The 110,635-nt window shown below is 67.7% G+C and carries 104 protein-coding genes and 1 CRISPR repeat array (2 of these 105 only partly in view); of the genes, 57 read left to right on the top strand and 47 right to left on the bottom strand.

Features of this window, described 5'->3' with window-relative positions; genetic code table 11:
- The 5 genes from ACODRX_RS07200 to ACODRX_RS07180 all read left to right on the top strand — a co-directional run.
- Positions 1-868 carry the 3' portion of a hypothetical protein gene (locus ACODRX_RS07200; RefSeq protein WP_488870551.1) on the top strand. Its footprint begins 341 nt before the window's first position, so the window shows 868 of its 1,209 coding nt (coding positions 342-1,209); its start codon lies off the left edge, out of view; its stop codon occupies positions 866-868.
- Positions 869-987: 119 nt separating this feature from the next.
- On the top strand, positions 988-2,199 hold the full coding sequence (locus ACODRX_RS07195) for a M20 aminoacylase family protein (protein ID WP_488870550.1): 1,212 nt from the start codon (positions 988-990) through the stop codon (positions 2,197-2,199).
- Between the two features lie 6 nt (positions 2,200-2,205).
- The gene (locus ACODRX_RS07190; protein ID WP_488870549.1) at positions 2,206-2,823 is read left to right on the top strand and encodes a DUF2817 domain-containing protein; all 618 of its coding nucleotides are present in this window, start codon (positions 2,206-2,208) and stop codon (positions 2,821-2,823) included.
- A gap of 71 nt (positions 2,824-2,894) precedes the next feature.
- The gene (locus ACODRX_RS07185; protein WP_488870548.1) at positions 2,895-4,160 is read left to right on the top strand and encodes a class I SAM-dependent methyltransferase; all 1,266 of its coding nucleotides are present in this window, start codon (positions 2,895-2,897) and stop codon (positions 4,158-4,160) included.
- Between the two features lie 24 nt (positions 4,161-4,184).
- On the top strand, positions 4,185-4,526 hold the full coding sequence (locus ACODRX_RS07180; RefSeq protein ID WP_488870547.1) for a DUF1840 domain-containing protein: 342 nt from the start codon (positions 4,185-4,187) through the stop codon (positions 4,524-4,526).
- Positions 4,527-4,679: 153 nt separating this feature from the next.
- On the opposite strand, the gene ACODRX_RS07175 is transcribed toward ACODRX_RS07180, so the two are convergent.
- The 3 genes from ACODRX_RS07175 to ACODRX_RS07165 form a co-directional block, all read right to left on the bottom strand.
- Entirely contained in the window at positions 4,680-5,669 is a 990-nt protein-coding gene (locus ACODRX_RS07175) for a tripartite tricarboxylate transporter substrate-binding protein (RefSeq protein WP_488870545.1), read from the bottom strand.
- A 132-nt stretch (positions 5,670-5,801) separates the two neighbouring features.
- Positions 5,802-6,692, bottom strand: a complete 891-nt coding sequence (locus ACODRX_RS07170; protein WP_488870544.1) for a response regulator — start codon at positions 6,690-6,692, stop codon at positions 5,802-5,804.
- A 2-nt stretch (positions 6,693-6,694) separates the two neighbouring features.
- Positions 6,695-10,084, bottom strand: a complete 3,390-nt coding sequence (locus ACODRX_RS07165) for a hybrid sensor histidine kinase/response regulator (RefSeq protein WP_488870542.1) — start codon at positions 10,082-10,084, stop codon at positions 6,695-6,697.
- A 200-nt stretch (positions 10,085-10,284) separates the two neighbouring features.
- On the opposite strand from ACODRX_RS07165, the gene urtA reads away from it, so the two are divergent.
- The 7 genes from urtA (at position 10,285) to ACODRX_RS07130 (ending at position 16,867) form a co-directional block, all read left to right on the top strand.
- Entirely contained in the window at positions 10,285-11,532 is a 1,248-nt protein-coding gene (gene urtA, locus ACODRX_RS07160; RefSeq protein ID WP_488870540.1) for an urea ABC transporter substrate-binding protein, read from the top strand.
- A gap of 95 nt (positions 11,533-11,627) precedes the next feature.
- Entirely contained in the window at positions 11,628-12,542 is a 915-nt protein-coding gene (gene urtB, locus ACODRX_RS07155) for an urea ABC transporter permease subunit UrtB (RefSeq protein ID WP_488870539.1), read from the top strand.
- A gap of 42 nt (positions 12,543-12,584) precedes the next feature.
- Positions 12,585-13,751, top strand: a complete 1,167-nt coding sequence (gene urtC, locus ACODRX_RS07150) for an urea ABC transporter permease subunit UrtC (protein WP_488870538.1) — start codon at positions 12,585-12,587, stop codon at positions 13,749-13,751.
- A gap of 16 nt (positions 13,752-13,767) precedes the next feature.
- Entirely contained in the window at positions 13,768-14,511 is a 744-nt protein-coding gene (gene urtD / locus ACODRX_RS07145; RefSeq protein ID WP_488870537.1) for an urea ABC transporter ATP-binding protein UrtD, read from the top strand.
- A gap of 12 nt (positions 14,512-14,523) precedes the next feature.
- A complete protein-coding gene (gene urtE / locus ACODRX_RS07140) occupies positions 14,524-15,213 on the top strand; it encodes an urea ABC transporter ATP-binding subunit UrtE (RefSeq protein WP_488870535.1) in 690 nt (229 codons plus the stop codon).
- 57 nt (positions 15,214-15,270) lie between these two features.
- Positions 15,271-16,494: a formamidase gene (fmdA, locus tag ACODRX_RS07135; protein ID WP_488870533.1), complete on the top strand. Its 1,224-nt coding sequence runs from the start codon at positions 15,271-15,273 to the stop codon at positions 16,492-16,494.
- 10 nt (positions 16,495-16,504) lie between these two features.
- Positions 16,505-16,867 (top strand): FmdB family zinc ribbon protein, encoded by a 363-nt coding sequence (locus ACODRX_RS07130; RefSeq protein ID WP_488870532.1) that lies wholly within the window; start codon positions 16,505-16,507, stop codon positions 16,865-16,867.
- Positions 16,868-16,892: 25 nt separating this feature from the next.
- Here ACODRX_RS07130 and ACODRX_RS07125 read toward each other — a convergent pair whose 3' ends face one another.
- The 8 genes from ACODRX_RS07125 to ACODRX_RS07090 form a co-directional block, all read right to left on the bottom strand.
- Positions 16,893-18,140 carry a phenylacetate--CoA ligase family protein gene (locus ACODRX_RS07125; RefSeq protein ID WP_488870531.1) on the bottom strand — a complete coding sequence of 416 codons (1,248 nt, stop codon included), beginning with the start codon at positions 18,138-18,140 and terminating at the stop codon, positions 16,893-16,895.
- 49 nt (positions 18,141-18,189) lie between these two features.
- Positions 18,190-19,017 (bottom strand): ABC transporter ATP-binding protein, encoded by an 828-nt coding sequence (locus ACODRX_RS07120; protein WP_488870529.1) that lies wholly within the window; start codon positions 19,015-19,017, stop codon positions 18,190-18,192.
- A gap of 116 nt (positions 19,018-19,133) precedes the next feature.
- A complete protein-coding gene (locus ACODRX_RS07115) occupies positions 19,134-20,444 on the bottom strand; it encodes an ABC transporter substrate-binding protein (RefSeq protein WP_488870528.1) in 1,311 nt (436 codons plus the stop codon).
- 180 nt (positions 20,445-20,624) lie between these two features.
- The gene (locus tag ACODRX_RS07110; RefSeq protein ID WP_488870527.1) at positions 20,625-21,689 is read right to left on the bottom strand and encodes a branched-chain amino acid ABC transporter permease; all 1,065 of its coding nucleotides are present in this window, start codon (positions 21,687-21,689) and stop codon (positions 20,625-20,627) included.
- A gap of 18 nt (positions 21,690-21,707) precedes the next feature.
- Positions 21,708-21,839, bottom strand: coding sequence for a hypothetical protein (locus tag ACODRX_RS07105; protein ID WP_488870525.1), 132 nt, complete (start codon positions 21,837-21,839; stop codon positions 21,708-21,710).
- Positions 21,836-22,765 carry a branched-chain amino acid ABC transporter permease gene (locus ACODRX_RS07100; RefSeq protein WP_488870524.1) on the bottom strand — a complete coding sequence of 310 codons (930 nt, stop codon included), beginning with the start codon at positions 22,763-22,765 and terminating at the stop codon, positions 21,836-21,838. Before ACODRX_RS07100 ends, ACODRX_RS07105 begins: the two co-directional genes overlap by 4 nt.
- A 17-nt stretch (positions 22,766-22,782) precedes the next feature.
- Entirely contained in the window at positions 22,783-23,568 is a 786-nt protein-coding gene (locus ACODRX_RS07095; protein WP_488870523.1) for an ABC transporter ATP-binding protein, read from the bottom strand.
- A 12-nt stretch (positions 23,569-23,580) separates the two neighbouring features.
- On the bottom strand, positions 23,581-25,527 hold the full coding sequence (locus tag ACODRX_RS07090) for an AMP-dependent synthetase/ligase (RefSeq protein WP_488870522.1): 1,947 nt from the start codon (positions 25,525-25,527) through the stop codon (positions 23,581-23,583).
- A gap of 295 nt (positions 25,528-25,822) precedes the next feature.
- Here ACODRX_RS07090 and ACODRX_RS07085 point away from each other — a divergent pair, with 295 nt between their 5' ends.
- Positions 25,823-26,128, top strand: coding sequence for an ArsR/SmtB family transcription factor (locus ACODRX_RS07085; RefSeq protein ID WP_488870520.1), 306 nt, complete (start codon positions 25,823-25,825; stop codon positions 26,126-26,128).
- Positions 26,129-26,167: 39 nt separating this feature from the next.
- Here ACODRX_RS07085 and ACODRX_RS07080 read toward each other — a convergent pair whose 3' ends face one another.
- Entirely contained in the window at positions 26,168-26,584 is a 417-nt protein-coding gene (locus ACODRX_RS07080; RefSeq protein WP_488870557.1) for a DsrE family protein, read from the bottom strand.
- Positions 26,585-26,769: 185 nt separating this feature from the next.
- Between ACODRX_RS07080 and ACODRX_RS07075 the strand changes: the two genes are divergently transcribed.
- The 10 genes from ACODRX_RS07075 (at position 26,770) to ACODRX_RS07030 (ending at position 36,185) form a co-directional block, all read left to right on the top strand.
- Entirely contained in the window at positions 26,770-27,744 is a 975-nt protein-coding gene (locus ACODRX_RS07075; RefSeq protein WP_488870556.1) for an MBL fold metallo-hydrolase, read from the top strand.
- Positions 27,741-28,226, top strand: a complete 486-nt coding sequence (locus ACODRX_RS07070; RefSeq protein WP_488870519.1) for a thioredoxin fold domain-containing protein — start codon at positions 27,741-27,743, stop codon at positions 28,224-28,226. Before ACODRX_RS07075 ends, ACODRX_RS07070 begins: the two co-directional genes overlap by 4 nt.
- A gap of 234 nt (positions 28,227-28,460) precedes the next feature.
- Positions 28,461-29,816 (top strand): sulfite dehydrogenase, encoded by a 1,356-nt coding sequence (gene soxC, locus ACODRX_RS07065; protein WP_488870518.1) that lies wholly within the window; start codon positions 28,461-28,463, stop codon positions 29,814-29,816.
- Positions 29,800-30,864: a c-type cytochrome gene (locus tag ACODRX_RS07060; protein ID WP_488870517.1), complete on the top strand. Its 1,065-nt coding sequence runs from the start codon at positions 29,800-29,802 to the stop codon at positions 30,862-30,864. Before soxC ends, ACODRX_RS07060 begins: the two co-directional genes overlap by 17 nt.
- A gap of 61 nt (positions 30,865-30,925) precedes the next feature.
- Positions 30,926-31,381 carry a thiosulfate oxidation carrier protein SoxY gene (gene soxY / locus ACODRX_RS07055; RefSeq protein WP_488870516.1) on the top strand — a complete coding sequence of 152 codons (456 nt, stop codon included), beginning with the start codon at positions 30,926-30,928 and terminating at the stop codon, positions 31,379-31,381.
- A gap of 19 nt (positions 31,382-31,400) precedes the next feature.
- On the top strand, positions 31,401-31,712 hold the full coding sequence (gene soxZ / locus ACODRX_RS07050; RefSeq protein WP_488870515.1) for a thiosulfate oxidation carrier complex protein SoxZ: 312 nt from the start codon (positions 31,401-31,403) through the stop codon (positions 31,710-31,712).
- Between the two features lie 81 nt (positions 31,713-31,793).
- The gene (gene soxA, locus ACODRX_RS07045; RefSeq protein WP_488870514.1) at positions 31,794-32,597 is read left to right on the top strand and encodes a sulfur oxidation c-type cytochrome SoxA; all 804 of its coding nucleotides are present in this window, start codon (positions 31,794-31,796) and stop codon (positions 32,595-32,597) included.
- A 12-nt stretch (positions 32,598-32,609) separates the two neighbouring features.
- The gene (gene soxX / locus ACODRX_RS07040) at positions 32,610-33,281 is read left to right on the top strand and encodes a sulfur oxidation c-type cytochrome SoxX (RefSeq protein ID WP_488870512.1); all 672 of its coding nucleotides are present in this window, start codon (positions 32,610-32,612) and stop codon (positions 33,279-33,281) included.
- A gap of 15 nt (positions 33,282-33,296) precedes the next feature.
- Positions 33,297-35,024, top strand: coding sequence for a thiosulfohydrolase SoxB (gene soxB / locus ACODRX_RS07035; protein ID WP_488870511.1), 1,728 nt, complete (start codon positions 33,297-33,299; stop codon positions 35,022-35,024).
- A gap of 45 nt (positions 35,025-35,069) precedes the next feature.
- Positions 35,070-36,185, top strand: coding sequence for a YeeE/YedE family protein (locus tag ACODRX_RS07030; protein ID WP_488870510.1), 1,116 nt, complete (start codon positions 35,070-35,072; stop codon positions 36,183-36,185).
- A 10-nt stretch (positions 36,186-36,195) separates the two neighbouring features.
- On the opposite strand, the gene ACODRX_RS07025 is transcribed toward ACODRX_RS07030, so the two are convergent.
- Positions 36,196-36,453: an acyl-CoA-binding protein gene (locus ACODRX_RS07025; protein ID WP_488870509.1), complete on the bottom strand. Its 258-nt coding sequence runs from the start codon at positions 36,451-36,453 to the stop codon at positions 36,196-36,198.
- Positions 36,454-36,529: 76 nt separating this feature from the next.
- Between ACODRX_RS07025 and ACODRX_RS07020 the strand changes: the two genes are divergently transcribed.
- Both ACODRX_RS07020 and ACODRX_RS07015 read left to right on the top strand, forming a co-directional pair.
- Positions 36,530-37,267: a Crp/Fnr family transcriptional regulator gene (locus tag ACODRX_RS07020; protein WP_488870508.1), complete on the top strand. Its 738-nt coding sequence runs from the start codon at positions 36,530-36,532 to the stop codon at positions 37,265-37,267.
- 6 nt (positions 37,268-37,273) lie between these two features.
- The gene (locus ACODRX_RS07015) at positions 37,274-38,254 is read left to right on the top strand and encodes a pseudouridine synthase (protein WP_488870506.1); all 981 of its coding nucleotides are present in this window, start codon (positions 37,274-37,276) and stop codon (positions 38,252-38,254) included.
- Between the two features lie 89 nt (positions 38,255-38,343).
- On the opposite strand, the gene ACODRX_RS07010 is transcribed toward ACODRX_RS07015, so the two are convergent.
- The 8 genes from ACODRX_RS07010 to ACODRX_RS06975 form a co-directional block, all read right to left on the bottom strand.
- Positions 38,344-39,888, bottom strand: coding sequence for an acetolactate synthase large subunit (locus ACODRX_RS07010; protein WP_488870504.1), 1,545 nt, complete (start codon positions 39,886-39,888; stop codon positions 38,344-38,346).
- Between the two features lie 38 nt (positions 39,889-39,926).
- The gene (locus tag ACODRX_RS07005) at positions 39,927-41,231 is read right to left on the bottom strand and encodes an amidase (protein ID WP_488870503.1); all 1,305 of its coding nucleotides are present in this window, start codon (positions 41,229-41,231) and stop codon (positions 39,927-39,929) included.
- Between the two features lie 78 nt (positions 41,232-41,309).
- On the bottom strand, positions 41,310-41,966 hold the full coding sequence (locus ACODRX_RS07000) for a hypothetical protein (protein WP_488870502.1): 657 nt from the start codon (positions 41,964-41,966) through the stop codon (positions 41,310-41,312).
- Positions 41,963-42,787: a COG1470 family protein gene (locus ACODRX_RS06995; RefSeq protein WP_488870501.1), complete on the bottom strand. Its 825-nt coding sequence runs from the start codon at positions 42,785-42,787 to the stop codon at positions 41,963-41,965. The genes ACODRX_RS07000 and ACODRX_RS06995 overlap by 4 nt, the downstream gene beginning before the upstream one ends.
- Entirely contained in the window at positions 42,784-43,287 is a 504-nt protein-coding gene (locus ACODRX_RS06990) for a hypothetical protein (protein WP_488870500.1), read from the bottom strand. The genes ACODRX_RS06995 and ACODRX_RS06990 overlap by 4 nt, the downstream gene beginning before the upstream one ends.
- An 8-nt stretch (positions 43,288-43,295) precedes the next feature.
- Positions 43,296-43,961 (bottom strand): hypothetical protein, encoded by a 666-nt coding sequence (locus tag ACODRX_RS06985; protein WP_488870498.1) that lies wholly within the window; start codon positions 43,959-43,961, stop codon positions 43,296-43,298.
- A 5-nt stretch (positions 43,962-43,966) separates the two neighbouring features.
- Positions 43,967-44,581: a hypothetical protein gene (locus ACODRX_RS06980; RefSeq protein WP_488870497.1), complete on the bottom strand. Its 615-nt coding sequence runs from the start codon at positions 44,579-44,581 to the stop codon at positions 43,967-43,969.
- A gap of 130 nt (positions 44,582-44,711) precedes the next feature.
- Positions 44,712-46,919, bottom strand: a complete 2,208-nt coding sequence (locus ACODRX_RS06975) for an SdrD B-like domain-containing protein (protein ID WP_488870495.1) — start codon at positions 46,917-46,919, stop codon at positions 44,712-44,714.
- Positions 46,920-47,283: 364 nt separating this feature from the next.
- Between ACODRX_RS06975 and htpG the strand changes: the two genes are divergently transcribed.
- Together htpG and ACODRX_RS06965 are read left to right on the top strand one after the other, a co-directional pair.
- Positions 47,284-49,242, top strand: a complete 1,959-nt coding sequence (gene htpG / locus ACODRX_RS06970; RefSeq protein ID WP_488870494.1) for a molecular chaperone HtpG — start codon at positions 47,284-47,286, stop codon at positions 49,240-49,242.
- A gap of 196 nt (positions 49,243-49,438) precedes the next feature.
- Positions 49,439-50,767 (top strand): IS1182 family transposase, encoded by a 1,329-nt coding sequence (locus tag ACODRX_RS06965; RefSeq protein ID WP_488870555.1) that lies wholly within the window; start codon positions 49,439-49,441, stop codon positions 50,765-50,767.
- A 174-nt stretch (positions 50,768-50,941) separates the two neighbouring features.
- Here ACODRX_RS06965 and ACODRX_RS06960 read toward each other — a convergent pair whose 3' ends face one another.
- Both ACODRX_RS06960 and ACODRX_RS06955 read right to left on the bottom strand, forming a co-directional pair.
- Positions 50,942-51,925 carry a Bug family tripartite tricarboxylate transporter substrate binding protein gene (locus ACODRX_RS06960; protein WP_488870492.1) on the bottom strand — a complete coding sequence of 328 codons (984 nt, stop codon included), beginning with the start codon at positions 51,923-51,925 and terminating at the stop codon, positions 50,942-50,944.
- A 211-nt stretch (positions 51,926-52,136) separates the two neighbouring features.
- The gene (locus tag ACODRX_RS06955) at positions 52,137-53,009 is read right to left on the bottom strand and encodes a LysR substrate-binding domain-containing protein (RefSeq protein ID WP_488870490.1); all 873 of its coding nucleotides are present in this window, start codon (positions 53,007-53,009) and stop codon (positions 52,137-52,139) included.
- Between the two features lie 128 nt (positions 53,010-53,137).
- Here ACODRX_RS06955 and ACODRX_RS06950 point away from each other — a divergent pair, with 128 nt between their 5' ends.
- From ACODRX_RS06950 to metC, 3 genes are all read left to right on the top strand, one after another.
- The gene (locus tag ACODRX_RS06950; protein WP_488870489.1) at positions 53,138-53,728 is read left to right on the top strand and encodes a cysteine dioxygenase family protein; all 591 of its coding nucleotides are present in this window, start codon (positions 53,138-53,140) and stop codon (positions 53,726-53,728) included.
- 66 nt (positions 53,729-53,794) lie between these two features.
- Positions 53,795-55,384 (top strand): rhodanese-like domain-containing protein, encoded by a 1,590-nt coding sequence (locus ACODRX_RS06945; protein ID WP_488870553.1) that lies wholly within the window; start codon positions 53,795-53,797, stop codon positions 55,382-55,384.
- A gap of 3 nt (positions 55,385-55,387) precedes the next feature.
- Positions 55,388-56,587, top strand: a complete 1,200-nt coding sequence (gene metC / locus ACODRX_RS06940; protein WP_488870487.1) for a cystathionine beta-lyase — start codon at positions 55,388-55,390, stop codon at positions 56,585-56,587.
- 34 nt (positions 56,588-56,621) lie between these two features.
- On the opposite strand, the gene ACODRX_RS06935 is transcribed toward metC, so the two are convergent.
- On the bottom strand, positions 56,622-57,824 hold the full coding sequence (locus ACODRX_RS06935; protein ID WP_488870486.1) for an MFS transporter: 1,203 nt from the start codon (positions 57,822-57,824) through the stop codon (positions 56,622-56,624).
- 156 nt (positions 57,825-57,980) lie between these two features.
- Here ACODRX_RS06935 and xrtH point away from each other — a divergent pair, with 156 nt between their 5' ends.
- Genes xrtH through ACODRX_RS06920 form a run of 3 tightly spaced genes read left to right on the top strand, consistent with a single transcriptional unit; the run spans position 57,981 to position 59,662 of the window.
- Positions 57,981-58,514 (top strand): exosortase H, encoded by a 534-nt coding sequence (xrtH, locus tag ACODRX_RS06930; RefSeq protein WP_488870485.1) that lies wholly within the window; start codon positions 57,981-57,983, stop codon positions 58,512-58,514.
- A 6-nt stretch (positions 58,515-58,520) separates the two neighbouring features.
- Positions 58,521-59,243, top strand: a complete 723-nt coding sequence (locus ACODRX_RS06925; protein ID WP_488870483.1) for an exosortase H-associated membrane protein — start codon at positions 58,521-58,523, stop codon at positions 59,241-59,243.
- Positions 59,243-59,662, top strand: coding sequence for a hypothetical protein (locus ACODRX_RS06920; RefSeq protein WP_488870481.1), 420 nt, complete (start codon positions 59,243-59,245; stop codon positions 59,660-59,662). The genes ACODRX_RS06925 and ACODRX_RS06920 overlap by 1 nt, the downstream gene beginning before the upstream one ends.
- Here the strand turns inward: ACODRX_RS06920 and ACODRX_RS06915 are convergent, their stop codons facing one another.
- Complete coding sequence (locus ACODRX_RS06915; protein ID WP_488870480.1) at positions 59,663-60,550, bottom strand: LysR family transcriptional regulator; 888 nt, start codon at positions 60,548-60,550, stop codon at positions 59,663-59,665.
- 87 nt (positions 60,551-60,637) lie between these two features.
- Between ACODRX_RS06915 and ACODRX_RS06910 the strand changes: the two genes are divergently transcribed.
- Positions 60,638-61,387 (top strand): sulfite exporter TauE/SafE family protein, encoded by a 750-nt coding sequence (locus ACODRX_RS06910; protein ID WP_488870479.1) that lies wholly within the window; start codon positions 60,638-60,640, stop codon positions 61,385-61,387.
- On the opposite strand, the gene ACODRX_RS06905 is transcribed toward ACODRX_RS06910, so the two are convergent.
- From ACODRX_RS06905 to ACODRX_RS06885, 5 genes are all read right to left on the bottom strand, one after another.
- On the bottom strand, positions 61,384-62,397 hold the full coding sequence (locus tag ACODRX_RS06905) for a serine/threonine protein kinase (RefSeq protein ID WP_488870477.1): 1,014 nt from the start codon (positions 62,395-62,397) through the stop codon (positions 61,384-61,386). The two genes, ACODRX_RS06910 and ACODRX_RS06905, sit on opposite strands and share 4 nt — an antisense overlap.
- A gap of 24 nt (positions 62,398-62,421) precedes the next feature.
- Complete coding sequence (locus tag ACODRX_RS06900; protein WP_488870475.1) at positions 62,422-62,838, bottom strand: organic hydroperoxide resistance protein; 417 nt, start codon at positions 62,836-62,838, stop codon at positions 62,422-62,424.
- A gap of 31 nt (positions 62,839-62,869) precedes the next feature.
- On the bottom strand, positions 62,870-63,343 hold the full coding sequence (locus ACODRX_RS06895) for a MarR family winged helix-turn-helix transcriptional regulator (RefSeq protein WP_488870473.1): 474 nt from the start codon (positions 63,341-63,343) through the stop codon (positions 62,870-62,872).
- Positions 63,344-63,415: 72 nt separating this feature from the next.
- Entirely contained in the window at positions 63,416-63,805 is a 390-nt protein-coding gene (locus ACODRX_RS06890; RefSeq protein WP_488870471.1) for a hypothetical protein, read from the bottom strand.
- Positions 63,806-63,807: 2 nt separating this feature from the next.
- Positions 63,808-64,656 (bottom strand): 3-hydroxybutyryl-CoA dehydrogenase, encoded by an 849-nt coding sequence (locus ACODRX_RS06885; protein WP_488870470.1) that lies wholly within the window; start codon positions 64,654-64,656, stop codon positions 63,808-63,810.
- 93 nt (positions 64,657-64,749) lie between these two features.
- On the opposite strand from ACODRX_RS06885, the gene purT reads away from it, so the two are divergent.
- Positions 64,750-65,979: a formate-dependent phosphoribosylglycinamide formyltransferase gene (gene purT / locus ACODRX_RS06880; protein ID WP_488870469.1), complete on the top strand. Its 1,230-nt coding sequence runs from the start codon at positions 64,750-64,752 to the stop codon at positions 65,977-65,979.
- 9 nt (positions 65,980-65,988) lie between these two features.
- On the opposite strand, the gene ACODRX_RS06875 is transcribed toward purT, so the two are convergent.
- The gene (locus tag ACODRX_RS06875; RefSeq protein WP_488870468.1) at positions 65,989-67,704 is read right to left on the bottom strand and encodes a tannase/feruloyl esterase family alpha/beta hydrolase; all 1,716 of its coding nucleotides are present in this window, start codon (positions 67,702-67,704) and stop codon (positions 65,989-65,991) included.
- Positions 67,705-67,924: 220 nt separating this feature from the next.
- Here ACODRX_RS06875 and dbpA point away from each other — a divergent pair, with 220 nt between their 5' ends.
- The 4 genes from dbpA to ACODRX_RS06855 all read left to right on the top strand — a co-directional run bounded on the left by dbpA (position 67,925) and on the right by ACODRX_RS06855 (position 72,548).
- Complete coding sequence (gene dbpA, locus ACODRX_RS06870) at positions 67,925-69,334, top strand: ATP-dependent RNA helicase DbpA (protein ID WP_488870466.1); 1,410 nt, start codon at positions 67,925-67,927, stop codon at positions 69,332-69,334.
- A 117-nt stretch (positions 69,335-69,451) separates the two neighbouring features.
- Positions 69,452-69,841: a hypothetical protein gene (locus tag ACODRX_RS06865; protein ID WP_488870464.1), complete on the top strand. Its 390-nt coding sequence runs from the start codon at positions 69,452-69,454 to the stop codon at positions 69,839-69,841.
- A gap of 48 nt (positions 69,842-69,889) precedes the next feature.
- Positions 69,890-71,350 (top strand): bifunctional enoyl-CoA hydratase/phosphate acetyltransferase, encoded by a 1,461-nt coding sequence (locus ACODRX_RS06860; protein ID WP_488870463.1) that lies wholly within the window; start codon positions 69,890-69,892, stop codon positions 71,348-71,350.
- Between the two features lie 4 nt (positions 71,351-71,354).
- Complete coding sequence (locus tag ACODRX_RS06855; protein ID WP_488870461.1) at positions 71,355-72,548, top strand: acetate/propionate family kinase; 1,194 nt, start codon at positions 71,355-71,357, stop codon at positions 72,546-72,548.
- A gap of 113 nt (positions 72,549-72,661) precedes the next feature.
- Here ACODRX_RS06855 and ACODRX_RS06850 read toward each other — a convergent pair whose 3' ends face one another.
- From ACODRX_RS06850 to ACODRX_RS06830, 5 genes are all read right to left on the bottom strand, one after another.
- On the bottom strand, positions 72,662-74,146 hold the full coding sequence (locus ACODRX_RS06850) for an AMP nucleosidase (protein WP_488870459.1): 1,485 nt from the start codon (positions 74,144-74,146) through the stop codon (positions 72,662-72,664).
- A 114-nt stretch (positions 74,147-74,260) separates the two neighbouring features.
- The gene (locus ACODRX_RS06845; protein ID WP_488870458.1) at positions 74,261-74,650 is read right to left on the bottom strand and encodes an ectoine synthase; all 390 of its coding nucleotides are present in this window, start codon (positions 74,648-74,650) and stop codon (positions 74,261-74,263) included.
- A gap of 43 nt (positions 74,651-74,693) precedes the next feature.
- Positions 74,694-76,007 (bottom strand): amidase family protein, encoded by a 1,314-nt coding sequence (locus ACODRX_RS06840; protein WP_488870457.1) that lies wholly within the window; start codon positions 76,005-76,007, stop codon positions 74,694-74,696.
- Positions 75,991-77,496, bottom strand: a complete 1,506-nt coding sequence (locus tag ACODRX_RS06835; protein WP_488870456.1) for an amino acid ABC transporter permease/ATP-binding protein — start codon at positions 77,494-77,496, stop codon at positions 75,991-75,993. Before ACODRX_RS06835 ends, ACODRX_RS06840 begins: the two co-directional genes overlap by 17 nt.
- A gap of 11 nt (positions 77,497-77,507) precedes the next feature.
- Positions 77,508-78,344, bottom strand: a complete 837-nt coding sequence (locus ACODRX_RS06830; protein ID WP_488870454.1) for an ABC transporter substrate-binding protein — start codon at positions 78,342-78,344, stop codon at positions 77,508-77,510.
- Between the two features lie 282 nt (positions 78,345-78,626).
- Between ACODRX_RS06830 and ACODRX_RS06825 the strand changes: the two genes are divergently transcribed.
- From ACODRX_RS06825 to cas3f, 6 genes are all read left to right on the top strand, one after another.
- Positions 78,627-79,478, top strand: a complete 852-nt coding sequence (locus ACODRX_RS06825; RefSeq protein WP_488870453.1) for an urea carboxylase-associated family protein — start codon at positions 78,627-78,629, stop codon at positions 79,476-79,478.
- 139 nt (positions 79,479-79,617) lie between these two features.
- Positions 79,618-80,313 (top strand): GntR family transcriptional regulator, encoded by a 696-nt coding sequence (locus ACODRX_RS06820; protein ID WP_488870451.1) that lies wholly within the window; start codon positions 79,618-79,620, stop codon positions 80,311-80,313.
- A 43-nt stretch (positions 80,314-80,356) separates the two neighbouring features.
- Positions 80,357-81,322 carry a cation diffusion facilitator family transporter gene (locus ACODRX_RS06815; RefSeq protein WP_488870449.1) on the top strand — a complete coding sequence of 322 codons (966 nt, stop codon included), beginning with the start codon at positions 80,357-80,359 and terminating at the stop codon, positions 81,320-81,322.
- The gene (gene dtd, locus ACODRX_RS06810; protein WP_488870447.1) at positions 81,319-81,771 is read left to right on the top strand and encodes a D-aminoacyl-tRNA deacylase; all 453 of its coding nucleotides are present in this window, start codon (positions 81,319-81,321) and stop codon (positions 81,769-81,771) included. The genes ACODRX_RS06815 and dtd overlap by 4 nt, the downstream gene beginning before the upstream one ends.
- A gap of 82 nt (positions 81,772-81,853) precedes the next feature.
- A complete protein-coding gene (cas1f, locus tag ACODRX_RS06805) occupies positions 81,854-82,885 on the top strand; it encodes a type I-F CRISPR-associated endonuclease Cas1f (protein WP_488870445.1) in 1,032 nt (343 codons plus the stop codon).
- Positions 82,882-86,361, top strand: coding sequence for a type I-F CRISPR-associated helicase Cas3f (gene cas3f, locus ACODRX_RS06800; RefSeq protein WP_488870444.1), 3,480 nt, complete (start codon positions 82,882-82,884; stop codon positions 86,359-86,361). The genes cas1f and cas3f overlap by 4 nt, the downstream gene beginning before the upstream one ends.
- Positions 86,362-86,401: 40 nt before the next feature.
- Here cas3f and ACODRX_RS06795 read toward each other — a convergent pair whose 3' ends face one another.
- Together ACODRX_RS06795 and ACODRX_RS06790 are read right to left on the bottom strand one after the other, a co-directional pair.
- Positions 86,402-86,686, bottom strand: a complete 285-nt coding sequence (locus ACODRX_RS06795; RefSeq protein ID WP_488870442.1) for a hypothetical protein — start codon at positions 86,684-86,686, stop codon at positions 86,402-86,404.
- Positions 86,676-86,978 (bottom strand): BrnT family toxin, encoded by a 303-nt coding sequence (locus ACODRX_RS06790; RefSeq protein WP_488870441.1) that lies wholly within the window; start codon positions 86,976-86,978, stop codon positions 86,676-86,678. Before ACODRX_RS06790 ends, ACODRX_RS06795 begins: the two co-directional genes overlap by 11 nt.
- A 217-nt stretch (positions 86,979-87,195) precedes the next feature.
- Here ACODRX_RS06790 and csy1 point away from each other — a divergent pair, with 217 nt between their 5' ends.
- From csy1 to ACODRX_RS06755, 7 genes are all read left to right on the top strand, one after another.
- A complete protein-coding gene (csy1, locus tag ACODRX_RS06785; protein ID WP_488870439.1) occupies positions 87,196-88,593 on the top strand; it encodes a type I-F CRISPR-associated protein Csy1 in 1,398 nt (465 codons plus the stop codon).
- Entirely contained in the window at positions 88,590-89,669 is a 1,080-nt protein-coding gene (gene csy2 / locus ACODRX_RS06780) for a type I-F CRISPR-associated protein Csy2 (RefSeq protein ID WP_488870438.1), read from the top strand. Before csy1 ends, csy2 begins: the two co-directional genes overlap by 4 nt.
- A gap of 54 nt (positions 89,670-89,723) precedes the next feature.
- Positions 89,724-90,752 (top strand): type I-F CRISPR-associated protein Csy3, encoded by a 1,029-nt coding sequence (gene csy3 / locus ACODRX_RS06775; RefSeq protein WP_488870436.1) that lies wholly within the window; start codon positions 89,724-89,726, stop codon positions 90,750-90,752.
- A 5-nt stretch (positions 90,753-90,757) separates the two neighbouring features.
- Positions 90,758-91,324 carry a type I-F CRISPR-associated endoribonuclease Cas6/Csy4 gene (cas6f, locus tag ACODRX_RS06770; RefSeq protein ID WP_488870435.1) on the top strand — a complete coding sequence of 189 codons (567 nt, stop codon included), beginning with the start codon at positions 90,758-90,760 and terminating at the stop codon, positions 91,322-91,324.
- A gap of 130 nt (positions 91,325-91,454) precedes the next feature.
- A CRISPR array of direct repeats spans positions 91,455-95,989; the repeat unit is 28 nt; unit sequence GTTCGCTGCCGTGTAGGCAGCTCAGAAA.
- A 166-nt stretch (positions 95,990-96,155) separates the two neighbouring features.
- Positions 96,156-97,121, top strand: a complete 966-nt coding sequence (locus ACODRX_RS06765; RefSeq protein WP_488870433.1) for a Bug family tripartite tricarboxylate transporter substrate binding protein — start codon at positions 96,156-96,158, stop codon at positions 97,119-97,121.
- A 28-nt stretch (positions 97,122-97,149) separates the two neighbouring features.
- Positions 97,150-97,530, top strand: coding sequence for a cupin domain-containing protein (locus ACODRX_RS06760; RefSeq protein WP_488870431.1), 381 nt, complete (start codon positions 97,150-97,152; stop codon positions 97,528-97,530).
- A gap of 29 nt (positions 97,531-97,559) precedes the next feature.
- A complete protein-coding gene (locus ACODRX_RS06755; protein WP_488870429.1) occupies positions 97,560-98,723 on the top strand; it encodes an acyl-CoA dehydrogenase family protein in 1,164 nt (387 codons plus the stop codon).
- 27 nt (positions 98,724-98,750) lie between these two features.
- On the opposite strand, the gene ACODRX_RS06750 is transcribed toward ACODRX_RS06755, so the two are convergent.
- Together ACODRX_RS06750 and ACODRX_RS06745 are read right to left on the bottom strand one after the other, a co-directional pair.
- Entirely contained in the window at positions 98,751-99,245 is a 495-nt protein-coding gene (locus ACODRX_RS06750; protein WP_488870428.1) for a GNAT family N-acetyltransferase, read from the bottom strand.
- Positions 99,242-99,520, bottom strand: a complete 279-nt coding sequence (locus ACODRX_RS06745; protein ID WP_488870427.1) for a type II toxin-antitoxin system TacA family antitoxin — start codon at positions 99,518-99,520, stop codon at positions 99,242-99,244. The genes ACODRX_RS06750 and ACODRX_RS06745 overlap by 4 nt, the downstream gene beginning before the upstream one ends.
- Before the next feature lie 133 nt (positions 99,521-99,653).
- On the opposite strand from ACODRX_RS06745, the gene ACODRX_RS06740 reads away from it, so the two are divergent.
- Positions 99,654-100,538 carry a LysR family transcriptional regulator gene (locus ACODRX_RS06740; RefSeq protein WP_488870426.1) on the top strand — a complete coding sequence of 295 codons (885 nt, stop codon included), beginning with the start codon at positions 99,654-99,656 and terminating at the stop codon, positions 100,536-100,538.
- Between the two features lie 149 nt (positions 100,539-100,687).
- Complete coding sequence (locus ACODRX_RS06735) at positions 100,688-101,185, top strand: transcriptional regulator (protein ID WP_488870425.1); 498 nt, start codon at positions 100,688-100,690, stop codon at positions 101,183-101,185.
- Here the strand turns inward: ACODRX_RS06735 and ACODRX_RS06730 are convergent.
- The 7 genes from ACODRX_RS06730 to ACODRX_RS06700 all read right to left on the bottom strand — a co-directional run bounded on the left by ACODRX_RS06730 (position 101,142) and on the right by ACODRX_RS06700 (position 107,639).
- A complete protein-coding gene (locus ACODRX_RS06730; protein ID WP_488870424.1) occupies positions 101,142-101,912 on the bottom strand; it encodes a sulfite exporter TauE/SafE family protein in 771 nt (256 codons plus the stop codon). The genes ACODRX_RS06735 and ACODRX_RS06730 overlap by 44 nt on opposite strands.
- A gap of 95 nt (positions 101,913-102,007) precedes the next feature.
- On the bottom strand, positions 102,008-102,466 hold the full coding sequence (gene ybeY / locus ACODRX_RS06725; protein WP_488870422.1) for an rRNA maturation RNase YbeY: 459 nt from the start codon (positions 102,464-102,466) through the stop codon (positions 102,008-102,010).
- Between the two features lies 1 nt (position 102,467).
- Positions 102,468-103,619: a quinolinate synthase NadA gene (gene nadA, locus ACODRX_RS06720; protein WP_488870420.1), complete on the bottom strand. Its 1,152-nt coding sequence runs from the start codon at positions 103,617-103,619 to the stop codon at positions 102,468-102,470.
- Between the two features lie 103 nt (positions 103,620-103,722).
- Positions 103,723-104,571, bottom strand: a complete 849-nt coding sequence (gene nadC / locus ACODRX_RS06715; protein ID WP_488870418.1) for a carboxylating nicotinate-nucleotide diphosphorylase — start codon at positions 104,569-104,571, stop codon at positions 103,723-103,725.
- An 8-nt stretch (positions 104,572-104,579) separates the two neighbouring features.
- Entirely contained in the window at positions 104,580-104,960 is a 381-nt protein-coding gene (panD, locus tag ACODRX_RS06710) for an aspartate 1-decarboxylase (RefSeq protein WP_488870417.1), read from the bottom strand.
- 65 nt (positions 104,961-105,025) lie between these two features.
- Positions 105,026-106,600: an L-aspartate oxidase gene (gene nadB / locus ACODRX_RS06705; protein WP_488870415.1), complete on the bottom strand. Its 1,575-nt coding sequence runs from the start codon at positions 106,598-106,600 to the stop codon at positions 105,026-105,028.
- Between the two features lie 85 nt (positions 106,601-106,685).
- The gene (locus ACODRX_RS06700) at positions 106,686-107,639 is read right to left on the bottom strand and encodes a PhoH family protein (protein WP_488870414.1); all 954 of its coding nucleotides are present in this window, start codon (positions 107,637-107,639) and stop codon (positions 106,686-106,688) included.
- A gap of 80 nt (positions 107,640-107,719) precedes the next feature.
- Between ACODRX_RS06700 and ruvA the strand changes: the two genes are divergently transcribed.
- The 3 genes from ruvA to ruvB all read left to right on the top strand — a co-directional run.
- On the top strand, positions 107,720-108,304 hold the full coding sequence (gene ruvA, locus ACODRX_RS06695) for a Holliday junction branch migration protein RuvA (protein WP_488870412.1): 585 nt from the start codon (positions 107,720-107,722) through the stop codon (positions 108,302-108,304).
- Positions 108,305-108,345: 41 nt separating this feature from the next.
- Positions 108,346-109,833, top strand: a complete 1,488-nt coding sequence (locus tag ACODRX_RS06690; RefSeq protein WP_488870411.1) for a trypsin-like serine peptidase — start codon at positions 108,346-108,348, stop codon at positions 109,831-109,833.
- A 99-nt stretch (positions 109,834-109,932) separates the two neighbouring features.
- On the top strand, positions 109,933-110,635 hold the 5' portion of the coding sequence (gene ruvB, locus ACODRX_RS06685) for a Holliday junction branch migration DNA helicase RuvB (protein WP_488870410.1). It continues 380 nt past the right edge of the window; the window shows 703 of its 1,083 coding nt (coding positions 1-703); its start codon is at positions 109,933-109,935; the stop codon falls past the right edge of the window.

Raw genomic sequence — 110,635 nt, 5'->3', positions numbered from 1 at the left:
GATCGCCGCCCGCAGCCTGCCCGGCAGCAACGAAAACGGCGTGCTGGTGACCGACCTCGCGGGCAATGTGAAGTGGCAGCGCAGCATGGCCGCCGTCCAGACGGCGGTGGATGCACACAACAACATCTATGTTGCCGCCATCGACAGCAATGTGGTGCAGGTGTTCGACCCGGATGGCAAGCCCTTGCGCACGGTCGGCCCGATCGCGAAGGGTACCGTGGGCGGTGTGGCCGTCGACCAGCGGGGCTATGTCTACATCTCCAACTGGATCTGGAATGGAGCCGAGGCCGACTACCAGCTCGAGAAATACGACCCGGCTGGCGCCAAGGTGGCCACGGTGAGCGGATATGGCACACCGGGCGGCAACTACTACACCACGCCGCTGGCGGTCGATCCCGCCGGCCAGTATCTCTATGTGATGGCGCGCAACTGGACGGAGACCGTGGTCTTCGAGCAGATCACCCCGCTGCTGGCGCCGGTGCTGAGCGCCACGGGCTCCAATCCGCCCGCGGCCATCGACGCGAGTTGGCCCCCATTGGCCGACGACATCACCAGCTATTCGCTGGAGATCAGCCGGGACCAGGTCAACTGGACCAAGATCACCGTGCCGGGCGCGAACACCAGCCGCCGCATCACCGGGGCTGACTTTCCTGGCCTGGCTCCTGGCACCTACTACCTGCGCCTCAACGGCACCAACCCGGACGGCACCAGTCCCTACAGCGACATCGTGCCGGTGGTGATTCCGGCGCCGCCGGTCACGCCGCCTCCGCCCGTGGCGCCGAATCCGGTGCCTGTCGCCGGCCAATGGGCCTTGGCGGCCTTGGCCATGATGCTGGCGGCACTGGGCTGGCGCCGGCTGCGCGGCTGACAGGGCTTGTAAAACAAGGGCTCCGCAAGGAGCCCTTGTTCTTTTGCGGCCGGGCTTTGCGACAATGGCATGATCGAGCGCCTGAGAACGTAAACACGTTCAGAGACAAGGAAAATCCCATGAAGCTGATCGACTCCATCGTGACCCAGGCCGCAGGCATCGCCGCGCTGCGCCGAGACATCCATGCCCACCCCGAGCTGTGCTTCGAGGAAGTGCGCACCGCCGACCTGGTGGCGCAAAAGCTGACCGAGTGGGGCATTCCCATCCACCGCGGCCTGGGCACCACCGGCGTGGTGGGCATCGTGCACGGGCGCGACGGCGGCGCCTGCGGCCGGGCCGTGGGCCTGCGCGCCGACATGGACGCGCTGCCGATGCAGGAGTCCAACACCTTCGGGCACGCCAGCCGGCATAGCGGCAAGATGCATGCCTGCGGCCACGACGGGCACACCGCCATGCTGCTGGCCGCGGCCCAGCATCTCGCGCGCCAGCGCGATTTCGACGGCACGGTGTACCTGATCTTCCAGCCCGCCGAGGAGGGCGGCGGCGGCGCGCGCGAAATGATCAAGGAGGGGCTGTTCGAGCAGTTCCCCATGGACGCGGTCTTTGGCATGCACAACTGGCCCGGCATGGCGGCCGGCAACATGGCGGTGAGCAGCGGGCCGGTGATGGCGTCGAGCAACGATTTCAGGATCACCATCCACGGCAAGGGCGGCCATGGCGCGATGCCGCACATGGGCGTGGACCCGGTGGTGATCGGCTGCCAGATGGTGGCGGCGTTCCAGAACATCATCACCCGCAACAAGAAGCCCATCGACACCGGCGTGATCTCGGTCACGATGATCCACGCGGGCGAAGCCAACAACGTGATACCCGACCACTGCGAGCTGCAGGGCACGGTGCGCACCTTCAGCACCGAGGTGCTGGACCTGATCGAGGACCGCATGCGCCAGATCGCCGAGGGCTGCTGCGCGATGAACAACGCGCGCTGCGAGTTCCACTTCAACCGCAACTATCCGGCCACGGTGAACACGCCGGCCGAGGCTGCCTTCGCGCGGCAGGTGATGGTCGACATCGTGGGCGAGGAGCGGGTGCGGGCGCAGGAGCCGACCATGGGCGCCGAGGACTTCGCCTACATGCTGCAGGCCAAGCCGGGCGCCTATTGCTTCATCGCCAATGGCGATGGCGACCATCGTGACATCGGCCATGGCGGCGGGCCCTGCACGCTGCACAACCCGAGCTACGACTTCAACGACGACCTGATTCCGCTGGGCGCGACCTACTGGGTGCAGCTGGCAACCCGCTGGCTGGCGCAGCCCACCGCGGCGCGCTGAGCCGCCATGCTGCCTCTCGCGCAGTGCTTTGCCGGCAGCTACGGCCAGGCGCGCAAGCTGTTCCTGGAGGGCGCGGTGATCGCCGGCATGGCACTGCAGTCGCATGCCTGCCCGGTGCCGGGCGCGGACGGCACGGCGCTGGCGACCGATGTCGCGCTGGAGCTTGCGCCTGGCGGGGCTGCTGCGCGCCTGCTGGTGCTGGCGAATGCCGGCAGCCCGGCCGGCAGTGGCGTGCTGGCGTTTGCGCTGGGCGACGAGGACTGGCGCGCCCGCGCGCATGCGGCCGGCGTGGCGGTGCTCTATGTGCACGAGCCCTGGCTGGCTGCGGATGGGCCGCCCGGCAGCTGGCGCCAGGCCACGCTGCAGGCGGTGCTGCGCGAGCAGGCGGCGTTCGCTGGCGCGGTGCGCTGCCTGGCGCTGGGCGGGCAGCCGCAGGACGATGCCCTTCGGCAGGCGGTGGCGCAGGCCTGCCCCGGCGCCGCCTGCGCCCAGCTGGCGCTGGAGGCGGCCAACCCGCCAGCGCCGCGCGCCGCGCAGACGCCGCTGCATCCCGATACCTGGAAGGGCATCGCCATCAGCCGCTCGCGCCCGGCGCTGTTCGAGGCGCTGGCGCAGTTTGCATAGGCGACAGCCAACTGTTGCGGTGTCAGACAACGTCCATTGACGCCGCCGTCGGCCTGCCCACAATGGCTGTCATGAATATGTTGCAGTCGAAACTGGAAGCAAGGCTGGCGGCATTGCCGGTCTCTGTTGCATTGGAATTGCCAGGCGGCGAGTGGGTGGGTTCGCGGCAGGACGCCCGGGTGCGCCTGCACTGCCGCAGCGCGGCGGCGCTGGCGGCCCTGGCAGCGGGTGATGTGGGTGTGGTGGGCGGCGCCATCGTCGAGGGGCAGGTGGAGGTGGACGGCTCCATGCGCGACGCCATGGCCGCCGCGGTGGCGCTGATGCCGGCCGACCCGGTGCATGCGCGTTCCACCTGGTGGAGCCGGCTGCTGGCGCGCTCGCGCTCGGCCGCGCTGCACACCTTGACCAGGGACGCCGAGCAGATCCAGTTCCACTACGATGTGTCCGACGACTTCTATGCGCTGTGGCTGGACCCGCGCCGGGTCTATTCCTGCGCCTACTATGCCGAGCCCGGCATGGGCCTCGCCCAGGCGCAGGAGGCCAAGCTCGAGCTGATCTGCCGCAAGCTGCGCCTGGCCCGGGGCGAGCGCTTTCTCGACGTGGGCGCGGGCTGGGGCGGGCTGCTGCTGTGGGCCGCCGAGCACTATGGCGTCGAGGCCACCGGCATCACGCTGTCGAAGAACCAGCATGCGCATGTGCAGCGCCTGATCGAGCAAAAGGGCCTGTCGGGCCAGGTACGCATGCTGCTGCTGGACTACCGCAAGCTGGAGCCCGGGCAGCCTTTCGACAAGATCGCCTCGGTCGGCATGTTCGAGCATGTGGGCAAGGCGCACATGCTGGAGTACTTCCGTACCATCAGGCGGCTGCTCAAGCCTGGCGGGCTGCTGATGAACCATGGCATCACCGCCGGCGGCACCGAGAACGAGCAGCTGGGCGCGGGCATGGGCGACTTCATCGAGAAATACATCTTCCCCGGCGGCGAGCTGATCCATGTGAGCGCGGTGCTGCAGGAGATGGCCCATGCGGGCCTGGAGATGGTGGATACCGATAACCTGCGCCCCCACTATGCGAAGACGCTATGGGCCTGGTCGGACGCGCTGGAGGCCCGGCTGCCCGAGGCGCGGGCGGTGCTGCGGCAAAAGGGCGATGCCGCACAGGCCGAAAAAACCCTGCGCGCCTATCGCCTGTACCTGGCCGGCTGCGCCACCGGCTTCGAGCATGGCTGGGTGGCGCTGCACCAGATGTTGGCTGTCTCGCCGGATGGGTCTATGCTTACAGGCACCATGCCTGGGGCACAATCAGAATACCCGTTCACCAGGGCTTACATGTATCGTTGATTCACCCTGCTTTAGGAGGCTGCCATGCTCTACAAGTTTTCATCCCGCGCCACCGCCAATGTCATCCTGCTCGAGGCGGACGGCCGGCAGATCCTGCACATCATCGGCAAGGACTCCCATGCCAAGCAGGGCATCATCACGGTGGATCAGATCCCCGGCGCGATCGATGCGCTCAAGGCCGCGATGGCGCGCGAGGCCGCCGGCGAAAAGGCGGTGGACGCGGTGCACATCCACGCCGAAAAGCGCGGCCTTGACGATGACGACGTGGTGGACGACCTGGTGGGCCTGAAGCAGCGCGCGGTGCCCTTCATCGACATGCTGCAGCGCAGCGCCGCCGAGGGCTACGACGTGACCTGGGGCGTGTGAGCTTGCGGCGCGACGAGCCCCATTGAAAAATGCCCCCCACGCTTGCTCACTGCGTGTAGCCGCTGCCCCCCGAGGGGGCGTTTTTCATCTTGGGGCGGCCCGGCGATGAAAAACGACTGCCGCGGCAGTCGTTTTTTTGTGAGCGCGGGTGGATCAGTCCGCGTAGGCGCCCGCGGCCTTGATGATCGGGGTCCACTTGTTGATCTCGGCCTGCACGAAGGCCTTGTGGCCGGCCGGCTCCACGCGCTTGTCGTTGGCGACCACCGCGCTCAGCTGCTCTTCGCGCTTGATGAATTCGGGGTCTTTCAGCGCCACCTTGAGCGCGTCGTTGACCTTCTTGAGCACCGCTGCCGGCGTGCCCTTGGGCGCGTACAGGCCATGCCAGATGGTCACTTCGAAGCCCTTCAGGCCCGACTCGTCGAGCGTGGGCAGGTCCTTGAGCGAGGGCGTGCTCAGGCGCTGCTTGGTGGTCACCGCATAGGCCTTGACCTTCTTGGCCTCGATCTGGCCGGTGGTGTTGGTGGTCTGGTCGCACAGCAGGTCGACCTGGCCGCCCATCAGGTCGGCGATCGCGGGCGCGGCGCCCTTGTAGGGCACGGGCGTCATCGGCGCCTTGAGCGTGTTCTGCAGCAGCAGGCCGCACAGGTGCGAGGCCGAGCCGATGCCGGCGTTCGCCAGGTTGACCTTCTCCTTGTTGGCGCCGATCCAGGTGCTCAGCTCCTTGAAGTTGTTGGGCGGCAGGCCGGGCTTGCCGATCAGCGTCATCGGCACGTCGTTGATGATGCCCAGGTACTCGAAGTCCTTGAGCACGTCGAACGACAGCTTGCGGTACAGGATGGGCGCGGTGGCGACGCCGATGTGGTTGAGCAGCAGGGTGTAGCCATCGGGCTTGGCGCGGGCGGCCTTGGCCATGCCGATGGTGCTGCCGGCGCCGTCGGCATTGTCGATCACGATGGTGGCGCCGCCCAGCGGCTTGCGCAGTGCCTCGGCCAGGTCGCGGGCCACGCGGTCGGTGGGGCCGCCAGCGGTGAAGGGGACGATGATGGTGATGGCCTTGGCCGGGTAGGCATCGTCGGCATGTGCGCCAACCGCCGCCAGGGCTGCCAGCGCCACTGCGCTCCACTGCATGATCTTGCTGCGCATAGAGAGTCTCCGATAGAAAACGTTAAAGGCCGCAATATTACCGAGCGTTTATCGCGGTTTTCATGGGGAAACCCCTGTTTTTTCAGGATATTGCTGCAGTTTTTGGTGTGAAAGCCCCCGGCTTGAGCCAGCTCAAAAGGCGCTGGCGATGGCCGCGGCCGCGGCGCGGGTTTCCACGCCGAGCTTTTCGAACACATGCTCCAGGTGCTTGTTGACGGTGCGCGGGCTCAGGCCCAGGATCTGCGCGATGTCGCGGTTGGTCTTGCCCTTGGCGAGCCAGCCCAGCACCTCGGTCTCGCGCGGCGTCAGCGCCGCGTCCTGCAGGCGCTGCGCACTGGAGCCCGCATCCGCGGCGGCGCCGGCGTTTTCCAGGCGCAGCACCAGCATCGATTCGCCGATGCCGACCTCACCCACATGGCGCGCGAGCAGGCTGCCCTTGCCGCAGGCGATGCGGTTTTCGCGGCTGGCATGGGCCGATTGCAGCCAGGCGCCGGCAGCCGGCCCGTCGCTGCCGAAGGCCAGCTCCAGCCAGACCGAGGCCTGCGGCGAATGCCAGGCGATGCGGCCCTGCCGGTCGAGCACCACCGTGCCCATGCCCGCCACGTCCACCGCGGCCTGCGCCAGCCGCCTTGCGTTGGCGTTGTGCATGTGGCGCGCCAGCCGGGCCAGCACCTCGGGCAGCCTGACCGGCTTGACCACATAGTCCACGCCGCCGCTGGCAAAGCCTTCGACGATGTGGTCGGTCTCCGACAGGCCGGTCATGAAGATCACCGGCACATGGGCCCATGCGGGCCGGGCCTTGATCCTGCGGCACAGCGCGAAGCCGTCTTCGCCGGGCATGACGCAGTCGAGCAGCACCGCGTCGGGCGTGGCCATCTCGAAGCGCTCCATGGCTTCGGCGGCATGGCGCGCCACCAGCACGGTGTAGGACTCCTGGCTCAGTGCGTCGCAGAGAAAGCCCAGGGTTTCGAGCGCATCGTCCACGATGAGGACGACGCCGGCATGGGGGATGGTCAAGGGCATGGCTAGGATTCGGCGGCTGCGCCGGATTGCAGGATGCCGAGCACGGCGGGGAAGTCGAAACGCTGCGCCGCGGCATCCAGCGCCCGCAGCGTAGGCCGCAGCTCGGGGTAGCCGGTCTGGGCCGCCTCGATCATTCTGCGCAGCCCGGTGGCATTGCCGAAGCGCGCCAGCCGGATCAGGTCGGCATGCAGCGCGGCGGGCAGCGGTGCGGCCGGCGCTGGCGAGGGGGCCGAGGCCGCGATGCCCAGCTGCGGCTGCACCAGCGTGCCCTCGGTCCATTCGAGCGCCAGCAGCCGGGCCAGGGTGTCGAGCAGCTCGGATTCGAGCACCGGCTTGCCCACGAAGGCCTGGCAGGCCGCGCGCTGCAGGTTTTCGGGCAGGTTCTCGAACAGGTCGGCCGAGACGATGACGATGGGCAGCTGCGCGGGGCCGTACTGCCGGCGCACCAGCTGCGCGGTCTGCCAGCCGGTGAGGTCGTCCATGCTCAGGTCGAGCAGGAGGGCGTCGGGCGGCGCATCGCGGATGATCTCCAGGCACTCGCGACCGCTGGCCGCTTCGCGCACGATGAAGCCCAGCGCAATCAGCACCCCCGCGAGCAGCTGGCGGTGGATGGGCTGGTCGTCGACGATCAGCAGGGTCTTGCGCCCGCCCCGGTAGCCCGCGATGGCGCTGCGGGGCCGCAGGCTGCCGTCGTCCTGCGGCGGCGTGTGGATCTCGCTCAGGTACAGGCGCACCGAGAAGGTGCTGCCCTGCGGGGTGCTGGCCAGCGTCAGCTCTCCGCCCATCAGCAGTGTCAGCATGCGGGTGATGGTCAGGCCCAGGCCGGTGCCGGTGCTCGATGCCCGGCGGCCGGCGCTGCCGCGCTCGAAGGGCATGAAGATGCGCTCCTGATCCTGCGGCGCGATGCCGATACCGGTGTCGATGATGTCGAAGCGCACCACGTCGCTGTGGCAGTTGACCTGCAGGCCGATGCTGCCGCTGTCGGTGAAGCGGATCGCGTTGCTCAGCAGGTTGATCAGGATCTGGCGCAGCCGCTTGGCGTCGGCGCGTACCCATTGCGGCACCCGGCCCTGGGTGCGCAGGTGGAACTGCAGGCCCTTGGCCTGCGCCTGCGGCCGCACCATGCGGTCCACGGTGTCGAGGAACTCGGGAAACCGCAGCGGCGCGGGGTCGAGCCGCAGGCGGCCGGCCTCGATGCGCGCCAGCTCCAGCAGCTCGTCGATCAGCGAATGCATGTGCTGGCCGCTGTGCAGCATGGTGGCGATGTTCTCGCGTGCCGAGGCGGGCAGGTCGTCGCGCTTGAGCAGCAGCTGCGCATAGCCGAGGATGCTGGTGAGCGGCGTGCGCAGCTCGTGCGCCATACCCGCCACATAGCGCGACTTGGCCTGGTTGGCGGCCTCGGCATGCTCCTTGGCCGCCTGCAGCTGAAGGTCGGTGCGCGTGTGCGCCTCGATCTCCTGCAGCAGCATCTGGGTCTGGCGCTCGGACTCTTCGCGCGCCATGCGGCGGCTGTCGTTGGCCAGCACCACCCACCAGGCATACAGCGTGCACAGCAGCATCAGCAGCGAGAAGGCTTTGAGGAACGCCCATTTCATCTCGCTGCCGGCTGCGGCGCCCAGGCTCTCCTGCCAGTACACCACCAGCAGCGCCAGCGCCATCGGGCTGGCCAGCAGCACCAGCGTGCCGGCATAGGAGGCGAGGCGGAAGTTGATGCTGTGCCTGATCGGCGGGGGCAGCAGCCGCTCGCCCAGGCTGCGCCACTGCACGCTGGCGCGCGCGTTGGCGGGCTTGCAGCGGTCCTGGCAGCGCGAGTCGAGCGAGCAGCACAGCGAGCAGATGGGCGCGCCGTAGGCGGGGCAGCGGGCCATGTCGGCGCGCTCGAAGCGGTTCTCGCAGACCGCGCAGATGAGCGTGGGCTGCTCGAAGCTCTCGGGCTGGCGGGCGATGTACCAGCGCCCCCGCGTGGCCCAGGCCAGCAGCGGCGACACCAGCAGCGCCAGCGCCAGCGCGATGTGGGGCGCGAAGGCGCTGGCCATGTCGCCCAGCACGCCCGAATACGCGATGCCGGCCACCGCCGCCGCGATCAGCATGGTGCCCAGGCCGACCGGGTTGAGATCGTACAGGTAGGCGCGCCGGAACTCGGCGCCCGGCGGGCTCAGTCCGAGCGGCTTGTTGATCACCAGGTCGGCCACCAGCGCGCCCACCCAGGCGACCGCGATGCTGCTGTAGATGCCCAGCACCTTCTCCAGCGCGCCGAAGACCCCGAGCGTCATGATCAGCGTGGCGATCATCACGTTGAACACCAGCCAGACCACGCGCCCGGGATGGCTGCGGGTGAGGCGCGAGAACACATTGGACCAGGCCAGCGAGCCGGCATAGGCGTTGGTGACGTTGATCTTGATCTGCGCGATGACCACGAAGGCCAGCGTGACCCACAGTGCCGCGCCATAGTCGCCGAGCATCGCCGAGAAGGCGGCGAGGTACAGGTGCGTCGGATCAGAGGCCTGCGCCACGCTTGAGCCATACTGCAGCGCCACATAGGCCAGGAATGCGCCGCCCAGCATGCGCAGCATGCCCATCAGGATCCAGCCGGGGCCGCCCAGCAGCACGCAGATCCACCAGCGCCAGCGGTTGGCGGGCGTGCGCCGGGGCATGAAGCGCAGGTAGTCCACCTGCTCGCCCACCTGCACGATCAGCGCGAAGATCACCGTGGAGGCCGAGCCGAAATACAGCCAGCTGAAATCCGCGCTGCCCGAGACCAGCCCGGCAAGGCCGGTCATCTCGTGCGCGAAGCGGGGGTGGGCGAATGCCAGCCACAGGTAGGGCGCCAGCAGCATCAGCGCCCACAGCGGCTGGGTCCAGGCCTGCAGGCGCGAGATGAAGGTGATGCCGTACAGCACCAGCGGAATCACCACCAGCGCAGATGCGATGTAGCAGGCCACCAGGGGCCAGCCCAGGGCCATCTGCAGCGCCAGCGCCATGATGGCGGCCTCCAGCGCGAAGAAGATGAAGGTGAAGGTGGCGTAGATCAGCGAGGTGAGGGTCGAGCCCAGGTAGCCGAAGCCGGCGCCGCGGGTGAGCAGGTCCATGTCCAGCCCGTAGCGCGCGGCGCACACCGAGATCGGCAGCGCCGTCAGGAAGATCACCAGCCCCATGGCCGCGATGGCCCAGGCCGCGTTCGTGAAGCCGTAGGCCAGCGCGATGGCGGCGCCGATGGCCTCCAGCGCCAGGAAGGACAGGCCGCCCATCGCGGTGTTCACCAACTGCCATTCGCTCCAGCGCCGCGCGCTTTGCGGCGTGTGGCGCAGCGCATAGTCCTCCATGGTCTCGTCGGCGACCCAGGCGTTGTACTGGCGGCGGATCGGAAAGATCTTCTGGGAAGCTTGGCCCATGGAAAGCGGTTCGGGTGGATGCATCAAGAGATAAAGCAATATTCATACCCGATTTCTGAAATGCTGCGCTGCATCAAAATAATATTCATATAAAACAATGGCTTGAATGGTGGCTACGTCAAATGACGTATGGGTGCTTCGCCGCCGCGCTCCTAGAGTTCGCAACAGGTTCCAACCCGTTACCACTTGAGGAGAAAAGCATGACTTCCGACTCGAATAGCTCCCTGCGCCGCCGCCGCCTGCTCCAGGGCCTGGGCGCCATCGGCATGGCGGGCCTGCCCATGCTGGCCAGCGCCCAGACGCCGCCCACCGCGCAGGTCAACACCACCAAGCTGGCGGTGACGGACACCGAGGTCGTGGTCGGCCAGCTGCATTCGTCGACCGGCACCATGGCGATCTCCGAGACCGGCTCCATCCAGGCCGAGCAGCTGGCCATCGACCAGATCAACGCCATGGGCGGCGTGCTGGGCCGCAAGATCCGCGTGATCAAGGAAGACGGCGCATCCGACTGGCCGACCTTTGCCGAGAAGGCCAAGAAGCTGCTGATCAACGACCATGTGGCCACCGTGTTCGGCTGCTGGACCTCGGCTTCGCGCAAGGCGGTGCTGCCGATCTTCGAGAAAGAAAACGGCCTGCTGTACTACCCCACCTTCTACGAAGGCCTGGAGCAGAGCAAGAATGTGATCTACACCGGCCAGGAGGCGACGCAGCAGATCCTGTGGGGCCTGGAATGGGCCAAGAAGGAGAAGAAGGCCGGCAAGGTGTTCCTGGTGGGCTCGGACTACATCTGGCCGCGCACCTCGATGAAGATCGCGCGCAAGCACATCGAGGCCTTCCAGAAGGGCAAGGTGGTGGGCGAGGAGTACTACCCGCTGGGCAACACCAACTTCAACTCGCTGATCAACAAGATCAAGGTGGCCAAGCCCGACCTGATCTTCGCCGCGGTGGTGGGCGGCTCGAACGTGGCCTTCTACAAGCAGCTCAAGGCGGCGGGCATCACCGGCGACAAGCAGTTCCTGCTCACGCTGTCGGTCACCGAGGACGAGATGCTGGGCATCGGCGGCGAGAACTTCGCGGGCTTCTACTCCAGCATGAAGTACTTCCAGACGCTGGACAACCCGAACAACAAGAAGTTCGTCGAGGCCTTCAAGGCCAAGTACGGCGCCAAGTCGGTCATCGGCGACGTGACCCAGGCCGGCTACCTCGGCCCCTGGCTGTGGAAGGCCGCGGTCGAGAAGGCGGGCAGCTTCGATGTGGACAAGGTGGTCGCCGCATCGCCCGGCATCGAGCTCAAGACCGCGCCCGAGGGCTATGTCAAGGTCGATGCCAACCACCACCTGTGGAGCAAGTCGCGCATCGCCCAGGGGCAGCCGGACGGCAGCTTCAAGGTGGTGGCCGAGTCGCCCGAGCTGATCAAGCCCGATCCGTTCCCCAAGGGCTACCAGTAACCGGCAGCCAATGAAGCCGCGCGCGGCGCGGCACCGTGGCAAGGGGCCGTGCCCCTTGCCGGCCCCTCACCTGAACATCCTGCGAAGAGATAGCCATGAGCTTTTCCGAGATGACGAATATCGCGCTGATGCAAGGCTTTGCCGGGCTGAGCCTGTTTGCCGTGCTGCTGCTGATGGGCCTGGGCCTGGCCATCATCTTTGGCCAGATGGGCGTGATCAACATGGCGCACGGCGAGTTCATGACCATCGGCGCCTACACCGTGTTCATGTTCTCGAGCCTGGTGGAGTCGAGCTTTCCGGCGCTGATGCCGTACTACTTCCCGGTGTCGATCGCGGCCGCCTTCGTGTTCGCCTTCGTGCTGGGCTGGCTGCTCGAATGGGCGCTGATCCGCCACCTGTACAAGCGCCCGCTCGACACCCTGCTGGCCACCTGGGGCCTGAGCCTGGGCCTGCAGCAGGTGTTTCGCTCGGCCATCGGCCCCAAGGAGGTCAGCCCCACGCTGCCCGAATGGCTGATGGGTTCGTGGTCGCCCAGCGAAGGGCTGGACATCCCGATCAACGGCCTGTTCGTGCTCGGCCTGGCCGCGCTGGTGACCGCGGGCGTGCTGCTGGCGCTGTACCGCAGCCGCTGGGGCCTGCGGGTGCGTGCGACGGTGAGCAACCGCGCCATGGCCAACGCCATCGGCATCAACACCAAGAAGACCGACCGCCTCACCTTCGCCATCGGCTGCGGCGTGGCGGGCATCGCCGGCGCGGCCTTCACCACCATCGGCTCGACCGGGCCGACCTCGGGCTCGCTGTACATCGTGGATTCGTTCCTGGTCGTCACCTTCGGCGGCGCGGCCAGCCTGCTGGGCACGGTGGCCTCGGCCTTCGGCATCGCGCAGGCGCAGTCGATCTCGGAGTTCTTCCTGACGGGCTCGATGGCCAAGGTGCTGACGCTGTCGCTCATCGTGGTGATCCTGATGATCCGCCCGCAGGGCCTCTTTGCCAGCAAGGTGCGCCGCTGAGGCGCATGGATACGGTGCATACCGGATAGCGAGGAACAGGAAATGACAGACTTTAGACGCTGGTTGGGCAAGAGCGGATTGGGCAGTGTGGCCTTGCTGGCGGTGGTGTTGCTGGCGGTGTTTCCACTGACGCTCGACATCTTCCGCCTGAACCTGGTGGGCAAGTACCTGTGCTACGCCTTCGTGGCGGTGGGGCTGGTGATGCTGTGGGGCTGGTGCGGCGTGCTCAGCCTGGGGCAGGGCGTTTTCTTCGGGCTGGGGGGCTATGCGATGGCCATGTTCCTCAAGCTGGAGGCCTCGGACGCGGCCAGCACCAGGATCCAGAGCACGCCCGGCATTCCCGACTTCATGGACTGGAACCAGCTGACGCAGCTGCCGCTGTGGTGGAAGCCGTTCGAGCACCTGCCGCTGGCGCTGATCGCGGTGGTGCTGGTGCCGGCGCTGCTGGCCTTCGTGGTCGGCTACGCGATGTTCCGGCGCCGCGTCGGCGGCGTGTATTTCGCGATCATCACGCAGGCGGTGGCGCTGATCCTGACGGTGCTCATCATCGGCCAGCAGGGCTACACCGGCGGCGTCAACGGCATGACCGACCTGAGGACCATGCTCGGCTGGGACATCCGTACCGACAGCGCCAAATACGTGCTGTACTTCGCTTGCTGCGGCCTGCTGCTGCTGTCGGTGCTGCTGTGCCTGTGGATCCAGAAGGGCAAGGTGGGCACCCTGCTGCTGGCGATGCGCGACAAGGAAGACCGGGTGCGCTTCTCGGGCTACGACGTGGCCATGTTCAAGGTCTTCGTGTTCTGCCTGGCGGCGGCGGTCTCGGGCATCGGCGGCGCGCTCTTCGCGCTGCAGGTGGGCTTCATGTCGCCATCGTTCGTGGGCATCGTGCCGTCCATCGAGATGGTCATCTTCGCCGCGGTGGGCGGGCGCATGAGCCTGGTCGGCGCGGTGTATGGCGCCTTGCTGGTGAACTTCGGCAAGACCTATTTCTCCGAGACCTTCCCCGACCTGTGGATGTTCTGCATGGCGGCGCTGTTCATCGGCGTGACCATGTTCTTCCCCGACGGGCTGGCGGGGCTGTACCAGTCCCGGCTCAAGCCCTGGCTGGCGCGCGGCAAGGCGGGTGCGCGGCCCGCGCCGGCGAGTGCGGGCGTGCCCGCGCCCAGGCCGGCAGCGGGCGGCGCGGCGGGCCCGGCCCTGAAGGCTTGACGGATACGGAGGCAGCATGAGCAATACCAACTTCGCGCTGGCGGTGGAAGACCTGTCGGTGTCATTCGACGGCTTCAAGGCCATAGACGATCTGACGCTGTATGTTGACAAGAACGAGCTGCGTGTCATCATCGGGCCCAACGGCGCCGGCAAGACCACCTTGCTCGACCTGATATGCGGCCGCACCAAGGCGAGCAGCGGCAGCATCAAATTCCGGAACGAGGAGCTGACCGGCATCGACGAGTACCTGCGGGTGCGCAAGGGCATAGGCCGCAAGTTCCAGACGCCGTCGATCTACGAGAACCTGAGCGTATTCAAGAACCTGGAGGTGTCGTTTCCGCAGGGCCGCTCGGTCTGGGGCGCGCTGCGCTTCAAGTGCAGCGATGCGGTGCGCCAGCGGGTGCAGGCGGTGGCCGCCGAGATCGGCCTGGCCGGCGTGCTCGGGCTGGAGGCCGGGCTGCTGTCGCACGGGCAGAAGCAGTGGCTGGAGATCGGCATGCTGCTGATGCAGGAGCCCGAGCTGCTGATGCTGGACGAGCCGATCGCGGGCATGAGCGCGCGCGAGCGCGAGCTCACCGCCGAGCTGCTCAAGCGCATCTGCGTGGGGCGCTCGGTCATCGTCATCGAGCACGACATGGAGTTCGTCGCGCAGATCGCGCACAAGGTCACCGTGATGCACCAGGGAAAGATCCTGGCCGAGGGCTCGATGGAGGCGGTGCAGAACAACCCCAAAGTGATCGATGTCTACCTGGGCCATTGAGGGAGGAGCCGTATGCTGAATGTCGACAACATCCACGTGGCCTATGGCCAGAGCGAGGCGCTGCACGGCATTTCGTTCGCCGGCAAGGCGAACGAGACCGTGGCCATCATGGGCCGCAACGGCATGGGCAAGACCACGCTGTTCAAGGCGCTGATGGGCCTATTGCCGATCAAGAGCGGCCAGGTCTCGGTGGCCGGCAACGACGTGTCGCGCGACGAGAGCTACCAGCGCGTGGCCAAGGGCATTGCCTACGTGCCCCAGGGCCGCATGATCTTCCCCACGCTCACGGTGCAGGAGAACATCGAGACCGGCCTGGAGAATGCCGCGGACAAGCGCATCCCCGACGAGATCTTCGCGCTGTTTCCGGTGCTGTGGGACATGCGCCGGCGCAAGGGCGGCAATCTCTCGGGCGGCCAGCAGCAGCAGCTGGCGATCGCGCGGGCGCTGGTCACCAACCCCAAGGTGCTGCTGCTCGACGAGCCGACCGAGGGCATACAGCCGTCCATCATCAAGGACATCGCCAAGGCGCTGAACGAGATCCGCCGCATGCGCGAGATCACCATCGTGGTGTCCGAGCAGGTGCTGCATTTCGCGATGGAGGTCGCCGACCGGCTTTTCGTGATCGAGGGCGGGCGCTTCGTGCACGAGACCGGCCGCGACAGCACCAACGAGGCGCACATCAAGTCCTATCTGTCGGTCTGATCGGCCGGCCGATTGACCATCCGATCCACTTTGTCCACCAACCCAGGAGCACATCACATGGCTGAAACCCTCATCAAGGTCGAGCTGAACCAGGCCGCCACGGACAACCCGCTGGTCCACAACCGCTGGCACCCCGACATCCCGATGGCCTGCTGGGTCCAGCCCGGCGACGAGTTCGTGCTCGAAACCTACGACTGGACCGGCGGCTTCATCAAGAACGACGACAGCGCCGACGACGTGCGCGACGTGGACCTGACCACGGTGCACTACCTCTCGGGCCCGGTGGGCGTCAAGGGCGCCGAGCCCGGCGACCTGCTGGTGGTGGACCTGCTCGACATCGGCGCCAAGGAGGACAGCCTGTGGGGCTTCAACGGCTTCTTCAGCAAGAACAACGGCGGGGGCTTCCTGACCGACCACTTCCCGTCGGCGCAAAAGTCGATCTGGGATTTCCACGGCATGTTCACCACCTCGCGCCACATCCCCGGCGTGCGCTACGCGGGCCTGATCCACCCCGGCCTGATCGGCACCCTGCCCGACCACGCCATGCTCGAAGCCTGGAACGCGCGCGAGCAGGCGCTGATCGCCACCAACCCCGAGGGCAACCTGGCCAACCCGCCCTGGGCCACCACCGCCCACATGGGCCAGATGGCGGGCGAGGCGCGCGATAAGGCCGCCGCCACCGGAGCGCGCACCGTGCCGCCGCGCGAGCATGGCGGCAACTGCGACATCAAGGACCTCTCGCGCGGCTCGAAGATCTTCTTCCCGGTCTACGTGGACGGCGCCGGCCTGTCGGTGGGCGATCTGCACTTCAGCCAGGGCGACGGCGAGATCACCTTCTGCGGCGCCATCGAGATGGCCGGCTGGGTGCACATGAAGGTGCAGCTCATCAAGGGCGGCATGGCCAAGTACGGCATCAAGAACCCGATCTTCAAGCCCAGCCCCATCACGCCGACCTACAACGACTATGTGATCTTCGAGGGCATCAGCGTCGACGAATCGGGCAAGCAGTACTACCTGGACGTGAACGTGGCCTACAAGCAGGCCTGCCTCAACGCCATCGAGTACCTGAAGAAGTTCGGCTACTCGGGCGCGCAGGCCTACTCCATCCTGGGCACCGCGCCGGTGCAGGGCCACATCAGCGGCGTGGTCGACATCCCCAACGCCTGCGCCACGCTGTGGCTGCCCACGCAGATCTTCGACTTCGACATCAACCCCTGCGCCGCCGGGCCCATCAAGCACCTGGACGGCAGCATCGACATGCCGATCTCGTTCGACAAGTAAGGAGCCGCCCATGCCGACCTACGACTATGCCTGTGCGGACTGCGGCGAATTCGACGCGCTGCGTGCCTTGAGCGAGCGCAACCAGCCCTGCGCCTGCCCATGGTGCGGCGCGGCTGCCCAGCGCGTGTTCGCGCACGCGCCGCGCCTGGCCTGCACCACGCCGCAGCAGCGGCGCGCCGCCGAGGTCAACGAACGCGCGCGCCACGCGCCCCGCTCCTCGCGCGAGGTGGAGCCCGGCAGCTATGGCCGCCTGCGCCACCCCAGCGGCTGCGGCTGCTGCACGCCCAAGGGCAAGGCGGCCGCGCAGGCCGGCAACGGCGGCGCGGGCCTGAAGGCGCAGGTCGGCCGCCGCCCCTGGATGATCAGCCACTGAAGCGGGGCTTTGCCCGGATGCGCGCTCAGTCGTAGCTGCGCGCGTCCTCGATCACCTTGCCGTCGTTGGGCAGCTCGCCCGGGTTGACGAGCTCGACCTCGGCGCGCAGCTTGGTCACCTCGCGGGCCACGCCGGCGATCTGCTCGGCCAGCCCGGCGGCGATCTCGCGCGTTTCCACCTTCAGCGTCATCGCATCGCTGGCCATGGCGCCGGTGACCACCAGGCGCGCGCGCAGCACCTGCGGAAAGCGCCGCGCGATCTCGGCCACCTGCGAGGGGTGCACGAACATGCCGCGCACCTTGGTGGTCTGGTCGGCGCGGCCCATCCAGCCCTTGATGCGGGTGTTGGTGCGGCCGGTGGGGCAGGGGCCGGGCAGCACCGCCGACAGGTCGCCGGTGCCGAAGCGGATCAGCGGGTAGTCGGTGTTGAAGCTGGTGACCACCAGCTCGCCCACCTCGCCCTCGGGCACGGGGTCGCCGGTGCCGGGGCGCACGATCTCGACGATGACGTTCTCATCGATCACCAGCCCTTCGCGCGCCGCGGTTTCGTAGGCGATCAGGCCCAGGTCGGCCGTGGCATAGCACTGGTAGGCGGTGACGCCGCGCCCGGCCAGCCAGTCGCGCAGCGAGGGCGGAAAGGCCTCGGCGCTGACCAGCGCCTTGGTGAGCGAGGGCAGCGCCACCTGCATCTCGGCCGCCTTGTCGACCAGGATCTTCAGGAAGCTGGGCGTGCCGATGTAGCCCGCGGGCCGCAGGTCGGCCATGGCCTGCACCTGCTGCTCGGTCTGGCCGGTGCCGGCCGCGAACACGCTGGCGCCCAGCGCATGGGCGCCGTTTTCCATCATCGCGCCGGCGGGCACGAAGTGGTAGCTGAAGCTGTTGTGGATCAGCTCGCCGGGCCGAAAGCCGGCGGCGTAGATGGCCCGTGCCATGCGCCAGTAGTCGGCGCGCGTGCCCTCGGGCTCGTAGATGGGGCCGGGGCTGGCGAACACCCGGCCCATGGCGCGGCCGAAGCCCTGGGTGTTGAAGCCGCCGAACGGGTGCTGGCGGCGCTCGGCCTGCTGGCGCGCCAGCAGCTCGCTCTTGCGGGTGACGGGCAGCCGCGCCAGCGCCGCGCGGCTGGTGATGCCGGCGGCATCCACGCCGCGCAGGATCTGGGCGAACGCGGCCGAATGCCGCTGGGCATGGGCGATCTGCGCCGGCAGGCGGGCGAGCAGGTCGGCCTCGCGCTCGGCGGGGGCGCGGGTTTCGAGGGTGTCGTAGAAGGGGCTCATGCCGGTATCTCCTGCGGGTTGCGGTTGTGGCATTGGGTCGTGACGGGGGTCAGGCCAGCCAGCGCTTGCGCCGCTTGTAGCTCTTCACATCCTTGAAGCTCTTGCGTTCGCCGCCGCCCACACCGAGATAGAACTCCTTCACATCCTCGTTGCTCGCCAGCTCGCAGGCGGCGCCGTCCATCATGATGCGGCCGCTTTCCATGATGTAGCCGTAGTCGGCGTACTTCAGCGCCATGTTGGTGTTCTGCTCCGCCAGCACGAAGGTGACCTTCTCCTTCTGGTTCAGGTCCTGCACGATGTTGAACACCTCCTCGACGATCTGCGGCGCCAGGCCCATCGAGGGCTCGTCCAGCAGCACCATGCGCGGGTTGCTCATCAGCGCGCGGCCGATGGCGCACATCTGCTGCTCGCCGCCCGAGGTGTAGGCCGCCTGGCTGGTGCGCCGCGTCTTCAGGCGCGGAAAATAGTTGTAGACCTTCTCCAGGTTGGCCGCGATCTCGCCCTTGTCGCTGCGGGTGTAGCTGCCGGTGAGCAGGTTCTCCTCGATGGTTAGGTGCGCGAAGCAGTGGCGCCCTTCCATGACCTGCACCACGCCGCGCTTGACCAGGTCGGACGGCGAGAGGTTCTCGATGCGCTCGCCGTCGAGCTCGATGCTGCCCTTGGTGACCTCGCCGCGCTCGCCCTTGAGCAGGTTGGAGATGGCGCGCAGCGTCGTGGTCTTGCCCGCGCCGTTGCCGCCCAGGATGGCGACGATGCCGCCCTGCGGCACGGCGAGCGACACGCCCTTGAGCACCAGGATCACGTGGTTGTAGATGACCTCGATGCCGTTGACCACGAGCAGCGGCGCGGCGGTGGATGCGGGGGGGGATGTGCTCATGGCCTCACCGTTTGCTATTGAATAGGGAGCTGCTGACGCTTTTTATGCAACGATTTCAAATGGTTTTGTATTTGAAACCGTTGCATGTCAAGCGCTTGCAGCTATGGTTTCTGTGCTTAGTTGCAACTCCGAATCGGCAGGTTCTTTTCCTTGGCGTACTTCTCGCCATACTCCTTGACCAGCGGATCGATCAGGCTCTTGTCGGCCTGGTACCAGTCGGAGACCGGCTTGAACTTGCTTCCGTCCCACTGCGCGACGCGGGCCCAGTCGGCGCCCAGGTGGTTCTCGCAGCTGGTCTTGAATGGGCGCAGGATCTTGCCGAAGCCCAGCTCGTTGAGGCGCTCCTGCGTGAGGTTCAGGTTCTCCAGGCCCCAGCGCACCTGCTCGCTGGTCATCACCTTGCCCTTGCCGAACTTCTCCTGCGCGGCGCGGATGGCTTCCACCTGCAGCATCGCGATCATCATGCCGCGGGTATGCGCCAGCTGGCCCAGCTCCTTGGCGTCGGAGGCCGTGCCCTGGCCCTTGTCGTAGAGCATGGCCTTGACCTCGTCGTGCACCTTGTCGTGCTCGGCGGTGTTGTGGATGGTGACGGTGTTGTAGCCCTTGGCGCCGGCGCCGATGTCCTTGACGTCATGGTCCGAGCCGGCCCACCAGATGGCGTACATCTTCTCGCGCGGATAGCCGGTGGCCTGGGCCTCGCGCACGGCCGTGGGCGTCATCACGCCGGCGGACCACAGCAGCACGTAGTCGGGGCGGTTCTGGCGGATCTGCAGCCAGGTGGACTTCTGCTCCACGCCCGGCGCGGTCACCGGCAGCAGCAGCAGCTCGAAGCCGTCCTTGGCGGCGCGCTTTTGCAGCAGCGGGATCGGCTCCTTGCCGTAGGGCGAGTCGTGGTAGACCAGGGCGATCTTCTTGCCCTTGAGGTTGCCCTTTTCCTTCTTCAGGATGTCCTGGATCATCGCGTCGGCCGCGGTCCAGTAGTTGCCCAGCAGCGGGAAGTTCCACTCGAAGGCACGGCCGTCGGCCGACTGCGACAGGCCGTAGCCGGGCGTGACCACCGGCATCTTGTCGCCGGCGGCCTTGGCGCTGACCGCGAAGGTGATGCCGGTGGACTGCGTGTCGAAGCTGGAGACGCCGGGCTTGACCTTGAAGCGCTCATAGCATTCCACGCCCTTGGCGGTGTCGTAGGCGGTCTCGCATTCCTCGTAGGCGATCTTCACGCCGTTGACGCCGCCCTTGGCGTTGACCAGCTTGAGGTAATCCTGCTTGCCGTCGCCCCACGGAATGCCCAGCGGCGCGAACTGGCCGGTGCGGTACACCAAGAGCGGCACGAACTGCTCCTGGGCCTGCGCCGTTGGCGCGGCGACCAGGGCACCCATGCCCAGCGCGGCGGTGGCCGCTGCGATCACAGCTTTCTTGAAAGACATGGTTCTATCTCCTTGGGTTGTGGGATTGGCTACCCTGAAAAAACACTCTGAGGTGCTTGACCGGCTTGCATTCAAAGCGATAGCTGCGTTGCTCTGCCTTGCCGTATATCAATACTGTCTGCGGCTTCGCGCCTTGTTCTCGCTTCGAATGCAAACCGGTTTGAAAAACTTGTATAGCGATCAATGAGGGAAGGGCCACAGGCGCAGCTTCTGGCGGGCCGTGGCCCACAGCTTGGCCAGGCCGTGGGGCTCGACGATCAGAAAGAACACGATCAGCGCGCCGAACACCATGTGCTCCAGGTAGGTCGAGGTGGCGGCCGACAGCGGCAGCCCCAGCCAGTGCGGCACCTGGGTCAGGAAGATGGGCAGCAACACGAAGAAGGCGGCGCCGAAGATGCTGCCGGCGATCGAGCCCAGGCCGCCGATGATGATCATGAACAGCAGCTGGAACGAGCGGTCCAGGCTGAAGGCCGCCGGCTCCCAGGCGCCCAGGTGCACGAAGCCCCACAGCGCGCCGGCCACGCCGACGATGAAGCTGCTGACCGCGAAGGCCGAGAGCTTGGCGTACATGGGGCGGATGCCGATCACGCTGGCGGCCACGTCCATGTCGCGCATGGCCATCCATTCGCGGCCCATCGCGCCGCGCACCAGGTTCTTGGCCAGCAGGCCGAGCACGCACAGGATGCCCAGGCACAGCAGGTATTTCTCCACCGGGGTGTCCACCGTCCAGCCCAGCACCGACAGCTTGCCCGCGCTCACCGAACCGGACGAGGAGTGGTTCGTCACCCAGGCCGCGCGGCTGGTGATCCAGTCCATGAAGAACTGCGCCGCCAGCGTGGCCACCGCCAGGTACAGGCCGCGGATGCGCAGCGAGGGCAGGCCGAAGAGCACGCCCACCGCCATGGCCACCAGGCCGCCGCCGATCAGCGACAGCAGCAGCGGCATGCCCTCGAAGCGCACATGCAGGTTGTAGGCCGCGTAGGCGCCGGCGGCCATGAAGGCACCGGTGCCCAGCGAGATTTGCCCGCAGTAGCCCACCAGGATGTTCAGCCCGATGGCACCCAGCGACATGATGAGGAAGGGGATCAGCACCGCCTGGAAGAAGTAGTCGCTGGCCACCATCGGCACGGCCACGAAGGCCAGCGCCAGGATGGCGAGGATGGCGATGCGGTCCTGCAGCACCGGGAAGATTTGCTGGTCGGCCGTGTAGCTGGTCTTGAACTGGCCGTTTTCACGATAAAACATGTGCTGCTTCCTTGCGGCTCAGGCGCGGTGGAGGATCTTGTACACGTGGGCGCAGCCTTCGGCTGCCCATCGCGGCGCCTCGCCGCGATGACCGTCTTCGCGGCGCGAATACGGCACCGGCTTCGCAAGCTCATTGATCCCGTATTTCATACGCGATCAATGATCTTGTCGCCAAACAACCCCTGCGGCCGGAACAGCAGGAAGCACAGCGCCAGCCCGTAGGCGAACCAGGTCTCGATGCCGCCGCCCACCATGGGGCCGAGGTAGACCTCGGAGAGCTTCTCGCCCACGCCGATGATCAGGCCGCCGACGATGGCGCCGGGCACCGAGGTCAGCCCGCCCAGGATCACCACCGGCAGTGCCTTGAGCGCCACCAGCGACAGCGAGTACTGCACGCCCAGCTTGGAGCCCCAGATGATGCCCACCACCAGCGCCACGCCGCCGGCCACCGACCACACGATCACCCAGATGCGCGACAGCGGTATGCCGATGGACTGCGCGGCCTGGTGGTCGTCGGCCACCGCGCGCAGCGCGCGGCCGGTCTTGGTCTTCTGGAAGAAGAGCGACAGCCCGGTCACCAGCACCGCGGCGATGCAGGCCGAGTACAGGTCTTCCAGGCTGATCAGCACGCCGCCCTGGAACAGGCTGTCGAGCACGAAGCTCGGGTCCTTGGGCATGCCCACGTTGATGCTGTAGACCGAGCTGCCGAAGATCAGCGGGCCCAGGCCGTCGAGGAAGTAGGCGATGCCCAGCGTGGCCATCAAGAGCGTGATCGGCTCCTGGTTGACCAGGTGGCGCAGCGCGAGCTTTTCGATCAGCCAAGCCACCACCACCATCACCGCCATGGCCGCGGCCAGCGCCAGCACGGTGGTGACGAAGCCCGGCTCCAGGCCCAGCCAGCGCGGAATCCATTCCGAGAAGCGGGCCATTGCCAGCGCCGCGAACAGCACCATCGCGCCCATCGCGAAGTTGAACACGCCCGAGGCCTTGAAGATCAGCACGAAGCCCAGCGCGATCAGCGCATACAGGGTGCCCACCATCAGGCCGCCGAACAGCGTTTCGAGAAAAAATGCCATGTTCCCTGCTCCTTGGCTCAGTGGCTGGCGCCCAGGTAAGCGCGGATCACGTCTTCGTTGTTGCGCACTTCATCCGGCGCGCCGTCGCCGATCTTCTTGCCGTAGTCCAGCACCACCACGCGATCGCTGATGTCCATCACCACGCCCATGTCGTGCTCGATCAGCACGATGGTGGTGCCGAACTCGTCGTTCACATCGAGGATGAAGCGGCACATGTCCTGCTTTTCCTCGACGTTCATGCCGGCCATGGGCTCGTCCAGCAGCAGCACCTGCGGCTCCATCGCCAGCGCGCGGCCCAGGTCCACGCGCTTTTGCAGGCCGTAGGGCAGCTGGCCCACGGGTGTCTTGCGATGCGCCTGGATCTCCAGGAAGTCGATGATGTGCTCGACGAACTCGCGCTGGCGCATCTCCTCGCGCTGGGCCGGGCCGATGCGCAGCGCCTGCAGCAGCAGGTTGCTCTTGATCTTGAGGTTGCGGCCCGACATGATGTTGTCGATCACGCTCATGCCCTTGAACAGCGCCAGGTTCTGGAAGGTGCGGGCCACGCCCATCTCGGCCACCTGGCGGCTGTTCATGTGGCCGAAGGTCTGGCCGCGGAAGGTGATCGAGCCGTCCTGCGGCGCGTACACGCCGTTGATGCAGTTGAGCATCGAGCTCTTGCCCGCGCCGTTGGGGCCGATGATGGAGCGGATCTCGTGCTCGCGCACATTGAACGAGATGTCGGTCAGCGCCTTCACGCCGCCGAAGCGCAGGCTGATGTTCTGTATGTCCAGAATGACGTCGCCGATTTTCTTGCTGCTCATGGGCGTTTCCTCTCAGGCGGCGGATTGGACCGGGGCGAAGGTCTTGGCGTCGAGGATCTTCAGCGTCGCGCTCACGCTGCCGGTGCGGCCGTCCTCGAACTTGACCTGGGTCTCGATGAACTGCTCGCTGCGGCCCGCGTACAGCGCCTCGACCAGCACGCCGTACTTGTCGGCGATGAAGCCGCGGCGCACCTTGTTGGTGCGGGTCAGCTCGCCGTCGTCGGCATCGAGCTCCTTGTGCAGCACCAGCAGGCGCGTGACCTGGCAGCCGGCGAGCATGGGGTCGCCGGCCAGGTCGGCATTGACCTTCTCCACGCAGTCCTTGACGAGCGCATACACCTCGGGCTTGGCGGCCAGGTCGGTGTAGCCGGCATAGGGCAGGTTCTGGCGCTCGGCCCAGTTGCCCACCGCCTCGAAGTCGATGTTGATCATCGCGCAGACCTTCTCGCGGCCGTCGCCCAGCGCCACCGCCTCCTTGATGAAGGGGAAGAACTTGAGCTTGTTCTCCACGTACTTGGGCGCGAACATGGCGCCGTCGTGGGCGCCGCCCGACAGGCGTCCCACGTCCTTCACCCGGTCGATGATCTTGAGCTGGCCCGACGGGTCGATGAAGCCCGCGTCGCTGGTGCGGTACCAGCCGTCCTCGGTCAGCACCTCGGCCGTGGCCTTGGGGTTCTTGTAGTACTCCTTGAGCAGGCCTTTCGACTTGACCAGGATCTCGCCGTTGTCGGCCATCTTCAGCTCCACGCCGCGGATGGGGTTGCCGACGGTGTCGGCATAGACCTGGTTGTCGGGTTGAATGCAGACGAACACCGCGGTCTCGGTCGAGCCATAGAGCTGCTTGAGGTTGATGCCGATCGAGCGGTAGAAGGTGAACAGGTCGGGCCCGATCGCCTCGCCGGCCGTATAGGCCACGCGCACCCGCGAAAAGCCCATGTTGTTGCGCAGCGGGCCGTACACCAGCCAGTTGCCCAGCCGGTAGCGCAGCCGGTCCACCAGGCCCACCGGCTTGCCGTCGGTGAGCTGCGGCCCCACGCGGCGCGCCACCTCCATGAAGTGCCGGAACATGCCGCGCTTGAGCGCGCCCGCATCCTCCATGCGGATCATCACGCTGGTGAGCAGCCCTTCGAAGATGCGCGGCGGCGCGAAGTAGTAGGTGGGGCCGACCTCCTTGAGGTCGATGCTCACCGTGCTGCTGGACTCGGGGCAGTTCACCACATAACCGCAGGCCAGCCATTGCGCATAGCTGAAGATGTTCTGCCCGATCCAGGCGGGCGGCAGGTAGGCCAGCACCTCTTCCTTGTCGGTGAGCTGCTCGAACTCGGCGCCAGCGCTGGCGCTCTCCAGCAGCGAGCCGTGCGTGTGCACCACGCCCTTGGGATTGCCGGTGGTGCCCGAGGTGAAGAACATCGCCGCCACGTCGCGGCTGTCCGTGGCCGCCACCTGGGCCTCGAACCAGCCGGGGTTGGCTGCCAGGAAGGCCTTGCCGGCATCGATCAGCGCGTCCAGCGCCGCCAGGCCCGGCGCGTCGTAGTTGCGCAGGCCGCGCGGGTCGTCGTAGTAGATGTGCGCCAGCAGCGGGCAGGGCTCGCGCAGCTCCTGCAGCTTGTCCACCTGCTCCTGGTCCTCGACCACGCAAAAGCGCACCTCGGCGTTGTTCAGCGGGAAGATGCATTCGGCCGCCACCGCGTCTTGGTACAGCGGCACCGGAATCGCGCCGATGGACTGCGCGGCCAGCATCGCGGCATAGATGCGCGGGCGGTTGCCACTCATCAGCACCAGGTGCTCGCCGCGCGCCAGGCCGGCCTGGTGCAGGCCGGCCGCGAGCTGCGCCACCAGGGACTGCAGCTCGCCCCAGGCATAGGTCTGCCAGATGCCGTATTCCTTCTCGCGCAGCGCTGGCGCCAGGGGGCGTGCGGCGGCGTGTTGCAGCAGCAATTTCGGGAACGTCATGGACATGCTGTCGTCTCCTCAGCACAGTGTTCTGGTGTCGGCCGCCCATGGTGCACAGGCGGCCGGCTATGGGCGAATACTAGGAGCGACTTTGACGTTGTTTTGTCTTTACGACGACAATTTGCAGGAAAACCCTCCCGGGGTTTTACCCGCGGTTGCAAATGGGGGCGCGAAGGTTGCCGAAATTTCGGCTAGGAAATCCGCCAAGAATCCGCCATGGCCCGGGGCCCGTTCACAGGGCGCGCGATGGCCGCGCCTGCGCATACGCATACACTGGGCAGGTGGCAACAAGGGGCAAGCGATGGAGTCGCAAGAGCTGGAAGACGATGGCGTGTTTGAAAGTGCAGCAGAGCTGTTCCGGGCCATGGCTGCGCCGATGCGGCTCAAGATCATCAGCGCACTGTGCAATGGCGAGCGCAATGTGTCGGAGCTGCTGGCGGCGATCAACACCACGCAGCCCAATATGTCGCAGCACCTGAACACCTTGTACCAGGCGGGCATCCTGGGCCGCAGGCGCGAGGGCGTGAGCGTCTACTACTTCATCGCCAACGACAAGGTGGTGCAGATGTGCCGCAGCGTATGCCTGCAGATCGCCATGGAAGACTGATGCGGTTTCGCAGGCGCGAAATTGCCGGCGGTGGCGTCCTCAGGGCTTGAGGTAGGCGTAGCCTTCCTTGGCCTGCAGGCGCGCGACCTCGGCCACGCCGGAGGGCACGACCTGCGCCTCCATCAGCAGCTTGGAGGCATCGATCTTGCGCGAGTGCAAGGTGTTGTCGCAGACCCGGAACTCCACGCCGCGCGCCGCCAGCGCGCTCACCGGCCCGCTGAACTCGCGGCCCTTGCTGTCCTTGGCGTCATTGAGCATGAAGTCGATGCCGGCGCCGTGGGTGACGACCACGATCTTGTCCGTTGGCGAGGCATTGAGCTCGTTGCTGATGTTGTTCAGTATCGCGGCCGCGGTCTCCACCCCGGTGTTCACGTGGTAGACCACCTTGATCTTGTCCTGCGCGAAAGCGGCCGTGGCCAGCAGCGAGAAGAAGAGGGCAAGAAATACGCGTTTCATCATGGAATCCTTTTCTGGGTTGCATTGGTGGTATTGCCAGCCCCAAAATATCGCTGGTGGCTTATATTAGTCGCCTGCTATTGCCTTGCATAGCCGGAGAAAATACCGAGGGCGGCGGCCCCATCCACGGGAGAGGCTTGGAGATGAAGATACACAACAGGGGTTGGCGGCGCGTCGTGGCGTCGATGGGGTGTTTTGCGGCGCTCGCGGCCTGGGCCCATGGCCCGGAGCCGGCCGCACTGGCGGCGCGAGCCGATGCGGGCGCGGCGCCCGCGCTGGTGGCCAGCAGGCCCATGGAGGTCAAGAACGTCGCGCCCAACGTCTACTACGTGCAAGGCCTGTCGGCGCTGGGCTCGGCGCAGAACCAGAACTTCATCTCCAACGCCGGCTTCGTGGTGACCGGCGACAGCGTGGTGGTGATCGACGCGCTCGGCTCGCCCGCGCTGGCCCAGGAGCTGGTGCGCCAGATCCGGGCCATCACGCCCAAGCCCATCGGCACCGTCATCCTCACGCACTACCATGCCGACCATATTTACGGCCTGCAGGTCTTCCAGGCCCTGGGCGCCAGAATCGTGGCCAACGGCCTGGCCAGGGAGTACCTCAACTCCGAGACCGCGCGCCTGCGCCTGCAGGCCTCGCGCACCGAGCTGGCACCGTGGATCGATGCCTCGACCCGCATGGTGCCGGCCGACCAATGGGTGGATGCCGACCTCACCCGGCTGAGCATCGGCGGCACCGAGTTCGTGCTGCAGCACATGGGCCCGGCGCACACGCCGGAAGATACGGCGGTGTTCCTGCCGCAAGCCGGGGTGCTGTTCATCGGCGACGTGGTGTTCCGCAACCGCATCCCCTACGTGGGCCAGGCCGACAGCCGCCACTGGATCGCGGCGCTCGATGCCCTGCTGCAGCTGCCGGTCAAGGTGATGGTGCCGGGCCACGGGCCGGCATCGGAAAACCCGAAGCAGGACATGCAGCTCACGCGCGACTACCTGAGCTTCCTGCGCGAGGCCATGGGCAAGGCGGCCCGCAACCTGGACCCGTTCGACGAGGCCTACCAGGCCACCGACTGGTCGCGCTTTGCCGGCTATCCGCTGTTCAAGGAGGCCAACCGCATGAACGCCTACAACACCTACCTGCTGATGGAGCAGGAAAAGCCATGACCGGCCGCCGCGCCCTGCTGCTGGGCCTGGCGGGCATGGGGGCCATGCCGGTGCTGCCGGCCTGGGCGCAGGCTGCGCCCGATGCCTCCGAGCGGCTGCTGCCCACGGCCACCGACATGCGCCAGAGCCTCGCGGCGGCGCTGCGGCGGCGCCAGCCGCTGCTCGTGCTGGCGACCCTGCACGGCTGCCCGTTCTGCAAGGTGGCGCGCGAGAACTACCTGGTGCCGGCGCGGAAGGAAGGCGCTTGCGTGGAGCAGGTCCATTTCCTCTCGCGCCTGCCGGTGCGCGACTGGCAGGGGCGTGCGACCACCCATGGCCAGCTGGTCAAGGACCTGCAGATCGAGGTGGCGCCCACGCTGCTGTTCTATGGGCCCGATGGCCGGGAGGTGGCGCCACGGCTGGCCGCCGGCTCCACCTCCGACTTCTATGGCGCCTACCTGGACGAGCGCCTGGCGCTGGCGCGGGCCGCGGTGACGGGATAGGCGGACAGGGTGCAAGGCTGGTCTGCCGCCAGCCTCGCTGTTCATTGTTGGAATAGCGAGGGTATGTCCTAGAAAACCTGCACTGCCTTCCAGATGGATAATTTAAAACATAACAATATGCTTATATATAAATAAATACGCCACGATGAGACAAATCCACAAGGTGCGGGCCTGGAGCGCGAGGCGATCTCTTCCAGACGTGGCAGACCGAGTTTGCTATTGGAAAGGGAGCGTATGCTCAACCAGCTGATGGGCAGGGTGCGCAAGGCGCCGGAGAATTTTGTGCGCCCGCAGGATGTGGGCGCGGTATTGGCCGAGGCCAAGGCGGGGCGCCGCGATTTCATCCGTGGCGCGTTTGCGGCGGCGGCCGGTGCTGCGGCTGCCGGCGTGGCGCGGGCGCAGCCCGCGGCGCCTGTGGGCGACGGCGATCCGAACATCCTGGAGCTGCCCGCGCACAGCAAGGGCCTGGGGCAGCCGGTGACGGCCGAAGGCTACGGCAAGCCATCCAGGTACGAGGCCAACGTGCAGCGCCGCCAGAGCCCGGGCCTGACCCAGACGCGCCAGGCCTCGGTGTCGTTCGCGCCGCTGCAGTCGCTGTTCGGCATCGTCACGCCCAGCGGCCTGCATTTCGAGCGCCACCACCAGGGTTGGTGGGACATTGATCCGTCCAAGCACCGCCTGATGGTCAACGGGCTGGTGAAGAGCGCCAAGGTGTTCACCATGGACGAGCTGATGCGCCTGCCCTCGGTGTCGCGCTTTCACTTCATCGAGTGCGGGGCCAATACCGGCATGGAATGGGGCAATGTCGCGGTGCCCACGGTGCAGTACACGCATGGCATGCTCTCGTGCAGCGAGTTCACCGGCGTGCCGCTGATCACCCTGCTGGAGATGGCCGGCGCCGACCTCAAGAAAGGCAAGTTCATCCTGGCCGAGGGGGCCGACGGCTCGTCGATGACTCGCACCATTCCTGTCGAGCTGATCACCTCGGGCGAGGTGCTGGTGGCCTATGGCCAGAACGGCGAGATGCTGCGGCCCGAGCAGGGCTATCCGCTGCGCCTGGTGGTGCCCGGCGTGCAGGGCGTGAGCTGGGTCAAGTACCTGCGCCGCATCGAGGTGGGCGACATGCCCTATGCGACCAAGGACGAGGCGGTGCACTACATCGACCTGATGCCCGACGGCCAGCACCGCCAGTACACCAGCCTCCAGGAATGCAAGAGCGTGGTGACCACGCCTTCGGGCGGGCAGATGCTGCTGGACAAGGGCTTCTACAGCATCACCGGCCTCGCCTGGTCGGGGCGCGGCAAGGTCAAGCGCGTGGACGTGAGCGTGGATGGCGGGCGCAACTGGCGCACCGCACGGCTCGAAGGGCCGGTGATGCCCAAGTGCCTCACGCGCTTCAACATCGACTGGAGCTGGAGTGGCGAGGAATGCATCATCCAAAGCCGCGCGATGGACGAGACCGGCTATGTGCAGCCGAGCTACCAGCAGCTGCGCGCGGTGCGCGGCAGCCGCTCCATCTACCACAACAACGCGATCCAGTCGTGGGCGGTGCATGCGAACGGGGAGGTGGCCAATGTTCAGCTTGCGTAGTCATCGTGCGCTCGCGCTGCTGGCGCTGGCCGCGGCCATGGCCGGTGGTGCCATGGCTCAGGGCAGGGATGCGGCCCAGCGCTTTGCCGGCATAGGCCGCGATGCCACGCCCAGGGAGGTGCAGGCCTGGGACATCGATGTGCGCCCGGACTTCAAGGGCCTGCCGCCCGGCTCGGGCTCGGTGCAAAAGGGCATGGATGTGTGGGAGAGCAAGTGCGCCTCTTGCCACGGCGTGTTCGGCGAATCGAACGAGGTGTTCAGCCCGCTGGTCGGCGGCACCACGGCCGACGACATCAAGACCGGCCACGCCGCGCGGCTCAAGGATGCGGCCTTTCCCGGCCGCACCACGCTGATGAAGGTGGCCACGGTCTCCACGCTGTGGGACTACATCCACCGTGCCATGCCCTGGAATGAGCCCAAGTCGCTGTCCACCGAAGAGGTGTATGCGGTTACCGCCTATCTGCTCAACCTGGGCGGCGTGGTGCCGGACAGCTTCACGCTCAGCGACCGCAACATCGCCGAGGTGCAGCAAAAGCTGCCCAACCGCAACGGCATGAGCACGCAGCACGCGCTGTGGCCGGGCGCCGAGTTTGCCAAGGGCGCGAAGCCGGATGTGCAGGCCAGCGCCTGCATGAGCAACTGCGGCCCGGCGCCCCAGGTGCGCTCGGCCCTGCCGGCGCATGCCAGCAACAACCACGGCAACCTGGCCGAGCAAAACCGCCTGGTTGGCGCGCAGCACGGCATCGCCACGGATACCGCCGCCGCCAGGCCCGCCAGCGCTCCCAAGGATGCCAAGGCCGTGGCGCCCACGGCGGCGCTCGAGAAAAACGCCTGCGTGGCCTGCCATGGCGTGGAGCAGAAAATCGTGGGGCCCGCTTTTGCGGAGATCGCGAAGAAGTACCCGGGGCAGCAGGACTACCTGCTGGGCAAGATCAGGTCTGGCGGCACGGGCGTCTGGGGCTCGATCCCCATGCCGCCGCAGCCCGGCGTGAGCGAAGACGACGCCAAGGCCATTGCCGGCTGGCTGGCCGGCGGCGCCAAGCCCTAGATATAAGCCCCGGATACTGTGGCTTTCCACCATGTTTGACGTATTGCAAGGAGACCAGACTATGAAGCGCAGAGACGTACTCAAGGACTCGGCGGCAGTGGCGGGCCTGCTGCTGGCCGCGGGCCTGCTGCCCCGCGTGGCCCAGGCTGCCTACAACCAGGCCGCGTTCGATGCCAAGACCGTGGCCGACGTGGTCAAGGCCCTGGGCGCATCGGCGCCGCAGGAGAGCAAGGAGGTGACCATCACCGCGCCCGACATCGCCGAGAACGGCGCGGTGGTGCCCATCGGCGCCGCCACCACGCTGGCCAACGTGAAGCAGCTGCTGGTGCTGGTGGAGAAGAACCCCAACACCATGGTCGCGGCGTTCAACGTGAACGAGGCGGTGGAGCCCAACTTTCTCACGCGCGCCAAGCTGGGCCAGTCGTCGGACGTGTACGCGGTGGCCATCACCAGCGACGGCAAGGCGCTGTTCGCGAAGAAGGAAGTCAAGGTCACCCTCGGTGGCTGCGGCGGTTAAGTAATCAAGGAGAACGATCATGGCAGATGCTATGCGTATTCGCGCGCAGGCCGCAGGCGACAAGGCCACGGTGCGGGTGTTGATGTCCCACGAGATGGAAACCGGCCAGCGCAAGGATTCCGAAGGCAAGGTGATTCCGGCCTGGTTCATCCAGGAAGTCAGCGCGTCGCTCAACGGCAAGCCGGTGCTCACGGCCGAGTGGGGCCCCGCGGTGTCGAAGAACCCGTTCCTGCAGTTCGTGGTCAAGGGCGCCAAGGCGGGCGACAAGATCGCGGTGAGCTGGAAGGACAACCGCGGCGAGACCCGCACCGACGAAGCCGCCGTGAGCTGAGAAGGCGCGAGCCGCGCCCGCGCCGGCAGGGCGCAGGTCCACGACAAGAAAAGGAGGCCCCCGATGAGGAAGACAAGACACATGCCCGGCCTTGCCGCCGGCCTTGCGGGCACGGCCCTGCTGGCCCTGGCCGCGCCCGCGCTGGCCCAGAAAAGCACGGCCGACGGCATTGCCGAATACCGCGAGATGCTGCAGGACGGCAATCCGGCCGAGCTCTTCGAGATGAAGGGCGAGGAGCTGTGGCAGCAAAAGCGCGGCCCGAGGAATGCGTCGCTGCAGCAATGCGACCTGGGCAAGGGCCCGGGCGTGGTCAAGGGCGTGTTCGTCGAGCTGCCGCGCTACTTCGCCGACACCGGCAAGGTGCAGGACCTGGAGTCGCGCCTGCTCAGCTGCATGTCCACGCTGCAGGGCCTGGATGCGGCCAAGATCGCCGCCACGCCGTTCGGCAAGGACGAGCAGAAGAACATGGAGGGCCTGGTGGCCTGGATTGCCTCGCAGTCCAAGGGCATGGCCTTCAACCTGCCCCAGGGCCATCCCAAGGAAAAGCAGATGTACGAGGTGGGCAAGCGCATCTTCTTCATGCGCGGCGGCCCACACGATTTCGCCTGCGCATCCTGCCACGGCGCGGATGGCAAGCGCATCCGGCTGCAGGACCTGCCCAACCTCACCAAGAACCCCGGCGCCGCCGAGGGCTTCGGCGCCTGGCCGGCGTACCGCGTGTCCTCGGGCGAGCTGTGGAGCATGCAGCGCCGGCTGAACGATTGCTTTCGCCAGCAGCGTTTCCCGTTCCCGGGCTATGCCAGCGACGCGACCGTGGCGCTGGGCGTGTACATGGGTGTCAATGGCAAGGGCGGGGTATCGACCGCGCCTGCGATCAAGCGTTGAAAGGGGAACGCTATGTTGCGCAATTACGGCAATTACGGCAATTACGGGTTACCCGCCGCGGCCGTCGCGGCCGCGCTGGCGGTGTGGGGCTGTGCCTCGGTGGACAGCACGGCCAGCATCGATGCCGTCACCAAGCAGATCGTGGCGCAGTCGTTCCGCGACCAGGGCATCGCCAAGGTCGAGCGCCTGCAGCAGGACGAATCGAACGCGGCCTGCAGCGAGGCCGAGGCCACCGGCGTGGCGCTGGACGCCAAGCGCGGCGCGGCCATCGAGGCCGCGAACCTGAAGACGGTGCAGTGGCCCAAGGACGGCAGGCTGGTCGGCGACTGGAAGGCGGGCGAGAAGATCGCCCAGAACGGCCGGGGCATGACCTGGACGGACAAGGCCGGCAGCCTCAACGGCGGCAACTGCTACAACTGCCACCAGATCAGCAAGGAGGAGATCTCCTTCGGCACGCTGGGGCCGAGCCTCTACCACTACGGCAAGATCCGCGGCATCACCGATCCGGACAGCCCGGCGTCCAAGGCCATCGTGGAGTACACCTGGGGCAAGGTCTGGAACGCCAAGGCCTACAACGCCTGCTCGGGCATGCCGCGCTTCGGCCATGCCGGCATCCTGACCGAGGCGCAGGTGCGCGACGTGGTGGCGCTGCTGGTGGACCCGCGCTCGCCCGTGAACCGCTGAAGAGGCCGCGCCGATATGAGCCTCTCCAAACGCGAATTCCTGCAGGTGCTGGCCGCTGCCAGCGTTGGCGGCATGGGCCTGCAGCGCCATGCCTGGGCCGATGCCGCGGTGGCCGACAAGGCCTTGTACGAGCTGCCGGCCTTTGGCAATGTGTCGCTGCTGCACATGACGGACTGCCATGCGCAGCTCAGGCCCATCCATTTCCGCGAGCCCAGCGTGAACCTCGGGATCGGCGCGATGAAGAACCAGCGCCCGCACCTGGTGGGCGAGCACCTGCTCAAGGCCTGCGGCATCCGGCCCGGCACGGCCGAGGCGCATGCCTTCACCTACCTCGACTTCGAGGCCGCGGCCCGGCGCTACGGCAAGGTCGGCGGCTTCGCGCACCTGGCCACGCTGGTCAAGCGCATGCGGGCCTCGCGCCCCGGCGCGCTGCTGCTCGATGGCGGCGACACCTGGCAGGGCTCGGCCACCTCGCTGTGGACGAATGCCCAGGACATGGTCGATGCCTGCAAGTTGCTCGGCGTGGACGTGATGACCGGCCACTGGGAGTTCACCTACGGCATGCAGCGGGTGCAGGAGATCATCGACAAGGATTTCGGCGGCAAGCTCGATTTCGTGGCCCAGAACGTCAAGACCGCCGACTTCGGCGACCCGGTGTTCAAGCCCTACGTGATCCGCGAGATCCGCGGCATACCGGTGGCCATCATCGGCCAAGCCTTCCCGTACACGCCCATCGCCAACCCGCGCTACATGGTGGCCGACTGGAGCTTCGGCATCCAGGACGACAACCTGCAGAAAATGGTGGATGAGGCGCGTGGCAAGGGCGCGCAGGTGGTGGTGGTGCTGTCGCACAACGGCATGGACGTCGACCTGAAGATGGCCAGCCGGGTGCGCGGCATCGACGCGATCCTGGGCGGCCATACGCACGACGGCATGCCGCTGCCCACGCTGGTGGAGAACGCCGGCGGCAAGACCATCGTCACCAATGCCGGCTCGAACGGCAAGTTCCTGGGCGTGCTGGACCTGGATGTGAAGAATGGCAAGCTGCGCGACTTCCGCTACCGCCTGCTGCCGGTGTTTGCCAACATCCTGCCGGCCGACGCCGAGATGGATGCCCTCATCACCAAGATCCGCGCGCCCTACGAGGGCAAGCTGGACGAGGTGCTGGCGCGCACCGACGGCAGCCTGTACCGGCGCGGCAACTTCAACGGCAGCGGCGACCAGCTGCTGCTCGACGCCATGATTGCGGTGCAGGACGCGCCGATCGCGTTCTCGCCGGGCTTTCGCTGGGGCACCTCGCTGCTCGCCGGCCAGGACATCACCCGCGAATGGCTGATGGACATGACCGCGACCACCTACTCCTACGCCACGGTCACCGAGATGAGCGGCAGCACCATCAAGACGGTGCTGGAGGACGTGTGCGACAACCTGTTCAACCCCGATCCGTACTACCAGCAGGGCGGCGACATGGTGCGCGTGGGCGGCCTGCGGTACCGCTGCGACCCGAGCGCCGGCGCGGGCAAGCGCATCAGCGAGATGCGGCTGGGCGGCGCGCTGATCGAGGCCGACAAGAAGTACAAGGTGGCCGGCTGGGCACCGGTGGCCGAAGAGGCCAGGAGCGCCGGCAACCGCCAGATCTGGGAAGTGGTGGAGCCCTGGCTGAAGGACCAGAAGGTGCTCAAGCCGCGCCAGCTGAATGAGCCCGAGCTGGTGAATGTCCGCCCCAACATGGGGATCGCGTAGCGCAGCCTGTTGCATGCGGGCGCCAAAACCGCTCCAATAGCGGCCATGAGCCTTGCGGAGTTTGATTCCCTGGTGGCCACCGTGCTGGTGGCCGTTTTTTTGCTGGCCGCGGTGCTGGGCTTCGCCATGCGCGAAACCCGCTTTTGCAGCATGGGCGCGATCAGCGACGTGGTGTACCTGGGCGACTGGATGCGCATGCGCCAGTGGGCCATGGCGGTGGGAGTGGCGATGTGCGGCTTCACCGCGCTGGCGCTGTGGGGCGGCGTGGCGCCGGGCGACACGCTCTATGCGGCCCGGCAGCTGCTGTGGCTGTCGTCGCTGGTGGGCGGCGTGCTGTTCGGCGCGGGCATGGTGCTGGCGTCGGGCTGCGGCGCGCGCAACCTCACGCGGCTGGGCGGTGGCAGCCTCAAGTCGCTGGTGATCCTGCTGGTGATGGCGGTGGCCGCGTTCGCCACGCTCAAGGGCATCACCGCGGTGGCGCGGGTGCGCTGGCTCGACAGCGTGGCCTGGAGTCTTGGCATGCCGGCGGCGCTGCCCGAGTGGCTGGCGCGGGCCGGTGCCTGGCAGGTTTCCACGGTGCGCCTGGTGGCGGGCATGGGCCTGGGGCTGCTGCTGATCCTGGCCGCCTGGGGGCGCCGCGGCCGGGACGCCGCCGTGCTGGCCGGCGGCGCGGCCGTGGGCCTGTGCGTGACCGCGGCCTGGTGGCTCAGCGGCCATTTTGCCGAGGTGCCCGAGCACCCGGCGACGCTGGAGCATGTCTACGCCGCCACCTACAGCGGCCGCATCGAGGCCTTCAGCTTCGTCACCCCGGTGGCGCACACGCTGGACTGGCTGCTGTTCTTCAGCGACAGCAACAAGCTGCTGAGCTGGGGCATCGCCTCGGTGGCGGGCGTGGTGGCGGGCGCCTTCGTGCATGCGCTGTGGCGGCGCGACTTCCGCTGGCAGGGCTTTGCCGACACCGCCGACCTGGCGCGCCACCTGGTCGGCGCGGTGCTGATGGGCGTGGGCGGCGTGGTCGCCATGGGCTGCACCATCGGCCAGGGGGTGAGCGCCATCTCCACGCTGCAGCTGGGCAGCTTCATGGCGGTGGCCGCCATCATCGCCGGCGCGGTGGCGGCGCTGCGCTACCTTGCCTGGCGCGAGGAGCGGCGCGCCGGCTGATCCGCCCCGGCTACTCCAACGAAGCGATCAGGTCGATGTACTGCTGCTTGGCCGCATCCTGCGCCGTGCCCTTGAGCTCGTTCCAGGCATTCCACTTGGCGCTGGCCACGAAATCGGCGAAGCCGGGCTTGGGCTCGGTGTTGTCGCCCACCGAACCCTGCTTGTACAGGGCGTAGAGCTTGAGCAGCACGGCGTTGGCCGGGCGCTCGCTCAGCTCCATCGAGGCGGCCTTGGCGGCTTCAAACGCGGTGTTCAGATCGGCAGTCATGGTTGTCCTTCATTGGCGGATGGCTGCAGTGTAGCCAGAATGGGGCTGTGAAAAGGTAAAAATAGCACGATCGTTCATGAATTCTTTGCTGCCCCTGTACAAGCGCCAGCGCGCGGTCCGCGAGGACGAGCTGGCCGGCATTCCCTGGCTGCCCCGGCTGGAGCCGCTGGAGCGCGCCTATGCGCTGAAGCAGCTGGTGGTCACCGAGGCCGAGCCGGGCGAGTACATCTGCCGCATCGGCAAGCCGGTGACCTTCTGGTTCGGCGTGATCGAGGGCCTGCTCAAGATGAGCGCCGAGGACAGCGAGGGCCGCACCATGACCTTTGCCGGCCTGCCCGGCAGCGGCTGGTTCGGCGAGGGCACCGCGCTCAAGCGCGAGCCCTACCGCTACGACGTGCAGGCCCTGCGCCGCAGCGTGGTGGTGGGCATACCGGTCGACGCCTTCCACTGGCTGCTCGACCATTCCTTCGGCTTCAACCGCTTCGTGATGCACCAGCTCAACGAGCGGCTGGCGCAGTTCATCAGCGCGCGCGAGATCGACCGGCTCAACCGCCCCGAGGAGCGGGTGGCGCGCACGCTGGCCGCGCTGTTCAACCCGGCGCTGCATCCCGGCGTGAGCGAGCTGCTGCGCATCACCCAGCAGGAGCTGGCCTATCTGGTGGGGTTGTCGCGCCAGCGCGTGAACGAGGCGCTGTCCACCCTGCAGGACATGGGGGCGATCCGCATCGAATACGGCGGCCTCAGGGTGCTGGACCTGCCCGCGCTGCGCGGCAAGGGGCTGCACAAGGGCGGGGCGCAAAGCGCGCGACAATAGCGGGCTATGTCCACTCCTTCCAGCCCCGTGCCGCCGTCGGCGCGCAAGACCCTTTCGCTTGGCAAGCGTGCCAGCGCCCCGGCCCCGGTGCCGCCACAGCGGCCGCGGCCCGCGCCGCGTCGCGTCGCGCCACCCCCTGCACCGGCGCCCGGCCGCGCCAAGGTCTGGCGGGCCGACGATCCCAAGCCCGCCTTCACCGCGCCGCAGCGCCCCGAGGCCCAGCCCCGCCCCGAGGGCGCGGTGCGGCTGAACAAGCGCATGTCCGACCAGGGCCTGTGCTCGCGCCGCGAGGGCGATGCGTGGATAGAGAACGGCTGGGTGCGGGTCAATGGCGAGGTGGCGGTGATGGGCCAGCTGGTCACCGCGCACGACCGCATCGAGATCGACGAGGCGGCCAGAAACAGCCAGCAGCAGCAGGTGACCATCCTGCTGCACAAGCCCATGGGCTATGTGAGCGGCCAGGCCGAGGACGGCCACGAGCCGGCGGTGAAGCTCATCACCGCGCAAAGCCGCTGGAGTGGCGACCGCAGCAAGACCCGCTTCAACTTCGCCCAGCTCAAGGGCCTGGCGCCCTGCGGGCGGCTGGACATCGATTCGGTGGGCCTGCTGGTGCTGACGCAGGATGGCCGCGTGGCGCGCCAGATCATCGGCGAGGATTCCGAGATGGACAAGGAATACCTGGTGCGCGTGACCTACGGCGCCGTGGCGCAGGAGGTGCAGGCCCACTTCCCGGCCGAGCAGCTCGCGCTGCTGCGCCACGGCCTGTCGCTGGACGGGCAGGCGCTGCTGCCCGCGCAGGTGGACTGGCAGAACCCCGAGCAGCTGCGCTTCGTGCTGCGCGAGGGCAAGAAGCGCCAGATCCGCCGCATGTGCGAGCTGGTGGGCCTGCATGTGGTGGGCCTCAAGCGCATCCGCATCGGCCGCGTCACGCTGGGCCACCTGCCGGTGGGGCAGTGGCGCTACCTGGCGCCGGGCGAGCGGTTTTAAAAATAATAGCTGCTATCGCTTGTATATACTGGTTTTTAGATATAAATCATATTGAAAACCAGTAGGGATAAGCGCCTGCAGCTCTCTTTTTAGATAATCAATTCGATGAGGAAGGGCGCGGCCTGGTCGAAGCTGCTGCGCATCAGGTCCGCGCACTGCTCCAGCGTGGTGGCGCGCGCGGCCTCCACGCCCATGCCGCCGGCCAGCCGCACCCAGTCGAGCGCCGGGTTGCCCAGGTCGAGCATGTTCATCGCGGTGGCGCCGGGCACTGCGCCCACGCCCTTGTATTCGCCGATCAGGATGTTGTACTTGCGGTTGCTGAGGATGATGGTGGTCACCGGCAGGCGCTCGCGCGCCTGGGTCCACAGCGATTGCAGCGAGTACATGGCCGAGCCGTCGGCCTGCAGGTTGATGACGCGGCGCTGGCGTTGCGCGCCTATGGCCGCGCCGGTGGCCACCGGCATGCCGTCGCCGATCGCACCGCCGGCCAGGTGCAGCCAGTCGTGCGCCGGCGCGGCATGGGTGTGCTGGTAGAAGCCGCGGCCATAGGAGACGCTTTCGTCCGAGATGATGGCCTGCTCGGGCATCAGCGCCGCCAGCGTCTGCGCCAAGCCCTCGGGCGTGGGCGCGCCGCGCACCGGCTCGGGGCGCGGGCCGGGGGCGGGTATGGCGGCTGCGGGCGCCTGCAGTGCCTCCACCAGCCCGTGCAGCGCTTCCACCGGGTCTTGCTCGGGGCGCGAGAGCACCTGCAGCTGCGCCTGCGGTGGGTACTGGATGGAGGGCAGGCCGGGGTAGCCGAAAAAGCCCACCGGCGCCTTGGCGTTCACCAGGATGATGTGGCTGAAGCGGGCGAGCGCGCGGATGGCCGCGTCCATCACATAGGGCACACGCTCCAGCTGCAGGCGGCCGCGGCCGCGCGCCACCTGGGCGTTCACATAGTCGGCCATCAGCGTGGCGCCGCTGGCCCGGGCCACGCGCCAGGCCAGCGCCTGGGCCTCGGGCTGTACGCCGTGGCCGGCCAGCAGGATCAGCGTGTCCTTGCCATGGCTGCGCAGCGTGCGCGCGGCAAGGTCGATGGCATTGCCATCGATGGCGGGCGGCGGCGGCGGCTCGCCCGCGGCGCCGACGGCGCCGCCCTCCTGCCAGGACACGTCGGCCGGCAGGATCAGCGTGGCAATCTGGCCCGGAAAGGTGCGGGCCGCGCGCACCGCCTCGGCCGCATCGCGGCCGAGCTCGGGCGTGGCGGTGCTGGTGCGCTGCCACTGCGACACGGCCTGTGCCATGCCGGCGGTGTCGGCGGTGAGCGGCGCGTCGAAGGGGCGGTGGTAGGTGGCCTGGTCGCCGACGATGTTGACGATGCCGCTGCGCGCGCGGCGCGCGTTGTGCAGGTTGCCCATGCCGTTGGCCAGGCCCGGGCCGCAGTGCAGCAGCGTGCAGGCCGGTTTGCGCGCGATGCGCCAGTAGCCGTCGGCCATGCCGGTGACCACGTTCTCTTGCAGGCCCAGCACGCATTGCATGCCGGGAATCTGGTCCAGCGCGGCCACGAAGTGCATCTCGCTGGTGCCGGGGTTGGCAAAGCAGGTGTCCACGCCGGCCGCGAGCAGGGTCTGGACCAGGCTTTTCGCTCCATTCATCGGTGATCTCCGTATCAAGTATCTGGCTGCGCCGGCGGTTATCGCTGCCCCAGCGCCTGCTCCACCGCCACGCCCACCGCCAGCAGGCTGCGGTCGCGCATGCGGTGGCCCACCAGCATCAGGCCCACCGGCAGCTCGCCCGCCAGGGCGGGGGCCGGGATGGACAGGGCCGGCAGGTCGTAGAAGTTGAAGACCGAGGTGTTGCGCAGCATCAGCGCGTTGGCCGCGAAGAAGGCGGCATCGTCGGCCAGCAGCGGCGCGATGGCCGGCGCGGTGGCGGGCACCGTGGGCAGCAGCAGCGCATCCACATCGGCCATGGCGGCGTTGAACTGCGCGAGCAGCGGCGCGCGCTGCTGCAGCATGGCGATGTAGCCGGCGGCCGGGATGCTCTGGCCGCGCGCGATGCGGCTGAGTACGCGCGGATCGAACTCGGCCTGGCGCGATGCCAGCGCCTCGCGGTGGATGTAGGCGGCCTCGGCGGCGCTGATGCTGCCGTCGGCCTGCACCTCGGCGGGCGCGCGCATCCAGCGGTCCCAGTCCAGCTCGGTCAGCACGGCGCCCTGTGCGGCCAGGGCGCTGGCCGCCTGCTCCAGCTTGTGCAGCACCAGCGGCTCGCAGCCATCGAGCAGCATGCCGCGCGCAATGCCCAGGCGCAGCCCGCGCACCGAGCGCGGGGGCAGGGGTTTCCAGGCGCTGCCCGTGAGCACGGCGTCGGCCATGGCGCAGTCGAGTACCGAGCGCGCCAGCGGACCCACGGTGTCGAGCGTGAACGACAGCGGGAACGCGCCTTCGCGCGGCACCCGCGCCTGCGTGGGCTTGAAGCCGGCCGTGCCGTTGAGCGCGGCCGGTATGCGCACCGAGCCGCCGGTGTCCGAGCCGATGGCGATGTCCACCAGGCCGCGGCCCACGCTCACGCCGGCGCCGCTGGAGGAGCCGCCCGGAATGCGCGTTGCGTCCGCCGCGTTGCCGGGCGTGCCGTAGTGCGGATTGATGCCTATGCCGGAGAAGGCGAACTCGGTCATGTTGGTCTTGCCCACGATGACGGCGCCGGCGGCGCGCAGCCGCTGCACGATGGGCGCATCCGCCCCGGCCGGCTGCGCGCCCTGGCGCATGCGGCTGCCGGCGGTGGTGACCTGGCCGGCCACGTCGAACAGGTCTTTCACCGACACCAGCTTGCCGTCGAGCGGGCCCAGCGTCAGCCCGCGCGCGGCGCGCTGGTCCGCGGCCTGCGCGGCCTCAAGGGCTGCTTCGGGGTAGAGCTGGGTGAAGATGCGCTGGGTTTCGTCGCCGAGCGTGGCCAGGGCCTGCAGGCTGTGTTCAAGGCGTTCGGTGCTGGTGGGCATGCTGGTAGGGCACGAGTGGGGATGCGCGCCATCGTAGCCAAAAAACCGGCGCCTTCCTGTCGCGCACGACGCCAGGCGCTATGGCGTGCTGGCGGTGAAGCTCAACTGCCCGCTGTAGTTGCCGGCTGGGCGGCTTGCACTGCCGGCGTAGGAGAAGGTCCAGTTCGCGCTGCGGATGGTGACCAGGTTGTTCACCGTGCCGCTGCCGCCGCCGGCCACATTCACCGAGCTGCCGGTGCCGCTGGCGGGGATGGGCGGTGCCGGCAGGTTGCTGCTGTCGCTGCTGGCCACGCTGATGTCGCTCATCGGAATGGTGTTGGCGCCGCTGGCGAGCGGCGTCGTCACGCTGGCGTACAGGCTCACCTGTCCGCCGTTGCTGCGCACCTCCACCGGCAGCACATTGCCGGTGGCGGCGACGGCAAAGCCCGGCGCTGCCCCGCTCCAGTTGAGCTGCGTGTTGTTGCCCGCGGCAGGCGTGGTCGGCACGGCGGGGATGGAGGGCGTCAGCGTGAACGCCACCTGCGATACGGTGCCGCCCGGCGTGGGCCAGGCACCGTCGCCAATGCGAAAGAAGATGAACTTGTCGATCTGGATGGCGAAGTTGAGCGCAACGGTGGGCGTAGTGCGCGGCAGGCTGCCGGTGCCCGAGGTGGCGCTGGCCGCCTGCGCGCTGCCGCTGGCGGCCCAGGCCAGGGCCAGGACGGCGTGGCGCAGAAGGGCGCCGCCGGGCTTCACTTGAGCTCCGCGTTCACTTTGAAGCTGCCCTTGTCCCAGTCCAGCAGGCCATTGGCCTGCACCGGGTAGCTGGGCTGGAGGGTGCCCTGGCCGTCGTCGCTCCTGGGCAGCAGCACCAGGGTGCGTGTCTGGCCGGGCATGATGGGCGTGCCTTCGACCGCCAGGCTGAAGCTGCGGCCCTTGGCGTCCTTGGCGTCCAGCATGCCATCCAGGCGGCCATGGGCGTCGCCGGTATTGGTCACGCTGACGGTGGGCATGCGCTTGCCGGCCACCTCGCGCATGGCGAGCTGCTGCATCTCCAGCTTTGGCTCGGCGCCGCCGAGCATCAGGTATACCGCTACCGCGATGCGGCCTGTCACCGGCAGGCTCAGGTTGGCGGCGCCGCTGCGGATGATGGTCTGCTGCGCGGGCTCGGCGCCCTCCACCGCGATCATGAAGCGGCACTCGCCGCGCGGTGTGTTCGCCGGCGGCGTCACCTGGAAGCGGAAGCTGCTCTTGCTCTGCGCGGGCACCGAGACCGTGCGGCGCTCCAGCGCCACCCAGGGGCGGCAGCTGCCGGGCAGAAGCTCGTCGTGGTAGGTGATCTGGCCTTCGGGCGAGTAGGTCCAGTCGAGCGTGCGCACCGACACCGAGGTGGCGGCGCTGCCCAGGTTGTGGATCTCGAAGGACTGGCCCAGCCGCTCGCCGCCCTTGGCCGTCAATTCGAAGCGCGATGGCGCGATGGCGACTTCGAAGGGCGCGGCCTGTGCCCAGCTTGCCAGCAGGGCCAGGCCCAGCGCGGCGGCGCGGCGGATGGAGGGTGCAAGGAAGAAGAGGCTCATGGTTGTATCTCGATCTCGAAATAGGACTCGAAGCTCAGGCGGCCGCCCTGGCCCAGCTGCAGCTGGCGCGGATCGATGCGCAGCTGCAGCTCAAAGGTATCGGTGATCCACGGTGCGCGCACCACGCCGCTCCATACCAGCACGCGGTCGCCCGGGCGGCCCTCGCCGCCCTGCAGCATGCCGCCGCCACGCCATTGCACCTGCAGGCCGGATGGCGAGCGCAGGCCCGCGATGGCGGGCGGAATGACATAGTAGATGCGTGCCTGCCGACCCTGGTAGGGGGCGGTGGCCAAGCGGTATTCGATCCGGCCAAAGGGCAGCAGCAAGGTCTGGGCATCGAGCATCTGCGCCTGGCGGAAATCGGCATTGACCTGGGCGCGCGGCGAGGCGGAGTCGTCCAGGCGTGCGGTGTGGGCGATGGCCGTGGGGGCGATCACGCAGGCGGCCAGCACCAGGATGGCGGGCAGATGGACGCGAAAGGCGGAGCGAAGGCGCGGCATGGGCATGCTCATTGCATCGACGCGGTAAAGTACACCGTGCCCTTGTACGAGCCTGCCGGGTAGATGGCGTCGTTGGCATAGGTGAAGGTCAGCCGCGTGGCATTCATGGTGTTGGATTGGTAGTGCCAGGAGCCAAGGACGCAGATGCCCAGCACGTCGATGATTCCGGAGCAGTAGGTGGCATTGGCATCGAAGCTGGCAATCTGCTGGTTGGCCGCATTGGTGAACTGGCCGTTCTGGATGTCGCCCGAGCCGCTGCCGCTGCTGTTGCTCACCGTCCAGCTGATCTTGCTGAAGGGAATGATGGTGCTGCCGCAACTGCTGCTCTGGCAGCTGAGGCCCGCGGTTGAATCCACTTGCAGGGTCACCGGGCGCGCGGTGCCCGAGGTGGATACCGGACGTGTGGGCGTGACGTAGATGTCGATGGCGGGCGTGCCTGTGACCGGCGCGGGCGTGAGCCCCACGTTGTTGCCGGACACATTGAACTGCACGGTGTCGACGGCTGACGCCGATCCCACGCGAAGCGATAGGGCGTAGGTGCTGCCGCTGTCGGTCACGGTGGTGATCACCGCATTGGCAGGCACCGTGATGCCGCATGCGAGCAGCGCCAGCCCCACCGCCAGCGGGGCGCGTATCGGCCGCAGCGCGGCCGGCGCGAAGGCTGCAGCACGCATGCGCATCAGACGCCGGTGGCGGTGTAGGTTACCGTGGTGGTGTACGTGCCCGCAGTCCACGTGCTCGGCGTGCCGGTTAGCGCATAGGTCCAGTTGCCGGTGAGCAGGGTATTGGGCGTGAACGTCGTGGAAGCGCATGCACCGAGGTTGGCGCCGGGATGGGGGACCGGGCTGGCACCCGAGGCAGTCACCGTGAAGTTCGCATTCGCGGGGCCGCCGGCTGCGCTCCACGCGGCCACGGAGCAATTGATCGAGCCACTGCCTGCATTGGTCCATGCCGAAACGGCCAGCACATTGCCGGATGCGGTGGAAGTCGCCGACGGGGCGGTGCCGTCCCAGGTCACGGAGACGTTGTTTGCGGAGGTCGTCGGCACCGTCGGCGTGGAGGGGATGCTCAGGCTGGTCGTCCAGCTGACGGTGTCTCCGCCGGCAGTGGTGGATCCCACCTTCAGCAGAATCAGCTTTGGTATCACCACGCTCAGATTCACCTTGGCTTGCGCGGTGACCGTGCCGGTGCCGGTGGAAGAGTAGCCATACTGGCTGTCCGCCAGCGCATGGCCCGCGAAGGCAAGCGCCAGGGCCGTGCCCAGCGCCAGGGGGGCGAGAAGTTTCTTGGTCATTTCGGAGTCCTTGGTTTCAAAGTGAGGTTGGCAAAAAGCGCTGCTGCGCGGGAGGCTGGCTCATAACGTGCGCACAACTCCATGGGTTTACTGCTCGTTACACATTCGCCAGCTGTGTTCTGCTGCATGGCTACTCCCCCACCTTGATGACGGGAATCTCGGCGTTGGCTTCGCCACGCAGCGGAACATCGACGCTCACGCCGCCATCGCCAGCCGCTCCCCAGGGCAGTGGCACGCTGTCGAGCGTGAGGGTGATCTGATGGCGGCCCAGGCCGACCATCGGAAAGCTGAAGCGGCCGTCGCGGTCGGTCGTGGTGCGGTAGCGGCCGTCCAGCACGACTTCGACGCCGCTGGCACCGCCTTCGCCGATCTGCTGGCGGCCGTCGCGGTTGGCGTCGTAGAACACGCGGCCCGCCACGCTGCCCGCGCCCGCACCGGGCGCGCCGCCGGCCACGGCAAAGGGGCGGCCGGCACTGCCTTCCCAGCGCAGGTAGATGTAGGCGGTCTTGTCGTTGCTGCGGTAGACCTGTGGACCGCTCCAGCTGGGCAACTGGTTCGTGGCGGCGCGGGCCTGGTTGATTAGGGCCGAAAAGCCCAGGCGCCAGCCATGGCCCAGGATCTGCTCTGCGGCCAGCGTGCCCGACAGGCCCCGGCTGGTATAGAGGCCGCCGGTTTGCGAGGTATAGCGCAGGTTGCCCGAGAAGCTCAGCGTGCTGCTGGCCCAGTAGCGCACCTGCACGCCTGCCGTGGGGTATTGGTGCGCGACGCCGCTGCTGCGGTCGTCCGCCCAGCCCAGGGTGGTGGTGACTTCGGGGCGCATGGTTTCGCGCCGGGCGGCAATCCAGTCTTGCTCCCACTGCACTTCGCGCCCGGTGGCGGTGTCGCCATCGAGCACGATCTGCTCGTTGCGCCGCGCCGTCAGGCTCAGGCGGGTGCGCGGCCAGTCGAAGAAGCGGGTCTGGTAGAAGGCGTAGGCATAGAGGCTGCGCTGCGTGCCCAGCGTGGCCTGGCCGCTGGCATTGGCGTCGTAGCGGGTCTGGTAGGCGTTGAGGCTGCCGCCGATGGAGTCGCGGCGGTCGATCATGTATTGCAGGTTGCCGCTGGCGCCCAGGCGGGAGGAGCCTTGCAGCGCTGGCAGGGTGCTGGGGCGCGTGCGCTCGTAGTCGAAGCCGCCGCCCCAGCTCAGGCGGTTGGCGCTGTGGTCTACGCGCCAGTAGGCGCCCTGTGTGCCCGAGGGCAGCAGGTAGTCGCCGAAATACAGGTTGGGCTTGGAGGCATAGGCGCCGAACTCGTGGCGAAAGCGCCCGAGCTTCGCGCCCGCCTCCAGGTACAGGCCCTGTGCGCCGCCTGCCGGGACGTTGGGTGTGGCGGTGCTGGTGTTGCTGCCCACTGCGGTGAGGCGCGCGCGCAGGTCGCCGTCTTGCCGCAGCTCCGTTCCATAGCCCAGCGCGGCGGCCCAGCTGGAGGTGTTTTTGCTGCCCGAGCCAGCGCTGGAGAAGGGGTCGAAGTAGCTGCCTGGGATATTGCTTGCCTGCTCGATCTGGCCGGCCGCGTACCACGGGCCGGCCAGGCGCCGCGTAGCGCCCAGCCAGGCGATGCTGCCCTGGCTTTTCTCGAAGCCGGGGTAGGGGCCGCCAAGCAGGTCGCCGCGCTCGCCCATGCCGGCGCGCAGGTCGAAGTCGCTGCCATAGAGCCGGGTGGAGAGGCCGCGCACGGTGCTGTTGCCGAGCGTGAGGCGGTAGTTGCGGCCGAGGCCCGTGGTCAGTTCGCTATAGGTGTCGCCCAGCGTGGTGTCGGCCAGCACGTCGCGCGTGAGGGGGGTGCCCAGGTTGCGCAAGGTGATGCGCTGGCTGCTGGCCTCGCGCGCATAGCCTAGCGCGCCGATACCGTTCCAGGCATTCTGGTCGCCGCGCAGCGCGCGGGCATCGGCTTGCAAGATCCATTCGCCGTAGTTGAGCGTTTGCTGGCGGTATTCGATGCGCTGGCCGAGTTCGGTGGCTTGCCGCTTGCCCAGGCCGGTGCCGTCCGACTGCCCCAAGCCCAGGCGCCCTTCCACGGCCCAGCTGCGCAGCCCTTCGGGCTGGGAGGCGGCATCGGCCTCGGCCGAGCCGGCCTCGGCGCGCAGCGCAGTGACTTCATCCGGGCTCATGAAGCGATCCTCATAGGCGGGCGGCGCCGCATCGACGAGTGCGCGCAGGCGTGCCTGCTCGGCCTGGGCCGGCGTCAAGGCTTCGATGCGGGGGGGCGCTTGTGCTGCGGGCGGCTGCTGCGCCATGGCCGGTGCGAGGCCGGCCGCGCAGGCCAGCAGATATGCCGCATACGCTACCTTGGAATCCAAGGCACGGGCTGGTATGGCACGGCACGGCGGCGATGGCTTCACGAAACACCATTTCTCTCATCTAAGGTGCGCGCCACCTATCGAGGATGGGCGCGGGAAAATCTTGCGTCAGAATGGCCTCGGCAGACCAATCCAATGGCGCCTGCTCTCGCTGCCAAAGACCGCGTGGAGCAGATCAAGATTGAATCAAATTTTTACAAAATACGGAAGCGAGTCTATGGATGCTTTCCTTTTCATTTGCTTTATTTAATAAATGTTGAAAATGTTGTGAATGATTTTCTCTCTTGCTTAAGAGGGCTTGACTTGAAGATATGCGCCCATATCTGAAGTAGTACTTTTACATATCTTTTTATTTCTTTTATTTATGTCAAAGAAAACCCATTCTTTTCAGGCCGAAGTCGCGCAGTTGCTGCACCTGGTCACGCATTCGCTGTACTCCAATCCCGAGATCTTTCTGCGCGAGCTGATCTCCAATGCCTCCGACGCCTGCGACAAGCTGCGCTTCGAGGCGCTGAACCATGCCGCGCTCTACGAAGACCAGCCCGAGCTGCAGGTGCGCGTGTCTTTCGACAAGGCCGCCAAGACCATCACCATCGCCGACACCGGTATCGGCATGAGCGAGCAGGAGGCCATCGACAACCTGGGCACCATTGCCAAGAGCGGCACCAAGGCCTTCATGGACAGGCTCTCGGGCGAGCAGAAGGCCACGGCGTCGGAGCAGGGCCAGCTGATCGGCCAGTTCGGCGTGGGCTTCTACTCGGGCTACATCGTGGCCGACAAGATCACGGTCGAATCGCGCCGCGCGGGCCTGCCGGCGGCCGAGGGCGTGCGCTGGGTGAGCGGCGGCACCGGCGAGTTCGAGGTCGAGCAGATCGAGCGCCAGCAGCGCGGCACCAGCATCACGCTGCACCTGCGCCCCGAGGCCGAGGAGTTCCTCAATGGCTGGAAGCTCAAGCAGATCATCGGCAAGTACTCCGACCACATCAGCCTGCCCATCCTGATGGAGAAGGAAGAGTGGAAGGACGGCGAGAACGACCAGCCTGGCGAGATGGTCAAGACCGGTGAATGGGAGACGGTGAACCAGGCCAGCGCGCTGTGGACCCGGCCCAAGAAGGACATCAGCGACGAGCAGTACCAGGACTTCTACAAGGCGCTGAGCCATGACTTCGAGAACCCGCTCACCTGGAGCCACAACCGCGTCGAGGGCAATACCGAGTACACGCAGCTGCTCTACATCCCGGCCAAGGCGCCGTTCGACCTGTACCAGCGGGACAAGCATTCCGGCATCAAGCTGTATGTGAAGCGCGTGTTCATCATGGACGACGCCGAGGCGCTGATGCCCCAGTACCTGCGCTTCGTGCGGGGCGTGATCGACTCGGCCGACCTGCCGCTGAACGTGAGCCGCGAGCTGCTGCAGGAAAGCCGCGACGTGCGCCTGATCCGCGAAGGCTCGACCAAGCGCGTGCTGTCGATGCTGGAAGACCTGGCCAGGCATGACAGGCATGCGGCCGGCGAGGGTGCCGATGGTGTGGCCGATGTGGTCAGCGAAGAGGACAAGGCCAAGGAAGGCAAGTACACGCAGTTCTACAACGAGTTCGGCGCGGTGCTCAAGGAAGGCCTGGGCGAGGACTTCGGCAACAAGGAGCGCATCGCCAGGCTGCTGCGCTTCGCCTCCACCGGCAGCGACACGCCCAGCGTCAGCCTGGCCGAGTACAAGGCGCGCATGAAGGAGGGCCAGGAGGCTATCTACTACATCACCGCCGACACGCTGGCCGCGGCCAAGAACAGCCCGCAGCTCGAGGTCTTCAAGAAGAAGGGCATCGAGGTGCTGCTCATGGCCGACCGCGTGGACGAGTGGGCGCTGAACTACCTGCAGGACTTCGACGGCACGCCGCTGCAGTCGGTGGCCAAGGGCGCGGTCGACCTGGGCAAGCTGCAGGACGAGGCCGAGAAGAAGGCCGCCGAAGAAGCCGCCGAAGCCTTCAAGCCCGTGCTGGCCAAGCTCAAAGAGGCGCTCAAGGACAGGGCCGAAGACGTGCGCGCCACCAGCCGCCTGGTCGATTCACCGGCCTGCCTGGTGGTGCAGGACGGCGGCATGAGCCTGCAGCTGGCGCGCCTGCTCAAGCAGGCCGGCCAGAAGGCGCCCGACACCAAGCCGGTGCTCGAAGTGAACCCCGAGCACCCGCTGGTCAAGAAGCTCGACGGCTCGGTGCATTTCCACGATCTGGCCAACATCCTGTTCGACCAGGCCGTGCTGGCCGAGGGCGGTATGCCCGAGGACCCGGCGGCCTACGTCAGGCGGGTGAACGCGCTGCTGGCTTGAGGGCAGACCGAGGCCGGCCCCCGCGCCGTCAGAACGTGTGAACGAACTTCGCCGTTGAGCGATCATGCAATGCATGATCAGCGCGAAGACGAAGGACGAGGGCGAACAGACCCAGACGGGTTTGTTCGGTGAAAGGGAACTGAGGGCCAGCGCAGCGGCTGCGCAGGCTGGGGGCAATGCGCAGGGCGCGCCGCGCGTGATGTCGCCGGTGCGCAACCAGATCGAGCTGCGCCCCGTGGACCTGGATGCGCTGCTGACGCCCGATCACCCCGCACGCACCGTCTGGGCGTTCGTGCAGGCGATGGAGCTGGCCCCGCTGTACGCGCGTATCAAGTCTGCAGGCAGCCGCGGTGGTGCTCCGGCCATCGACCCGGCGATCCTGGTAGCGCTGTGGCTGTGGGCCACGATCGACGGTGTCGGCTCGGCGCGCGAGATCGACCGGCTGTGCGAGCGTGATGACGTGTACCGCTGGATCTGCGGCGGCGTGGGCGTGAACTACCACTCGCTGGCGGACTTTCGCACCGAGCACGAGGGCTGGCTGGACGCGCAGCTGACGCGCTCGATCACCTCGCTGCTCGATCGCCGACTGGTCACTTTGAGCGTCGTGGCGCAGGACGGACTGCGCGTGCGGGCGCACGCCAAGGCGTCGAGCTTTCGACGCCGTCAGAAGCTGGCCGAACTGCACACCCAGGCGCAAGAGCAGGTCCGTGCGCTCAAACGCGAGTTGACCGAGGACGCTGGGGCCAGCGCGCGGCGCAAGCAGGCGGCTGTCGAGCGCGCCGCGCGTGAGCGCGAGCAGCGCCTGGCCGCCGCGCTGGCCACCATGGACAAGTTGCAGCGCAAGCCGCTGCCCGAGCCCAAGGCGGCCAAGCGGTCCAAGCGACATGGCCCAGGCGATGACCCGCCCGCCGGTGGCGCCAGCGCCACCGAGCCCAAGCCGGCCAAACCCCAGCCTCAGCCACGGGTGAGCACGAGCGATCCCGAGGCACGTGTGATGAAGATGGCCGATGGCGGTTTCCGTCCAGCCTTCAACGCCCAACTGGCCGTTGACGTGCAGACCCAGCTCATCGCCGCCGTGGCCATCACCAACAGCGGCAGCGACATGGGCCAGATGGCCCCGATGCACCAAGAGCTGCAGCAGCGCTACGCCACCACGCCCGAGCACTGGCTGGCCGACGGCGGCTTCACCAAGCTTCAGGCCATCGACGAGTTGAGCGAGCGCGGCACCCAGCCGGTGCTGCCGCCACCGCGCAGCCGCAACCCGGACATCGACCGGCTGGCCCCCAAGGACAGCGACACCCCTGCGCAGTCGCACTGGCGCGCCTTCATGGCCAGCGAGTTCGCCAAGGATCTGTACATCTGGCGTGGTGCCAGCGTGGAATGCACCAACGCGCAGCTCAGACGGCGTGGACTGCAGCGGTTCAACGTCTGTGGAGCACTCAAGGCGCGCGCGGTGCTGCTGTGGCACGCCTTGGCGCACAACCTGATGCGCATGCGCAGCCTGGGTATCGCGCCAGCGGGTTGAATCGGGGCCTGCGCGGCGCCTGGGGCGCGCTGAAAGTGCCTCAGCAAGACCCTCACGCAACTGTGCGGCCGCAATCGAGGCGGCCAGCACGAACCGGCCCACAGGCCGGCCGTGGCCGGCACCACCACGTTGGCACCGTTCAGATTGCACAAACAGTGGTTCGTTCACGGCTTGTCAGTCCACCGAGGCGCCCGAGAGCTTGACCACGCGCGACCAGCGATCCAGGTCCTGGCGCATCTGTGCCGCCAGCTGCTCGGGCGTGCCGGCCACCAGCTCGCCCCCAGCCTCGACGATCTTCTTTTCCACCGCCGGCTGCCTGAGCGCCCTGGTGATGGTCTGGTTCAGATAGGCCACGCGCGCGGGCGGCGTGCCTGCCGGGGCGAAGAAGCCGTACCAGTCCTCGTAGTTCATGTTCTTCATGCCCAGCTCCTCCAGCGTGGGCACGCTCTTGAACACGCCTACGCGCCGCGGGCTGGTGACTGCCAGCGCCCGCACCAGGCCCTGCTGCAGGTAGCCGGCCACCGATGAGGTCGAGGTGATCATGACCGAGACTTGTCCGCCCATCAGGTCGGTCAGCGCCGGGCCCGCGCCGCGGTACGGCACATGGGTGAGGTGGATGCCGGCATCCTTGTCCAGCACCACGCCCACCAGGTGCGACAAGGTGCCGTTGCCCGGGGTCGCGTAGGTCAGATCATGGCCGGGGAGCTTGGCTTGGGCGCGCAGATCGTCCATGGTCTTGAGCGGCGAGTTCGCGGCCACGACGATGGCCAGTGGCGCCGCATTGATCTGGGTAATGGGTACGAAGCTCTTGAGCGGGTCGAACCCTGGCGCGCGGTACAGGCTCGGGTTCACCGCCATGATCGACACCTGGGACGCGAGCACGGTGTAGCCGTCGGCCTTGCTGTCGGCGACTGCCTTGGCGCCGATGTTGCCGCCTGCGCCGGCCCGGTTCTCGACGACGGCCGGCTGCCCGGTGATTGCCGCCAGCTCATTGCCGACCAGGCGCGTGTGAAAGTCGTTGCCCCCGCCCGGCGGGAATGGCGACACCAGCCGGATCGGCTGGCTCGGAAAGTCGCCCGCCTTGGGCAGAGCCTGTGCATGCGCCGGCAGCGAGCAGGCCAGGCTGAGCGCCAGGCCGCCAAGGGTACAAAAGGACATTCGGTAAGCAAGGGCACGACGCATGGAAAGACTCCTGTGGGGTGGCTGGACGCTTGGCGACAGCTGCGGGGTGCGCTGTTGCGCCACATGGGCTGCTTTGGCCGCCAAGTGCTCCATCATGGCGGTCGCGCTGGCGCAGATCGAGCCCTTTGCAGCGCAAATCCAATAAGAGTTTCTGATGAGTTGCCGGGCTTTCCGCTCCCGGAGGAATTCAGCCGCCCGCCGGCTGGCCGCCGCCTTGGGCGCGGCTGCGGATCGATTCGAAGACCTGGCGGGTCAGCGGGTTGACCACCCGATGGCGCACATACAGGCGATAGACCAGCGCGGGCAGCGGCGGCAGGCCCTCGGCCGCGCCTAGCACGCGCAGGCCGTTGTCGAGCTGCTCCACGCCGCGCGCCGTCACGCCCAGGCCCGCGCGCAGCGCGGCCCGGATGCCGATCAGGCTGCTGGAGGTGTAGCGCGGCGTCCAGGCGACGCCGGCATCGTCGAGCGCCTCTTGTGCCAGGCGGCGGAAGATGCTCGGGCCATCGGCCATGATCATCGGGATTGGGCGCGACGGGTCGTGCACGTAGGCGGCGCCGCACAGCCATACCGTGGGCGATGTGCGCAGCACCACGCCTTGCAGCTCGGCGTCTGCCCGATTGGAGATGGCCATGTCGATCTCGCCGCGCTTGAGCGACTCCATCAGGAACGGACTGCGGCCGACATGCACATCCAGCTGCAGCATGGGCGAGCTGCGCACCACCTCCGCCAGCAGCGATGGCAGTATGGTCTCGGCCACATCGTGCGGTGCGCCGATGCGCAGCGTGCCTTCGAGCCGCCCCTGCCGCAGGTGGCGCAGGGCTTCGTCGTTGATGGACAGCATGTGGCGGGCATAGACCAGCAGCCGCTCGCCGTGCTCCGTCAGGCGCTTTTGCCGGCCGCGCTTCTCGAATAGCGGGTGGCCGATCGACTCTTCGAGCCGCTGCATCTGCTGCGTGACGGCCGATTGGGTCTTGCCCAGCTGCACGGCGGCGGCGCCGAAGCTGTCATGGCGCACGATGGCCGCCAGAGTACGGAGTTGTTCCAGGTCGAGGGCGTTCATTCATTAATGATACTGATGTGTTGGACAGCGTAGCAAGCTTGATTCAGCACCATGCGGCAGCTACAGTGAGCCTTGCCATGTGCGGGAGCGACCTGCAAAAAGCATGCCCAACAGTGAAGGAGTTTCTCGTGAGCAACACCAGCGAACAGCGCCAGCAGGCGGTCGATGCGGCCATCGCCCGGATGAAGTCCGCCATGGGCGAGGCCCTGCCGACGCGCGCATCCCTGGCCACCGTCAAGCAGCTCCTGGAGGGCCTCGCAGCGCGGCGCGACCTGTGGCAGGGCGGCGATTTTCCTGCGCCCGAAGCGGGCGAATACCAGGCGCGCTACCTGATCGCGGAGGATGCGGACCAGAGCTATGCGCTGTACCTGAACGTGATGCGGCCGGGCAAGCGCATCGTGCCGCACAACCACACCACCTGGGCCTGCATCGCGGCGGTCGAGGGCGGCGAGGTCAACCGCGTGTACGAGCGCACCGACGATGGCTCCGTGCCGGGCGTGGGCACGCTGCGCGAGACGGCGCGCGTGCTGGTCGAGCCGGGGCATGGCATTGCGCTGATGCCCGATGACATCCATTCGGTGCAGATCGAGGGCGAGCAGGTCATCCGCCACCTGCACATGTACGGCCGCGCGCTGGAGACGCTGAACCAGCGCACCGCCTACGACCTCGAACAGGGCACCTGCCAGACCATGGGCATCGGTGTGCAGACCCGCCGCTGACCGCCTTGCGCCCACAGCCTCGAATTTGCCTTCGAATTTGCATTTGCTTCTGCACGGTTTTTCATGATGATCGAACGCATCGCGCCCGCGGCGCTCAAGTCCTGGCTGCATGACGGCCAGGAGATAGCCGTGCTCGACGTGCGCGAGCACGGCCAGTACGGCGAGGCCCACTTGTTTCACGCCACGCCGCTGCCCTACAGCCGGCTGGAGCTGGAGGTGCGGCGGCTGGTGCCACGCCTGGCAGTGCGCATCGTGGTGTACGACGAACAGGGCGCGCCCGATGGCGTTGCCTGGCGCGCGGCCCGGCGGCTGCAGGCGCTGGGCTATGTCCATGTCCACCTGCTCGATGGCGGCGCCCAGGGCTGGCAGGCCGCCGGCCATGTGCTGTTTGCGGGCGTGAACCTGCCTTCCAAGACCTTTGGCGAACTGGCCGAGCACATCTACCGCACGCCGCGCGTCAGCGCCGGGCAGCTGGCGGCGATGATGGCGGGGCCGCAGCCCGTGGTGGTGCTCGACGGCCGGCCGGTGCCGGAGTTCCGCAAGATGAACATCCCCACGGCTTCATGCTGCCCGAACGGCGAGCTGGCCTACCGCGTGCGTTCACTGGTGCCGGACGATACCACCCCGATCGTCATCAACTGCGCCGGCCGCACGCGCTCGATCATTGGCGCGCAGACGCTGATCAACCTGGGCCTGCCCAATCCCGTCTATGCGCTTGAAAACGGCACCCAGGGCTGGTTCCTCGCCGACCAAGCGCTAGAGCATGGCGGTACGCGGCGCTATCCCGAGGGCTCGGGCAGCCAGGCGCTGCGCCCCGCCGCGCAGCGGCTGGCCGCGCGCTTTGGCGTGCCCACGGTGGATGCCGCCACCGTGCAGGCCTGGGCGGCCGATGCCAGCCGCACGCTCTTCCTGTGCGATGTGCGCACGCCGGAGGAGTTTGCCCTGGGCAGCCTGCCCGGCGCGCAGCATACGCCGGGCGGCCAGCTGATGCAGGCCTTCGACCAATACATCGGCGTGCGCGGTGCGCGGCTGGTGCTGTTCGACAGCGACGGCGTGCGCGCCCCCGTGGTCGCCAGCTGGCTGCACCAGATGGGGCACGAGGCCTGCGTGCTCGGCGAGGGCATTGCCAGCGGTCTGGCGCTGCAGGCACCCATGGCGCCGCAGGCGCCGCCGCTGGCCGCTATTGCCGCGCAGGAACTTGCGGCCCGCCTGCGGTCGAGCACGGCCTGCGTCGTGGACCTGCGCGCCGGCATGGCCTACCGCGGCGCCCATATTCCCGGCGCGCGCTGGTCGATCCGGCCCCGGCTGGCGGCCGATCTCGCGCGGCAAGAGCGCCAGCTCGTGCTGGTTGCCGACGAGCCCGCGCTGGCCGCCTGGGCCGTGGCAGATTGCCAGCTCGCCCAACCGCCCTTGCTGCTGCAGGGCGGCATGGCGGCGTGGCGGGAAGCGGGCCTTGCCATCGAGGCATCGCCCGACACCCCTTGCGATGCCGACTGCATCGACCACCTCTTTTTCGTGCACGACCGGCACGATGGCAACAAGGAGGCCGCGCGGCGCTACCTGGCCTGGGAGACCGGGCTGGTGGCCCAGCTCGACGAGCATGAACTGGCTGCGTTTCGCTTGCCGGCGGCAGCCGCGGCTGCGCCGGGGGGCTGAGCCATGCCCGACAGATCCGATACCGGCGCGGGCTTGCAGACCCGGCTCATGCGCATGGGCAAAGCCCCCGCCTATGCAGGCGGCAGCGCGGTCAATCCGCCCATCGTGCGGGCCAGCACCGTGGTCTTCGAGAGCACCGCGCAGCAGCGCGAGATGCGCACGCGCCGCAGCCAGGAGCGCATCTTCAGCTATGGCGCACGCGGCACGCCTACCACTTTTGCGCTGGAAGACGCGGTCAGCGAGCTGGAAGGCGCCTGGCGCACCCGCCTCCTGCCCACCGGGCTGGCCGCCATCGGCATGGCCTGGCTGAGCTATCTGAAGCCCGGCGACCACGTGCTCGTCACCGACAGCGCCTACCAGCCGGCGCGCCACCTGGCGCAGCAATTCCTGCAGCCCTACGGCATAGAGTGCAGCTTTTTTGCCGCCGACGGCAGCGATGCCGTAGCCCGGATGCAGCCCAACACGCGCATGGTCTATGTCGAATGCCCCGGCTCGCTGGTGTACGAGATGTGCGACCTGCCGGCGCTCGCCGCCATGGCGCATGAGCGCGGAGCCCTGCTCGTGGCGGACAATACCTGGGGCTCGGGTGTGCAGTACCGGCCGCTGGCGCTGGGCGCGGACGTGTCCATCATGGCGGCCACCAAATACCTCTCGGGCCATTCGGATGTGATGATGGGCACGATTGCCACCACGCAGGCAGCCTGGGCGCCGCTGGCCGAGCGCTGCGATGCCTTCGGCATGACGGTCAGCCCCGACGACGCCTGGCTCGTGCTGCGCGGCATGCGCTCGCTGCCGGCGCGTCTGCGCATGCACGAGGAGCACGCGCTGCAGGTGGTGCGCTGGCTGCAGGCCCATCCCGCAGTCCAGACCGTGTTCTGCCCTGCCTTGGCGAGCCACCCCGGCCACTTGCTCTGGCAGCGCGACTGCCGGGGCACGAATGGCCTGGTCTCCTTCGAGCTCAGGCCGGCCATCGCCCCCGAGGTGGTGGATCAGCTGATCGACGGCCTGCAGCTGTTCGGATTGGGCGCCTCCTGGGGAGGCTACGAAAGCCTGGTCACGCCCGCGCACATGGCGCAGGCGCGCAGCATCGCCGACTGGAGCGCGCGGGGGCAGGTGATCCGCCTGCATGTGGGGCTGGAAGACCCGCAGGACCTGATGGCCGATCTCGAACAAGCCTTTGCGAAGGCCGGCATCGCAAGCTGACCGCCATCTGGCGCTGCCCAGGCCGTGGCGGCGCTCACTGGTGTTTTGCCAGCCGCCGGTCCCAGCACACCACGGCCAGCGTGGCCAGGCCCAGCATGCCGCCCATGGCGCTGGTGCCGCCCCAGCCATGGTGCAGCCAGGCCCAGGAGCCCAGCGCCGAGCCGATGGAGGCGCCGATGAAATACGTCGTCATGTAGACCGCGTTGATGCGCGAGCGCGCCTCGGGCGCCAGCGCGTAGACCACGTTCTGGTTGCTGATGTGCAGCGCCTGCAGCGCGCCGTCCACCACCAGCATGCCGGCCAGGAACCACCACAGGCTGGAGCCACCCAGCCACAGCGCGAGCCAGCCCAGCAGTAGAAGCAGCGCGCCGGCCAGCGTGGTCGATTGCTCCAGCCCGCGGTCGGCCAGGCGGCCGGCCGCATTGGCCATCAGCGCGCCGGCGATGCCGGCAATGCCGATGAGGCCGATCTGCAGGTCGCTGAGCGCGAAGCGCGGGCCGGCCAGCAGCAGCGCCATTGTGGAAAACAGCACGCTCACCGTCGCGAAGCCCAGCCCGCCGATCAGCGAGCGGCTGCGCAGCCGCGGATGGCTGCGCAGCAGGCCGGCCAGCGAGCGCATCACGGCGCCGTAGCTCACCGGCGCCGCGGGCGGTGCCAGCGGCAGGGCGCGCGCCAGCAGGGCGGCCATCAGCGCGGTGCAGGTCGCGCCCACCCAGTACACGGTGCTCCAGCCGCCGAGCTGCGACAAGATGCCCGCCACGCTGCGCGAGGCCAGGATGCCGACCAGCAGGCCGCTCATCACCAGCCCCACCGCGCGGCCGCTCGCGCCCGGCGCGGCGAAGGTGGCCGCCATGGGCACCAGCACCTGGGCCGCGACCGAGAACACGCCAGCCATCAGCGTGCCGCCGGCCAGCAGCGCAAAGCTGCCCACCAGGCCGCTGGCGCCGCTGGCCAGCATGCCGCAGGCGGCCAGCAGCATCAGCGTGAGCACCAGGCGGCGGCGCTCCAGCATGTCGCCCAGCGGCACGAGCAGCAGCAGCCCCAGGCCGTAGGAGACCTGGGCCATGGTCACGGTGCTCGACGCCTGGGCGTCGCTGATCCGCAGCCCCTGCGCCATGGAATGCAGCAGCGGCTGGTTGAAGTAGTTGGCGCCAGCGCACAGGCCGCAGGCGGTGGCCATGAGCAGCAGGGTGGAGGTGGATAGCGGAGCAGGGGGGGAGGTCGTCGGTGCCGTCATGGGCTGCGGATTTTGCTGGGGCGAGGAGTGGCGGCAGTATCCATGCTTTGGCGCCGGCCTGTGCGATCAGGTGGGGTTCTGCGGCCCCGCGCATGGTTTTGCCGGGCGCTGCGGGTAAGATTACGTCTTGCCAAGCAACCCCTGGGGCATCACGCCATGGTCCGCTTCTTCTTCGTCTTTCTCGCCATCCAGCTCACGCTGTTCGGCATCAATATGCTCAACTGGGTGCAGCAGCACCTGGTGGAGCCGTGGACCGCGCTGCTGGCCCGGATCTGCGCCTTCCTGGTGACCTGGTTCGACAAATCGGCGGTGGCCGAGGGCAAGGTGCTGTGGAACCACGCCACCAATTTCGGCGTGTCCATCGAGGCGGGCTGCAACGGCATCGAGGCCTGCATCGTGCTTTTTGCTGCGATCCTGGCGTTTCCGTCGTCGTGGCGGCACAAGATCATCGGCATGGTGGCCGGCTTTTTCGCGGTGCAGGCGATCAACATCGTGCGCGTCATCAGCCTGTTCTACCTGGGGCAGTGGAACATGGCGGCCTTCAACTTCGCCCACGAATACCTGTGGCAGGCGTTGATCATGCTGGACGTGCTGGTGGTCTGGCTGGTGTGGGTGCGCGCCGGCCAGCGCAAGCAGCGCGCCGACGACGCCAATCCGCCGCCGCCCCCGATGACGCCCGCAGCCGCCTGATACGCCATGAAGCGCCTCAATCCGATCCAGCGTTTCGCGCTGCTGGCGTTCGCCGGCATCATCGTCTTCACCACCGCCTGGACTTATCTGTCGCCGTGGATCACCTACCCGGTGGCGGCGCTGTCCAAGGCCGGCCTGGAGCAGACCGCGTCGGGCTGGGTGCAGCAGGTGCACATCGCACCGGGCAAGATGGAGGTGGATACCTCGGTGGCGGTGGCCAATGCGCAGACCGGCGGGCGCTGGGTGGAGATCTCGGTGGACGGCGACCCGGGGCGCTATGCCTACGGCTTCCCGATCTTCCTGGCGCTGCTGCTGGCGGCCTGGGGGCCGGGGCGCTGGTGGCGCGCCATCGTGGGCTATGTGGTGCTGCTGCCGTTCCAGGCATTCAGCATCTGCAGCTCGCTGCTGATGCAGATGGCGCTGGCGGCGCAGCTGGACCTGCGGGTGCTCAAGATCAGCCAGGGCCAGCTCGAGGCCCTGGCCTACAGCTTTCAGCTCGGCAGCCTGGTGCTGCCGACGCTGGTGCCGTTCCTGCTGTGGCTGTGGCTGGACCGCCAGTTCGTGAACGATGTGCTGGTCGAGGCCTGGAAGAAGAACATCCAACCCAGGATCGCGCCCCCGCCGCCCGCCGCGCCCCCGCCGCCGGCCCAAGTGATCCGCCCCGCCGCCGATGCGCCGGTGGAGATATCGCGCAACACCAGCATCACGCTGCCGCCTCGGCGTTCCTAATGGCAGGGCCGATCCGCGTACTGTGCCTGGGCTGCGGCATCGCGCTGCTGGCTGCCTGCTCGCCCTATGTGGGCGTGGGCATTCCGGTGGGGCCGGTGTCGGTCGGCGTGGGTGTGGGCAGCGGCGGCGTATCGGCCGGCGTGGGCACGGGTGTCGGCCCGCTCGGCGTTGGCGTGGGGGTGAACCAGCACGGCCAGGTCACCGGCAATGCCGGCGTGGGCGTAGGTACCTCGGTGGGCAATGCCCGCGTGGGCGCCGGGGTGGGCACGGGCACCGTGCTGTACGACCCGGCCAAGGCTTCGGCACCAGCGCCTGCCCCGGCGCAGGAGCCGGTACCGTCGGTGCCGCCCGGCAGCATCGAGTGGCGCGATGCCCAGGGGCGGCCGGTGCCGGATTGCCGGCTGGAGAATCGCTGCTGATCAGCCGGTGGCGCCCAGGTGCAGCAGCAGGCTTTGCATGGGCAGCGGCAGCTGCTCCCAGTCCCGAAAGCACAGGCATAGCTGGCGCCGGGCCCAGGCTTCGTCCAGCGCCACGGCCCGCAGGGCATGGCGCCTGCGCAGGCGCATGGCGATGCTGCGGGGGATGATGGCTATGCCCACGCCGTGCGCCACCATGTCGCACAGGCCCTCGAAGGTCTTCATGCGCACCCGGAAGGCCAATTCGCGCCCCGCGCGGCGGGCCTGTTCGTTGATGTGCTCCTGCAGCGCGCTGCCGGGCTCCAGCCCCACGAAGGGCTCGCCCAGCACCTCGGCCAGGCGCAGCGCGCGGGCGCCGGCCAGCGCATGCGCGGCGGGGGCGATCAGCACCAGGTGATCGTCGGCCAGCGGCTGGCGCACCAGGCCGGGCGCCTCGATGGCGCTGGAGACGATGCCGGCCTGCGCCAGGCCGGCGGCGATGGCGCGCACGATCTCGGCGCTGGTGCGCTCCTTGAGCTCCAGGTTCAGGCGCGGGTGCGCGGCCAGCCAGGGGGCGAGCCGCCGCGGCAGGAACTCGGCCAGCGCCGCCGTGTTGGCGTGCAGGTGCACCGTGCCCTGGCTGCCCTGGGCAAAGTCGCGCAGCTCGCCCCGCAGCAGGGCTTGCTGGCGCAGGATCAGGCGGGCATGGTGGGCCAGGGCCTCGCCGGCGTCGGTGGTGGTCACGCCGCGCGCATGGCGCAGCAGCAGCGGCACGCCGGCATCCTGCTCCAGGCCGCGCAGGCGCTCGCTGGCCGAGGCCAGCGCCAGGTGCGCGCGGGCCGCGCCCTGGGTGATGCTGCCGGCATCCACCACGCTCAGGAACAGGCGCAGGTCGGTGAAGTCAAAGCGCATGGCATCTCCTATCCCTTCGGAAAAGCCGAAGGCTCATGGGCCCAATGCCGCATTGTGCCAAGCGGCGCGCGCGGCTCCAATGGCAGCATGCAAGAGATTTCACCGACCTGGACGGCGCTGCTGTGCGCCATCTTTCTCGCCGCCGGCATGGTCAAGGGCGTGACCGGCATGGGCCTGCCCACGGTGGCCATGGGCCTGCTGGGCATGGCGCTGCCGCCAGCCGCGGCGGCGGCCTTGCTGCTGGTGCCGTCGCTGGTGACCAATGTGTGGCAGCTGCTGGCGGGGCCGGCCAAGGCGCGGCTGGCGCGCCGGCTGTGGCCGATGATGCTGGGCATCGTGGCGGGCACGGTGCTGGGCGCGGCGCTGCTGGTGCGGGCCGATCCGGCGCGCGCCGGCCTGGGCCTGGGCTTGGCGCTGATCGCCTATGCGGGCTATGCGCTGTGCGCGCCGCCGCTGGCGGTGCCCGCCCGGCTGGAGGCCTGGCTGTCACCATTGGTCGGGGCCGCGACGGGCCTGGTGACCGGTGCCACCGGCGTGCTGGTGATGCCGGCCGTGCCCTACCTGCAATCGCTGCGCCTCGACAAGGACGAGCTGGTGCAGGCGCTGGGGCTGTCGTTCACCGTCTCCACCGTGGCGCTGGCCGCGGGCCTGGCGGCGCAAGGCGCGCTGCGGCTCGATCAGCTGGGCTGGTCGGCCTTGGCGATTGCGCCGGCATTGGCGGGCATGTGGCTGGGGCAGCGCATCCGCAGCCGCATCAGCCCGGCCATGTTCCGGCGCTGTTTTCTGCTGTTCCTGGTGGTGCTGGGCGGCGAGCTGGTGCTGCGCGCATGGCGTTAGATGAAGAGCGGCTCCTCGCCCATGGCCTCGATCTGCGCCTGCAGCAGCTGCACCTGCTCGCCCCAGTAGGCCTCGGTGCCGAACCAGGGGAAGTGGATGGGAAAGATCGGGTCGTGCCAGCGGCGCGCCAGCCAGGCGCTGTAGTGGATGAGGCGCAGCGTGCGCAGCGGCTCGATCAGCGCCAGCTCGCGGCGGTCGAAGGGGCGGAACTGCTCGTAGCCTTCGACCAGGGTGGATAGCTGCAGGCCGCGCTGCGCGCGGTCGCCGGACAGCAACATCCACAGATCCTGCACCGCCGGGCCCATGCGGGCGTCGTCCAGGTCCACGAAATGCGGGCCGCCGCCGGGTTCGTCGGCCGGCACCCACAGCACGTTGCCCGGATGGCAGTCGCCGTGCAGGCGGATGCTCTGGCCGCCGTGGGCGCCGAAGGCCCGGCCTACCTGCTCCAGCGCCGCCAGGCAGGCCCGGCTCCACGCCGTGCGCTGCGCGGGGGGAATGTCGCCGTGCTGCATCAGCCAGTCGTGCGGCTCCTGGCCGAAGGCCTGTACGCTGATGGCGGGGCGCTGCGCGAAGGGCTGGGCGGCGCCCACGGTGTGGATGCGCGCCAGAAAGCGGCCGATCCACTCCAGCACCTCGAAATCGTCGAGTTCGGGCTGGCGCCCGCCGCGCCAGGGGGATACCGAGAAAGAAAAGCCCGCATGGTGGTGCAGCGTGGCGCCCTGCACCGCCAGTGGCGCGACCACCGGAATCTCGGCCTCGGCCAGCGCCTGCGAGAAGGTATGCTCCTCGGCGATGGCCGCGTCGCTCCAGCGGCCCGGGCGGTAGAACTTGCAGACCACGCGGCTGCCGTCTTCCAGCCAGACCTGGTAGACGCGGTTTTCGTAGGAGTTGAGCGCCGCCAGCCGCCCGTCGCCCATCAGGCCGATGCCGGCCAATGCGTCCAGCACCACGTCGGGCGAGAGCTGGGCGTAGGGATGGTGGGCGGCGGAGGAGGGGGCGGCGTCATGCATGCGGCGATTGTCGCCGCTCGCCGATCACGCCAGCGTGAGCTGCACGTCGATGTTGCCGCGGGTGGCGTTCGAGTAGGGGCAGACCTGGTGTGCGGCGTCCACCAGCTGCTGCGCGGCAGCCTGGTCCATGCCGGGCAGGTGGATGGCCATGCGCACCGCGATGCCGTAGGCTTGGCCCACGGGGCCCAGGTCGACCTCGGCGTCCACCGACAGGTCTTGCGGCAGGGTGAGCTTCTGGCGTGCGGCCACGGCCTTCATCGCCCCGATGAAGCAGGCCGAGTAGCCGGCCGCGAACAGCTGCTCGGGGTTGGTGCCCTGGCCGGCGCCGCCGGGCGAGGACAGCGCGATGTCCAGGCGGCCGTCGTCGCTGCGCGAGGCGCCGTCGCGTCCGCCGGTGGTGTGGGCGCGGGCGGTGTAGAGAACTTTGTCCAGTGAGGCCATGGTGACAACTCCTTCGAGAGTGAGAATCGCTTCAGGATGAAGCGGAGGGCGGCTGCGGCACGAGGCGGTCCCGCAGCTGTTGAACTTGCGCGGTCAGCGACTGCAGCTCGTCCAGCGTGCACTGGCTGTGCTGCAGCAGGCAGGCGGGAATGCCGCTGGCCTGCTCGCGCAGCGCGCGGCCGGCGGCGGTGAGCGTGACGCGCACCCGGCGCTCGTCGGCCGCGTCGCGCCGGCGCTGCAGCCAGCCGGCGGCCTCCATGCGCTTGAGCAGCGGCGTGAGCGTGCCGGAATCCAGATACAGGCGCTCGCCCAGCTCGTTGACCATGCGCTCGTCCTGCTCCCACAGTACCAGCATCACCAGGTACTGCGGGTAGGTCAAACCCAATGGTTCGAGCAAGGGTTTGTAGAGCTTGGTCATCGCCAGCGAGGCCGAGTACAGCGCGAAACACAGTTGCTGGTCGAGCCGCAGGGCGGTGTTGCTGGAGAGGGTGGATGCGTTGGGCATGGGTTGAATTATTTCTTGCAATTAAATTGTTGGCAATTTAATTGCAAGAAATCTATGCCGATGACAGGGGTTCTAGTCGTCGTAGGGGAGCTGGTCGGGGTCCGCGTTCAGGTAGTCTGGCGACGGGGTCTGGTTGAACTGCACGGCCAGCACGGCATCGTGCCCGTCGATCAGGCGGCGCACAACGCGGTGCATGCCATCCATCACCCGGCCCTGGGCGCACAGCACGATGGGGTAGGCGGTGTCGGCCTGCTGTACCAGCCGCATGTGGTCGGCCAGCGCGCGCGTGGTCGGGCGCGGCTCGGAGGCGCCGAACCAGTAGGGCTCGTCGAGCTCGGCGATGGCCGTGAGAGGTACCCAGTGCGGCGCGAGCGGCGCCGCCAGCGCGATCAGGCGGCGCACGTCCCAGGCCTGCAGGCCCTGCGGCCCCGGCCGGAAGTGGTACTGGGCACGCAGAGCCATGGTCAGTACTGGTACACGCCGCGGCCGCTCTTGCGGCCCAGGCGGCCAGCGGCCACCATTTCCTTGAGCAGCGGGCAGGGGCGGTACTTGCTGTCGCCGAACTGGGTCAGGTAGACCTCCATCACCGCCAGGCACACGTCCAGGCCCACCATGTCGGCCAGCGCCAGCGGGCCGATGGGCTGGTTGCAGCCGAGCTTCATGCCGGCGTCGATGTCCTCGGCGGTGGCCAGGCCTTCGGCCAGCACGAAGAAGGCCTCGTTGATCATCGGCACCAGAATGCGGTTGACCACGAAGCCCGGCGCGTTCTTCACCGTGATCGGCGTCTTGCCCAGCTTCTCGGCCAGGGCCTTCACGCTGGCGTGCGTGGCGTCGCTGGTCTGCAGGCCGCGGATGATCTCGACCAGCGCCATCATCGGCACCGGGTTGAAGAAGTGCATGCCGATGAACTTGTCGGCGCGCTTGGTGATGGCCGCCAGCTGCGTGATGGAGATCGACGAGGTGTTCGAGGCCAGGATCACCTCGGGCGCGAGCAGCTCGTCCACCTGCTGCAGGATCTTGATCTTCAGCGCCTCGTTCTCGGTGGCGGCCTCGATCACGATCTGCGTGGCCTTGAGGTCGTCGTAGTTGGTCGAGCCCTTGATGCGGGCCAGCGCGGCGGCCTTGTCGGCCTCGGCGATCTTTTCCTTCTTGATCAGCCGATCCAGGCTGGCGCCCACGGTGGCAATGCCCTTTTGCACGGCGGCGTCGGCGATGTCGACCATCACCACGTTCAGGCCCGACACCGCGCAGGCCTGCGCAATGCCGTTGCCCATGGTGCCTGCGCCGATGATGCCTACGGTCTGGATCGTCATAGTCTTGTCCTTGGATGGGGTGTTGGAGGGATTCAGACCGGCATCATAGCCTCGATAAAATCGGCGGCCTTGATGTACTTGCCTTCTGTTCCCATGACCACCATCGGCACCCCCTACACCCCCCAGGCCACCAAAGTGATGCTGCTCGGCAGCGGCGAGCTCGGCAAGGAGGTGCTGATCGCGCTGCAGCGCCTGGGCGTGGAGACCATCGCGGTGGACCGCTACGAGCATGCGCCGGGCCAGCAGGTGGCGCACCATGCGCGCACCATCGCGATGAGCGATCCCGCGCAGCTGCAGGCCCTGATCGAGCGCGAGCGGCCCGACCTGGTGGTGCCCGAGATCGAGGCCATCGCCACGCCGGCGCTGCAGGCGCTGGAGGCCGCCGGCACGGTGCGCGTGGTGCCCACGGCGCGCGCGGCGCGGCTGACCATGGACCGCGAAGGCATCCGCCGCCTGGCCGCCGAGACCCTGGGCCTGCCCACCAGCCCCTATCGCTTTTGCGACACGCTGGAGGAGCTGCGCGCGGCGATCAACGAGGGCATAGGCTATCCCTGCGTGGTCAAGCCGGTGATGAGCAGCTCGGGCAAGGGCCAGAGCAAGATCGACGGCCCGGCCGATGTGGAGCGGGCCTGGAACTACGCGATGGAGGGCGGGCGCGTGCAAGGCGGGCGCATCATCGTCGAGGGCTTCGTTGATTTCGACTACGAGATCACGCTGCTGACGGTGCGCGCCCGCGACGCCGCCGGCGCCATCGCCACGCATTTTTGCGAGCCCATCGGCCATGTGCAGGTGCAGGGCGATTATGTGGAGAGCTGGCAGCCGCACCGCATGCCGCCCGAGGCGCTGCGCCGCGCGCAGCAGATCGCCGGCGCGGTCACCGCCAGCCTGGGCGAGGGCCTGCGGGGCGAGCCCGCGGGCCTGGGCCTGTACGGCGTGGAGCTGTTCGTCAAGGGCGATCAGGTCTGGTTCAGCGAGGTCAGCCCGCGCCCGCACGACACCGGCATGGTGACCATGATCACGCAGTGGCAAAACGAATTCGAGCTGCATGCCCGCGCCATCCTCGGCCTGCCGGTGGACACCAGCCTCAAGACGCCGGGTGCGAGCGCGGTGATCTACGGCGGCGTCGAGGCCCGCGGCGTGGTGTTCGATGGCGTGGACCAGGCGCTGCAGGTGCCGGGCACCGAGCTGCGCCTGTTCGGCAAGCCCGAGAGCTTCGAGCGCCGCCGCATGGGCGTGGCGCTGGCGCGCGCGGCCGACACCGATGCGGCGCGCGCCAACGCCAAGCGCGCCGCCGCGCTGGTCAGGCCGCGCGTGCCGGCCTGATTCGGCGGCCTACTGCGTCACGCAGGCAAAGCTCTGCGCCTTGTTCAGGTCGCCGCTGCCGCTGTAGCGCGGCCAGCTCGGGTACTCGCACAGCGGGCGGGTGCGGCCGGGCACGCCGGCGGTATCGGCCACCACCGGGTTGGCGGGCGCCTTGCCCGCGCTCACCCACTGGTCCAGCGCGGCCAGCGAATCCCAGTTGGCGTTGAACGAGGTGCTGGCCGCATGGCCGTAGCCCGGCACCTCGTAGTAGCGCGCGAAGCCCTGCACATTGGCCGCGCCCATGGTCTGCTGCAGGCGCAGCCAGTACTGCTCGGTGGCGCGCGTGCTCACCAGCACGTCGGCGCTGCCGTGGGCCATCAGCAGCTTGCCGCCGCGCTTGCTGAAGGCGGACAGGTCGGTGCTGTTGATGTCCTGCAGCTTGGTGAGCTGCTGGATGCGCGCCGTCCAGGCGCCGGGGTTCTGCGGGTCCAGCGACAGCGAGTCGAACTGCGGATCGCGCGTGACGAAGTAGCGCACCCACTGGTCCCAGAACACCGCCCAGTACGGCGCGGTGAGCGGCGCGGGGCTGGCTGGCGCGGTGGTGTTCATCGCCAGCAGGTTGACGGTGGGCTGCAGCGGGCTGCTGCCCTCCTGGCCCAGGTCCGAGCCCCAGACGTTGAAGCCGGGGTACTGGGTTTCGCCGCTGCCCAGCGGGCTGCTGAAAGTGATGGCCGTGTTGTAGGTCTTGAGCGCGGCGATCATGGCATCCGACAGGCATTGCTCGCCCTCGTTGCCGCCAGAGGCACAGCGCAGCGGCTTGCCGTTCAGCTGCGCCGTGGCCGGGTCGAACTGCGCATTGCAGGCCGCTACGTTGCTGACGATGCCGTCGGCCGCGCCGTCCAGCGCATCGCACTGGGCGATGGCCGCATCGCGCAGCAGCTTGCGCTGCGCCAGGCTCGGGTAGGCGTTCGGCTGGGCAAACGCGCGGCTGATGCGGCCGAACTGCAGATCCAGGCTGGCGGCGTTCCAGGCCGGGTACCAGGCCACCACGCCATCCCAGTCGGCCGGCCATTTCTGCGCCACCGCCAGCGCCTCGCGCCCACCGGTGGAGCCGCCGATGAAGTAGCGCCGCTCGGGCTTGGTGCCATAGAAACGTTTGACCAGCACCTGGGCCACGTCGCTCACCTTCTTGAGGGCGTCGCCCGAGAAGTTGGCCACCGCCTCGTCATTGGTGCCGAAGCTGCCGTCGCGGCTGCCGGCCGCGCCCGCCTGGTGGCCCGAGTCGCTGGCGAACACCGCATAGCCCTGTGCCAGCAGCGGGTAGGCGCCCTGGCTGGCTGGCGCGGCGGAATAGGTGTAGAGGCTGGGAATGGTGCCGTTGTAGCCCCCGCCGCCCAGCATCACCACCTTGCCGTTCCACTCCTTGGGCAGCAGCAGGCCCATCTTGATCGGCGGCGCGGCCGGGTCCACCGGCGCGATGCTGATGTTGGCGCGCACCGAGGCCGGCGGCTGCGGGCCCGTGGCCGCGCTCGGGGTTTCGGTGGAGGTGACCTTGGCGCCGCCGGTGGGCAGGCCTATGTCGCCGGCCGCCACCTGCTGGCTTGCCAGCTCCTGGCTGGCCTTGTCGAAGTTGAAGCTGGCGAAGCCGCCGCTGCCGCAGGCGCTCAGGGCCAGCGCGGCGGCGGCCACGGCAAGCAGCCGGGTGGGCGGGAAGGCGGGCGGGGCGGGGCGATGCGCAGGCTTCATGTAGCTTCTCCTTGGGAATCTATGGGTATGCAACGGCAGGCCGCCGCATGCGGGGCCTGCGCCGATTGTGGTGGCGGCCCCCGCCGCAGGCAAGGCCGGGGCGCTCGGTGTTTGTGCCGATGGTGCGCCGGCGGGCAAGGGAGTCATGCGCCTGCCATGGGCGCTCCATGGCATGGCAACTCTTTGGTCTGGTAGTGCGCCGCAGCCGGATAATCGGGCCATGACTTCTTCCATCCAAGACGCGGCGGCCGGCGGCTTCGAGGCCCTCGCGCTGTCCCCGGCCATGCAGGACAACCTGCGCCAGCTGGGCTACACCCGCATGACCGCCATCCAGGCGGCCAGCCTGCCCGTGGCGCTGCTCGGGCGCGATCTGATCGCCCAGGCCAGCACCGGCAGTGGCAAGACCGCTGCCTTCGGCCTGGCGCTGCTGGCCAACCTCAACCCCCGCCGCTTCGCGGTGCAGGCGCTGGTGCTGTGCCCCACGCGCGAGCTGGCCGACCAGGTCACCGCCGAGCTGCGCCGGCTGGCGCGCGCGCACGACAACGTCAAGATCGTCACGCTGTGCGGCGGCGTGCCGCTGCGCGGGCAGACCGCCAGCCTGGAGCACGGCGCCCACATCGCGGTGGGCACGCCCGGCCGGGTGATGGACCATCTGGCGCGCGGCTCGCTCGAACTCTCCGCGCTGAACACCCTGGTGCTGGACGAAGCCGACCGCATGCTGGACATGGGCTTCTTCGAAGACATCGCCCAGGTGGCGCGCCAGTGCCCCGCCGAGCGCCAGACCCTGCTGTTCTCGGCCACCTACCCCGAAGGCATCGAGCGGCTGGCGCAGCAGTTCATGAAGGCGCCGCAGCAGATCGCGGTGCAGGCCCAGCACGGCGCGGGCAAGATCGAGCAGCGCTGGTACGAGGTGCTCGACAGCGAGCGCCTGCACGCGGTCTCGCTGCTGCTGAACCACTTCCGCCCCGAATCGACCCTGGCCTTTTGCAATACCAAGCAGCAGTGCCGCGACCTGGTGGCCGTGCTGCAGGCCCAGGGCTTCAGCGCGCTGGCGCTGTACGGCGAGCTGGAGCAGCGCGAGCGCGACCAGGTGCTGGTGCAGTTCGCCAACCGCAGCTGCTCGGTGCTGGTGGCCACCGACGTGGCCGCGCGCGGGCTCGACATCGCCCAGCTGCAGGCGGTGATCAATGTGGACGTGACCCCCGACCCCGAGGTGCATGTGCACCGCATCGGCCGCACCGGCCGGGCCGATGCGCAGGGCCTGGCGCTCAGCCTGGCCAGTCTGCCCGAGATGGGCAGTGTGGGCCGCATCGAGCAGCTGCAGGGGCGCGAATCCGAATGGCATCCGCTGGCCGGGCTACAGCCCTCGGCGGGCGGCCCGCTGCTGCCCCCCATGGCCACCATCCAGATCGTGGGCGGGCGCAAGGAAAAGATCCGCGCCGGCGATGTGCTGGGCGCGCTCACCGGCGAGATGGGCCTGGCCCGCGAGCAGGTGGGCAAGATCAATGTGAACGACTTCTCCACCTACGTGGCGGTGGAGCGCGGCATTGCCAAGGAAGCGGCCCGGCGCTTGAACGCCGGCCGCGTCAAGGGTAAGCTGGTGCGGGCGCGGCTGGTGGGCGAGGAGTGACCGCCGGCCCTTGCCGGCCCTTGCCGGGTTTGACCGGGCGCAAACCCGGCGAACCTGCCCGGTGCATACTGGACGGCTAGCCGCCGGGGGCGCCATGATGGATACGGATGACCCGCTATGCAGACTGAACCCGCCAACGAACACGAGGCCGTGGCCGAGCGCCTGCGCCGCCTGATCGACGAGCTGGCCGGGCTGGGCGCGCGCATCGCGCTGCTGGCCCGGCAGCTGCATCTGCCGCTGCAAACCCGCGCCGAGGTCGAGCAGGTGCTGGCCGGCGACGAGCGCGAGCACGAACACGGGGCGTTGCGCGGCCGCCAGGCCTGCATGCGCGAAGAGCTGCGCGGCCTGCTGGTGCTGCGCTACGAGCTGGTCACCCGCATCGCCGGCGAGGTGGGCGCGCAGGCGGCCCGCGACATCCTGCTCGGCGCGCAAGAGCGGCTGCTGCGCGAGGGCTTCGGCCCGCAGGCGCCAGGCATGGACCTGCATCCGCTGTTCGACGGCCTGTGAGCGCCGCGCCTGCGGCCCGATGGTTTCACCTTGCCCTTACCCCCTGCCATGAACACTTGCGCACCCGACACCGCCAACACCGCTGACACCGCCGACACCGAATGGATGGAAAACCTCACCTATGACGAGCTGAGCCTGGGCCAGCGCGCGCAGCTGTTGCGCACGGTGACGCTGCAGGACATCCAGGCCTTCGCCGCGGTCTCCGGCGACATCAACCCGGCCCATCTCAATCCCGGCTATGCCCAGGCCAGCATGTTCCACGGCGTCATCGCCCACGGCATGCTGGGCGCGGCGATGATCTCGGCGCTGTTCGGCACGCGCTTTCCCGGGCCCGGCACCATCTACCTGGGGCAGGATCTGCAGTTCACCCACCCGGTGCGCATCGGCGACACGCTCACCGTGACCGCCACCGTGCGCGAGAAGGACGACGCGACAAAGCGCGTCGCGATGGACTGCCTGGTCACCAACCAGCAGGGCCAGGCGGTGCTGCGCGGCGTGGCGCAGCTGATGCCGCCAACGCAGAAGCTGCGCCTGCCGCGCATCGGCGCGCCGCAGATACAGCTGTTCGACCCCGAGGCCCGCCAGCAGGCCTTGCTGGCCCGCGCCCAGGGCCTGGAGGCGGTGCGCTGCGCCGTCGTCCACCCCTGCGACGCGGGCTCGCTGGCCGGCGCGATGGATGCCGCCGCCCGCGCGCTGATCATCCCGGTGCTGATCGGCCCCGAGGGGCGCATCCGCCGTGCCGCGCAAGAGGCGGGCGTGGACCTGGCCGGCGCGCAAATCGTCGGCGTGGAGCACAGCCATGCCGCCGCCGCGCGGGCCGCGGGCATGGCCGCGCGGCGCGAGGTGGAGATCGTCATGAAGGGCAGCCTGCACACCGACGAGCTGCTCAAGGCCCTGCTGGCCGAGCCCGCGCTGCGCACCGGCCGCCGCCTGTCGCATGTGTTCCGCTTCGACGTGCCGCTGTACCCCAAACCCCTGATCGTCACCGATGCGGCGATCAACATCGCGCCCAGCCTCGCGGAGAAGGCCGACATCATCCAGAACGCGATCGACTTCGCGCGCCTCATGGGCACCGAGCAGCCCCGGGTGGCGATCCTGTCGGCGGTGGAAACCGTCAACCCCGCGATGGCCTCGACGCTGGATGCCGCCGCCCTGTGCAAGATGGCCGACCGCGGCCAGATCACCGGCGGCCTGCTCGACGGCCCGCTGGCCTTCGACAACGCCATCTCGCCGCAGGCCGCGCGCATCAAGGGCATAGTCTCGGGCGTGGCCGGCCAGGCCGACATCCTGGCGGTGCCCGATCTGGAGAGCGGCAACATGCTGGCCAAGCAGCTCGAATACCTGGCCGGCGCGAGCAGCGCGGGCCTGGTGCTGGGCGCGCGCGTGCCGATCGCGCTCACCAGCCGCGCCGATGGCCCGCGGGTGCGCGTCGCCTCGGCGGTGCTGGCCCTGCTGGCCGCGCACGAGCAGCGCAGGCTGCGCGCCGACAACGCCTGGAAGCAGGGGTGACGCCATGGCCATTCTTGCCGTCAACGCGGGCTCCTCGTCGCTGAAGTTTTCGCTGCACCCGCTGCAGGGCGCGCGGGTGCAGCCGCAGGTGCTCTCGGGCAGCGTCCAGGGGCTGGAGCCCGGGGGCAGCCCGGCCATGGACTGGAAATACCAGGGCCGCAAGCACCAGGAAGTGCTGGCGCTGCCCGCGCGCCAGCCTGCCTTCGCGGTGGCGCTGGAGCGCCTGCGCGCGCTGGTGCAGTCGCTGCCGCAGGCCGGCATCCAGGCGGTGTCGCACCGCGTGGTGCATGGCGGCGGCCAGTTCACCGCCAGCGTGCTCGCCACCGACGAGGTGCTGGCGCAGCTGGCGCGCCTGAACTCGCTGGCGCCGCTGCACCAGCCGCACAACATCGAGGGCATACGCCGCTTTCGCGCGGCCTTCCCGGGCCTGCCGCAGGTGGCCTGCTTCGACACCGCCTTCCATGCCGGCATGCCCGAGGTGAACCAGGCCTTTGCGCTGCCCCGCGCGCTGAGCGGGCAGGGCGTGCGCCGCTATGGCTTTCACGGCCTGTCCTACCAATACATCATGTCGGTGCTGCAAGAGCGCAGCGCCCGCGGCGGGCAGCGCGCCGTCATGGCCCACCTGGGCAACGGCGCCAGCCTGTGCGCGGCGCACGCGGGCCGCAGCGTGGCCACCACCATGGGGTTTTCGGCGCTGGACGGGCTGATGATGGGCACCCGCAGCGGCGCGCTCGACGCGGGCGTGCTGCTGTACCTGCTGGAGCAGGGCTGGGACCATGCGCGCATCGAAAGCCTGCTGTACCGCGAAAGCGGCCTGCTTGGCGTGTCGGGCATCTCGGCGGACATGCGCCGGCTGCGCGCCGAGGCCGCCCAGGGCAGCGCGGATGCGCAGCGCGCCATCGAGCTGTTCACGCACTGCGTGGTGCGCGAGAGCGGTGCGATGGCGGCCTGCCTGGGCGGGCTCGATCTGCTGGCCTTCAGCGGCGGCATCGGCGAGAACGATGCGCTGCTGCGCGAGCAGGTATGCGAGCGCCTGGGCTGGATGGGCCTGCGTATCGACGCGGCGCGCAACCGCGAGGCCGGCGCCGGCACTGCCTGCGCGGTGCATGCGCCGGACAGCGCGGCCGAGATCTGGGTGGTGCCCACCGACGAGGGGCGCGTGGCGGCACGCGAGGCGGCGGCGCTGCTATGGGGTTGAGATTGCTTCTTATTTAATAGCTTGTTGCGCTTTATGGTATTGGTTTTCAGATATTTTTATATTTTAAAATCAATCACCGCAAGCGCTGGCAGCTCTCTTTTTTACCGCGGCGACTATTGGAACGCCACCTCGGCAAAGCTGCGCAGCTTGCGGCTGTGCAGGCGCTCGGAGCCGCCGGCGCGCAGGATGTCGATGGCGCGCATGCCTATGCGCAGGTGCTGGTCCACGCGCTCGCGGTAGAAGTGGTTGGCCATGCCGGGCAGCTTGATCTCGCCGTGCAGCGGCTTGTCGCTCACGCACAGCAGCGTGCCGTAGGGCACGCGAAAGCGGAAGCCGTTGGCGGCGATGGTGGCGCTTTCCATGTCCAGCGCCACCGCGCGGCTCTGGCTGAAGCGGCGCTGCGGCGTGTTGTTGGGCAGCAGCTCCCAGTTGCGGTTGTCGGTGCTGGCCACGGTGCCGGTGCGCATGATGCGCTTGAGCTGCGACTCCGCTACCAGCGACACATCGGCCACCGCCTGCTGCAGCGCCACCTGGATCTCGGCCAGCGCGGGGATCGGCACCCACAGCGGCAGTTCCTCGTCGAGCACGTGGTCCTCGCGCACGTAGGCATGGGCCAGCACGTAGTCGCCCAGCTGCTGGCTGTTGCGCAGGCCGGCGCAGTGGCCCAGCATCATCCAGGCATGCGGGCGCAGCACCGCGATGTGGTCGGTGATGGTCTTGGCATTGGCCGGGCCGACGCCGATGTTGACCATGGTGATGCCGCTGTGGTCGGCGCGCACCAGGTGGTAGGCGGGCATCTGCGGCAGGCGCGGCGGCGGCGTGCCCAGCTCGTCATTGGGCTGGGCCGGCAGGCCGGTGCGGCGCGTGACCACGTTGCCAGGCTCGATGAAGGCCACGTACTCGCTGTCTTCCCTGGCCATTTCGGCGTGGCCCAGGCGGATGAACTCGTCGATGTAGAACTGGTAGTTGGTGAACAGCACGAAGTTCTGGAACCACTCGGGCGCGGTGCCGGTGTAGTGGCGCAGGCGCTGCAGCGAGTAGTCCACGCGCGGCGCGGTGAACAGCGACAGCGGCCGCGGCTCGCCGGGCTGGGGCTCCCAGGTGCCGTTGGCGATGCCGTCGTCCATGGCGTGCAGGTCGGGCAGGTCGAACACGTCGCGCATCAACAGGCGCCGCTCGGGCGTGAGCGTGCCTTCCACATAGTCGTTGTCGGCGAACGAGAAGTGGATCGGGATGGGCTGGCTGCTGGTGCCTACTTCCAGCTCCACGCCGTGGTTGGCGATCAGGTGGCCGAACTGCTCGGCATAGTAGTCGGCGAACAGGTCGGGCCGCGTCAGCGTGGTCTCGTAGTGGCCCGGGCCCTCGACGAAGCCATAGGTGAGCGAGGTGGCGGCGCGCGCCACGGTGCGCGTCTGCATGCGCACGAAGGGGTAGCAGGCGCGGTAGGGCGCGCTCGGCGTCTCGCCCGCCACGAAGCGCTGCATTGCGGCGCGCAGGTGGTTGATCTGCTCGGTGTAGATGGCCTGCACCTGGGCCAGCGCCGCTTGGGCCGTGCGGTGGCGGGTGGGGGCGGTGAATGCGGGCTTGTTGTGGGTCATACCGCATTGTGCAATGAGTTTCCACCGCCGCAGGGCATGGCCCCATGGCGCCGTGGGCTGCTGGGCGGGCGCTGTTGCGCGCCCGCATCTGTAGCTGGGCCCGGCGCCATCAGATCAGTCCAGCTCCGGCAGGTAGCTGCCGTCGGCATCATGGGTTTCGCGGCCGCTCAGCGGCGGATTGAACACGCATACCAGCCGCAGGTCGCCCTTGGTGGCGCGCAGGATGTGGGGGTCGTTTTGGTCCAGCGTGTAGATGGTGCCGGGGCGTATGGGGTGGCGCTCGCCGTTGGCCAGGTTCACCACCTCGCCCTCGCCCGCGAAGCAGTAGTTGGCCTCGATGTGGTGCTTGTAGTGCAGCTTGAGCTCGGCGCCTGCGCGTACGCGGGTTTCGTGCACCGAGTAGCCGGCGCCGTCGCGCTTGGTCAACAGGCGCAGGCTCTCCCAGCCGGGGCCCTGGGCATGGAATTCGGTGCCGACGATGTCAGCGGCGTGTGTCACCAGCATGTAATCTCCTTGGTGGGTGGGGTAGGGGGTGGGCGGGCAGGGCTCAGAGGGCCAGCGCGCGCTCCAGGCGCGCCGCCAGTTGCAGCAGCGCGGCATCGTGGCCGCGGCGCCCGCTCAGCATCAGCCCGAGCCAGGGCGCATCGGCGCTGCCCGGCAGCGTGATGCTGGGCAGGTCCAGCCGGCTGGCGGGCTCGGTCAGGCTGAAGGCGCGGGCATTGGTTTGCAGGTAGCGCTCGGGCGCGGCCAGCTCGGCCACGGTGGGCGGCTTCATGGGTACCGTGGGGCAGAGCACGGCCCAGGCACCGCCCAGCTCTTGCTCGAAGGCCTGGCGCTGGCGCGCCAGCTCGGCCTGCGCCAGCAGGTAGTCGGCGGCGCGCACCTCGCGCCCTTGCAGAATGCGCGGCCCCACCAGCGGGTCGTATTCGGCCAGGCGCTGCGGCAGCCGCGCATGGTGCAGGGCATGGGCTTCGGCGCTGATGATGCCGCCTGCGCGCGCCGCGCGCGGCGCGGCCAGCCACGCGGGCAGCTCCTGGCGGCGCAGCGCAAAGCCGCGTGCCTGCAGCCGCGCCAGCAGGGCATCGAACCACGAGCGCAGCTCGGCATCGAGGACCGAATCCAGGTGCGCCGGCACCAGCAGCACCGGCGCATCGCCGGCCGTGGCCTGCTCGGAAGTATCGGGCGCGCTGGCCAGCACCCGGTCCAGGCGCTGGCATTGGGCCACGCTGCGGGTGATCAGCCCGGGCACGTCGAAGCTGATGGACAGCCGCGCGAGGCCTTGGTCGTCGTAGCGCCCACGGCTGGGCCTGAAGCCCACCACGCCGCAGAATGCCGCGGGGATGCGCGCCGAGCCGCTGGTGTCGCTGCCCAGCGCAAAAGTCTGCAGGCCCAGCGCCACCGCCACCGCGCCACCGCTGCTGGAGCCGCCGGCCACGCGCGGCGCATCGCGCAGCGCCGGGGTCAGCGGCGTGCCGTACCAGGGGTTCAGGCCCAGCGCGCCGTAGGCGAATTCGGTCATGTTGTTCTGCGCCAGCAGCACCGCGCCGGCCGCGCGCAGCCGCCGCACCAGCGGCGCGTCCGCGCTGGCCGGCGCTTGGCTCGCCAGCACGCGCGAGCCGGCGTGCGTGGTCCAGCCGGCCACGTCGAAGCAGGCCTTGGCGCCCCACACCTCGCCGGCCAGCGGCAGGGCAGGGCCGGGCGCGGCATCCAGCGTGTGGGCCTCGGCCAGCGCCGCCTCGGCGCGCAGCTGCGTCAGGGCCAGCGCGGCATCCTGCGGCTGGGCGCCGATCGCCGCCAGGCAGGCCTGAACCGCGCCGGCGCAGCGGTGCCGGGCAATGCCCGGTTCAGTGCGCGCCGACATGGTGCAGGAATTCCTGGATGCGGCGGTCGCCGCTGGCGCGGATCTCGGCGGGCGTGCCGTCCATGAGTACCTGGCCGCCGTCCATGAACAGGATGCGGTCCGAGACCTTGAACGCAAAGCCCATCTCGTGGGTGACGATGAGCATGGTCATGCCTTCGCGGGCCAGTTCCTCCACCACCTTCAGCACTTCGTTGACCAGCTCCGGGTCCAGCGCCGAGGTGGGCTCGTCGAACAGCATCACCGAGGGGTGCATGGCCAGCGCCCGCGCGATCGCCACGCGTTGCTGCTGCCCGCCCGAGAGCTGGTGCGGGTATTTGTTGACGTGGGCCAGCATCCCCACCTTGCGCAGCAGGCACAGCGCCTCTTGCTCCAGCACCTGGGCGTCGCCGCGCCCGTGGTAGCGCGGCGCCAGCATCACGTTGTGCAGCACCGTCTTGTGCGGGAACAGGTTGAAGCTCTGGAACACCATGCCGATGTCCAGGATCTGCGCGCCCGGCGCCTGCTGGCGCGCGCCGGGCGCGGCCTTGAGAAAGCCCTGGCCCGACAGGCGCACCTCGCCGCCATCGAGCGTCTCCAGGCCGTTGAGGGTGCGGATGAACGAGGTCTTGCCCGAGCCCGAGGGGCCGATGATGGAGATCACCTCGGCCGGCATCACCTTCAGGTTGATGCCCTTGAGCACCTCGTGCGGGCCAAAGCGCTTGCGCACGCCCACCGCCTCCAGCGCTGGCTCGGCGCTGCTGCCGCGCGGCGGCCGGGTGCAGCCGCTGTACTGCGGATCCACCAGCAGCTGCGATTCGTCCACCGGCTGCGGCGCGCGGCGCAGCACGTTCAGGTGGCGCTCCAGCCAGGCCAGCAGCTTGTCCAGGCAGGTGACGATCAGCACGTAGTACACCGCCACCGCCAGCATGGTCTCGAACACCAGGAAGTTCTGCGTGTAAAGGCGCTGGCCCACCAGCAGGATTTCGGCCAGCGAGATCACCGACACCAGCGAGGTGAGCTTGACGATGGTGATGAATTCATTGCTCAGCGCCGGCAGCGCGATGCGCAGCGCCTGCGGCACCACGATCAGCCGCTGTATGCCCGCATAGCCCATGCCCAGCGCGCGCCCGGCCTCGATCTGGCCGCGCGGCACCCCGAGCAGGCCGCCGCGGTGGATCTCGGCGATAAAGGCGGTTTCGCTCACCACCAGCGCCACCAAGCCGGCATGGAAGGGGTTGGTGAGCACCGTGCCCGCCGCCGGAAAAATCTGCGGCAGGTTGTAGACGAACACCAGCAGCACCAGCAGCGGCAGGCTGCGGAAGAACCAGATATAGGTGCCCGCCAGGCGCCGCAGCGGCGCCCGGGTGGACTGCTTGGCCAGCGCCATGGCGAAGCCCGCCGCCACGCTGAGCAGCCAGGTCAGCGTGCTGAGCTGGACCACCACCCAGCAGGCCGCCCAGAAGTCGCGGTCGGCGAACAGGCTGAGGGTGTATTTCCAGTCGAACTGCATGGCCGGCACCATCACTTGGCCGTGCCGGCCAGCGCATCCTGCATGTCGGCGTCGCTGGGGGCCTGCAGGCCATATTTAGCCAGCAGCGCCTGGTACTCGCCCGCGGCCCTGGCCTGCTCAAGCGCCTTGGCCAGCTGCGCCTTGAGCGCCGATGCGTCTTTGTGCAGGCCCACGCCAATCACCATCGGGTAGATGATGGTGGTGCTGCTCACTTTCAGGCCGCTGCCGGCGCGCGCGGCCAGGCCGTGCGCCACGGCGGTGTCTTCGATCAGCAAGTCGGCCGCGCGCGACTTGAGGGCCAGCAGCGCCTCGGGCGTGGTGGGAAACTCCAGCACCTTGATGTCGCCCGCGCCCTTGCATTGCGCGGCCGAGAAGCGCGCCAGCTTGGGCGTCCAGGAGGCGCCCTTGATGCTGGCGATCCGCTTGCCGCACAGCTCGGCCAGCTGCTGCGGGGCATAGCCGCCGCCCTCCAGCACCACGAAGGAGGAGCCGGTCTTGAGGTAGGGCACATAGTCCACCAGCCGGGCACGCTCGGGCGTGACGAACAGCGCCGAGGCCACGGCATCGAAGCGCCGGGCGCGCAGGCCCAGCACCAGGTCGGCGAAACGCGTGTCCTGGAACTCGGGCTTGAGCCCGGCATGCCGGGCCAGCAGCTGCGAGAACTCCACGTCGAAGCCGGCGGGCTGGCCCTTGTCCAGGTAGGCATAGGGCGGGTAGGTCAGGTCCGAGCCCACGCTCAGAACGCCCTCCCGCAAGGTGGTCTGGGCGCTCTGCGCCTGGGCCAGGCCCAGGCAGCACAGCAGCGCGGCGCTGGCCGCGGCTTTGTGCAGGGTGATCCGGACTTGCATGCCTTACTCCAATCGTATGGGTGAGTCCTGCCGGCGAGGCTTCGGCATGGATTCAATTGTTGAACAATGAGATTTCATTTTTCGATGGCTTGAAGGAATTTTTTGATAGAGCTTTCCCTAGGTTTTTGTATAAATTTTTATCAATTAAGCAGGGGTTTGCTGTGTAAATTGGCGAATTTATAAGCAGATATGAAATTTGTCTGCCGATTCGCCCTATCCAAAAAAATCGCTCCTGGGTTATATTGTTGAACAATGAAATTGATCAACAACCCAGGAGCCAACATGTCCAGCTACCCCGCCGCCTACCAAAAGAGCATGGCCCCCATGCTGAACGTCAACCGCCCGCTGTACGACGGCATTGCCCGCTGCGTGGCGGCCAGCGCGCCGGTGCAAAGCCATGTGGTGCCGATCCGCAGCGGCTTTGCCTGGACCGTGAAGGCGGGGCAGGTGTTTCGCATCACCGTGCTGGAGGGGCCGCAGGTGGCCGACTTCAACATGTGGAACCTGCACAACCCGCGCGAGCGCATGTGGGCCTCGCGCACGCGCCAGCTGCAGGCCGCGCATGTCTCCACCTGTGACCGGCTGTGGTCCACGCTGCCCTTTCTGCGGCCCATGGCCACCATCACGCACGACACGCTGGCGCACTACGGCGTGGACGACGATGGCGGCCGCGTGCACGACCTGCTCGGCACGCGCTGCGACCCCTATGTGAACAAGCTGCTGTCGGGCGAGGACTTTCATTTCCACTGCCACTCCAACCTCACCCGCGCGGTCATGCCGTACGGGCTGACCGAGTTCGACGTGCATGACGTGCTCAACGTCTTCCAGGTCACGGGCCTGAATGACGCCGGCGAATACTTCATGAAGACCTGCCCGGCGCAAAAAGGCGATTTCCTCGAATTCTTCGCCGAGATCGACCTGCTGTGCGCGCTCTCGACCTGCCCCGGCGGAGACCTGTCCATCCCCATGTGGGGCGAGGATGCGCGCGATCCGGTCGATGTCTGCCGGCCCCTGGGCGTGGAGGTCTATGATGTCGATCCCGCCCTGCTCAAGGACTGGCAGGCCCCTGGCGTTGCGCCCTACGAGGGCGGCCACGGCCTGTTCCCCGGCAAGGTGGGCTGGAAGAACGCATAACGAAACAGGACTTACGCAAACAGGATGTGCGACAACGTGCTGCGCCCCATGGCAAGCCGCTTGCCTTGTTCCTTCTTGCGCAAGTCGTACGAAAGTAGTGGCTCGAAGCGCCTGGCTGTCGGCCCGACGTGGAGCATGCATGGCAGCAGCAGAAGGAAAAGTCCCGGTCATTGAACGCATCCATCGCCAGATTCGCGAAGACATCCTGGAAGGCCGCCGCTCGCCCGGCCAGCCCCTGGTGGAGATGGATTTGTGCGTGCAGTACGGCGCCTCGCGCAACAGCGTGCGCGAAGTGCTGCACCAGCTGGGCCGCGAAGGGCTGCTGACCATGGTGCGCAACAAGGGCGCGGTGGTGCGCACCATGCAGCGCAAGGACCTGCGCGAGATCTATACCGCCCGCCGGGCGCTGGAGATGCAGGCGCTGCTGGGCAGCCACCAGCTCAGCGCGGCCCTGTTGGAGCAGATGCGCCAGGTGGGCGAGATGGCGCTGAAGGCGCATGCCAGCGGCCACTGGCGCTCGCTGGGCACCCTGAGCCTGCAGTTCCACCAGCTCATCGTGGCGCAGATCGGCAGCGAGCTGCTCAACGAGTTCTTTCTCACCCTGTGCGCGCAGCTGCGCCTGGTCTTCGCCTGCGAAGATGATGAAAGCCAGATCCAGACCCTGGACTGGGTCGAGCGCGAGCAGCGCATCTACGCCTTGCTGCGCAAGGGCGAGCGCCAGGCCGCCGCCGCCGCGCTGGACGAGTACCTGGCCTTGTCCGAGAAGACGCTCACCCAGGTCATGATCCGCTGGAGCCGCCGCCAGCAGTCTGCAGCGGCCGACAGGCTCCAGTAGACTCCGGCTGCGCGTCCGCGCCTTTTGGAGATATTGGAAGCCCATGGCCCAGCAGCATCCCCCCGCCGCCCCCCGAGAAGCCGCCGCGCCGGCCTGGGCCACGCCCAAGCGGCTGCTGCAGCTGTCGGTGGCGGTGGCCATCGCCACCATTGCGCTCAAGACGCTGGCCTGGGTGGTCAGCGGCTCGGTGGGCCTGCTGTCGGATGCGCTGGAGTCGCTGGTCAATCTGGTGGGCGCGCTGTTCGCGCTGGGCATGGTCACCATCGCGCAGCGCCCGGCCGACGACGGCCATCCCTACGGCCATGCCAAGGCCGAGTATTTCTCGTCCGGCTTCGAGGGGCTGCTGATCTTCGGCGCCGCCGCCGGCATCATCTGGGCATCGGCCCAGCGCCTGCTTGCGCCCCAGCCGCTGGGCCAGGTGGGGCTGGGCCTGGTGCTGTCGGTGGCCAGCTCGGTGCTCAACGGCGGCCTGGCCTGGCTGATGATGCGCTCGGCCCGCGCCCACCGCTCGCTGGCGCTGGAAGCCGATGCACGCCACCTGTATACCGACGTATGGACCTCGGCCGGCGTCGTCATCGGCCTGCTGGCCGCGCTGGCCACCGGCTGGCTGTGGCTGGACGCGGTGGTCGCGCTGGCCGTGGCGCTGAACATCCTGAAGGAGGGCGCCGCGCTGGTCTGGCGCTCGTCGCAGGGCTTGATGGACCAGTCGCTGGCCCCTGAGCTGGTGGCCGATATCGAACAGCGCGTGCAGCGCTTTTGCCAACCCTGGCAGGGCCGGGTCTACTGCGACCGGCTGGCCAGCCGCCGCGCCGGCCAGCGCAGCTTTGTCGACCTGCACCTGCACATGCCCGCCGACTGGAGCCTGGGCCGCGCCTACCAGCTGCGCAGCGCGCTCGAAGCCGAGCTCATGGCGGCGGTGCCGGGCCTGGTGGCCGCCATCGAGGTGCTGCCCACGGGCGCCAATACCGAATACGAGAAAGCCATCCAAACCGAGGAGCCCCCTGCATGATGACCGTGCTGCAGCGCGTGCGAGAAGCGCGCGTCGAAGTCGACCAACAGATCGTCGGCCAGATCGGCCCCGGCCTGCTGGCCCTGGTCTGCGCCGAACGCGGCGACACCGAGCAAGAGGCCGACAAGCTCTTGGCCAAGCTGCTCAAGCTGCGCATCTTCCAGGACGATGCCGGCAAGATGAACCGCAGCGTGCAGGACACCGCGGGCGGCCTGCTCATCGTCAGCCAGTTCACGCTGGCGGCCGACACCAGCGGCGGCAACCGCCCCAGCTTCACCAACGCCGCCCCGCCCGCCGAGGGCGAGCACCTGTACGACTACCTGGTGCACAAGGCGCGCGCGCTGCACCCGGTGGTGGCCACCGGGCGCTTTGGCGCCGACATGCAGGTCTGGCTGCTGAACGACGGGCCGGTCACGATCCCGCTGCGCATTGCGCCGGCGCAGGGGTAGGCGGCAAGCATGCTTGGCAGCCGCATCGGCTTGTCTTGGAGGGAGATTGAGAATTTGATACAAATTCTGCAGGGAGGCATTCATGCAGGACATCAAGGGCCAGGATCTCAAGACCATTCTTCATTCCAAGCGCGCCAACATCTACTACCTGGAGCACTGCCGCGTCCTGGTCAATGGCGGGCGTGTGGAATACGTGACCGACGCGGGCAAACAAAGCCTGTATTGGAATATTCCCATTGCCAACACCACCAGCATCCTGCTGGGCACTGGCACCTCCATCACCCAGGCGGCCATGCGTGAGCTGGCCAAGGCCGGCGTACTGGTGGGCTTTTGCGGTGGCGGCGGCACGCCTTTGTTCAGCGCCAATGAAGTCGATGTGGAAGTCGCCTGGCTGACTCCGCAAAGCGAATACCGGCCTACCGAATACCTGCAGGCCTGGGTCCGGTTCTGGTTCGATGAAGAATTGCGCCTGCACGCAGCCCGGCAATTGCAGGCCTGCCGCCTGCAGCGACTGCAGCAGGAATGGGGCGCACGCGCCCTGCGTGAAGCCGGCTTTGCCGTGGACATGGAGCGCCTGAAGGCGCTGGTGCAGCAATTCACGGTGCTGCTGGCCAATGCACCCGATGTGATGACGCTGCTGACCGATGAGGCCAGGCTGACCAAGGCCTTGTTCAAGCTCGCCGTGGACGCCGTGGGATATGGCGAATTCACGCGCGCCAAACGCGGCACGGGCACCGATGCGGCCAACCGCTATCTGGACCATGGCAACTACCTGGCCTACGGGCTGGGCGCCACGGCCACCTGGGTGCTGGGCCTGCCCCACGGCCTGGCCGTGCTGCATGGCAAGACGCGGCGTGGTGGCCTGGTGTTCGACGCTGCTGACCTGGTCAAGGATGCGGCCATCCTGCCCCAGGCCTTCCTGTCGGCCATGCGCGGCGACGACGAGCCGCAGTTCCGCCGCCAATGCATCGAGGCCCTCACGCGCAGCGAATCGCTGGACTTCATCATCGACACGCTCAAGCGCATTGCCATCGACACGGCGCGCATGGCCGGCGCACCCGCCACGCCTGCTACGCCCGCCACGCCCGCCGCTGCGCAGGAGGCCGGCACATGAACGTGCTCTTCGTCTCCCAGTGCAGCAAGCGCGCCCTCACCGAAACGCGCCGCATCCTTGATCAGTTTGCAGAGCGGCGCGGTGACCGCACCTGGCAGACGCCCATCACGGCGGCCGGGCTGGACACCGTGCGCAAGCTGCTGCGCCAGAGCGCGCGCAAGAACACCGCCGTGGCCTGCCACTGGATACGCGGGCGCGACCACAGCGAACTGCTGTGGATCGTGGGCGACGGGCGCCAGTTCAACGCCGAAGGCGCCGTGCCCACCAACACCACGGCCAGCAACGTGCTGCGCGCCGAAGACGAAAGCCACTGGCACCACCTGCCGCTGATGACGGCCCTGGCCGCGCTGGCGGCCCTGGTGCACGACCTGGGCAAGGCCACCAGGGCCTTCCAGGACAGGCTCAGGAACCCCGGCCTGCGCGAGCGCAACCACTATCGCCATGAATGGGTGTCCGTGCGGCTGTTCCAGGCCTTTGTGGGCCGCGATGACGATGCGGCCTGGCTGCGGCGGCTGGCCGAGGGCGGTGCCGATGCCCAGGCCTTCGAAAAGCAGTGGACCCAGCCGCTGCTGCGGGACGGCATCGACGAGCCGCAGGCCATGAACCTGCTCCCCTTTGCAGCGCTGCAGCACGCACCGCTGGCCCAGGCCGTGGCCTGGCTGGTGCTGACCCATCACCGGCTGCCCTGCATGCCCGTGCCGAACGGCCGGCAGGCATCCGACGACGAGCTGGAGCCTGATCGCCGTGAATACTGCCGCTTCGGCGCGCGCCCCCGCTTTGTCAACAGCAATGAGATCGAGCAACTGCTGCTGAGCATCAGCGCCGACTGGAACGAACCGCGCGAGAAGGCAGAGCCGGCGAAAGTGCAGGCCCATTGGGACTTCCCGCAGGGCCTTCCGGTAACCACGGCACCCTGGCGAAAGCAGGCCGCGCGCTACGCAATCAAGCTGCAGGAGCTGACGGGCCGGTCACTGGACGCTGCAAGCCTCGGTGATCCTTTCACGCTGCATCTCTCGCGCCTGTGCCTGATGCTGGCCGACCACCACTACTCCAGCATCGAGGACGAGGCGCGCCGCCAGCCCTTCCTCAACCCCGGCTATCCGCTGTATGCCAACACCCGGCGCAAGAGTGCAGCTCCCGGCGCCGCGTCCACTTTCAACCAGACACTGGACGAGCACCTGCTGGGCGTGCAGGCCCATGCCACGCTGGTGGCGCGCTCACTGCCCACGCTGGCGCGCAGCCTGCCCACCCTGCGCAGCCATCGCGGCCTCAAGAAGCGCAGCAGCAACGCGCGCTTCCAGTGGCAGGACAAGGCTGCCGACCTGGCCGCCAGCGTGCGCCACCGGGCCGCCAGCCAGGGCGGCTTCATCGTCAACATGGCCTCCACGGGCTGCGGCAAGACGCTGGGCAATGCGCGCATCATGAATGCGCTGGCCGACCCGGGCGTGGGCATGCGCTGCGCCTTCGCCATCGGCCTGCGCACGCTCACGCTGCAGACGGGGCGGGTGTTCCAGAACGACCTGGGCCTGGGCGACGACCAGCTCGCCATCAAGGTCGGCGGCGCGGCCAGCCGCGCGCTGTTCGAGTATTGGGAAGCGCAGGCCGAAGCCACGGGTTCGGCTTCGCGCCAGGCGCTGCTGGACGAAGGCGGCCAGGTCCTGTTCGACGGCAATGATCAGCATCCGCTGCTGCAGCGCCTGACCGATGATGCGCAGGTGCGCTCGCTGATCGCCGCGCCCGTGCTGGCCTGCACCGTGGACCACCTCACGCCCGCCACCGAAAGCCTGCGCGGCGGCCGCCAGATCGCACCCATGCTGCGCCTCATGACGGGCGACCTGGTGCTGGACGAACCCGACGACTTCGACATGGCCGACCTGCCCGCGCTCACGCGGCTCGTGCACTGGGCGGGCCTGCTGGGCTCGCGCGTGCTGCTGTCCTCGGCCACCTTGCCTCCGGCGCTGGTGGAAGGGCTGTACCTTGCCTACCGCGCCGGGCGCGAAGTCTTCCAGCGCCATCGCGGCGAGCGGCCCGGCGAGCCCGTCGCCATCTGCTGCCTGTGGGTGGACGAGTTCCACCAGCAGGCGCTGGACTGTGCCGATGGCGCGGGGTTTCGCACAAGTCATGAAGGCTTTGTGCAAAAGCGCATGGCCCAGCTCGCCAAGGCCGAGGTGCGGCGCCTGGCCGCCATCGCTGCGCTGCCTGCCGGCTGGCAGGGGCTGGCCCCGGCCGCGCGGCGCAGGGATTTCGCACGCATCGCGCTGGAGCATGCATGGCAGTTGCACCAGCAGCCGCGCAACCATGGCATCGACCCCGCCAGCGGCAAGCACGTGAGCTTCGGCCTCATCCGCATGGCCAACATCGAACCGCTGTTCGACGTGGCCGTGGCCATGTACGGCCAGGGCGCTCCCGCGCCGGGCGTGCGCGTGCACCTGTGCGTCTACCACTCGCAGTTTCCGCTGCTGGCGCGCTCCAGCATCGAGCGGCAACTGGACACCGTGCTGGACCGCCGCTCCCCCGATGGCGCGGACCCCGTCTTCCAACGGCCGGCCATCCGCGCCTTGCTTGATGCCAGCCCCGAGCCCCACCACCTCTTCATCGTGCTCGGCTCGCCCGTCACCGAAGTGGGCCGCGACCACGACTACGACTGGGCCGTGGTCGAGCCCTCGTCCATGCGCTCGCTGATCCAGCTGGCCGGACGCCTGCGCCGCCACAGGCCCGGCGCGGTGCAGGAGGCCAACATGCGGGTGCTGGACCGCAACCTGCGCTCCTTCGAGCAGCAGCCGGACCGGGCGGCGTTCTGCAAGCCGGGGTTCGAGATGGACAAGGCCGACGGCAAGGCGGATACGGCGCGGTACTTCCACCTGCGCTCGCATGACCTGCAATCGCTGCTGGCCAAACACACCCAGGGCGAGCCCCTCTGGCCCGTGGATGCCCGCGCACGCATCGAAGTGGCCAGGGAGCAGTTCAAGCCGACCATGAACCTCGTGGACCTGGAACACGCCCGCATGCACGACACCATGCTGCCGCGCCCCGCAGGCAGCCCCGATGCCACGCCGGTACTGCGCGCCGCCAGCCTGCACTGGGCCAGCCCTGCCGGCTTCTGGCTCACGGGCCTGCTGCCGCAGTTCCAGCGATTCCGCTACGACCCGCTGCCGCGCGTGGATGTGGTGTTTCTGCCGGACGAGGAGGAAGAGGGCTTGCAACTGCACCGCGTGGTCGATGGCCCGCGGCGAGGGGACAAGCTCTATGTGCTGGCGGACAAGAGTTTGCTGAGCCTTGAACGGTTGAGCTTCACGGGCACGGAGTCAGTCACGGCATGGGGCCAGGTTGATCTGCTACAGGAGTTGGTGGCTTTGGCGGAGAGCAAGGGGATGTCTTTGCAAGCCTGTGCTGCCAGGTACGCTACGGCAAGCCTGCCGGAGCAGCCGCAGGGCTGGCGGTTTCACGCATTCCTTGGATTGGTTGCAAAGCGATGAAGCGGCCCAGGCGTTGTGCACATCTCCAGGTGCTCCGCAGCTATGGGGCAGCCACTTCCCGTTCGGCCTGCTCGATCACTTCCGATGGCACTCCATGGCGCTTGAGGGCCTCGATCAGGCGCGCATGTGCAGCCTTTGCAAACTGCTGCTCATCGCGCCGCAGGCCTTCGCTCAGGTATGACTTGAGCAGCGTCTGGTATCCGGAAAACCCACGCTGGGGCGCAATGCTCTTCATCGACTCAACCACATCCACCGGGATGCGCAGCGTGATCGACGTCATGGGGCGGTCTTTGGTCAAACGCTTTTTCAGGCGGTCAGTCAGCATAGAGAGCCTCCTCGCGAGGTTCGGCGCGGCGCGCGGAAATGATGCGTATGCACGAATCTTCGATCTCGATGTGGACGACAAACAGCAGCCGTGCCTTGTGGTCGAAGCCGATGGCCGCATCGCGCGCCTCGTCGTTGCGCGATGCATCCGCCAGCACGAAATACGGATCACCAAACACGCAAGCAGCCTCTTCAAAGCTCACGCCATGTTTGCGTCGGTTCAGTTCGGCCTTGTCACGGTTCCAAACGAACAGATCACCGTTGATTTCGTACCAAACGTCCTTGGTGTCCATGTTAGTGCTCGTATGTGCATTGTCAATACATATGGCGTGAACCATCAGGCTAGAGAGCTTTGTTTTAACTGCCTGTACGGCAGGCAAGAGTGGAGTGTTTAACGGATCCCACGAACTATCTACTGAGCTGCCTGTTCGGCAGTAATGGATTTTTTGGTGTTGGGATACCACGTACTATGGATTATAAAATTTTGACTGTAAATGGAAGGGAGAAGCAATGCCACCCACCCCAAGCGCCATGCAATGGCATGACGCCATCGCAACCTTCATCCAGGAGCGCCTCAAGGCCAAGCTGGACAAGCTGGCCGAAGACGACCCCAAACGACAGGAGTTGCTAGCCCAGCACCAGCGCGATGTCTGGATGGAAGACGCCGCCCGCCGGGTGACGCAAATCCAGGCCGTCACCCACTCCCTCAAACCCATACACCCCGACGCGCGCGGCACCAATCTCTATGTGGAGCCGGCCAGCCTGCCAGCGTTGCAGGAACTGGGCAGCCATGCGCTGGGGCAGTCTTTCGCCGGCGACGTGGTGGGCAATGCGGCGGCGCTCGACGTCTACAAGTTCCTCAAGGTCGAAGTGGACGGCACGAGCCTGCTGGCCGCGCTGCTGGCACAGGATCCGGGTGCGCTCCAGGCCCTGCATGACGATCCGGCGCAGGCCATGGACCTGCGCGATGCCTTCATCGGCCTGACCCGGCCGCGCGCGGGCGCGCCCAGTTCGCACACGCGGGCCAAGCAGCTGTACTGGCTGACGGGCAGCGATGCCTGCGCCGATGCAGGCTATGAATTGCTGGCGCCGTTGTTTGCCACCTCGCTGGCGCATGCCGTGCATGCGCAGGTGCAGGAGGCCCGCTTTGGCGACACCAACAAGGCGGCCCGGCAGGCGCGGCGTGAGCGCAAGGCGCATGACGGCGTCTTCCATGACTACCCGGGGCTGGCCGTCCAGAAGATGGGAGGGACCAAACCACAGAATATCTCCCAGCTCAACAGCGAGCGTGGCGGGGTCAACTACCTGCTGGCCTCGCTGCCACCGGTCTGGCGCAGCAGCGATGTACGGTTGCCGGTGCATGCAGGCTCAGTGTTCGAGAAGTTGTTCACAGCTCGTGTAGAGGTACGCAAAACAGTGCACGAGCTGCGAGCCTTTCTGGCGTCTGAACCAGAACCCAACCTGGAAACGCGGCAGCGCCGCGAGGCGCTGATCGACGTGCTGTTGGATGAGATGGTGTCCTTTGCCGGCGAACTTCGGCAAGCGCTTCCGGCCGGCTGGACACGTGATGCCGAGCGTTTCCAGAACCTGGTGATCGAAGAAAAGCTGTGGCTGGACCCTTTGCGCACGGAGCTTCCTGGCGAAGCTGATTTCGCTGAAAGGTGGCTACGTATGGACTGGCCTGCCGAGGTAGGCAAGCGCTTTGCCAACTGGCTCAACAGCCAGCTCTTCGGCCAACTGCCCGTGGGCGATGCGGAAGCACGGGAATGGAAGAAAGAACTGCTCACTGACGAGGACGGCTTCGTGCAGCAACTGCGTGAACTGCGCAAACAGCTGGATACCCCGGCCTATATCCCCTTCCGCAAAACGCACGATGAACTGGTGATGCACAGGGGGGAAGCGGAATGACCCAATCGCCACAACCGCAGGCCATTCTGACCTTCCCTCATCTGCGCGTCCAGAACGCCAACGCCATCTCCAGTCCGCTCACGCACGGCTTCCCCTCCATCACCGCCTTCACCGGCCTGATGTGGGCCCTGGAGCGCAAGCTGGCGCAGGCCGGCATTCCCTTGCGATTGCATGCGGTTGGCGTGGTCTGCCACCACCACCAGGAGCAGGTGACGCAGGGCTATGTGCGCAGCTTCAACCTCACGCGCAACCCCGTGGACAAGGATGGCAGCACCGCCGCCATCGTGGAGGAAGGGCGCATCCACCTGGACATCTCCCTGGTCTTCACCGTCTCGGAAAAGCGTGCCGCAGGTACGGCGGCCACCCTGGTGCAGGGCAACGACCAGATGCAGTTATGGGCCGACAAGGCCGGCGAGGTGCTGTCGCACATGCGCGTGGCCGGCGGCAGCCTGCTGCCATCACGCGCCGCGCCCGGCAGGCATGTGCGCCCCAGGCTGGCCGTGCTGGCAGAAGACGCCACCGAGCGCAGCCGCCAGTTCCGCGAACGGCGGCGCCAGTGGCTGCCGGGCTTTGCCCTGGTAGGGCGCGACGACTTGCTGGCCGAGCGCCTGCACAGGCTGCGCGACAAAGCGGCGCACACCACGCTGCTAGACGCCTGGCTGCATGCATCGCGCTTCAACCATGAGCCTGTGGCAACCGCCGAAGGCCAGCCCCCGCCTGCCGATGGCAAGCAGCTATGGGCGGACCCCTGGCGCGGCTCGGGCAGCGGCTGGATCGTGCCCCTGCCCGTGGGCTATGCCGCGCTCTCGCCATCGCATGCCGCAGGCGAAGTGCTCAACGCCCGCGATGCCACCACGCCGCTGCGCTTTGTGGAGTCGGTCTACTCGCTGGGCGAATGGATCAGCCCGCACCGCCTCACCCATCTGGAGCAACTGCTGTGGCATGCGCAAACCGATGAGGCGCGGGGCCTGTACCGCTGCCGCAGCGGCTATGTGCCAGACCCCGCAGCCGTGGCCGACCCTGACGACGCCGCAGCCCAGGAGCAGGAAGACGACGACAGCTATGCATACACCTGACCAGCGTCCTTGCACCGCCGCCTTTCACACCGTATTGCCAAAGGATTGAACACCATGTCGAACACCCTCAAGACCGCCTCCGTCCTCGCCTTCGAACGCAAGCTCGACCCCTCTGACGCCGTCTTCCACGCAGGCAACTGGGATGACCGGGCGGCCTCCGCCTCCTGGCCCTCCGTCAAGCTGCGCGAGAAATCCGTGCGCGGCACCATCTCCAACCGCCTCAAGACCAAGGACCAGGACCCGGCCAAGCTCGACGCCGCCATCGAGAACCCCAACCTGCAGACCGTGGACGTGGCAGCCCTTCCCGCCGATGCCGACACGCTCAAGGTGCAGTTCACGCTGCGCGTGCTGTCTGGCGCGGGCACGCCGTCTGCCTGCAACAGCGCCGAATACCAAGCCAAATTGGCGCAGACCGTCCAGGCCTATGCCTCGGCCCAGGGCTTTGCCGAACTGGCCAACCGCTATGCGGCCAATCTGGCGAACGGGCGCTTCCTGTGGCGCAACCGCGTGGGCGCGGAAAGCGTGCAGGTGCAGGTGGTGCAGCTCAAGGATGGCAAGGCCGGGCAGGCATGGCCGTTCGATGCCCTGGCCCACAACCTGCGCACGCTGGACAAGCCTGACGAAAAAGTGGCACAGCTGGGCAGCGTGATCGCGGAGGGCCTGGCGGGCAAGGCCCATGTGTTGCTGCAGATCACGGCCTTTGTGCGCCTGGGCGCGGGCCAGGAAGTCTTCCCCTCGCAGGAGCTGATCCTTGACAAGGGCAGCACCAAAAAGAGCAAGACGCTCTACCAGATCGGCGAAAAAGGCCAGGAGGTCGCCGCCATCCACTCCCAGAAAATCGGCAACGCCCTGCGCACCATCGACACCTGGTACGACGGCGCGCAGGACCTGGGCCCCATCGCGGTCGAGCCCTACGGCTCCGTCACCACCCAGGGCAAGGCCTGGCGCCAGCCCAAGCAAAAGCAGGACTTCTACACCCTGCTGGACGACTGGCTGCTCAAGGACAAGGTGCCGCCCGTCGAGCAGCAGCACTTTGTGATGGCCGTGCTGATCCGCGGCGGCGTCTTCGGCGATGCGAGCTGATGGCCATGACCTCGCACTACATTGACATCACGCTGCTGCCTGACCCGGAATTCAGCCACGCCCACCTGCTGGGCGCGCTGGTCGCCAAGCTGCACCGCGTGCTGGTGCAACTGGGCAGCTCCGACATAGGCATCAGCTTCCCCCGCTACAGCCTGCGCCCGCGCACCCTGGGCTCCATTCTGCGCCTGCACGGCGGCGAGGCCGCGCTGAAGCACCTGATGGACCAGCCCTGGCTGCAGGGCATGCGCGACCATGTGCAATGCACGCAGCCAGCGCCGGTGCCGGATGGCACCGTGCCCTGCCTGGTACAGCGCCGGCAGTTCAAGACCAATGCCGAACGCCTGCGCCGCCGCCGCATGCGGCGCAAGGGCGAAAGCGCCGAGCAGGCCGCTGCCGCCATCCCGGACAGCGTGGCGCGCACCCCGGATCTGCCCTATGTCCAACTGCGCAGCGCCAGCACTGGCCAGCCGTTTTGTCTGTTCATAGAGCAGAAGGCCGGGGCGGACGCCGGCGGGCAAGGTGGCTTCAATGCCTATGGCCTAAGCCTTGGCACCCCGGTGCCTTGGTTTTGACCCTTTTTCTGAAGGGTAGCCGGCGGCCACGGTAAATCAAAGGCTTAGCGCATGCCTCAAAAATTGGGGTATTGCGCACCTGGAAGCATTTATTCTTTAAAAATCAGGAAGTTGCTGGATTTTTGATCTAGTTCGCTGCCGTGTAGGCAGCTCAGAAACAGCCGAGAAGGCGGATTTCTCGTTTGAAGACGTTCGCTGCCGTGTAGGCAGCTCAGAAATGCAAGACGCTGTCCGCCACCGACGCGATGACGTTCGCTGCCGTGTAGGCAGCTCAGAAAGCGCCAAGACCGGCGCCGTGTCGCTGATCCCGGTTCGCTGCCGTGTAGGCAGCTCAGAAAACAAGGGCAATGGTCTCGGGCCGCTTCATGAAGTTCGCTGCCGTGTAGGCAGCTCAGAAATGCAAGGCCTTGGTGTACTGCGTGATCAGCGAGTTCGCTGCCGTGTAGGCAGCTCAGAAAGTCTCGTAGTCTTCAAGCTCGAACCCTTCGGAGTTCGCTGCCGTGTAGGCAGCTCAGAAACGCATGGAACTTCGGCCAGGTCTCAGGATGCGGGTTCGCTGCCGTGTAGGCAGCTCAGAAAAAGCGAGCCCAGCAGGCCACCGAAGCCGGCGCGTTCGCTGCCGTGTAGGCAGCTCAGAAAATGAAAAGTCCCCTCGCACAGTAATCCGGCGCGTTCGCTGCCGTGTAGGCAGCTCAGAAAAATCCCACCACCGAAGACCTGCGCCCTCACCTGTTCGCTGCCGTGTAGGCAGCTCAGAAACGCTGTCGCTAGCTCCCCAGATGAATTCAGGCGTTCGCTGCCGTGTAGGCAGCTCAGAAATACGCCGGCTACCAGGTCTGGCGCAACATTCCGTTCGCTGCCGTGTAGGCAGCTCAGAAACGACCGCGTTGTGATGGTCACGCCTTCCATCTTGTTCGCTGCCGTGTAGGCAGCTCAGAAAAGAATGGCCGTGACGCAGATCGGCGCAACGATGTTCGCTGCCGTGTAGGCAGCTCAGAAAGCCAACCGTCAGGGGCGGGGGCGAGCCGCCGTGTTCGCTGCCGTGTAGGCAGCTCAGAAAAACAGCGAATTGCCGATATCGCGCATCGCCTGGTTCGCTGCCGTGTAGGCAGCTCAGAAAGAGGCCCAGATAGATGCCCTGTTCATCTGGGCGTTCGCTGCCGTGTAGGCAGCTCAGAAAGCGCGGGCCTTGCGGTGCGTTTGCAGCGGGCTGTTCGCTGCCGTGTAGGCAGCTCAGAAAATCCAAAGCCACGTCATCACACCCATGTGCTTGTTCGCTGCCGTGTAGGCAGCTCAGAAATTGTTTGCGATGCTGGCAACCGCATCCGTCACGTTCGCTGCCGTGTAGGCAGCTCAGAAATGTGCCAACCCCGGCGCACCCCGCAGAGGGAGGTTCGCTGCCGTGTAGGCAGCTCAGAAAGCCCATGAGTAGATTGAACATGCTCATTTGACGTTCGCTGCCGTGTAGGCAGCTCAGAAATTCACAAAACTGAGCAATCCTTCCCCGCTACCGTTCGCTGCCGTGTAGGCAGCTCAGAAAGTAGGTAGCGCCAGCGTTGTATGCGGGGTTTGGTTCGCTGCCGTGTAGGCAGCTCAGAAAGACCAGCCCTTGAACGCGGTATCGATGGCAACGTTCGCTGCCGTGTAGGCAGCTCAGAAATTTGACGCATTCGCCGCAGTTGCCGATGCAGCGTTCGCTGCCGTGTAGGCAGCTCAGAAATGTTTGCAATGCTTCTGGCAGCAGCGGTGCGCGTTCGCTGCCGTGTAGGCAGCTCAGAAAGTCAAGGCATCGAAGCGCTGCCTCCAGCAGTTGTTCGCTGCCGTGTAGGCAGCTCAGAAATTGCCGTGGGGCATAGCGGCACCCCATACGTCGTTCGCTGCCGTGTAGGCAGCTCAGAAAATGCGCAAAGTCACATACGCCTGCACCAACCCGTTCGCTGCCGTGTAGGCAGCTCAGAAACAGAAATCCGTGCTGATCTCGTTGGCTGACCAGTTCGCTGCCGTGTAGGCAGCTCAGAAAGAGCACGCAGCCGGCAAAGACGGTGTCCGCGAGTTCGCTGCCGTGTAGGCAGCTCAGAAAAGAAGCCGCGCGCAGGACCGTTGCCCAGTTGGGTTCGCTGCCGTGTAGGCAGCTCAGAAACACAGCACAGGCTGCAGGCCGCTGGACAGCGCGTTCGCTGCCGTGTAGGCAGCTCAGAAATCGCCCAGCACCCGGGATCTGGCCGCGCTTAAGTTCGCTGCCGTGTAGGCAGCTCAGAAATTCACCCGCTTGCTCTTCGTGTCGCTCTCTTCGTTCGCTGCCGTGTAGGCAGCTCAGAAAAAGCTCATGGCCGAAACCGCGAAGCTCAACGCGTTCGCTGCCGTGTAGGCAGCTCAGAAATTGTCAAACATGATGACCCCCGGTCACCTCGCGTTCGCTGCCGTGTAGGCAGCTCAGAAAGCGCACAGCAGCAAATTGAGCGCTGCGAGCAGGTTCGCTGCCGTGTAGGCAGCTCAGAAAAGGGTCAGTCTAGTGCCGATCCCCTCGATCTGGTTCGCTGCCGTGTAGGCAGCTCAGAAATTCACGAAGCTGTCCATCGCATCGGCGCCGGCGTTCGCTGCCGTGTAGGCAGCTCAGAAACGCGCCAGTTCTTGCTGTGTGGACCATCCACAGTTCGCTGCCGTGTAGGCAGCTCAGAAATAGACGGTTCGGCGATGTCGGGTATCAGGCACGTTCGCTGCCGTGTAGGCAGCTCAGAAATCAAAGCGTACGGCCTTGGCCCACAGATCGTGGGTTCGCTGCCGTGTAGGCAGCTCAGAAAGTGCCAGCGGTCGGGCAAGCAATGTTCGGCGCGTTCGCTGCCGTGTAGGCAGCTCAGAAAGATGGTTTGTACCTTGCCATCGCTCATGCCAAGTTCGCTGCCGTGTAGGCAGCTCAGAAAATCCCCCTCTCGTCCCTCTGTATGTGCCTGGCGTTCGCTGCCGTGTAGGCAGCTCAGAAAACCGAAAGGAAAGCACCATGTCCCACATCGACGTTCGCTGCCGTGTAGGCAGCTCAGAAATACCAAACGAATTTCTGAGAGCAGCAATCATGTGTTCGCTGCCGTGTAGGCAGCTCAGAAATTTGCTGCGCTCTCGGGCGCCCACAGGGCCTCGTTCGCTGCCGTGTAGGCAGCTCAGAAAATGTGATGGCCTTGCCGCCGGCGTTGGTGAGCGTTCGCTGCCGTGTAGGCAGCTCAGAAATGCCAGTCGTCGCAATTTGTCTGGAGCGGCGGGTTCGCTGCCGTGTAGGCAGCTCAGAAATGCACGCCCGTGTGATTCGCGCGGTTGAGGAGGTTCGCTGCCGTGTAGGCAGCTCAGAAATGCCCATTCGTGGCCGCACCAAGCCCACCACAGTTCGCTGCCGTGTAGGCAGCTCAGAAAGTTGACGGTCGACATCTCCTGCGCGCCCGTGTGTTCGCTGCCGTGTAGGCAGCTCAGAAAGCCAGCGTTGGTGAGCACGAGCCAGAACCCCTGTTCGCTGCCGTGTAGGCAGCTCAGAAAATACAGGCCCTACTTGACTGCCTAAGCGAACTTGTTCGCTGCCGTGTAGGCAGCTCAGAAAATATTCGTGCCCGGGAAGGACATGCGATGAGCGTTCGCTGCCGTGTAGGCAGCTCAGAAATCAAGGAAGCAACATGTCCCATCTCGACACCAAGTTCGCTGCCGTGTAGGCAGCTCAGAAAATCGGCGTCTCGCCCTGGGTCTACATCTGCAAGTTCGCTGCCGTGTAGGCAGCTCAGAAAAGTAGCACGTCCTCATCAATGCGCATGGTAGTGTTCGCTGCCGTGTAGGCAGCTCAGAAATGGACCTTAGCAGCCTGCCGGTGCCGGCCGTGGTTCGCTGCCGTGTAGGCAGCTCAGAAATCGCGCCCTTTGCGCCCCGCGCGGGCCTTGCGGTTCGCTGCCGTGTAGGCAGCTCAGAAACTCCAGGTTCGCACCCCGCAGGTTCGCACCCCGTTCGCTGCCGTGTAGGCAGCTCAGAAATGGCCAAAGATGGCTCGCTGCCGCGCATGCTTGTTCGCTGCCGTGTAGGCAGCTCAGAAATCACCGAGAAGGCCATCCGCCGAAAGATCGAGGTTCGCTGCCGTGTAGGCAGCTCAGAAATCCAGCTCGCGCGCCTCGCGCTTGTCGCGCCGGTTCGCTGCCGTGTAGGCAGCTCAGAAATGGACGGCAGCATGGTGGTGAGCAGCGACAACGTTCGCTGCCGTGTAGGCAGCTCAGAAAGCGCCCAACATCGGAAAAGGCATCCGGCTTGAGTTCGCTGCCGTGTAGGCAGCTCAGAAACACTTGCCGCCGAAGTAGCGCAGCACGGAGCGGTTCGCTGCCGTGTAGGCAGCTCAGAAAGGCACAGTGCGAGATGCCGCCCTTGCTGCCGCGTTCGCTGCCGTGTAGGCAGCTCAGAAATCGCCCGCCGCAGGTGGGTTCGATATCGCGTATGTTCGCTGCCGTGTAGGCAGCTCAGAAATTGTCGCGCAGCTCTGGCGGGATGGGCTCGGCGTTCGCTGCCGTGTAGGCAGCTCAGAAATCTATGCAGTTCGGCAGCGCGAAGTCTCTGTGGTTCGCTGCCGTGCAGGCAGCTCAGAAATTGCCGCAGGCTTTGCATACCCGCTGATGCTTGTTCGCTGCCATGTAGGCAGCTCAGAAAGCAGCAAATGTGATAGCTCGCATACCCCGTCCCTTCCAATCAATACAAAACCAATATCAAACCATCCGCACAAAACATTGGACTCGAATCGTTGCTTGACCGAAGATACTTTGGCTGCGGCGGCACGCCGCAAGAACAGGGGCGGCAAGCCCCGCAGGAGACAAGCATGAAGCTCAAGCAATGGTTGGCAGGTATGGTGGCGGCGCTGGCGGTGGCCGGCGGCGCATGGGCGCAGGGTGGCTATCCCAGCGGGCCGGTCACGCTGATCGTGCCGTTCGCGGCCGGCAGCGGCACCGATGCGGTGGCGCGCGCGGTGGGGCAGAAGCTGGGCGAGCGGCTGGGGCAGGCGGTGATCGTGGACAACCGCGCCGGCGCCAACGCGCAGATCGCGGCGGCGGCGGTGCTCAAGGCCAAGCCGGATGGGCAGACGCTGTTCATGACCACCAACACCTCGCATTCGGCCAATCCCTGGCTGGTCAAGAACCTCAAGTACGACCCGATCAAGGATTTCACGCCGATCGCCCGTGTGGGCGAGCTGCCGTTCGCGCTGGCGGTGAATGTCGATTCGCCGATCAAGTCGGTGCAGCAGCTGATCGACTATGCCAAGGCCAACCCCGGCAAGATCTCTTACGCCACGCCCAACAGCACCTCGCTGGTGGCGTCCGAGACGCTGCGCTTCCTCACCAAGACCGATATCGTGGGCGTGCCCTACAAATCGAGCCCGCAGGCGCTGACCGACCTGATGGGCAACCAGGTGCAGATGTATGTGGTGGACCTGGGCTCGGGCGGCAGCATGCTCAAGGCCGGCAAGGTGCGCGCACTGGGCGTGACGGCGGCCAAGGGCTCGTCACAGCTGCCGGGCGTGCCGGCCATCGCCAAGACGCTGCCGGGCTTTGACATCACTTCGTGGAATGGCATTTTCGCGCCGGCCGGCACGCCGCCCGCGGTGGTGGACAAGATCAACACCGAGCTGCAGGCGGTGCTGGCCGACCCCGAGGTGCAAAAGCAGCTGGCGGTGATCGGCTTCGAGGTGTGGCCCACCAAGACGCCGCAGGAGTTCGCCAAGTACGTGGCCGACCAGCTGCAGTACTGGGGCAAGCTGGTCAAGCAGGCCGATATCCCCGCGCAGTGACTGGCCGATGCAAAGCAAAGGAGAGGCCATGGCTTCGCGATTCCTGATCCGCGCCGCGGAGGTGCCCGCCTACAGCCCGGCCAACCATACCGGCACTTTCAACCGCCGCCTGGTGAGCAGCGCCAATGTGGGCGCGCAGCACATGGAGGTGGTGCTGGGCGAGATCGCCAAGGGCGGCGGCGCGCTGCCGCATGCGCATCCGGGCATGGAGCAGGCCTGCTACCTGCTCGAAGGCACGGCGCATGTCGAGGTGGCGGGCGAGTCGTTCGAGATGGTGCCGGGCGATACCTGCTTTTTTCCGGCCGATGCGATGCATATCTTCCAGACCACCAGCGACACGCCCGCGAAGCTGCTGGTGATCTACAGCCCGCCCTATGGCGAGAATCCGGCGCGCGTGCGCCGGCCCTGAAGCAATGACTGGATATTGAGGAAAACACCATGGATTTCGCACTGAGCGAAGAGCAGCAGCAGATCGTCGACGCCATCGAGAAGGTCTGCGCCCCGTTTGATGCCGATTACTGGCATGCGCGCGACGACGACGGCGAGTTTCCCGAGGCCTTCTACCGCGCGCTGGCCGATGCCGGCTGGCTGGGCATCGCGATGCCCGAGGAGTTCGGCGGCGCGGGCCTGGGGATCACCGAGGCGGCGCTGATGATGCACACCATCGCCGCCACCGGCGCTGGCCTGTCGGGCGCCTCGGCCGTGCACATGAACATCTTCGGCCTGCATCCGGTGGTGGTGTATGGCACGCAGGAGCAGAAGGCGCGCATGCTGCCGCCGCTGATCGCCGGCAAGGACAAGGCCTGCTTCGGCGTGACCGAGCCGAACACCGGGCTCAACACCCTCAAGCTCAAGACCCGTGCGGTTCGTGACGGCGACCACTATGTGGTGCATGGCCAGAAGGTGTTCATCTCCACCGCGCAGGAGGCGAGCAAGATCTTGCTGCTGGCGCGCACCAAGCCGGTGAATGAGTGCAAGGGCACCGAGGGCCTGTCGCTGTTCTACACCGACTTCGACCGCAGCAAGATCGAGGTGCACGAGATCCCGAAGATGGGCCGCAAGTGCGTGGACACGAACCAGCTGTTCATCGACGGCCTGCGCATTCCGCTGGAGGATCGTATCGGCGAGGAAGGTCGGGGCTTCGAGTACATCCTGCATGGCATGAATCCCGAGCGCATCCTGATCGCCAGCGAGGCGATCGGCCTGGGCCGCGCGGCGCTGTCGCGCGCGGCCAAGTACGCTGGCGAGCGCGAGGTGTTCAACCGCCCGATCGGCAAGAACCAGGGCATCCAGCATCCGCTGGCCGAGCGCTGGATCGAGCTGGAGGCGGCTTTCCTGCTGGCGATGAAGGCCGCCTGGCTGTACGACCGGCACCAGCCCTGCGGCGCCGAGGCCAATGCGGCCAAGTTCTTTGGCGCCGAGGCGGGCTTCCGGGCCTGCGAGACGGCGATCTTCACCCACGGCGGCATGGGCTATGCCAAGGAATTCCATGTGGAGCGCTACATGCGCGAGAGCTGGATCCCGCGCCTGGCGCCGGTGAGCCCGCAGCTGATCCTGTGCTTCATCGCCGAAAAGGTGCTGGGCCTGCCCAAGTCGTATTGATCAGGCGCCAGGCTTGGCTTCCGTGTGCTAACGCACGAGAGCCAGCGGCAGGGCCTGCGCCAGCGGCGCGGTCTCCAGCGCCAGGAAGCCATGGTGGCGGTAGAACGCGGCCGCGGCTTCGTCCTTGGCATCGACGATCATGGCTGCCGCCGCGATCTCGGCCTGGGCCGCCCGGTGCAGCGCATCGACGAGCAGGGCGCTGCCCAGGCCCTGGCCGCGGCGGCTGCCGTCCACCGCAAGGCGGCCCATGCGGATCGCTGGTACCGCCGCATAGCGGGGCAGCTTGCGGCGCCAGTCGGGTGGCAGATCGGGCAAGGGCACGCTGGCGCTGGCCAGCGTGTAGTAGCCGGCAATGCTGCCGTCGCCCGCCAGCGCGACGAAGCATGCGGCCACTCGGCGCCGCATGTCCTGCGCGGCCTGCTCGCGCAGGTAGCGGTTGAGCGCGGGCGTGCCACAGTCGAAGCGGCTGCGCTCGTGGATGGCGGGGTCCAGCGCGGCTACCCGAAATGGCGCGTCCGTCATTCAGAGCGCAGTAGCTGGTCGTGGCGGGCCATGGCGCGCTTGAGCGCAGGCGTGGGCTCGGGCGGCGACAGCAGCGCCTGTGCAAAGCGCTGCTGATCGGCCAGCGACAGGCGGATCACTTCGGATTGCTCGATGGCGCGCTGCGCCGCGTCCTGCACGGCGGCAACCACGAAGTCGGTCAGGGTCCGGCCCTGGATCTCGGCGGCGCGTTTGATCAGCTTCTGCAGGTCCGGGCTGATACGGGCTTCGAGCCGGGCCGTTGCGGATGTAGGCATGGTCTCTCCTGGATGTATCAAGGGCGCGCGCAAGGCGGTTGGCAAGGCTGACGCTGATTGTACGGCAATCTGCCGGAAAACTAGGTGCATGGTTTTGCGCGGCGGCGCCCTGCTTTCGCGCGATGATGGAGGCATGAAGACCCATTTGCTGCGCTATTTCGTGGTGCTGGCCGAAGAGTTGCATTACGGCCGCGCCGCGGCCAAGCTGTCGATCACCCAGCCGCCGCTGTCCGTGGCCATCAAGACGCTGGAGGACGAGCTGGGCGTGCGCTTGCTGGAGCGCAATGCCAAGCAGGTGCAGCTGACCGAGGCGGGGGCGGCCTTTCTGGTGGAGGCGCGGCGCGCGCTGGGCCAGCTGCAGCATGCGGCCGATGTGGCGCGCAAGGTGGCCGAAGGGCGCCACGGGCAGCTGGCCATCGGGGTGACGGCCTCGATGATCTACCGCGATGTGCCGCGCGTGCTGGATGCGTTTGCGCGCCAGCGCCCCGATATCGAGATCACGATACACGAGATGTCCACCGCCGAGCAGCAGCAGGCGGTGGCGCGGGGGCAGCTGCAGGGCGGCTTCGTCAACATCGTCACGCCGGCGATCGGGCTGGACAGTTGCCCGATCGCGCCCGATCCGCTGATGTGCTGCCTGCCCGAGGCGCATCCGCTGGCGCGCCAGCCCGAGCTGGACCTGCGCGCGCTGGCGCATGAGCGCTTCGTGATGTTCGTGCGCGAGGTCAGCCCCGCGTATTACGACGATGTGATCGCCTGCCTGCACGGCGCCGGCATCCACCCCCGCATCCAGCATGCGGTGCGCCAGTGGTTCAGCGTGATCGCGCTGGTGGCCATGGGGCAGGGCGTGGCCCTGGTGCCGGCCTGCATGCAGCGCGCGGGCATGGCCGGCGTGCGTTTCGTGCCGCTGCAGCCTGGCGGCGGGCGCTCGGTGCTTACCTCGGGCGCCTTCGTCTGGCGGGCGCCGGCGGCCAGCGCCGCGTTGCAGGCGCTGATCGGCATGGTGCGCGATTGGTGATGCCTAGCACGCGCGCCACGCCGGGGCGGTGATGATTGCTGCCGTCATGGTCATGAAACTATTGTTTAAAATTTAATATAACAAATAATTAAATTAAATCTATAACAAAAGGTCAAATAGGGCGCTGTACATGAATTTAACGTTCACGCATGGACAACAAGCTCGAATTTGCGCAGCGTCTGCGCAGTGCCATGGTTGACATGGGGCTGGAGCCGCGCCCGGGCGTGCTACTTAATCTCTTCAATGCCAATTACTGGGGGCGTTCGGTCACCTTCCAGGCCGTGTCGCGCTGGCTCAAGGGCGAGGCGATTCCGGCGCAGGACAAGCTGGTGGTGCTGGCGGGCCTGCTGAAGGTGGAGCCCGAGGTGCTGCGCTTCGGCGACTCGGTGCGCCGTTCGGTGCAAGAGCACCGCCAGCGCTGGGACGAGGGCGTGGGCTATCTGGAGCGCGAGGCCTTCGATGCCTTCTTGCGGCTACCGCCGCAGCAGCGCAAGGTGGTGCGCGAGGTGATCCTGACCTTTGCCCGGGTGCATGGCGCCGGCGGGCCCGAAGCGCCGGCGGGCGCGCCACCGGCCGATGGCGGCGGCAAGGGCCGGGAGCCGGCTACTGGCGCCAGAAAAACAGCCCCGCCATCACCAGCCCGGTGAGCACGATGCTGCCGCGCAGCCAGTGCGGCGGGATCTTGCGCGCCGCGCGCGCGCCCAGGTAGCCGCCGAGCGTGGCGGCGAGCATCATCACCAGGGCTTGCTTCCATTGCACTACGCCGCCGGCGGCATAGATGGCGACCGCGATGGCGGTGAGCAGGGCCGACACCAGGTTCTTGATGCCGTTCATCGCGTGCAGGTTGGTCTGGCCCAGCAGGCCCAGCAGTGCCAGCAGCAAGATGCCCAGGCCGCCGTTGAAATAGCCGCCGTAGATGGCCACGGCCAGCATGCCCAGCGCCGCCTTGGCGCTGCCGGGCGCCTGCCCGTGCTGCCCGTCGACCGCCTTGGTGGCCCACTGGCGCAGCTGCGGCCCGAAGGCGAACATGGCGGTGGCCGCGAGCAGCAGCCAGGGCACGATCTTGCGGAAGGTGGCGTCGGGCGTGTACAGCAGCAGTGCCGCGCCGGCCGCGCCGCCGATCAGCGACAGCAGCACCACGCTTTTCATCGACAGGCCGGGCGGGGACTGCATGTCGTCCTTGAAGCCCCAGGCGCCCGCCATGTAGCCCGGCAGCAGGGCCACGGTGCCGGTGGCGTTGGCAGAGACGGGCGGCACGCCGGTGAAGACCAGCGCGGGCAGTGTGAGAAAGCTGCCGCCGCCGGCAACGGCGTTGAGGGCGCCGGCCACGAAGGCGGAGGCCAGCAGCAGGCTGGTGTGGGCAAGGTCTCCCATGGGGCTGGTCGGTTCGTTGATGGAGTCAACCGATCTTAGTGGTGTAATTTATTTGCGCAAGCCGGAATTAGTCACTGAAAAGTCATGGCTGCCGTTTATTTTGCATAGGGGTCCTCGAACCCCAGCTCCTGCATGATGGCGGTTTCGTAGGCTTCCATGTCCTCGGCGTCCTGCTCGCTGGTCTCGTGGTCCCAGCCCTGGGCGTGCAGCGTGCCGTGCACCAGCAGGTGGGCGTAGTGCTCTTCGAGCGACTTGTTCTGCTCGCGCGCCTCGCGCTCGACCACGGGAGCGCACAGCACCAGGTCGGCCATCGCGGTGGGCTCCTGCTGGTAGTCGAAGGTCAGTACGTTGGTGGCGTAGTCCTTGTGGCGGTACTCGCGGTTGAGCTGCTGGCCTTCCTCGGCATCGACGATGCGCACGGTGATCTCGGCGTCCACCGCGAGCGCATGGCGGATCCAGCGGGTGACCTTGCCGCGCGCCAGCACGGCGCGGTGTTTGTCCGCCTCGTCGAAGCGGGCGAACTGCAGCGAGAGCGTGAGTTGGTTCAGTGCCATGTCAGGCGGCTCCCAGGTGAGGCACCAGCGCGCCGGTGGGCTGGCCATTCTTGAGCGCGGCGGTGAAGGCCAGCATGCGGTCTATGGGCAGGCGTGCGCGCGGGATCAGCGCCGGCTCCACATGGACCGCGTTGGCGCCGGTCTCCAGCACGCGGGCCAGGTCGGCCAGGCCGTTCATCGCCATCCAGGGGCAGTGGGCGCAGCTCTTGCAGGTGGCGCTGTTGCCGGCGGTGGGGGCTTCGTAGAAGGTCTTGCCGGGGTTGAGCGTGCGCAGCTTGTGCATCATGCCGTTGTCGGTGGCGACGATGAATTCGCGCGCATCCATCTCGCGCGCGGCCTTGAGGATGGCCGAGGTGGAGCCGACCGCATCGGCCAGCGCCACCACCTCGGGCGGGCTTTCGGGGTGCACCAGGATCTTGGCCTGCGGGTGCTCGGCCTTGAGCAGCTCCAGCTCGACCGCCTTGAATTCGTCGTGCACGATGCAGGCGCCGTTCCAGAACACCATGTCGGCGCCGGTCTGCTGCTGGATGTAGCTGCCCAGGTGGCGGTCGGGGGCCCAGAGGATTTTCTGGCCGGCTTGCTTGAGCGCCCGCACCACGTCGAGCGCGCAGCCCGAGGTGACGAGCCAGTCGGCGCGGGCCTTCACCGGCGCGCTGGTGTTGGCGTAGACCACGACGGTGCGGTCGGGGTGCTGGTCGCAGAAGGCGCTGAACTCGTCTGCCGGGCAGCCCAGGTCGAGCGAGCAGGTGGCGTCCAGGTCGGGCATGAGCACGGTTTTCTCGGGGCTGAGGATCTTGGCCGTCTCGCCCATGAAGCGCACGCCCGAGACCACCAGGGTCTGCGCCGCGTGGTCGCGGCCGAAGCGCGCCATCTCCAGCGAGTCGCTGACCAGGCCGCCGGTTTCCTCGGCCAGGTCCTGCAGGTCGGGGTGCACGTAGTAGTGCGATACCAGGACCGCGTTCCTTTCCTTGAGCAGGCGGCGGATGCGCTCCTTGAGCGCGGCGCGCTCGGTGGCGGAGGGCTCGGGCGGCACGCGCGCCCAGGCGTGCCTGGTGGAGCAGGCGCTGCCGGCCGTGCCGGCGGCATCATCGGCATAGAGCAGGGGCTGCTCGTACTCCACGTTCTTGAGGGGGGCGGTAGTCATCGTGGTCATGCAAAAATGTGAGCTGCTGGCGCTTGTATGTAAACGTTTTCAGATAGTTTTATATTTGAAAACAAGTACTGTAAGGCGCTAGTAGCTACTGTTTTGTTGTCTCTCAGGCGATTTCCTGCAGGCGCATCGAGAAGTCGGTGGCCTTCACGTCCTTGGTCAGCGTGCCGATGGAGATGCGGTCCACGCCGGTTTCGGCGAGCGCGCGCAGGCCGTCGAGGGTGACGCCGCCCGAGATTTCCAGGATGGCGCCGCCCGCGGCATGCGCGGCGTTGATGGCCACGGCCTCGCGCAGCAAGGGCAGCGGCATGTTGTCCAGCAGCACCATCTTGGCGCCGGCATCCAGCGCCTCGGCCAGCTGCTGCAGCGTCTCCACCTCGATCTCGATGAAGGCGGCCTGGGCGGCCACCGCCTGCGCGGCGCGCAGCACGGCGCTCACGCCGCCGGCCGCGGCGATGTGGTTTTCCTTGATGAGCACCGCGTCGTGCAGGCCGATGCGGTGGTTGGTGCCGCCGCCGGTGGCCACCGCGTATTTCTGCGCCAGGCGCAGGCCGGGCAGGGTCTTGCGCGTGTCGACGATGCGGGCCTTGGTGCCGGCGATCGCATCGACGTAGCTGCGCGTCTTGGTGGCCACGGCCGACAGCAGCTGCAGGAAGTTGATCGCGGTGCGCTCGGCGGACAGCAGCGCGCGCGCCTTGCCCTCCAGCTCCAGCACCACCTGGTCGGGCGCGCAGCGCTGGCCTTCGGCCACGCGCCAGGTGATCTGCACATCGGGGTCGAGCGCGCGCAGCGCGGCCTCGGCCCAGGGGGCGCCGCAGATCACGGCGGCCTCGCGGGCCAGCACGCGGGCGCGGGCGCGGCGCGCGGGATCGATCAGGCCGGCGGTCAGGTCGCCGGCGCCCACGTCTTCCTGCAGTGCACGGGCCACGTCCTGGGCCACAAAATCCAGGTTCATGGCGGCCATCACAGTGTTTGGGTGGGAACGTGGTGGCGCAAACCGGCCTGGCGGTTGTTCTCGTCGACGAAGACGAGCTGCGGCTGGTGCGTGGCCACCTGGTCTTCATGCACTTGGGCGAAGGCGGCGATGATGAGCAGGTCGCCCACCGCGGCGCGGCGCGCGGCCGAGCCGTTGACCGAGATCATGCCGCTGCCGCGCTGGCCCTTGATGGCGTAGGTGACGAAGCGCTCGCCGTTGTCGATGTTCCAGATGTGGACTTGTTCGTTCTCGACGATGTTGGCGGCATCGAGCAGGTCTTCGTCGATGGCGCACGAGCCTTCGTAGTGCAGCTCGCACTGCGTGGTCTTGACGCGGTGGATCTTGGATTTGAGCAGGGTGCGGAACATGGGTGTCTCCTGGCAATCTGTGATGAATGGGGGAAATCGGCGGATAGGGTGCGGGGGCCTGCGCCTTATTGCGGCACGAGGATGGTGGGCGCGGCCGGCGCCGCGAGCTCGGGCCAGTCGCGGCTGTAGTGCAGGCCGCGGCTTTCGCGGCGCATCTGCGCGCTCCTGACGATCAGCTCGGCCACCTGCACCAGGTTGCGCAGCTCCAGCAGGTCGCGGCTCACATGGAAGTGGGCGTAGAACTCGGCGATCTCGCTTTGCAGCAGCGCGATGCGGTGCGCGGCGCGCTCTAGGCGCTTGCCGGTGCGCACGATGCCCACGTAGTCCCACATGAAGCGGCGCAGCTCGTCCCAGTTGTGCGAGATGACGACGCATTCGTCGGCGTCGGTCACGCGGCTGTCGTCCCAGCGCGGCAGCTCGGGCAGCACGGCGGGCGCGGCGGCGGCGATGTGGGCGGCCGCCGCGCGGGCGAACACCATGCATTCGAGCAGCGAGTTGCTGGCCAGGCGGTTGGCGCCGTGCAGTCCGGTGCAGGCGGTCTCGCCGATGGCGTACAGGCCCGGCAGGTCGGTGCGGCCGGCCAGGTCGGTCAGCACGCCGCCGCAGGTGTAGTGCGCGGCGGGCACCACCGGGATGGGCTCGCGGGTGATGTCGATGCCGAGCTCGGCGCAGCGCGCCAGGATGTTTGGAAAATGCGCGTGCAGGAACTCGGGGCTCTGGTGCGAGATGTCGAGGTGCACGCAGTCCAGGCCGTGCTTCTTCATCTCGAAGTCGATGGCGCGGGCCACCACGTCGCGTGGCGCCAGCTCGGCGCGTTCGTCGTGCCGTGGCATGAAGCGGGTTCCGTCGGGCAATTTGAGCTGCCCGCCTTCGCCGCGCACCGCCTCGCTGATCAGGAAGCTCTTGGCCTCGGGGTGGTAGAGGCAGGTGGGGTGGAACTGGATGAACTCCAGGTTCGCCACGCGGCAGCCGGCGCGCCAGGCGGCGGCGATGCCGTCGCCGGTGGCGGTGTCGGGGTTGGTGGTGTACAGGTACACCTTGCCCGCGCCGCCGGTGGCCAGGATGGTGTGCGGCGCGCGCAGGGTGATGACTTCGTCGCTGCCTTCGTCGAGCGCATACAGGCCGAGGCAGCGGTCCTGGCCGGGGCAGCCGGCTTTGCGCGCGGTGACCAGGTCAACCAGCGTGTGCTGCTCGAAGAGGGTGATGCCGGGCGTGGCGCGTACGGTATCGATCAGCGTGCGCTGCACGGCGGCGCCCGTGGCATCGGTGGCGTGCACGATGCGCCGCGCGCTGTGGCCGCCTTCGCGGGTGAGGTGCAGCGCGCCGTCCTCCAGCGAGAAGGGCACGCCCAGGCCCTGCAGCCAGCGGATGGCGTCGGGCGCGTTCTCCACCACGAAGCGCGTGGCGGCCAGGTCGCACAGGCCGGCGCCGGCCACCAGCGTATCCTGCACATGGGCGTCGAAGCTGTCGCCTTCGGCCAGCACCGCGGCAATGCCGCCCTGGGCCCAGCCGCTGGCGCCGGCATCGATGGCACGCTTGGTGATGACGGCCACGCGGTGCGTGGGAGCCAGTTGCAGCGCCGCGGACAGGCCGGCCAGGCCGCTGCCCACGATGAGAACGTCGAAATCGTGCGATTGCATGGGGATGGGGGAGAGTGGGAGGGGGTCAGGCCATGGCTGCGCGGTTGGCTATTGGCGAGCTAGCTGGCGGGTGGGCTGGCGGGCATCAGCGGCCATTGCCGCTGCCGCTGCGCCGCTGCGCGTCGTAGGCGTCGACGATGCGCGCCACCAGCGGGTGGCGCACCACGTCGACGCTGGCAAAGCGGCTCACGGCTATGCCGCCCACCCGCTTGAGCACGCGCTCGGCATCGATCAGGCCGCTGAGCGAGCCCTTGGGCAGGTCGATCTGGCTCACGTCGCCGGTGACCACGGCCTTGGCGCCGAAGCCGATGCGGGTGAGGAACATCTTCATCTGCTCGGGCGTGGTGTTCTGCGCCTCGTCGAGGATGATGAAGGAGTTGTTCAGCGTGCGCCCGCGCATGAAGGCCAGCGGCGCGATCTCGATCGCATTGCGCTCGAAGGCCTTCTGCACCTTCTCGAAGCCCATCAGGTCGTACAGCGCGTCGTACAGCGGGCGCAGGTACGGGTCCACCTTCTGCGACAGATCGCCGGGCAAAAAGCCCAGGCGCTCGCCGGCCTCCACCGCCGGGCGGGTGAGCACGATGCGCTGCACGCTGCCGCGCTCCAGCGCATCCACCGCGCAGGCCACCGCCAGGTAAGTCTTGCCGGTGCCGGCCGGGCCGATGCCGAAGGTGATATCGTGCGTGGCGATGTTGTCCAGGTACAGCGCTTGGTTGGGCGTGCGCGCGCGCAGGTCGCCGCGGCGGGTGTTGAGCACCACCGCGTCGCCCGGCGCCTCCAGCATGGCGCTGTCGCCGGCCAGCATGAGCTGGATGTGCTCGTCGCTGATCGGCTCGTCGGCCATCTCGTACAGCGCCTGCAGCAGCTCCAGGGCCGCGTTGGCCTTGGCCTTGGGGCCGTCGATCTTGAACTGCTCGTGGCGATGGGCGATGCGCACCTCCAGGTGCGACTCGATCTGCCGCAGGTGCGCATCGGCCGGACCGCACAGATGGCTCAGGCGGTGGTTGTCGTGCGGAGTGAAGGTATGGCGCAGAATCACGCGGATTTCATCCAAAAATCGGTATGCTGTGCGGCGTTCGCCTCCATGGCGTCAGCAATGAACATACAGGAAAGTCAACAATGATAGGCCGACTGAGCGGAACCCTGGTCGAGAAAAATCCCCCCGAAGTGCTGGTGGATTGCCAGGGGGTGGGCTATGAGGTCCAGGTGCCGATGAGCACTTTCTACAATTTGCCGGCGGTGGGTGGGCCGGTGACGCTGCTCACGCAGTTTATCGTGCGCGAGGATGCTCAGCTTCTGTACGGGTTTGGCTCGGCGCCCGAGCGGCAGACATTTCGCGAGCTGATCAAGATCTCGGGCGTGGGGCCGCGCACCGCGCTGTCCATCCTGAGCGGCATGGGCGTGGACGACCTGGCGCAGGCCGTGTCGCTGCAGCAGGCCGGCCGCCTGGTGAAGGTGCCCGGCATCGGCAAGAAGACGGCCGAGCGCCTGCTGCTGGAGCTCAAGGGCAAGCTCGGCGCCGATGCCGGCGCTGGTCGCGGCGGCAGTGCGGCGGCGGCCAGCGACGCGCAGGCGGATATCCTGCAGGCGCTGGTGGCGCTGGGCTACAGCGACAAGGACGCGGCCGCGGCGCTGAAGGCGCTGCCGGCGGACATAGGCGTGGCCGACGGCATCAAGCAGGCGCTCAAGGCGCTGGCAAAATAACGGGCGGCTATCTCAGCGGTAACTTTGATGGGGAGAAGAATATGAATCAATGGACACAGCGCCGAAGCATCGGCATCTGGTGCGCGGCCGTGGCCACGGCCGCCGTGCTGGCGGCCTGCGGCGGCGGCGATGACGAGGCCACCAGCGTCAAGGACGACTACCCTTGCGCGGCCGGGCAGAGCCAGTGCGTGAATTCGGTGGTGCTGCCGGCGTCGGCCGCCAAGAGCGCCACGGCCTTGGCCGCCGCCGTGCGGCCCGTGGCCGCCACGCTGGTGCTGCCGGCCTTGAGCGAGGCCAAGCAGGTGAGCACCACGGCGCCGGGCGCGCCGCTGCAGATCGGCGCGCCGCGCGAGCTGGGCGCCACGCAGACGGCGGACGCCACCGCCCAGCTGCTGCGCTGGTCGCAGGCGCCCGATGGCGGGCAGGTGGCGGCGCTGAGCGTCACTTCGAGCGGCGCCTACGGCGTGCGCCTGGGTCTGGTGGTGGGCAGCCTGCCCGATGCCGCGCAGATCCGTTTGTACCGCCAGGACCGCAGCGACACCGCCTACCAGGCAAGCGGCCAGTCCATCAACGAGGCCATCGCCCGCAACGTGGCCGCCGACGGCGACAGCCAGGCGGCGCGCACCTGGTGGACGCCCGACCTGGGCGCCGACGAGGTGACGCTGGAGATCGGCCTGCCCGCGGGCGTGCCCGCCGCGCAGCTGCGCATCGCCATCCCCACGCTGGCGCATGCCTACGTCAATCTCGCGCTGCCCACCGAGGCGGACCTGCAGGAGGTATCCGCCGTCGCCAAGGAGGTGGGCGATGCCGGCTCCTGCGAGCAGGATGCGAGCTGCGCCAACCAGTACACCACCGAGCGCAACGCGGTGGCGCGCATGACCTACATGGGCTCGGACAGCAAGTACTACTACTGCACCGGCACCCTGCTGAACAACACCAAGGGCGACTATGCGCCTTACTTCCTGTCGGCCAACCACTGCATCTCGACGCAGTCGTCGGCCTCGTCGCTGCGCACCGACTGGTTCTTCCGCTCGGCCAGCTGCAACAGCACCACGCTCAACTCCGGCCGCAGCTCGCTCACGCAGGGCGCCACCTTGCTGTACGCCACCGCGGTGACCGATACCACGCTGCTGCGCCTGAACGAGAAGCTGCCTGCCGGCGTGACGCTGGCCGGCTGGGATGCGCGCGGCACCATCGGCACGGGCGTCGGTATCTATGCGCTGCACCACCCGCAGGGCGACCTGCTCAAGTACAGCCAGGGCCAGATCCAGCGCTATGACAACTGCACCGTCAGCGGCGGCGGCGTCTCCTGCTCCCAGGGCAATGCGCAAAGCGACTTTTTCCGGGTGAGCTGGACCAAGGGCGTTACCGAGGGCGGCAGCAGCGGCTCGGCCATCTTCAACAGCGGCCGGGTGGTGGGCACGCTGTCGGGCGGCAGCAGCGCCTGCACCGTCAGCGGCGGCACCGACGACTACGGCCGCTTCGACCACGCCTTCAACAACAAGCTCAAGAACTGGCTGGCGCAGTAGCCCGGATGCCGGCGGCCGGGCGCTGGCGCGGTGGGGCGCCGGCCCGGCGGCGGGCGGGCCGCGCGCGTATGATGTGCGCTCAGTGCACGCCTGCATGCCATGACGATCCACACCGACCAATTCGACATTCCCGCCGCCCCCCGCCAGCCCGAGCAACGTGTCATCGCGCCGAACGCCGTATCCGCGCAGGAGGAGGCGCAGGAGCGTGCGCTGCGCCCCAAGCTGCTCGATGAATACGTGGGCCAGGCCAAGGCGCGCGAGCAGCTCGAGATCTTCATCGGCGCGGCCAGGAAGCGCGGCGAGGCGCTGGACCATGTGCTGCTGTTCGGGCCGCCCGGCCTGGGCAAGACCACGCTGTCGCACATCATCGCGGCCGAGCTCGGCGTCAACCTGCGCCAGACCAGCGGGCCGGTGCTCGAAAAGCCCAAGGACCTGGCGGCGCTGCTGACCAACCTGGAGCGCAACGACGTGCTCTTCATCGACGAAATCCACCGCCTGTCGCCGGTCGTCGAGGAAATCCTGTACCCGGCGCTGGAGGACTACCAGATCGACATCATGATCGGCGAAGGGCCGGCGGCGCGCAGCATCAAGCTCGATCTGCAGCCCTTCACGCTGGTGGGGGCGACGACCCGCGCCGGCATGCTCACCAACCCGCTGCGCGACCGCTTCGGCATCGTCGCGCGGCTGGAGTTCTACACCGCCGAGGAGCTGGCGCGCATCGTGATGCGCAGCGCCAGCCTGCTGAGCACGCCGATCGACGATGAAGGCGGCTTCGAGATCGCGCGCCGCTCGCGTGGCACGC

Source organism: Comamonas sp. FG99 (assembly GCF_057808605.1).
Note: the sequence above shows the minus strand (reverse complement) of the source record. Positions and strands in the feature narration are given on the sequence as shown.

Excerpts from the sequence above, each read along its gene's own strand:
- urtE (WP_488870535.1), top strand. The coding sequence starts at position 14,524 with ATGCTGAATGTCGACAACATCCACGTGGCCTATGGCCAGAGCGAGGCG.
- csy1 (WP_488870439.1), top strand. The coding sequence starts at position 87,196 with ATGCCACCCACCCCAAGCGCCATGCAATGGCATGACGCCATCGCAACC.
- fmdA (WP_488870533.1), top strand. The coding sequence starts at position 15,271 with ATGGCTGAAACCCTCATCAAGGTCGAGCTGAACCAGGCCGCCACGGAC.
- ACODRX_RS07180 (WP_488870547.1), top strand. The coding sequence starts at position 4,185 with ATGCTCTACAAGTTTTCATCCCGCGCCACCGCCAATGTCATCCTGCTC.
- ACODRX_RS07010 (WP_488870504.1), bottom strand. The coding sequence starts at position 39,888 with ATGAATGGAGCGAAAAGCCTGGTCCAGACCCTGCTCGCGGCCGGCGTG.
- ACODRX_RS07030 (WP_488870510.1), top strand. The coding sequence starts at position 35,070 with ATGAGCCTTGCGGAGTTTGATTCCCTGGTGGCCACCGTGCTGGTGGCC.
- ACODRX_RS06815 (WP_488870449.1), top strand. The coding sequence starts at position 80,357 with ATGGCCCAGCAGCATCCCCCCGCCGCCCCCCGAGAAGCCGCCGCGCCG.
- ACODRX_RS07005 (WP_488870503.1), bottom strand. The coding sequence starts at position 41,231 with ATGCCCACCAGCACCGAACGCCTTGAACACAGCCTGCAGGCCCTGGCC.
- ACODRX_RS07175 (WP_488870545.1), bottom strand. The coding sequence starts at position 5,669 with ATGCGCAGCAAGATCATGCAGTGGAGCGCAGTGGCGCTGGCAGCCCTG.
- ACODRX_RS06900 (WP_488870475.1), bottom strand. The coding sequence starts at position 62,838 with ATGGCCTCACTGGACAAAGTTCTCTACACCGCCCGCGCCCACACCACC.
- urtA (WP_488870540.1), top strand. The coding sequence starts at position 10,285 with ATGACTTCCGACTCGAATAGCTCCCTGCGCCGCCGCCGCCTGCTCCAG.
- urtC (WP_488870538.1), top strand. The coding sequence starts at position 12,585 with ATGACAGACTTTAGACGCTGGTTGGGCAAGAGCGGATTGGGCAGTGTG.
- ACODRX_RS06690 (WP_488870411.1), top strand. The coding sequence starts at position 108,346 with ATGAATCAATGGACACAGCGCCGAAGCATCGGCATCTGGTGCGCGGCC.
- csy3 (WP_488870436.1), top strand. The coding sequence starts at position 89,724 with ATGTCGAACACCCTCAAGACCGCCTCCGTCCTCGCCTTCGAACGCAAG.
- ACODRX_RS06735 (WP_488870425.1), top strand. The coding sequence starts at position 100,688 with ATGGACAACAAGCTCGAATTTGCGCAGCGTCTGCGCAGTGCCATGGTT.
- dtd (WP_488870447.1), top strand. The coding sequence starts at position 81,319 with ATGATGACCGTGCTGCAGCGCGTGCGAGAAGCGCGCGTCGAAGTCGAC.
- ACODRX_RS06895 (WP_488870473.1), bottom strand. The coding sequence starts at position 63,343 with ATGCCCAACGCATCCACCCTCTCCAGCAACACCGCCCTGCGGCTCGAC.
- ACODRX_RS06855 (WP_488870461.1), top strand. The coding sequence starts at position 71,355 with ATGGCCATTCTTGCCGTCAACGCGGGCTCCTCGTCGCTGAAGTTTTCG.
- ACODRX_RS07130 (WP_488870532.1), top strand. The coding sequence starts at position 16,505 with ATGCCGACCTACGACTATGCCTGTGCGGACTGCGGCGAATTCGACGCG.
- ACODRX_RS07025 (WP_488870509.1), bottom strand. The coding sequence starts at position 36,453 with ATGACTGCCGATCTGAACACCGCGTTTGAAGCCGCCAAGGCCGCCTCG.
- soxZ (WP_488870515.1), top strand. The coding sequence starts at position 31,401 with ATGGCAGATGCTATGCGTATTCGCGCGCAGGCCGCAGGCGACAAGGCC.
- ACODRX_RS07195 (WP_488870550.1), top strand. The coding sequence starts at position 988 with ATGAAGCTGATCGACTCCATCGTGACCCAGGCCGCAGGCATCGCCGCG.
- nadC (WP_488870418.1), bottom strand. The coding sequence starts at position 104,571 with ATGAACCTGGATTTTGTGGCCCAGGACGTGGCCCGTGCACTGCAGGAA.
- ybeY (WP_488870422.1), bottom strand. The coding sequence starts at position 102,466 with ATGGCACTGAACCAACTCACGCTCTCGCTGCAGTTCGCCCGCTTCGAC.
- ACODRX_RS06985 (WP_488870498.1), bottom strand. The coding sequence starts at position 43,961 with ATGCGTGCTGCAGCCTTCGCGCCGGCCGCGCTGCGGCCGATACGCGCC.
- ACODRX_RS06890 (WP_488870471.1), bottom strand. The coding sequence starts at position 63,805 with ATGGCTCTGCGTGCCCAGTACCACTTCCGGCCGGGGCCGCAGGGCCTG.
- ACODRX_RS06935 (WP_488870486.1), bottom strand. The coding sequence starts at position 57,824 with ATGACGGCACCGACGACCTCCCCCCCTGCTCCGCTATCCACCTCCACC.
- htpG (WP_488870494.1), top strand. The coding sequence starts at position 47,284 with ATGTCAAAGAAAACCCATTCTTTTCAGGCCGAAGTCGCGCAGTTGCTG.
- ACODRX_RS06825 (WP_488870453.1), top strand. The coding sequence starts at position 78,627 with ATGTCCAGCTACCCCGCCGCCTACCAAAAGAGCATGGCCCCCATGCTG.
- ACODRX_RS07080 (WP_488870557.1), bottom strand. The coding sequence starts at position 26,584 with ATGAAACGCGTATTTCTTGCCCTCTTCTTCTCGCTGCTGGCCACGGCC.
- ACODRX_RS07085 (WP_488870520.1), top strand. The coding sequence starts at position 25,823 with ATGGAGTCGCAAGAGCTGGAAGACGATGGCGTGTTTGAAAGTGCAGCA.
- ACODRX_RS06910 (WP_488870479.1), top strand. The coding sequence starts at position 60,638 with ATGCAAGAGATTTCACCGACCTGGACGGCGCTGCTGTGCGCCATCTTT.
- ACODRX_RS07190 (WP_488870549.1), top strand. The coding sequence starts at position 2,206 with ATGCTGCCTCTCGCGCAGTGCTTTGCCGGCAGCTACGGCCAGGCGCGC.
- ACODRX_RS07165 (WP_488870542.1), bottom strand. The coding sequence starts at position 10,084 with ATGGGCCAAGCTTCCCAGAAGATCTTTCCGATCCGCCGCCAGTACAAC.
- ACODRX_RS06840 (WP_488870457.1), bottom strand. The coding sequence starts at position 76,007 with ATGTCGGCGCGCACTGAACCGGGCATTGCCCGGCACCGCTGCGCCGGC.
- ACODRX_RS07070 (WP_488870519.1), top strand. The coding sequence starts at position 27,741 with ATGACCGGCCGCCGCGCCCTGCTGCTGGGCCTGGCGGGCATGGGGGCC.
- ACODRX_RS07095 (WP_488870523.1), bottom strand. The coding sequence starts at position 23,568 with ATGAGCAGCAAGAAAATCGGCGACGTCATTCTGGACATACAGAACATC.
- csy2 (WP_488870438.1), top strand. The coding sequence starts at position 88,590 with ATGACCCAATCGCCACAACCGCAGGCCATTCTGACCTTCCCTCATCTG.
- ACODRX_RS07185 (WP_488870548.1), top strand. The coding sequence starts at position 2,895 with ATGAATATGTTGCAGTCGAAACTGGAAGCAAGGCTGGCGGCATTGCCG.
- soxC (WP_488870518.1), top strand. The coding sequence starts at position 28,461 with ATGCTCAACCAGCTGATGGGCAGGGTGCGCAAGGCGCCGGAGAATTTT.
- xrtH (WP_488870485.1), top strand. The coding sequence starts at position 57,981 with ATGGTCCGCTTCTTCTTCGTCTTTCTCGCCATCCAGCTCACGCTGTTC.
- ACODRX_RS06860 (WP_488870463.1), top strand. The coding sequence starts at position 69,890 with ATGAACACTTGCGCACCCGACACCGCCAACACCGCTGACACCGCCGAC.
- soxA (WP_488870514.1), top strand. The coding sequence starts at position 31,794 with ATGCCCGGCCTTGCCGCCGGCCTTGCGGGCACGGCCCTGCTGGCCCTG.
- ACODRX_RS06865 (WP_488870464.1), top strand. The coding sequence starts at position 69,452 with ATGCAGACTGAACCCGCCAACGAACACGAGGCCGTGGCCGAGCGCCTG.
- purT (WP_488870469.1), top strand. The coding sequence starts at position 64,750 with ATGACCACCATCGGCACCCCCTACACCCCCCAGGCCACCAAAGTGATG.
- urtD (WP_488870537.1), top strand. The coding sequence starts at position 13,768 with ATGAGCAATACCAACTTCGCGCTGGCGGTGGAAGACCTGTCGGTGTCA.
- ACODRX_RS06750 (WP_488870428.1), bottom strand. The coding sequence starts at position 99,245 with ATGACGGACGCGCCATTTCGGGTAGCCGCGCTGGACCCCGCCATCCAC.
- ACODRX_RS06740 (WP_488870426.1), top strand. The coding sequence starts at position 99,654 with ATGAAGACCCATTTGCTGCGCTATTTCGTGGTGCTGGCCGAAGAGTTG.
- ACODRX_RS06755 (WP_488870429.1), top strand. The coding sequence starts at position 97,560 with ATGGATTTCGCACTGAGCGAAGAGCAGCAGCAGATCGTCGACGCCATC.
- ACODRX_RS06745 (WP_488870427.1), bottom strand. The coding sequence starts at position 99,520 with ATGCCTACATCCGCAACGGCCCGGCTCGAAGCCCGTATCAGCCCGGAC.
- dbpA (WP_488870466.1), top strand. The coding sequence starts at position 67,925 with ATGACTTCTTCCATCCAAGACGCGGCGGCCGGCGGCTTCGAGGCCCTC.
- ACODRX_RS06820 (WP_488870451.1), top strand. The coding sequence starts at position 79,618 with ATGGCAGCAGCAGAAGGAAAAGTCCCGGTCATTGAACGCATCCATCGC.
- ACODRX_RS07075 (WP_488870556.1), top strand. The coding sequence starts at position 26,770 with ATGGGGTGTTTTGCGGCGCTCGCGGCCTGGGCCCATGGCCCGGAGCCG.
- ACODRX_RS06730 (WP_488870424.1), bottom strand. The coding sequence starts at position 101,912 with ATGGGAGACCTTGCCCACACCAGCCTGCTGCTGGCCTCCGCCTTCGTG.
- panD (WP_488870417.1), bottom strand. The coding sequence starts at position 104,960 with ATGTTCCGCACCCTGCTCAAATCCAAGATCCACCGCGTCAAGACCACG.
- ACODRX_RS07115 (WP_488870528.1), bottom strand. The coding sequence starts at position 20,444 with ATGTCTTTCAAGAAAGCTGTGATCGCAGCGGCCACCGCCGCGCTGGGC.
- ACODRX_RS06790 (WP_488870441.1), bottom strand. The coding sequence starts at position 86,978 with ATGGACACCAAGGACGTTTGGTACGAAATCAACGGTGATCTGTTCGTT.
- cas6f (WP_488870435.1), top strand. The coding sequence starts at position 90,758 with ATGACCTCGCACTACATTGACATCACGCTGCTGCCTGACCCGGAATTC.
- ACODRX_RS06845 (WP_488870458.1), bottom strand. The coding sequence starts at position 74,650 with ATGCTGGTGACACACGCCGCTGACATCGTCGGCACCGAATTCCATGCC.
- ACODRX_RS07060 (WP_488870517.1), top strand. The coding sequence starts at position 29,800 with ATGTTCAGCTTGCGTAGTCATCGTGCGCTCGCGCTGCTGGCGCTGGCC.
- ACODRX_RS07090 (WP_488870522.1), bottom strand. The coding sequence starts at position 25,527 with ATGTCCATGACGTTCCCGAAATTGCTGCTGCAACACGCCGCCGCACGC.
- ACODRX_RS06960 (WP_488870492.1), bottom strand. The coding sequence starts at position 51,925 with ATGTCCTTTTGTACCCTTGGCGGCCTGGCGCTCAGCCTGGCCTGCTCG.
- cas3f (WP_488870444.1), top strand. The coding sequence starts at position 82,882 with ATGAACGTGCTCTTCGTCTCCCAGTGCAGCAAGCGCGCCCTCACCGAA.
- ruvA (WP_488870412.1), top strand. The coding sequence starts at position 107,720 with ATGATAGGCCGACTGAGCGGAACCCTGGTCGAGAAAAATCCCCCCGAA.
- ACODRX_RS06905 (WP_488870477.1), bottom strand. The coding sequence starts at position 62,397 with ATGCATGACGCCGCCCCCTCCTCCGCCGCCCACCATCCCTACGCCCAG.
- ACODRX_RS07015 (WP_488870506.1), top strand. The coding sequence starts at position 37,274 with ATGTCCACTCCTTCCAGCCCCGTGCCGCCGTCGGCGCGCAAGACCCTT.
- ACODRX_RS06995 (WP_488870501.1), bottom strand. The coding sequence starts at position 42,787 with ATGAGCCTCTTCTTCCTTGCACCCTCCATCCGCCGCGCCGCCGCGCTG.
- ACODRX_RS06830 (WP_488870454.1), bottom strand. The coding sequence starts at position 78,344 with ATGCAAGTCCGGATCACCCTGCACAAAGCCGCGGCCAGCGCCGCGCTG.
- ACODRX_RS07120 (WP_488870529.1), bottom strand. The coding sequence starts at position 19,017 with ATGAGCACATCCCCCCCCGCATCCACCGCCGCGCCGCTGCTCGTGGTC.
- ACODRX_RS06875 (WP_488870468.1), bottom strand. The coding sequence starts at position 67,704 with ATGAAGCCTGCGCATCGCCCCGCCCCGCCCGCCTTCCCGCCCACCCGG.
- ACODRX_RS07125 (WP_488870531.1), bottom strand. The coding sequence starts at position 18,140 with ATGAGCCCCTTCTACGACACCCTCGAAACCCGCGCCCCCGCCGAGCGC.
- soxB (WP_488870511.1), top strand. The coding sequence starts at position 33,297 with ATGAGCCTCTCCAAACGCGAATTCCTGCAGGTGCTGGCCGCTGCCAGC.
- ACODRX_RS06955 (WP_488870490.1), bottom strand. The coding sequence starts at position 53,009 with ATGAACGCCCTCGACCTGGAACAACTCCGTACTCTGGCGGCCATCGTG.
- ACODRX_RS06760 (WP_488870431.1), top strand. The coding sequence starts at position 97,150 with ATGGCTTCGCGATTCCTGATCCGCGCCGCGGAGGTGCCCGCCTACAGC.
- ACODRX_RS06795 (WP_488870442.1), bottom strand. The coding sequence starts at position 86,686 with ATGCTGACTGACCGCCTGAAAAAGCGTTTGACCAAAGACCGCCCCATG.
- ACODRX_RS06915 (WP_488870480.1), bottom strand. The coding sequence starts at position 60,550 with ATGCGCTTTGACTTCACCGACCTGCGCCTGTTCCTGAGCGTGGTGGAT.
- ACODRX_RS06765 (WP_488870433.1), top strand. The coding sequence starts at position 96,156 with ATGAAGCTCAAGCAATGGTTGGCAGGTATGGTGGCGGCGCTGGCGGTG.
- ACODRX_RS07105 (WP_488870525.1), bottom strand. The coding sequence starts at position 21,839 with ATGAAATACGGGATCAATGAGCTTGCGAAGCCGGTGCCGTATTCGCGC.
- ACODRX_RS06920 (WP_488870481.1), top strand. The coding sequence starts at position 59,243 with ATGGCAGGGCCGATCCGCGTACTGTGCCTGGGCTGCGGCATCGCGCTG.
- ACODRX_RS06835 (WP_488870456.1), bottom strand. The coding sequence starts at position 77,496 with ATGCAGTTCGACTGGAAATACACCCTCAGCCTGTTCGCCGACCGCGAC.
- ACODRX_RS06885 (WP_488870470.1), bottom strand. The coding sequence starts at position 64,656 with ATGACGATCCAGACCGTAGGCATCATCGGCGCAGGCACCATGGGCAAC.
- ACODRX_RS06925 (WP_488870483.1), top strand. The coding sequence starts at position 58,521 with ATGAAGCGCCTCAATCCGATCCAGCGTTTCGCGCTGCTGGCGTTCGCC.
- soxY (WP_488870516.1), top strand. The coding sequence starts at position 30,926 with ATGAAGCGCAGAGACGTACTCAAGGACTCGGCGGCAGTGGCGGGCCTG.
- ACODRX_RS07100 (WP_488870524.1), bottom strand. The coding sequence starts at position 22,765 with ATGGCATTTTTTCTCGAAACGCTGTTCGGCGGCCTGATGGTGGGCACC.
- nadB (WP_488870415.1), bottom strand. The coding sequence starts at position 106,600 with ATGCAATCGCACGATTTCGACGTTCTCATCGTGGGCAGCGGCCTGGCC.
- urtB (WP_488870539.1), top strand. The coding sequence starts at position 11,628 with ATGAGCTTTTCCGAGATGACGAATATCGCGCTGATGCAAGGCTTTGCC.
- ACODRX_RS07020 (WP_488870508.1), top strand. The coding sequence starts at position 36,530 with ATGAATTCTTTGCTGCCCCTGTACAAGCGCCAGCGCGCGGTCCGCGAG.
- ACODRX_RS06990 (WP_488870500.1), bottom strand. The coding sequence starts at position 43,287 with ATGCCGCGCCTTCGCTCCGCCTTTCGCGTCCATCTGCCCGCCATCCTG.
- nadA (WP_488870420.1), bottom strand. The coding sequence starts at position 103,619 with ATGACCACGATGACTACCGCCCCCCTCAAGAACGTGGAGTACGAGCAG.
- ACODRX_RS06945 (WP_488870553.1), top strand. The coding sequence starts at position 53,795 with ATGATCGAACGCATCGCGCCCGCGGCGCTCAAGTCCTGGCTGCATGAC.
- ACODRX_RS07110 (WP_488870527.1), bottom strand. The coding sequence starts at position 21,689 with ATGTTTTATCGTGAAAACGGCCAGTTCAAGACCAGCTACACGGCCGAC.
- ACODRX_RS06850 (WP_488870459.1), bottom strand. The coding sequence starts at position 74,146 with ATGACCCACAACAAGCCCGCATTCACCGCCCCCACCCGCCACCGCACG.
- metC (WP_488870487.1), top strand. The coding sequence starts at position 55,388 with ATGCCCGACAGATCCGATACCGGCGCGGGCTTGCAGACCCGGCTCATG.
- cas1f (WP_488870445.1), top strand. The coding sequence starts at position 81,854 with ATGCAGGACATCAAGGGCCAGGATCTCAAGACCATTCTTCATTCCAAG.
- ACODRX_RS06980 (WP_488870497.1), bottom strand. The coding sequence starts at position 44,581 with ATGACCAAGAAACTTCTCGCCCCCCTGGCGCTGGGCACGGCCCTGGCG.
- ACODRX_RS07170 (WP_488870544.1), bottom strand. The coding sequence starts at position 6,692 with ATGCCCTTGACCATCCCCCATGCCGGCGTCGTCCTCATCGTGGACGAT.
- soxX (WP_488870512.1), top strand. The coding sequence starts at position 32,610 with ATGTTGCGCAATTACGGCAATTACGGCAATTACGGGTTACCCGCCGCG.